At 42.4% G+C, this 115,343-nt stretch carries 102 protein-coding genes, 2 tRNA genes and 1 other RNA gene (2 of these 105 running past the window's edge); 45 read left to right on the top strand and 60 right to left on the bottom strand.

The genetic code is table 11. The features are described 5' to 3' along the window. The 4 genes from BDD43_RS13340 to BDD43_RS13325 form a co-directional block, all read left to right on the top strand. A protein-coding gene (locus tag BDD43_RS13340) for a TonB-dependent receptor (protein WP_121198135.1) crosses the window boundary here: on the top strand, nucleotides 1-999 show its 3' portion. Its footprint begins 1,788 nt before the window's first position; the window shows 999 of its 2,787 coding nt (coding positions 1,789-2,787); the start codon falls outside the window, past its left edge; its stop codon occupies nucleotides 997-999. A gap of 71 nt (nucleotides 1,000-1,070) precedes the next feature. Beyond that, nucleotides 1,071-1,715 (top strand): ribosome biogenesis GTP-binding protein YihA/YsxC, encoded by a 645-nt coding sequence (yihA, locus tag BDD43_RS13335; RefSeq protein WP_121198134.1) that lies wholly within the window; start codon nucleotides 1,071-1,073, stop codon nucleotides 1,713-1,715. Between the two features lie 40 nt (nucleotides 1,716-1,755). Continuing rightward, nucleotides 1,756-2,610, top strand: a complete 855-nt coding sequence (locus BDD43_RS13330) for a UbiA-like polyprenyltransferase (protein ID WP_121198133.1) — start codon at nucleotides 1,756-1,758, stop codon at nucleotides 2,608-2,610. A 224-nt stretch (nucleotides 2,611-2,834) separates the two neighbouring features. Then, nucleotides 2,835-4,424: a peptide chain release factor 3 gene (locus BDD43_RS13325; RefSeq protein ID WP_121198132.1), complete on the top strand. Its 1,590-nt coding sequence runs from the start codon at nucleotides 2,835-2,837 to the stop codon at nucleotides 4,422-4,424. A 708-nt stretch (nucleotides 4,425-5,132) separates the two neighbouring features. Here the strand turns inward: BDD43_RS13325 and rplT are convergent. The 8 genes from rplT to BDD43_RS13280 form a co-directional block, all read right to left on the bottom strand. Beyond that, nucleotides 5,133-5,477 (bottom strand): 50S ribosomal protein L20, encoded by a 345-nt coding sequence (rplT, locus tag BDD43_RS13315; RefSeq protein WP_121198130.1) that lies wholly within the window; start codon nucleotides 5,475-5,477, stop codon nucleotides 5,133-5,135. A 77-nt stretch (nucleotides 5,478-5,554) separates the two neighbouring features. Beyond that, entirely contained in the window at nucleotides 5,555-5,755 is a 201-nt protein-coding gene (gene rpmI, locus BDD43_RS13310) for a 50S ribosomal protein L35 (protein ID WP_040628407.1), read from the bottom strand. Nucleotides 5,756-5,873: 118 nt separating this feature from the next. Beyond that, on the bottom strand, nucleotides 5,874-6,443 hold the full coding sequence (gene infC / locus BDD43_RS13305) for a translation initiation factor IF-3 (protein ID WP_121198129.1): 570 nt from the start codon (nucleotides 6,441-6,443) through the stop codon (nucleotides 5,874-5,876). Nucleotide 6,444: 1 nt separating this feature from the next. Next, entirely contained in the window at nucleotides 6,445-8,370 is a 1,926-nt protein-coding gene (gene thrS, locus BDD43_RS13300) for a threonine--tRNA ligase (protein ID WP_121198128.1), read from the bottom strand. Nucleotides 8,371-8,669: 299 nt separating this feature from the next. After that, nucleotides 8,670-9,038, bottom strand: a complete 369-nt coding sequence (locus BDD43_RS13295; protein ID WP_121198127.1) for a hypothetical protein — start codon at nucleotides 9,036-9,038, stop codon at nucleotides 8,670-8,672. Between the two features lie 73 nt (nucleotides 9,039-9,111). Beyond that, a complete protein-coding gene (locus BDD43_RS13290; protein WP_121198126.1) occupies nucleotides 9,112-9,618 on the bottom strand; it encodes a VIT1/CCC1 transporter family protein in 507 nt (168 codons plus the stop codon). Between the two features lie 73 nt (nucleotides 9,619-9,691). Next, entirely contained in the window at nucleotides 9,692-10,471 is a 780-nt protein-coding gene (locus tag BDD43_RS13285) for a GLPGLI family protein (RefSeq protein ID WP_317128782.1), read from the bottom strand. Nucleotide 10,472: 1 nt separating this feature from the next. After that, nucleotides 10,473-13,295 (bottom strand): TonB-dependent receptor domain-containing protein, encoded by a 2,823-nt coding sequence (locus BDD43_RS13280; RefSeq protein WP_121198125.1) that lies wholly within the window; start codon nucleotides 13,293-13,295, stop codon nucleotides 10,473-10,475. Between the two features lie 229 nt (nucleotides 13,296-13,524). Here BDD43_RS13280 and BDD43_RS30045 point away from each other — a divergent pair, with 229 nt between their 5' ends. Together BDD43_RS30045 and BDD43_RS13275 are read left to right on the top strand one after the other, a co-directional pair. Further along, complete coding sequence (locus BDD43_RS30045) at nucleotides 13,525-13,698, top strand: hypothetical protein (RefSeq protein ID WP_162847067.1); 174 nt, start codon at nucleotides 13,525-13,527, stop codon at nucleotides 13,696-13,698. Between the two features lie 83 nt (nucleotides 13,699-13,781). Further along, nucleotides 13,782-14,084, top strand: a complete 303-nt coding sequence (locus tag BDD43_RS13275; RefSeq protein ID WP_162847066.1) for a DUF3175 domain-containing protein — start codon at nucleotides 13,782-13,784, stop codon at nucleotides 14,082-14,084. A gap of 130 nt (nucleotides 14,085-14,214) precedes the next feature. Here the strand turns inward: BDD43_RS13275 and BDD43_RS13270 are convergent, their stop codons facing one another. Next, nucleotides 14,215-14,943 (bottom strand): (Fe-S)-binding protein, encoded by a 729-nt coding sequence (locus tag BDD43_RS13270; RefSeq protein WP_121198123.1) that lies wholly within the window; start codon nucleotides 14,941-14,943, stop codon nucleotides 14,215-14,217. 9 nt (nucleotides 14,944-14,952) lie between these two features. Beyond that, nucleotides 14,953-16,293, bottom strand: a complete 1,341-nt coding sequence (locus tag BDD43_RS13265; RefSeq protein WP_121198122.1) for an MFS transporter — start codon at nucleotides 16,291-16,293, stop codon at nucleotides 14,953-14,955. Between the two features lie 198 nt (nucleotides 16,294-16,491). Here BDD43_RS13265 and BDD43_RS13260 point away from each other — a divergent pair, with 198 nt between their 5' ends. Continuing rightward, nucleotides 16,492-17,520: a N(4)-(beta-N-acetylglucosaminyl)-L-asparaginase gene (locus tag BDD43_RS13260; RefSeq protein ID WP_121198121.1), complete on the top strand. Its 1,029-nt coding sequence runs from the start codon at nucleotides 16,492-16,494 to the stop codon at nucleotides 17,518-17,520. An 88-nt stretch (nucleotides 17,521-17,608) separates the two neighbouring features. After that, nucleotides 17,609-18,358: a copper homeostasis protein CutC gene (locus BDD43_RS13255; RefSeq protein WP_121198120.1), complete on the top strand. Its 750-nt coding sequence runs from the start codon at nucleotides 17,609-17,611 to the stop codon at nucleotides 18,356-18,358. A gap of 151 nt (nucleotides 18,359-18,509) precedes the next feature. On the opposite strand, the gene BDD43_RS13250 is transcribed toward BDD43_RS13255, so the two are convergent. Further along, on the bottom strand, nucleotides 18,510-21,353 hold the full coding sequence (locus tag BDD43_RS13250; RefSeq protein WP_121198119.1) for a TolB family protein: 2,844 nt from the start codon (nucleotides 21,351-21,353) through the stop codon (nucleotides 18,510-18,512). A gap of 115 nt (nucleotides 21,354-21,468) precedes the next feature. Here BDD43_RS13250 and BDD43_RS13245 point away from each other — a divergent pair, with 115 nt between their 5' ends. Together BDD43_RS13245 and hscA are read left to right on the top strand one after the other, a co-directional pair. After that, on the top strand, nucleotides 21,469-22,041 hold the full coding sequence (locus tag BDD43_RS13245) for a GNAT family N-acetyltransferase (protein ID WP_121198118.1): 573 nt from the start codon (nucleotides 21,469-21,471) through the stop codon (nucleotides 22,039-22,041). A 57-nt stretch (nucleotides 22,042-22,098) separates the two neighbouring features. Then, entirely contained in the window at nucleotides 22,099-23,955 is a 1,857-nt protein-coding gene (gene hscA / locus BDD43_RS13240; protein WP_121198117.1) for a Fe-S protein assembly chaperone HscA, read from the top strand. 177 nt (nucleotides 23,956-24,132) lie between these two features. On the opposite strand, the gene BDD43_RS13235 is transcribed toward hscA, so the two are convergent. The 8 genes from BDD43_RS13235 to BDD43_RS13205 form a co-directional block, all read right to left on the bottom strand. Next, nucleotides 24,133-25,833 carry a HAMP domain-containing sensor histidine kinase gene (locus BDD43_RS13235; protein WP_121198116.1) on the bottom strand — a complete coding sequence of 567 codons (1,701 nt, stop codon included), beginning with the start codon at nucleotides 25,831-25,833 and terminating at the stop codon, nucleotides 24,133-24,135. 1 nt (nucleotide 25,834) lies between these two features. Beyond that, nucleotides 25,835-26,956 carry a sensor protein KdpD gene (locus tag BDD43_RS13230; RefSeq protein WP_121198115.1) on the bottom strand — a complete coding sequence of 374 codons (1,122 nt, stop codon included), beginning with the start codon at nucleotides 26,954-26,956 and terminating at the stop codon, nucleotides 25,835-25,837. Nucleotides 26,957-27,073: 117 nt separating this feature from the next. Beyond that, a complete protein-coding gene (locus BDD43_RS13225) occupies nucleotides 27,074-27,643 on the bottom strand; it encodes a K(+)-transporting ATPase subunit C (protein ID WP_121198114.1) in 570 nt (189 codons plus the stop codon). Between the two features lie 20 nt (nucleotides 27,644-27,663). Beyond that, complete coding sequence (gene kdpB, locus BDD43_RS13220; protein ID WP_121198113.1) at nucleotides 27,664-29,694, bottom strand: potassium-transporting ATPase subunit KdpB; 2,031 nt, start codon at nucleotides 29,692-29,694, stop codon at nucleotides 27,664-27,666. Nucleotides 29,695-29,708: 14 nt separating this feature from the next. Continuing rightward, a complete protein-coding gene (gene kdpA, locus BDD43_RS13215; protein WP_121198112.1) occupies nucleotides 29,709-31,424 on the bottom strand; it encodes a potassium-transporting ATPase subunit KdpA in 1,716 nt (571 codons plus the stop codon). A gap of 3 nt (nucleotides 31,425-31,427) precedes the next feature. Continuing rightward, a complete protein-coding gene (gene kdpF, locus BDD43_RS31070) occupies nucleotides 31,428-31,505 on the bottom strand; it encodes a K(+)-transporting ATPase subunit F (RefSeq protein WP_211339763.1) in 78 nt (25 codons plus the stop codon). Nucleotides 31,506-31,510: 5 nt separating this feature from the next. Beyond that, nucleotides 31,511-31,675, bottom strand: a complete 165-nt coding sequence (locus tag BDD43_RS30040) for a hypothetical protein (RefSeq protein ID WP_162847065.1) — start codon at nucleotides 31,673-31,675, stop codon at nucleotides 31,511-31,513. A gap of 118 nt (nucleotides 31,676-31,793) precedes the next feature. Continuing rightward, nucleotides 31,794-33,134, bottom strand: coding sequence for a sigma-54-dependent transcriptional regulator (locus tag BDD43_RS13205; protein WP_121198111.1), 1,341 nt, complete (start codon nucleotides 33,132-33,134; stop codon nucleotides 31,794-31,796). A 550-nt stretch (nucleotides 33,135-33,684) separates the two neighbouring features. Here BDD43_RS13205 and efp point away from each other — a divergent pair. Next, nucleotides 33,685-34,245: an elongation factor P gene (gene efp / locus BDD43_RS13200; RefSeq protein WP_121198110.1), complete on the top strand. Its 561-nt coding sequence runs from the start codon at nucleotides 33,685-33,687 to the stop codon at nucleotides 34,243-34,245. 220 nt (nucleotides 34,246-34,465) lie between these two features. Here the strand turns inward: efp and BDD43_RS13195 are convergent, their stop codons facing one another. From BDD43_RS13195 to BDD43_RS13180, 4 genes are all read right to left on the bottom strand, one after another. Continuing rightward, nucleotides 34,466-34,672 carry a hypothetical protein gene (locus BDD43_RS13195; RefSeq protein ID WP_121198109.1) on the bottom strand — a complete coding sequence of 69 codons (207 nt, stop codon included), beginning with the start codon at nucleotides 34,670-34,672 and terminating at the stop codon, nucleotides 34,466-34,468. 121 nt (nucleotides 34,673-34,793) lie between these two features. Then, nucleotides 34,794-35,702 (bottom strand): PorP/SprF family type IX secretion system membrane protein, encoded by a 909-nt coding sequence (locus tag BDD43_RS13190; protein ID WP_162847064.1) that lies wholly within the window; start codon nucleotides 35,700-35,702, stop codon nucleotides 34,794-34,796. 161 nt (nucleotides 35,703-35,863) lie between these two features. Continuing rightward, nucleotides 35,864-40,978 carry an MBG domain-containing protein gene (locus BDD43_RS13185; protein WP_121198107.1) on the bottom strand — a complete coding sequence of 1,705 codons (5,115 nt, stop codon included), beginning with the start codon at nucleotides 40,976-40,978 and terminating at the stop codon, nucleotides 35,864-35,866. Between the two features lie 216 nt (nucleotides 40,979-41,194). After that, nucleotides 41,195-42,247: a helix-turn-helix domain-containing protein gene (locus tag BDD43_RS13180; protein ID WP_121198106.1), complete on the bottom strand. Its 1,053-nt coding sequence runs from the start codon at nucleotides 42,245-42,247 to the stop codon at nucleotides 41,195-41,197. Between the two features lie 364 nt (nucleotides 42,248-42,611). On the opposite strand from BDD43_RS13180, the gene BDD43_RS13175 reads away from it, so the two are divergent. Further along, nucleotides 42,612-43,244, top strand: coding sequence for a tetratricopeptide repeat protein (locus tag BDD43_RS13175; RefSeq protein ID WP_121198105.1), 633 nt, complete (start codon nucleotides 42,612-42,614; stop codon nucleotides 43,242-43,244). 120 nt (nucleotides 43,245-43,364) lie between these two features. On the opposite strand, the gene BDD43_RS13170 is transcribed toward BDD43_RS13175, so the two are convergent. From BDD43_RS13170 to kdsA, 6 genes are all read right to left on the bottom strand, one after another. After that, a tRNA-Leu gene (locus BDD43_RS13170) sits at nucleotides 43,365-43,446 on the bottom strand. A 58-nt stretch (nucleotides 43,447-43,504) separates the two neighbouring features. Further along, nucleotides 43,505-44,332, bottom strand: coding sequence for an ABC transporter substrate-binding protein (locus tag BDD43_RS13165; protein WP_121198104.1), 828 nt, complete (start codon nucleotides 44,330-44,332; stop codon nucleotides 43,505-43,507). Between the two features lie 17 nt (nucleotides 44,333-44,349). Next, nucleotides 44,350-45,753, bottom strand: a complete 1,404-nt coding sequence (locus BDD43_RS13160) for an undecaprenyl-phosphate glucose phosphotransferase (protein WP_121198103.1) — start codon at nucleotides 45,751-45,753, stop codon at nucleotides 44,350-44,352. A gap of 514 nt (nucleotides 45,754-46,267) precedes the next feature. Next, nucleotides 46,268-47,566, bottom strand: a complete 1,299-nt coding sequence (locus BDD43_RS13155; RefSeq protein WP_121198102.1) for a nucleotide sugar dehydrogenase — start codon at nucleotides 47,564-47,566, stop codon at nucleotides 46,268-46,270. A gap of 131 nt (nucleotides 47,567-47,697) precedes the next feature. Then, a complete protein-coding gene (locus BDD43_RS13150; protein ID WP_121198101.1) occupies nucleotides 47,698-48,633 on the bottom strand; it encodes a KpsF/GutQ family sugar-phosphate isomerase in 936 nt (311 codons plus the stop codon). A gap of 5 nt (nucleotides 48,634-48,638) precedes the next feature. After that, nucleotides 48,639-49,415 carry a 3-deoxy-8-phosphooctulonate synthase gene (kdsA, locus tag BDD43_RS13145; protein WP_121198100.1) on the bottom strand — a complete coding sequence of 259 codons (777 nt, stop codon included), beginning with the start codon at nucleotides 49,413-49,415 and terminating at the stop codon, nucleotides 48,639-48,641. Nucleotides 49,416-50,025: 610 nt separating this feature from the next. On the opposite strand from kdsA, the gene BDD43_RS13140 reads away from it, so the two are divergent. Then, nucleotides 50,026-50,733 carry a hypothetical protein gene (locus BDD43_RS13140; protein WP_147425633.1) on the top strand — a complete coding sequence of 236 codons (708 nt, stop codon included), beginning with the start codon at nucleotides 50,026-50,028 and terminating at the stop codon, nucleotides 50,731-50,733. Nucleotides 50,734-50,911: 178 nt separating this feature from the next. Here BDD43_RS13140 and BDD43_RS13135 read toward each other — a convergent pair whose 3' ends face one another. Together BDD43_RS13135 and BDD43_RS13130 are read right to left on the bottom strand one after the other, a co-directional pair. Further along, nucleotides 50,912-52,192: a M16 family metallopeptidase gene (locus tag BDD43_RS13135; protein ID WP_121198098.1), complete on the bottom strand. Its 1,281-nt coding sequence runs from the start codon at nucleotides 52,190-52,192 to the stop codon at nucleotides 50,912-50,914. Nucleotide 52,193: 1 nt separating this feature from the next. Next, a complete protein-coding gene (locus tag BDD43_RS13130) occupies nucleotides 52,194-53,429 on the bottom strand; it encodes a M16 family metallopeptidase (RefSeq protein ID WP_121198097.1) in 1,236 nt (411 codons plus the stop codon). A gap of 244 nt (nucleotides 53,430-53,673) precedes the next feature. Here BDD43_RS13130 and BDD43_RS13125 point away from each other — a divergent pair, with 244 nt between their 5' ends. The 4 genes from BDD43_RS13125 to BDD43_RS13110 all read left to right on the top strand — a co-directional run bounded on the left by BDD43_RS13125 (nucleotide 53,674) and on the right by BDD43_RS13110 (nucleotide 57,128). Then, the gene (locus BDD43_RS13125) at nucleotides 53,674-54,516 is read left to right on the top strand and encodes a universal stress protein (RefSeq protein WP_121198096.1); all 843 of its coding nucleotides are present in this window, start codon (nucleotides 53,674-53,676) and stop codon (nucleotides 54,514-54,516) included. Between the two features lie 201 nt (nucleotides 54,517-54,717). After that, nucleotides 54,718-56,079, top strand: a complete 1,362-nt coding sequence (locus BDD43_RS13120; protein ID WP_121198095.1) for a pyridoxal-phosphate dependent enzyme — start codon at nucleotides 54,718-54,720, stop codon at nucleotides 56,077-56,079. An 80-nt stretch (nucleotides 56,080-56,159) separates the two neighbouring features. Beyond that, nucleotides 56,160-56,894, top strand: coding sequence for a hypothetical protein (locus BDD43_RS13115; protein ID WP_147425632.1), 735 nt, complete (start codon nucleotides 56,160-56,162; stop codon nucleotides 56,892-56,894). A 12-nt stretch (nucleotides 56,895-56,906) separates the two neighbouring features. Then, nucleotides 56,907-57,128 (top strand): YdeI/OmpD-associated family protein, encoded by a 222-nt coding sequence (locus BDD43_RS13110; protein ID WP_121198093.1) that lies wholly within the window; start codon nucleotides 56,907-56,909, stop codon nucleotides 57,126-57,128. Between the two features lie 114 nt (nucleotides 57,129-57,242). Here the strand turns inward: BDD43_RS13110 and BDD43_RS13105 are convergent, their stop codons facing one another. Next, nucleotides 57,243-57,713, bottom strand: coding sequence for an Lrp/AsnC family transcriptional regulator (locus BDD43_RS13105; protein WP_008510214.1), 471 nt, complete (start codon nucleotides 57,711-57,713; stop codon nucleotides 57,243-57,245). 127 nt (nucleotides 57,714-57,840) lie between these two features. Between BDD43_RS13105 and BDD43_RS13100 the strand changes: the two genes are divergently transcribed. Beyond that, the gene (locus tag BDD43_RS13100) at nucleotides 57,841-58,497 is read left to right on the top strand and encodes a metal-dependent transcriptional regulator (protein WP_121198092.1); all 657 of its coding nucleotides are present in this window, start codon (nucleotides 57,841-57,843) and stop codon (nucleotides 58,495-58,497) included. Continuing rightward, nucleotides 58,494-60,398: an Nramp family divalent metal transporter gene (locus tag BDD43_RS13095; RefSeq protein ID WP_121198091.1), complete on the top strand. Its 1,905-nt coding sequence runs from the start codon at nucleotides 58,494-58,496 to the stop codon at nucleotides 60,396-60,398. Before BDD43_RS13100 ends, BDD43_RS13095 begins: the two co-directional genes overlap by 4 nt. Nucleotides 60,399-60,420: 22 nt before the next feature. Here the strand turns inward: BDD43_RS13095 and BDD43_RS13090 are convergent, their stop codons facing one another. Continuing rightward, nucleotides 60,421-60,972: a hypothetical protein gene (locus BDD43_RS13090; RefSeq protein WP_121198090.1), complete on the bottom strand. Its 552-nt coding sequence runs from the start codon at nucleotides 60,970-60,972 to the stop codon at nucleotides 60,421-60,423. Between the two features lie 163 nt (nucleotides 60,973-61,135). Then, nucleotides 61,136-62,017: an IS982 family transposase gene (locus BDD43_RS13085; protein WP_121196630.1), complete on the bottom strand. Its 882-nt coding sequence runs from the start codon at nucleotides 62,015-62,017 to the stop codon at nucleotides 61,136-61,138. Between the two features lie 154 nt (nucleotides 62,018-62,171). On the opposite strand from BDD43_RS13085, the gene BDD43_RS13080 reads away from it, so the two are divergent. Together BDD43_RS13080 and BDD43_RS13075 are read left to right on the top strand one after the other, a co-directional pair. Then, nucleotides 62,172-63,764: a L,D-transpeptidase scaffold domain-containing protein gene (locus BDD43_RS13080; protein ID WP_121198089.1), complete on the top strand. Its 1,593-nt coding sequence runs from the start codon at nucleotides 62,172-62,174 to the stop codon at nucleotides 63,762-63,764. Nucleotides 63,765-63,775: 11 nt separating this feature from the next. Then, the gene (locus BDD43_RS13075) at nucleotides 63,776-64,252 is read left to right on the top strand and encodes a hypothetical protein (protein ID WP_121198088.1); all 477 of its coding nucleotides are present in this window, start codon (nucleotides 63,776-63,778) and stop codon (nucleotides 64,250-64,252) included. On the opposite strand, the gene BDD43_RS13070 is transcribed toward BDD43_RS13075, so the two are convergent. After that, the gene (locus BDD43_RS13070; protein WP_121198087.1) at nucleotides 64,224-64,715 is read right to left on the bottom strand and encodes a D-glycero-alpha-D-manno-heptose-1,7-bisphosphate 7-phosphatase; all 492 of its coding nucleotides are present in this window, start codon (nucleotides 64,713-64,715) and stop codon (nucleotides 64,224-64,226) included. The genes BDD43_RS13075 and BDD43_RS13070 overlap by 29 nt on opposite strands. A 339-nt stretch (nucleotides 64,716-65,054) precedes the next feature. On the opposite strand from BDD43_RS13070, the gene BDD43_RS13065 reads away from it, so the two are divergent. Continuing rightward, nucleotides 65,055-71,159 (top strand): alpha-2-macroglobulin family protein, encoded by a 6,105-nt coding sequence (locus tag BDD43_RS13065; protein WP_147425631.1) that lies wholly within the window; start codon nucleotides 65,055-65,057, stop codon nucleotides 71,157-71,159. Nucleotides 71,160-71,806: 647 nt separating this feature from the next. On the opposite strand, the gene BDD43_RS30805 is transcribed toward BDD43_RS13065, so the two are convergent. After that, complete coding sequence (locus tag BDD43_RS30805) at nucleotides 71,807-71,932, bottom strand: hypothetical protein (RefSeq protein WP_262707414.1); 126 nt, start codon at nucleotides 71,930-71,932, stop codon at nucleotides 71,807-71,809. A gap of 459 nt (nucleotides 71,933-72,391) precedes the next feature. Here BDD43_RS30805 and BDD43_RS13060 point away from each other — a divergent pair, with 459 nt between their 5' ends. Next, entirely contained in the window at nucleotides 72,392-74,098 is a 1,707-nt protein-coding gene (locus tag BDD43_RS13060; protein WP_121198085.1) for a M3 family oligoendopeptidase, read from the top strand. Nucleotides 74,099-74,306: 208 nt separating this feature from the next. On the opposite strand, the gene BDD43_RS13055 is transcribed toward BDD43_RS13060, so the two are convergent. Then, the gene (locus tag BDD43_RS13055; protein WP_147425630.1) at nucleotides 74,307-74,711 is read right to left on the bottom strand and encodes a hypothetical protein; all 405 of its coding nucleotides are present in this window, start codon (nucleotides 74,709-74,711) and stop codon (nucleotides 74,307-74,309) included. A 124-nt stretch (nucleotides 74,712-74,835) separates the two neighbouring features. Here BDD43_RS13055 and BDD43_RS13050 point away from each other — a divergent pair, with 124 nt between their 5' ends. Beyond that, complete coding sequence (locus BDD43_RS13050) at nucleotides 74,836-76,164, top strand: alpha/beta fold hydrolase (RefSeq protein ID WP_211339674.1); 1,329 nt, start codon at nucleotides 74,836-74,838, stop codon at nucleotides 76,162-76,164. 122 nt (nucleotides 76,165-76,286) lie between these two features. Here BDD43_RS13050 and BDD43_RS13045 read toward each other — a convergent pair whose 3' ends face one another. Then, a complete protein-coding gene (locus tag BDD43_RS13045) occupies nucleotides 76,287-76,763 on the bottom strand; it encodes a DinB family protein (protein ID WP_121198083.1) in 477 nt (158 codons plus the stop codon). Nucleotides 76,764-76,957: 194 nt separating this feature from the next. On the opposite strand from BDD43_RS13045, the gene BDD43_RS13040 reads away from it, so the two are divergent. After that, a complete protein-coding gene (locus tag BDD43_RS13040) occupies nucleotides 76,958-78,694 on the top strand; it encodes a DUF885 domain-containing protein (RefSeq protein WP_121198082.1) in 1,737 nt (578 codons plus the stop codon). A gap of 15 nt (nucleotides 78,695-78,709) precedes the next feature. After that, entirely contained in the window at nucleotides 78,710-78,994 is a 285-nt protein-coding gene (locus tag BDD43_RS13035; protein WP_121198081.1) for a hypothetical protein, read from the top strand. A gap of 265 nt (nucleotides 78,995-79,259) precedes the next feature. Here the strand turns inward: BDD43_RS13035 and BDD43_RS13030 are convergent, their stop codons facing one another. From BDD43_RS13030 to BDD43_RS13010, 5 genes are all read right to left on the bottom strand, one after another. Further along, nucleotides 79,260-81,989 (bottom strand): carboxypeptidase regulatory-like domain-containing protein, encoded by a 2,730-nt coding sequence (locus BDD43_RS13030; protein ID WP_121198080.1) that lies wholly within the window; start codon nucleotides 81,987-81,989, stop codon nucleotides 79,260-79,262. A gap of 120 nt (nucleotides 81,990-82,109) precedes the next feature. Beyond that, nucleotides 82,110-82,838, bottom strand: coding sequence for a hypothetical protein (locus BDD43_RS13025; protein WP_121198079.1), 729 nt, complete (start codon nucleotides 82,836-82,838; stop codon nucleotides 82,110-82,112). A 106-nt stretch (nucleotides 82,839-82,944) separates the two neighbouring features. Further along, nucleotides 82,945-83,169 (bottom strand): DUF2442 domain-containing protein, encoded by a 225-nt coding sequence (locus BDD43_RS13020; RefSeq protein WP_121198078.1) that lies wholly within the window; start codon nucleotides 83,167-83,169, stop codon nucleotides 82,945-82,947. A gap of 266 nt (nucleotides 83,170-83,435) precedes the next feature. Further along, on the bottom strand, nucleotides 83,436-84,161 hold the full coding sequence (locus BDD43_RS13015; RefSeq protein WP_121198077.1) for a YebC/PmpR family DNA-binding transcriptional regulator: 726 nt from the start codon (nucleotides 84,159-84,161) through the stop codon (nucleotides 83,436-83,438). A 215-nt stretch (nucleotides 84,162-84,376) separates the two neighbouring features. Continuing rightward, complete coding sequence (locus tag BDD43_RS13010) at nucleotides 84,377-85,330, bottom strand: NAD-dependent epimerase/dehydratase family protein (protein WP_121198076.1); 954 nt, start codon at nucleotides 85,328-85,330, stop codon at nucleotides 84,377-84,379. Between the two features lie 364 nt (nucleotides 85,331-85,694). On the opposite strand from BDD43_RS13010, the gene BDD43_RS13005 reads away from it, so the two are divergent. The 8 genes from BDD43_RS13005 to BDD43_RS12970 all read left to right on the top strand — a co-directional run bounded on the left by BDD43_RS13005 (nucleotide 85,695) and on the right by BDD43_RS12970 (nucleotide 92,540). After that, nucleotides 85,695-86,702 carry an aspartate-semialdehyde dehydrogenase gene (locus BDD43_RS13005; protein WP_121198075.1) on the top strand — a complete coding sequence of 336 codons (1,008 nt, stop codon included), beginning with the start codon at nucleotides 85,695-85,697 and terminating at the stop codon, nucleotides 86,700-86,702. A gap of 128 nt (nucleotides 86,703-86,830) precedes the next feature. Beyond that, nucleotides 86,831-87,040 (top strand): type II toxin-antitoxin system HicB family antitoxin, encoded by a 210-nt coding sequence (locus BDD43_RS13000; protein ID WP_121198074.1) that lies wholly within the window; start codon nucleotides 86,831-86,833, stop codon nucleotides 87,038-87,040. Beyond that, nucleotides 87,040-87,276 carry a type II toxin-antitoxin system HicA family toxin gene (locus BDD43_RS12995; protein WP_121198073.1) on the top strand — a complete coding sequence of 79 codons (237 nt, stop codon included), beginning with the start codon at nucleotides 87,040-87,042 and terminating at the stop codon, nucleotides 87,274-87,276. The genes BDD43_RS13000 and BDD43_RS12995 overlap by 1 nt, the downstream gene beginning before the upstream one ends. 350 nt (nucleotides 87,277-87,626) lie before the next feature. Continuing rightward, on the top strand, nucleotides 87,627-88,187 hold the full coding sequence (pth, locus tag BDD43_RS12990; protein WP_121198072.1) for an aminoacyl-tRNA hydrolase: 561 nt from the start codon (nucleotides 87,627-87,629) through the stop codon (nucleotides 88,185-88,187). A gap of 234 nt (nucleotides 88,188-88,421) precedes the next feature. Continuing rightward, on the top strand, nucleotides 88,422-88,772 hold the full coding sequence (locus tag BDD43_RS12985; RefSeq protein ID WP_121198071.1) for a Spx/MgsR family RNA polymerase-binding regulatory protein: 351 nt from the start codon (nucleotides 88,422-88,424) through the stop codon (nucleotides 88,770-88,772). A gap of 112 nt (nucleotides 88,773-88,884) precedes the next feature. Continuing rightward, nucleotides 88,885-90,897 (top strand): M1 family metallopeptidase, encoded by a 2,013-nt coding sequence (locus BDD43_RS12980; RefSeq protein ID WP_121198070.1) that lies wholly within the window; start codon nucleotides 88,885-88,887, stop codon nucleotides 90,895-90,897. 102 nt (nucleotides 90,898-90,999) lie between these two features. Then, complete coding sequence (locus BDD43_RS12975) at nucleotides 91,000-91,893, top strand: LysR family transcriptional regulator (protein WP_121198069.1); 894 nt, start codon at nucleotides 91,000-91,002, stop codon at nucleotides 91,891-91,893. Nucleotides 91,894-91,985: 92 nt separating this feature from the next. Then, on the top strand, nucleotides 91,986-92,540 hold the full coding sequence (locus tag BDD43_RS12970) for a type 1 glutamine amidotransferase domain-containing protein (protein ID WP_121198068.1): 555 nt from the start codon (nucleotides 91,986-91,988) through the stop codon (nucleotides 92,538-92,540). 113 nt (nucleotides 92,541-92,653) lie between these two features. On the opposite strand, the gene BDD43_RS12965 is transcribed toward BDD43_RS12970, so the two are convergent. The 5 genes from BDD43_RS12965 to BDD43_RS12945 all read right to left on the bottom strand — a co-directional run bounded on the left by BDD43_RS12965 (nucleotide 92,654) and on the right by BDD43_RS12945 (nucleotide 95,420). Beyond that, nucleotides 92,654-92,950, bottom strand: coding sequence for a YXWGXW repeat-containing protein (locus BDD43_RS12965; RefSeq protein WP_147425629.1), 297 nt, complete (start codon nucleotides 92,948-92,950; stop codon nucleotides 92,654-92,656). A 125-nt stretch (nucleotides 92,951-93,075) separates the two neighbouring features. Beyond that, nucleotides 93,076-94,041 (bottom strand): YpdA family putative bacillithiol disulfide reductase, encoded by a 966-nt coding sequence (locus BDD43_RS12960; RefSeq protein WP_121198066.1) that lies wholly within the window; start codon nucleotides 94,039-94,041, stop codon nucleotides 93,076-93,078. A gap of 3 nt (nucleotides 94,042-94,044) precedes the next feature. Next, on the bottom strand, nucleotides 94,045-94,341 hold the full coding sequence (locus tag BDD43_RS12955) for a GNAT family N-acetyltransferase (protein WP_121198065.1): 297 nt from the start codon (nucleotides 94,339-94,341) through the stop codon (nucleotides 94,045-94,047). Nucleotides 94,342-94,563: 222 nt separating this feature from the next. Continuing rightward, an RNA gene (gene ffs, locus BDD43_RS12950) (signal recognition particle sRNA small type) lies at nucleotides 94,564-94,661 on the bottom strand. A 192-nt stretch (nucleotides 94,662-94,853) separates the two neighbouring features. Continuing rightward, a complete protein-coding gene (locus BDD43_RS12945; protein ID WP_121198064.1) occupies nucleotides 94,854-95,420 on the bottom strand; it encodes a 2'-5' RNA ligase family protein in 567 nt (188 codons plus the stop codon). Between the two features lie 64 nt (nucleotides 95,421-95,484). Here BDD43_RS12945 and dinB point away from each other — a divergent pair, with 64 nt between their 5' ends. Continuing rightward, nucleotides 95,485-96,669: a DNA polymerase IV gene (gene dinB / locus BDD43_RS12940; RefSeq protein WP_121198063.1), complete on the top strand. Its 1,185-nt coding sequence runs from the start codon at nucleotides 95,485-95,487 to the stop codon at nucleotides 96,667-96,669. Between the two features lie 364 nt (nucleotides 96,670-97,033). Here dinB and BDD43_RS12935 read toward each other — a convergent pair whose 3' ends face one another. The 4 genes from BDD43_RS12935 to BDD43_RS12920 all read right to left on the bottom strand — a co-directional run bounded on the left by BDD43_RS12935 (nucleotide 97,034) and on the right by BDD43_RS12920 (nucleotide 99,215). Further along, nucleotides 97,034-97,285 (bottom strand): hypothetical protein, encoded by a 252-nt coding sequence (locus BDD43_RS12935; protein ID WP_121198062.1) that lies wholly within the window; start codon nucleotides 97,283-97,285, stop codon nucleotides 97,034-97,036. Between the two features lie 79 nt (nucleotides 97,286-97,364). Then, nucleotides 97,365-97,901, bottom strand: coding sequence for a hypothetical protein (locus tag BDD43_RS12930; protein ID WP_121198061.1), 537 nt, complete (start codon nucleotides 97,899-97,901; stop codon nucleotides 97,365-97,367). Between the two features lie 324 nt (nucleotides 97,902-98,225). Continuing rightward, nucleotides 98,226-98,299, bottom strand: a tRNA-Arg gene (locus BDD43_RS12925). A 127-nt stretch (nucleotides 98,300-98,426) separates the two neighbouring features. After that, on the bottom strand, nucleotides 98,427-99,215 hold the full coding sequence (locus tag BDD43_RS12920) for a DUF4350 domain-containing protein (RefSeq protein ID WP_121198060.1): 789 nt from the start codon (nucleotides 99,213-99,215) through the stop codon (nucleotides 98,427-98,429). A gap of 300 nt (nucleotides 99,216-99,515) precedes the next feature. Between BDD43_RS12920 and BDD43_RS12915 the strand changes: the two genes are divergently transcribed. The 5 genes from BDD43_RS12915 to BDD43_RS12895 all read left to right on the top strand — a co-directional run bounded on the left by BDD43_RS12915 (nucleotide 99,516) and on the right by BDD43_RS12895 (nucleotide 104,436). Then, on the top strand, nucleotides 99,516-100,247 hold the full coding sequence (locus tag BDD43_RS12915) for a polyprenol monophosphomannose synthase (RefSeq protein WP_121198059.1): 732 nt from the start codon (nucleotides 99,516-99,518) through the stop codon (nucleotides 100,245-100,247). Nucleotides 100,248-100,396: 149 nt separating this feature from the next. Continuing rightward, nucleotides 100,397-101,419, top strand: a complete 1,023-nt coding sequence (gene ruvB / locus BDD43_RS12910; protein WP_121198058.1) for a Holliday junction branch migration DNA helicase RuvB — start codon at nucleotides 100,397-100,399, stop codon at nucleotides 101,417-101,419. Between the two features lie 61 nt (nucleotides 101,420-101,480). Further along, nucleotides 101,481-101,693, top strand: a complete 213-nt coding sequence (locus BDD43_RS12905; protein ID WP_121198057.1) for a hypothetical protein — start codon at nucleotides 101,481-101,483, stop codon at nucleotides 101,691-101,693. A gap of 7 nt (nucleotides 101,694-101,700) precedes the next feature. Beyond that, the gene (locus BDD43_RS12900) at nucleotides 101,701-102,108 is read left to right on the top strand and encodes a putative toxin-antitoxin system toxin component, PIN family (RefSeq protein WP_121198056.1); all 408 of its coding nucleotides are present in this window, start codon (nucleotides 101,701-101,703) and stop codon (nucleotides 102,106-102,108) included. Between the two features lie 39 nt (nucleotides 102,109-102,147). After that, entirely contained in the window at nucleotides 102,148-104,436 is a 2,289-nt protein-coding gene (locus BDD43_RS12895; RefSeq protein ID WP_121198055.1) for a GH92 family glycosyl hydrolase, read from the top strand. A gap of 38 nt (nucleotides 104,437-104,474) precedes the next feature. On the opposite strand, the gene BDD43_RS12890 is transcribed toward BDD43_RS12895, so the two are convergent. Both BDD43_RS12890 and gpmA read right to left on the bottom strand, forming a co-directional pair. Further along, entirely contained in the window at nucleotides 104,475-105,011 is a 537-nt protein-coding gene (locus BDD43_RS12890; RefSeq protein WP_121198054.1) for a hypothetical protein, read from the bottom strand. Beyond that, nucleotides 105,012-105,701, bottom strand: coding sequence for a 2,3-diphosphoglycerate-dependent phosphoglycerate mutase (gene gpmA, locus BDD43_RS12885; protein WP_121198053.1), 690 nt, complete (start codon nucleotides 105,699-105,701; stop codon nucleotides 105,012-105,014). A 136-nt stretch (nucleotides 105,702-105,837) separates the two neighbouring features. Here gpmA and BDD43_RS12880 point away from each other — a divergent pair, with 136 nt between their 5' ends. Beyond that, nucleotides 105,838-106,425, top strand: coding sequence for an acetate uptake transporter (locus BDD43_RS12880; protein ID WP_121198052.1), 588 nt, complete (start codon nucleotides 105,838-105,840; stop codon nucleotides 106,423-106,425). A 60-nt stretch (nucleotides 106,426-106,485) separates the two neighbouring features. Here BDD43_RS12880 and BDD43_RS12875 read toward each other — a convergent pair whose 3' ends face one another. The 4 genes from BDD43_RS12875 to BDD43_RS12860 all read right to left on the bottom strand — a co-directional run bounded on the left by BDD43_RS12875 (nucleotide 106,486) and on the right by BDD43_RS12860 (nucleotide 109,308). Beyond that, nucleotides 106,486-107,667 carry a trans-sulfuration enzyme family protein gene (locus BDD43_RS12875; protein ID WP_121198051.1) on the bottom strand — a complete coding sequence of 394 codons (1,182 nt, stop codon included), beginning with the start codon at nucleotides 107,665-107,667 and terminating at the stop codon, nucleotides 106,486-106,488. Between the two features lie 120 nt (nucleotides 107,668-107,787). Then, nucleotides 107,788-108,219, bottom strand: a complete 432-nt coding sequence (locus tag BDD43_RS12870) for an OsmC family protein (RefSeq protein WP_121198050.1) — start codon at nucleotides 108,217-108,219, stop codon at nucleotides 107,788-107,790. Between the two features lie 125 nt (nucleotides 108,220-108,344). Then, complete coding sequence (locus BDD43_RS12865; RefSeq protein ID WP_121198049.1) at nucleotides 108,345-108,734, bottom strand: VOC family protein; 390 nt, start codon at nucleotides 108,732-108,734, stop codon at nucleotides 108,345-108,347. 133 nt (nucleotides 108,735-108,867) lie between these two features. Beyond that, the gene (locus tag BDD43_RS12860) at nucleotides 108,868-109,308 is read right to left on the bottom strand and encodes a DinB family protein (protein WP_121198048.1); all 441 of its coding nucleotides are present in this window, start codon (nucleotides 109,306-109,308) and stop codon (nucleotides 108,868-108,870) included. A 139-nt stretch (nucleotides 109,309-109,447) separates the two neighbouring features. Here BDD43_RS12860 and BDD43_RS12855 point away from each other — a divergent pair, with 139 nt between their 5' ends. From BDD43_RS12855 to BDD43_RS12845, 3 genes are all read left to right on the top strand, one after another. Beyond that, nucleotides 109,448-110,686 (top strand): nucleoside recognition domain-containing protein, encoded by a 1,239-nt coding sequence (locus BDD43_RS12855; RefSeq protein ID WP_121198047.1) that lies wholly within the window; start codon nucleotides 109,448-109,450, stop codon nucleotides 110,684-110,686. Nucleotides 110,687-110,694: 8 nt separating this feature from the next. Continuing rightward, nucleotides 110,695-112,752, top strand: coding sequence for a S9 family peptidase (locus BDD43_RS12850; RefSeq protein ID WP_121198046.1), 2,058 nt, complete (start codon nucleotides 110,695-110,697; stop codon nucleotides 112,750-112,752). Between the two features lie 284 nt (nucleotides 112,753-113,036). Beyond that, nucleotides 113,037-113,438, top strand: coding sequence for an OsmC family protein (locus tag BDD43_RS12845; protein ID WP_121198045.1), 402 nt, complete (start codon nucleotides 113,037-113,039; stop codon nucleotides 113,436-113,438). Between the two features lie 83 nt (nucleotides 113,439-113,521). Here BDD43_RS12845 and BDD43_RS12840 read toward each other — a convergent pair whose 3' ends face one another. Further along, complete coding sequence (locus BDD43_RS12840) at nucleotides 113,522-113,761, bottom strand: hypothetical protein (protein WP_121198044.1); 240 nt, start codon at nucleotides 113,759-113,761, stop codon at nucleotides 113,522-113,524. A gap of 153 nt (nucleotides 113,762-113,914) precedes the next feature. Further along, nucleotides 113,915-114,532: a TetR/AcrR family transcriptional regulator gene (locus BDD43_RS12835; protein ID WP_121198043.1), complete on the bottom strand. Its 618-nt coding sequence runs from the start codon at nucleotides 114,530-114,532 to the stop codon at nucleotides 113,915-113,917. A 305-nt stretch (nucleotides 114,533-114,837) separates the two neighbouring features. Here BDD43_RS12835 and BDD43_RS12830 point away from each other — a divergent pair, with 305 nt between their 5' ends. Then, on the top strand, nucleotides 114,838-115,343 hold the 5' portion of the coding sequence (locus tag BDD43_RS12830) for a GbsR/MarR family transcriptional regulator (RefSeq protein ID WP_121198042.1). The gene runs 1 nt beyond the window's last position; 506 of the gene's 507 nt are visible here — the first part of the coding sequence; its start codon is at nucleotides 114,838-114,840; only part of the stop codon is in view: it crosses the right edge, with 2 bases visible at nucleotides 115,342-115,343.

The raw sequence follows: 115,343 nt of genomic DNA, 5'->3' as shown, positions 1-115,343 counted from the left end.
CGCAATATTGCCGACCTGGATCAAAACTATTTCGATTTGCTGCCTAATGCGCGCTTCTCATTTGGCACCTATACCAAGGGCAATTATTCGGTTAGCTACACACGGACAGTTGGCCAGGTTAACATTGGCGATTTAATACCGTACAGCGTAATTTTTAGCCCACTTTTTACTGTTACCGGTAACCCTAATCTTAACCGCAGCCATAACAATAACTTTGGCATTAGCTTTAACACCTATAGGCAACAAAGCCAAACCAGCTACAGCATAAACGGCAATTTATCAATTGAAGAAGATGGTGTTTACCGGCGCAGAACCCTTGATGCAGCCGGTGCCGAAACCAGTACTCCCATTAATCAAAACGGAAGGTATAGCAGTAATATTTATGCCTTTATATCAAAGCGATTTAAAAAGAGTAACGATTGGCAATTGAGCCTTTCTACAAACGTGGGCTTAAATCAAAGTCATAATTTTTTCGAGATCAATCATCAGGATGGTTATCAAAACAATTACGGTGTTAATTTTAGCCAGCACCTATCACTAAACGGGAAAGATATTATTACCCTCGACCCATCCTACGGCCTCAACCAATCTATTTCGAGCTACACCGGGGTGCAATACAATAATATCCATACAACTACCTTTAATTTTGATACGCCCTATACCATTTACTGGCCCAAGCGCACTAATATTTCGGGAACGTATACCTACACCTATAACCCTTTGGTACCCGCAGGTTACCAAAAAAGCAGCAATTTGCTTAACGTGAGCATTGCACGCGAGTTTTTGAAAAAAGACAGGGCCGAAATTAAATTAGCCTGTTATGATATTTTAAACCAAGCCATTAACTCAACAAGGTTTGTTAACGAGAATATTATTAACGATACACAGTCGCAAATTATAAACCGCTATTTTTTACTCACCTTACGCTGGAAATTTAATACTGCTAAGGCTGATGAAAAAAAACAGACAAAAACGCCGGGCATGTTGTTTATAAATTAAACCATTTACCCGCAAATACGCCGCAAAGTTTAATGATACCATAACAAGTAAATAAGCATTAACTTTGCGGCATGATAATTAAAACTGCCGAATTTATTTGCAGCAATACCCAGGTATCAAAATTACCACCGGCAGTTTTGCCCGAGTATGCATTTATTGGCCGATCGAACGTTGGCAAATCATCATTGATTAATATGCTAACCAATAAAAAAGGTTTAGCCAAAACATCGCAAACGCCGGGCAAAACGCAATTGATAAACCATTTTTTGATAAACGACAACTGGTATATTGTTGATTTACCTGGTTATGGCTACGCCCGTATATCAAAAAGTAAAAAAGAAGACTGGAACAAGTTTATACGCACTTACCTTGACAAGCGCGAAAGCCTGCAATGCGTTTTTGTATTGATAGACAGCCGCGTTGAGCCCCAAAAGATAGATCTTGAATTTTGCAACTGGCTGGGCGAAAAAGGCTTGTCGTTCAGTTTGATTTTCACCAAAGCCGACAAACAATCGCGCGTAAAGACCGACCAAACTGTGAGTGCGTTTAAAAAAGCTTTACTGGCAACGTTTGATGATGTGCCTACCATCTTCATCACCTCCGCCGAGTTACAAAGCGGCCGCGAAGAAGTTTTAAACTTTGTAGGTTCGGTAAACGACCAGTTTGATTATAAAGCAGTTTCGGCAGCTTACGAAGCTTACAAAAAAACGTTGTAATTTTGCAACCAGTAGCAATACGTATATCGCAATACTTCACATGAAAAAATACCTGTCGTTAGTTACCTTTTCGCACACCATATTTGCCATGCCTTTTGCCTTCATTGGCTTTTTTTTGGCGGTTACCACTACCACACACGCTTTTGAGTGGCAAAAATTACTGTTTATGGTAATGTGCATGGTATTTGCCCGTAATTCGGCCATGGCATTTAACCGTTACCTGGATAGGGATATTGATGCCAAAAACCCGCGCACCAAAGTGAGAGATATTCCTGCAGGCAGATTAACCGCAAAAGCAGCTTTAACATTTACACTGGTTAATTGCGCTTTGTTTATTGCTACAACGTGGTTTATTAATAGCTTATGCTTTTACCTTTCGCCGGTTGCATTACTGGTAGTTTTAGGCTACAGTGCAACTAAACGTTTTACGGCTCTTTGCCATTTGGTGTTGGGTTTGGGCTTGTCGCTCGCTCCTATTGGTGCTTATTTAGTTGTTACGGGTGAGTTTGCCTTACTGCCCATATTTTTTTCGCTATCGGTTTTATGTTGGGTGAGTGGTTTTGATATTATATACGCCTTACAGGATGAAGACTTTGACCGTGCCGAAAACCTGCACTCTATTCCCGCATATCTGGGCAAAGTGAATGCTTTACGATTGTCAACCTTTTTGCATGTATTATCGGCTATATTTATTATGCTACCTGTGCATTTCACCAATGTAGGGTGGCCCTATTATATTGGCATTGTTTTCTTTTGCTGCATGTTAACGTATCAGCATTTACTTGTTAAACCTAACGACCTGAGCCGGGTTAACTTTGCTTTTATGACCACCAATGGTATTGCGAGTGTGGTATTTGCGGTTTTCTTTTTGATTGACAGGTTATGGGTGAGATAATTTTAGGATGAAAGATCTCGGATGGCAGAAGGCTGATGACAGAAGGCTGATGACAGATCGCGGATGGCTGATTTCTGTCCTCCGTCTTCCGATCTCTGTCCACACATTATCCCGATAGCAAAATCATTTCAATATTATTATCTTTGCACCCTCGTAATGGATAGGCACATAAACGCTTCCATCGTTATCCTTTAATACAATCGCTGTAAGCGTACAATACAACTATGGTTTATCCCGAAATAGAAAAAAGAAAAACATTTGCCATTATTAGTCACCCCGATGCCGGTAAAACTACGTTAACCGAAAAATTTTTACTTTTTGGCGGTGCCATTAACACCGCAGGCGCCGTTAAACGTAACAAAGCCAACCAAAGCAATACTTCCGATTTTATGGAAATCGAAAAGCAGCGTGGCATATCGGTAGCTACATCGGTAATGGGTTTTGAGTATAAGGATAAGCGTATTAATATATTAGATACCCCCGGCCACAAAGATTTTGCCGAGGATACCTACCGCACCCTGAGTGCCGTTGACAGCGTTATTTTGGTGGTTGACAGCGTGAAAGGTGTTGAAGAGCAAACCCAAAAGCTGATGGCCGTTTGCCGGATGCGTAACACACCTGTTATCATTTTCATTAACAAAATGGACCGCGAGGGTAAAGACACCTTCGATTTGCTTGACGAGATAGAAAAGCAATTGAGCATTAGCCTTTGCCCGCTATCGTGGCCAATTGGGCAGGGTTACTTGTTTAAGGGTGTTTATAACATTTACGAAAAACAACTCAACCTGTTTAACCCCGATAAAAACAAGGTTACCGAGGCTTTGGTTAAGGTGAAAGACCTTGACGATGAAGAATTAACCAAGCATCTCAACCCAAAAGAAGTAAGCGGACTTAAAGACGACCTGGAATTGATAGGCGGTGTTTACGGCGAACTGGACAAGGACATGTATTTGGAAGGTTTACTGGCACCCGTATTTTTTGGCAGTGCGATAAACAACTTTGGCATACGCGAGTTGCTGGATACCTTTGTAAACATAGCACCGAGCCCAAAAAGCCGCGACGCCGAAACCCGCGAGGTATTGGCTACCGAAAAACCTTTTACCGGTTTTGTTTTTAAGATACATGCCAATTTAGACCCTAACCACCGCGACCGTATTGCATTTTTGAGGATATGCTCCGGCAAGTTTGAACGTAATAAGTTTTACTACCATACCCGCCTGGGCAAAAAGCTAAAGTTTAGCAACCCAATGGACTTTATGGCTAACGAAAAGAGCCTGGTTGAAGAAGCCTGGCCCGGCGACGTGGTTGGCCTTTACGATAGCGGCAACTTTAAAATTGGCGATACCTTAACCGAAGGCGAGCAACTACAATTTAAAGGCATCCCAAGTTTTTCGCCCGAAATATTTAAGGAGGTTGAAAACCGCGATCCACTTAAAAGCAAGCAACTTGAAAAAGGCATACAGCAGCTTACCGAAGAAGGTGTTGCCCAATTATTTGTACAACAACCCGGTAACCGTAAAATTATAGGCACCGTTGGCGAACTGCAATTTGAGGTAATCAGCTTCCGCTTAGAGCACGAGTATGGTGCTAAAGCTGCTTTCAGAATGTTAACCTTTAAACGCTCAAGCTGGATAACCAGCACAGATAAAAAGAAACTGGGCGAAATAATGCAACGCCGCGCCCACAACATAGCCACCGACAAAGAAGGCAACCCCGTATTTTTGGCCGATAATGATTTTATGATAAACCTGGCCAAACGCGATTTCCCGGAAGTTGAGTTTCACACCACTTCGGAACATAAGAAGGAGAAGTAAAGGGATTTTAATTAATTCAAATAATTAAAGCCTGAGTTAGTTTCAGTCGAACTAGGTTGCGAGCTATTATAGGTAAGGAGGTAGTACAAGGAAGAGGAAATTAAGGTAAATAACTTCCTTTGTACATTAACAATGGCTAATTAGTTTTCAGGTTAGATATTCGGTAATCAACGCTAAAGTTTTTCAGTTTATAGATCCAAATGCTGATAATTATTGCAAAGTAGTAAGGCGCCACAACAAGTAGATAATCTAATGTAAAAATGTTCGAATGAAAACTAAAGTCATTCAACATATATACATATACAGAAGTTAGCAGCAGCCCAAGTAACGTTAAAATCATTTTCGTACATACAAACCCTATATAATATCTTGTTAAATATCGAACAGAGAAATACAAAATTATAGCACTCGGAAAAGTGAACATCCCGGTAAGTACAATCATAACCGGCATACCAAGAAGTAGTTCGAGCCCCAAAATAAAATCATGGATACTGTTTACCTGAACAAAAACAATTAGCCATGAAAGAATTGAAGCAAGGATTGCTGAGGTAACCCAAACCTTAAAACTGTATTTTAATGTATGATCCATTTAATAAAAATACAAGTTTAGATATAAATGCTAAGATATGTTTGAAATAACAATACTTCATTAAACAAAAAAGCCTCTCCAACTTGGAAAGGCTTTTCAAAATCACATATAAGCTTAGCTTACTTTACCGAATCAACTACTGCTTTAAAAGCATCCGGGTGGTTCATGGCTAAATCGGCTAATACCTTGCGGTTTAAGCCATTGTTAGCTTTGGTTAATTTACCCATTAATTGTGAGTAAGATAAACCGTGCTGACGGGCACCGGCGTTGATACGTTGTATCCATAAGCCTCTAAATTCGCGTTTTTTGGCTTTACGGTCGCGGTAAGCGTACTGTAAACCTTTTTCAACTGTGTTTTTAGCAACGGTGTAAACCTTGCTACGTGAACCCCAATAGCCTTTGGCTAGGTTCATGATTTTTTTCCGGCGTCTTCTCGACGCGACTGCGTTAACTGAACGTGGCATTTTTTTGCGTTTTTGGTAGTGAGTGCCTCAACTTAATGACGGACTTGTAATACTCTAATACCTGGTTAAAAAATTAATTACTTACCGATACAAAGCATACGTTTAACGTTTCCTAAATCAGCATCAGACACTAAGCTGGTGTGACCTAAGGCGCGCTTACGTTTTGTTGACATCTTGGTTAAGATGTGGCTCTTGTATGCGTTCTTTCTGGTAATTTTACCGGTTCCAGTAAGCTTAAAACGCTTTTTTGCACTGGAATTGGTTTTCATTTTTGGCATAACTCTGTTTTTGTTGTTTTAATGTGCAAATGTGCAATGTGCAGATGTGCAAATTGATTGATTGTTCTATTTATAAATTAAAAAAATTCTTTTCATCCGCACATCTGCACATCTAATCCTATTTCTTCCCGCCCTTTGGTGTAACCGTTAAAAACATACGTTTACCTTCCAGTTTTGGTAATTGCTCAACCTTGCCTACTTCTTCTAAAGCTTGTGCAAAACGCAAAAGCAATATTTCGCCTTGCTCTTTGTAAACAATTGCACGGCCTTTAAAGTGTACATAAGCCCTTACCTTTTCGCCGGCTTCCAAAAACTTAATGGCATGCTTTAATTTAAAATCAAAGTCGTGGTCATCGGTATTTGGCCCAAAGCGTATCTCTTTGATAACGGTTTGTTTTGCATTACTTTTTATCTCCTTCAGCTTTTTCTTTTGCTCGTAAATGAATTTGTTATAATCAATTACCTTGCAAACAGGTGGTACTGCGTTTGGAGATATTTCAACCAGGTCAAGTTCCTGTTGTTCGGCTATCGCCAAAGCATCTCTTAATGAATAAACACCAACCTCAACGTTATCACCCACAAGACGAACCTCTTGCGCGCGGATATACTGGTTAATGTTATGTTCGGCTTCTTTCTTTTTGAAAGGCAGCCTTGGACCTCTGTTAAAATTGGGTTTACTTAATGCCAAGTTATACTGTTATTTCTTTTTTTATTCTTTGTGTAAATTCTTCAATACTCATACTGCCTAAATCACCTTCGCCATGCCTGCGTACAGAAACCATCCCTTCGGCGGCCTCTTTTTCACCAACAATAAGCATGTATGGTATTTTTTTGACTTCGGCATCCCTGATCTTACGACCAATCTTCTCATCCCTGAAATCAATAAGCCCGCAAATATCCGAATCTTTTAGCGATTCTGAAAGTTTTTTTGCATAATCTTCATATTTCTCTGAGATCGGCAAGACGATGAATTGCTCGGGCGATAACCACAGCGGGAAATTACCTGCGCAATGCTCAATTAAAACCGCAATAAAGCGCTCCATTGAGCCAAAAGGCGCACGGTGTATCATTACCGGGCGGTGCTTTAAATTATCGCTCCCAGTGTATTCCAACTCAAAACGTTCTGGCAAATTATAATCAACCTGTATAGTACCTAACTGCCATTTGCGGCCCAGGGCGTCCTTTACCATAAAATCAAGCTTGGGGCCGTAAAAAGCCGCCTCCCCTGTTACCTGTACGGTTGGCAAACCTTTTTCGGCTGCCGATTCGATGATGGCCGATTCGGCAATGGCCCAATTTTCGTCGGTACCAATGTATTTGGCTTTGTTTTCCGGGTCGCGAAGGGAAACCTGGGCGGTAAAATTATCAAAACCCAAGGCATTAAAAACATATAACACCAGGTCGATAACTTTTTTAAACTCCTCTTTCACCTGGTCTGGGCGGCAAAATAAGTGAGCATCATCTTGCGTAAAGCCACGCACGCGGGTTAAGCCGTGCAGCTCGCCGCTTTGCTCGTAACGGTAAACGGTACCAAACTCGGCAAAACGCACCGGCAAATCTTTATAACTGCGTGGTTTGGTTTTATAAATTTCGCAGTGGTGCGGGCAGTTCATGGGTTTTAAAAAAAACTCCTCCCCTTCCTGCGGTGTTTTTATCGGTTGGAACGAATCGGCACCATATTTTTCGTAGTGTCCGCTTGTTACATATAAATTTTTATGGCCAATATGCGGTGTAATAACCTGCTCATAGCCGGCCTTAACCTGTGCCTTTGTTAAAAACTGAACCAGGCGTTCGCGCAAAGCGGCACCCTTTGGCAACCACAATGGCAAGCCCATGCCCACCTTTTCGCTAAAGGCAAACAACTCCAACTCTTTACCTAACTTACGGTGATCGCGTTTTTTTGCTTCCTCCAGCAAATGCAGGTATTCGGTTAACTCGCTGGCTTTAGGGAAAGTTACAGCATAAATACGGGTTAACTGCTTGCGGCTCTCGTCGCCTCGCCAGTATGCACCGGCAACGCTCATTAGCTTAACAGCTTTAATGAAACCCGTGTTGGGGATATGCGGTCCGCGGCATAAATCGGTAAAGTTGCCCTGGGTATAAAAAGTGATGGCACCATCGGGCAGGTCCTTTATCAGGTCCAGCTTGTATTCATCATCCTTTTTGGTAAAGTATTCAATTGCATCGGCCTTGCTAACAGGCTTGCGGATAAACTCCGACTTCGCCTTTGCCAGTTCGATAATCTTATCCTCAATCTTCTTAAACTCGTCCGACGAGAATTCCCTGTCGCCAAAATCAACATCATAATAAAAACCGGTTTCAATAGCCGGGCCAATACCAAACTTGGTACCTGGGTAAAGTGCCTCTAAGGCCTCGGCCATAATGTGGGCGCTTGAGTGCCAGTAAGTAGCCTTACCCTGGGTATCATTCCAGGTTAGTAATTTTACTGTCGAATCTGTTTCAATGGGGCGGCTGGAATCCCAAACCTGGCCATTCACTTCGGCCGCTAAAACGTTACGGGCCAGGCCCTCGGAAATTGAAAGCGCAATTTGCGCCGAACTGATGCCCTTGTCGTACTCACGAACGGAGCCATCAGGAAGTGTAATGTTAATCATCTACAAACATGATTTTTGCCGCCTTTCTATTTGATCGGTCAGCGGGTTAATAATATTACTTTTTAACAATCGCTTACAAGGCGATCTTAATTTTGTGGTGCAAAGGTACGTGGATTTCACCGATTATTGGGGATGATTGCACTGATTTTTTTGGATGATTTAACCAATTTTTATTAAAGATCACGTACTTTTAATAAATGGATATTGAAAGGTATTTTTTTTGAGGACGTTGCCTTCGGCCCGGGCTTTTCGCTGCAATCCCTAACGGGGGCTTCAGTTCATAAATAATGTAAATAGCTTTAACGCTTTGCCCCTTGTTTACGCCACATTTTTAACGGCATGCTCTTGCCGCTAACAACATCCAGATACCTTATGGCGAATGTTTTTGCATTTACGTAAAAAAAGAAATGCACATGGCACAGCATCCCGTTAAACTCGCAAACCCTTATCAAATAATTATTATCCTGAGGTGTGGGATAGCCATCGATATAAGTTTCTAAATGGCGTTTATCTGGCCCGTGGGTACTCATATATTGATCTGCCGCCACAACTTCGGGCAGGTGACTAATTATATATACCGCTTTCTTTTCTGCCGGGTTTTTGGGTGGTTCCTGGGCAAAAGCAACTGAGTAAAATGCAGAAAATAATAATATGAATAAGGTTTTCATTGATAGCTTATAATGTTCTAAATTATTGCGACCGAACGGTTGGTGAATTGCCATTCAACCATTGGCGATATTCTTAACTCACTCCCAAAGTTCCCAACCATATCCCCAACAAAAACACAATACCGCCACCCACAATAACCTGGAAAATGGTTGACCACAGGGCCGATTTCATGAATTTAAAACGGATGTAGGCAATAGCAAAAAGCTCAACCACTACCACAGCATAGGCCATATGCAGGGCTGCCTGCAAATTATCTATCAAAAACGGCAGGGTATGCAGCATACCGCCCAGGGCTGTGGCAAAACCGGTTATCAATCCGCGCGATAAGGGTGTGCCGCGCCCGGTAACCAGGCCATCGTCTGATAAGGCTTCGGCCAGGCCCATGCTAATGCCGGCGCCTAACGATGCCGCCAGGCCAACAAAAAATGCTTTATGTGTTTGGTGGGTTAAACCTGCGGCGGCAAACAGCGGCGCCAGGGTTGATACCGAGCCATCCATAAGCCCTAATAATGCAGGCTGAACTTTTTGCAATACATATTGTGCAGCAGCCTCGCTTTGTGTTTGCTTAGGTTGTTCCATATTGTAACACCAAATATATTACAACTGTTTAAGCAATAATATATCCGGCGTCAAAATATGCATATTAATTTCTCTACAGAGAGAACGCTTTGAGGTACGATTTTGCATAATCGCCCCAATCTTTGGTGGCGCCTTTTAGTATATCCATCAAGCCCTTGTTATTGGTGGCTTTACCCTTTGTTGGCGGCGCCAATGCTTTAGCCGTAACTACGCTTTCGGTTACTTTGCTGGCAAACCAGGTTACGTTTTCGTGCGGCAGGGCAACGCCCAATATCATACCGGGCAGCCCACTGAAAGATTCCGGCCCACCGGTAACAGCAATCTCGTCGGTATAAAAGGCTACCACATAAATGCTATCCATTACTATGGCATTGGCACGGCGGCATTTGTAGCCTGCAACATCGCGGGTTTCGGTAGTAATTTTCCACTTAATTTTGCGGGTGGTATCCCTCACCAAAAACAATTCGTCAAAAACCTTTTTCTGCATAATAACGCTTTGGCTGGCCAGGTCGGTAAAAATGGTGTTGTTTTGCACAGCCATCGGGTCGTTACTATAAAACGAGTTTGGCGCCGGGTCGGGCTCAATGGGTGTAAACAGCGTTTTGTCTTTCGAAAAAGTTAAGGTGCTTTTATAGGTTTTAAACTGCGGCTGCGTTTTTTTGTACTGCTCAAATAGCGGGGCATACCAGCTTTCGTTATCCTTATCAATATTTTTTTTAATAAGTGCATACATGTTAATGGTTTTATCATACTCAACAACACCATCGGTTGCAAAGTGTGTGTTTTGGCCTAATGTTAGCTTGCCTGCTAACATTAAAAAACATAAAAATATGGTAGTAGTAGCTTTCATCATTTTATTTTGCTGCTGGCGCGCCACCTCCCATGTGGCTAAAATCGTAACTAATTGAAAACATAAAATAGCGTTTTATACTGGTATAAGTATTTTGGCTAATGTAACCGCCATTGGCGGTGCGGCTAAAGCCCACGTTTTGGTTAAATAAATCGTTAACTGTTAACGATAATTTTAAGCCCTCGTCTTTCAAAAACTTTTTACTTAGGGTGGAGTTAAATATCAGTTTCGAGAAATCGTCGTCAAACGATGCCGTTTTGGCGCGGTACTCGTAATCGGCATCGTAACTTATTTGAAATTTGCCTGGTAAATAAACGTTTACGTACGAGTAACCCGTCATTTTAAAACCGTTGTTGTTAATGGTACTATTTTCGGAAGTTGTTTGACTGATAGAATAACCCGGGTTCACCGAGAAATAAACATCAAACTTTTTTTCGATATAGCGCGATACACCAAATCTTGAAGCGTAATTGTATGATTTTGTTGTGTTTAAAAACCCGTTAGAGTAATTGTAGGTTTGGTTGGCATCGCCGTTAAGACCAACGCTGTAGTTAATATTTTTTATTTTTTGGTTGTAACCCGAGTAAAAGTAAAACGAGAACGGGCTTTTGGTGGTTAAGTTGGAAGCCTCGCTAACGGTGCGGCCTGTTTTGGTATCAATAAAAGAATTATTTACTATAGGGTTATTGGTAACCGAGTAGCTTGCGTTAAAATATACCGACTGCCCGCTTAAAACCTTGTACGAGTTGTAACGTAATTCAAAGTTATTACGGAACGATGGTTTTAAATCGGGGTTACCTAACACGTTGTTGTTAGCAACAGGTTGTATCTGATCGATAGTGGGTTGTGTTGTGCTACCCGTGTAGCCCGCGTAAAACGACCGGTATTGCGAAAATTTATACTGGTAATTGGCCTGTGGGTTCCAGTTTAAAAAGGTACGTTTAAAATTGGTGTTAGTGAGCTGATTAATTTGATCGAACTGTACATTGGTAGCCTTTGAGCCAAAGTTTAAAACGGTTTTGTTGGTGCGGTAGTTAAACACTGCCCCTACCTGGTTGCTAAATTGGTTAAATTCGTAATCGTTGCTCAGGCTGTCAACAATTTTGTTGTAAACACCGGTAACGCCCTTGTTAAACGATTTCCTGTCGGATGTGCTGCGGTTATAACCCGTACCATAGTTCATGATAAGCGAAAGCGTTTTACTGAATGGTTCGGAATAGGTGATATTACTGGTTAAGTTTGAGCCTATGGTTTTGCCGGTTTTGTACTGGTCGGTAACCTGGGTGCTATCTAAAGCCCCGGTTTTATAGTTATGGAACTCGGTGCTTTGGTTTAAATAACCTGCTGTTGTGTTATCGTTATAAGCTTCGGCCACGTTCCACGAAAACGAGCGACCCTTTTTCATAAACTTTTTGTTATAAAAAACGCTCGCGTTTAAAACCCTGCCGTCCAGGTTATTATTAATGGTACGGTTACTTTTGTTGAGCAAAGTATCAAAGTTGCGATAGCCTGCCGATAGGTAATTGCTGTGCGCTTCGCTATGCTTTAAAGTACCATCGGCAGATACCTTGAGGTTTGACAGCGAATCGATCTTCCATTGATAGGTGGTATTGAATTTTTGCCTGAAGATGGAGTTATTATAAGTTTGATCGGAAGTGTTGTTTAATATACTTGCCGGTATCGCAGCTGTGGTACTGGTTGCAGGTGTAAAAGGGATATTATTTTGAATAATGCTATTATTAATGCCGTTTACACTTAAATATCCGATTTTATAGTTAGCGTTAATGCTTTCTTTATCGCCGCCGCCAAACTTGGTATCGTAATGCGCGCCGCCTGTACGGGCTACGGGTATGCCCTTTCCATCGTAATTACCATCGTACGATTCCAGATCGTCTCTGCTCGACTGGAAGTATATACCGCCATCGTCCGTCATCTGCATATCGTTACCGCCGCCGTATTTAGCTGCATCGTCCCAGCCAAGGCCCGTTTTGCCCGTATTGGCAATTGTACCGTAAACAGATAGCTTTTGCTTGGCCTTAAAAATATTGAAAGCGCCCTGGCCCTGGTAAAATTTATCGGTACCGGCACCAACGTCAACCTTGCCAAAGTAACCGTTCTTTTTATCCTCTTTCAGTTTAATGTTAATGGTTTTATTTTTAACACCATCATCTATGCCGGTAAAGCTGGCCTGGTCGCTTTTTTTATCGTAAAGCTGTACCTTATCAACCATATCGGCACGTATATTTTTGGTAACCAGTGTAGGGTCGTCGCCAAAAAATTCTTCTCCATCAACCAAAACTTTGTTTACGGTTTGGCCCTGGGCGGTAATTTTACCGTCTTTATCAACCTGTATGCCGGGCAGTTGCTTCAGCAAGTCTTCAACTTTAGCGTTGGGCTGCACCACAAAGCTCGATGCATTAAACTCGGTGGTATCGCCCTTAATTTTAATGGCGGCTTTGGTGCCCTTCACCATAATCTCGTGCAACAGGCGCGATTTTAGCTGCATGTTAAGCTTGCCAAAATCTTTTTCGCGCTTAACCGAGTCGAGCGTAAAAAACTCAACATAATCGGCATAATCCGGGTAGGTAACCATCAGGAGAAACTTGCCTTTGCTCAGGTTATTAATGGCGAAATGCCCGTTTGCCTCGGCCCGGGTAAATTTAACCAGGGTAGAATCTTTAGCATTGAGTACACAAATGGTAGTATTGGCTAATTTTGAAGCAGAAGCACTATCGCTAACGGCTCCCTTTACACCATACATACTTTGAGAAAACGACGAAAAAGAACATAAAAAAAGCGCCAAAAGAAGCGTAATTGTAAATTTCATTCGGTAAATGTTTGTGCACGCAATATATTAACTAATTTTTTAGGTAACAAATGCGAATATTAATATTTATGTTAAATACTGTTAATAATAACCATGATGCCTATAAGGCACCGTTTTCCATAAAACGTTACAAATTATTTTCAATTAACCTTTGAGAAATTTTTTTAACTAAATAAAACTACTTTAAGCAAGGCCTGTTATCATAATAACAACTAAAACATAAACAGCCATGACAGCAGATAAAGATAGTTTAGCCAAAGGCAAACAAGCGCAGGAACAAAATAAACCTGATAATAAAAGGGTTACTACCGTTACACCTGATAATGATAATGGAAAGCCGGGAGGCCCCGCAAAAAAAGATTCGTCTAACAAAGGGAAAGGCCCCGCGGGCGAAAATTTATAGTCCCCTTAACACACAAGGTATTATTTTTAGATATGGGCTTTGGCAACTATGCAAATACCCATATCTATAAGAATTTTAAAGCTATGGCAGTAGCAGCAGTTAAAAAAAGCTCACGGAGATGGTCGGCCAGGGTAACTAACACCAGCGACGCACTCGACCTAAAGAAAGACGTTTTTAAATCAAAGGACCCTGAAAAAATAGCGCGATCGCTCAAACACTCAGCCGAAGCCAGCCATCGCCGAAAGGCCTCGCCATTTCAAAGCGCCATGTCTATGCTTAACTTTTACGAAAACCGCGCCGGCAAAAATTTATCAAAACGGCAAAAGGCCCCGCTGGAAAAAGCTAAAAAAGTGTTGAGGAAGTTATTTGGCAGGGATGAGAAGTGAGGGGGGAGGAGTAACAATGTGTGATTGCAAATATGCACCATGGCCAACTCTGGTGCGTACTAGTAATTTTATGCCTTTCGAAATCTGTACTCCCTCCTCCGAAATCGGACTTCCGAAATCCGAAATCACCTCACACATTCCCCCAACCACTTGCTAAAACATCGGCAAGGTGCATGGTTTTAATGGGCAGGTTGTTTTTGTCGATGTATCCCTGCAATTGCAATAGGCACGATGCATCGGTGGATATAATGTATTCGGCACCAACGGCCATAGCGTTTTCAACCTTTTGCTGGGCCATTGCGCTTGATATGGCATCAAACTTTATGGCAAAGGTGCCGCCAAAGCCGCAGCAGGTAGTGCTATCTTTAAGTTCAACCAGTTCCAGGCCAAGTACGCGGCTTAGTAGCTGGCGGGGTTCGTGTTTAATTTTGCATTCGCGCAGGCCGCTGCAACTATCGTGATAAACGGCGCGGCCTTCCAGTTCGGCACCGAAGTAATCGCGTTTAATTACGTTTACTAAAAAGTCCGATAGTTCGTGAATGTTAGCTTGTACGCTTCGGCATTTGTTGTGTACGGCGGTATTGGTAAACAAATCGTTATAATAGTTTTTAACCATGCCAGTGCATGATGCAGATGGCGATACAATAAATTTATCTTCCGAGAAATCGCTTAAAAATTTGCTGCCTACTTCTTTGGCCTCGTCCCAATAACCGGCGTTAAAGGCGGGCTGGCCGCAGCAGGTTTGGGCGGGATTGTATTGAACCGTACAACCGGCTTTTTCTAAAACCTTAACCGTGTTAAAGGCGGTTTGCGGAAATAGCTGGTCAATAAAACAAGGGATAAACAGTTCAATCTTCATCTAAAAATATTATTCGGTGCTAATTTGGGCATTTTTGGGACTATTTACCTCAGCTATTCGCAAAGAAAACAATAAAATTAAGCCAATTACAAAAAACAGTGCCAAAACCAGCGTGGAGTTGCGCATGCTATTGGTTAACTCCTCAATAAAACCAAAACTAAACAAGCCGCCAACTATGGCCAGTTTTTCGGTAACGTCGTAAAAGCTAAAAAACGACGCCGTATCCGGAATGTCCTGCGGTAAATATTTAGAATACGTTGAGCGCGACATGGATTGTATGCCTCCCATTACCAAACCAACCACCACGGCTACAATATAAAATTGCGTTGCGGTAGTAGTATAATAGGCGGCAATGCAAACGGCTATCCAAATAATAACGGTTATAATTAGAACCTTAACGTTCCCAATCCTTTCGGACAGTTTAGACATGAGCGTGGCACCCGCTATGGCAACAATTTGTATAATTAATATAATGGTTATTAAGGCACTGGTTTCCATATGCAATTCCTTAGCGGCAAAACCCGTTGCCACCAGCATAATGGTTTGCACGCCCATGCTGTAAAAAAAGAAGGCGGGTAAAAAACGTTTCAGCAGAGGCATCTTTTTTACCTTTCGCCAAACGTTAGCTAATTCAATAAAACCTCCTTTTATAATATTGTGCGAGTGGCTAACGGCATTAGGGCTGCCTTTGGGCAATACGGTAAAAGGTATCATGGCAAAGCCTATCCACCATAAACCCACAAGCAAAAACGACAGCCGGGGCGCAAAGGTTGGGTCAACAATGCCAAACCACTGGGGTTTTAATACAAATGCAAAGCATATCAGTTGCAACAAAACGCTGCCTATGTACCCGAAGGTAAAACCCTTTGCCGATACACTGTCCTGCATATCCAGCGTGGCAATTTCGGGCAGGTACGAGTTGTAAAAAACAAAGCCGCCGCTATAGCCAACTGCGGCCAGGGCAAACAGTATTACGCTTATTTGCAGTGTATCAATATGTTTTGCGGCATTAATTTCAAAAAAATACAAGCCGCAACAAGCCGCCGACCCCAGCAGGGTAAAAAACATCATAAATATCTTTTTATTGCCCTTATAATCGGCTATGGAGGATAGTATGGGTAGCAAAATAACCATGAGCATATAGGCCGCCGCCAATGCATAATCTGTTAAAGCGGTGTTAATAAAACTTTTACCAAAAAAGTTAACCCGGTTGCCGTTGGCTGCATTGGTGGTAATGGCAACGTAATAGGCGGGGAATATGGTTGAGGTAATAACCAGGTTATAGGCCGAATTTGCCCAATCAAACATAGCCCAGGCCCTTATGGTTTTTTTGTTGTTTTTGCTTTGCATTGTTCCACTAAAAGTAAATAAAAAATGATATTCGCAAGCCATATATATTGCTTTGCGGTACCAATTTTATTGTGGATATTCCGTTAAACCTTTTGCCGCAAAAACCGTAAATAAAAACGCGGCTCAATTGTAACAAAAGTATAACATAATTTAGTTTCAGTTAATTTTTATGGTTCTTTGCAATCCATTTAAGCATTTATGTATAACAGGCGAAAATTTATAAAGGCTTCCGCAATTGGCGCATCAGTAATTGCGGTATCAAAACCAACCTTTGCTGATAATGTTTTGCCTACAACGCATGCCGAAATTGGCCTACGGCCTATTGTAATTTCTACCTGGGATTTTGGCATTGCCGCCAACCAGGAAGCATGGAAAACTTTGGTTAAAGGTGGCCGCGCGCTTGACGCCGTTGAAGCTGGAGTTAAAATACCCGAAGCCGACCTGCATAACCATAGCGTTGGCCGTGCCGGTTACCCCGACCGCGACGGGCACGTTACCCTTGATGCCTGTATTATGGACGAGTTTGGTAATTGCGGAGCGGTAGCCGGTATGGAGGATATTGCCCACCCTATTATGGTGGCGCGTATGGTGATGGAACGCACGCCCCATGTGCTGTTAGTTGGCGAAGGTGCAACGCAGTTTGCCGTAGAAAATGGCCTAAAGCGCGAAAAGTTGTTAACGCCTGAATCTGAACAGGCCTGGCACGAATGGCTGAAGAAAAACGGCAAATACAAACCCGTAATCAATACCGAAAACAAATTATACCAACAAAATTTACCCGGAGGCAAAAACAACCACGATACCATTGGCATGCTTGCCATTGATAGCAAGGGTAACATAAGCGGCGCCTGCACCACAAGCGGCATGGCCTGGAAATTACATGGCCGCGTTGGCGATAGCCCCATTATTGGCGCAGGTTTATATGTTGATAACGAAATTGGTGGAGCAACATCAACCGGGGTGGGCGAAGAGGTGATACGCAACGTTGGCAGCTTTTTAGTAGTTGAGCTGATGCGCCAGGGCTATACCCCGCAAGATGCCTGTAAAGAAGCCGTTAACCGCATTATTAAACGCAAACCACAAACTGCTAAAGATATACAGGTCGGTTTTTTAGCCATAAATAAAAAGGGCGAATATGGCGCCTACGCCATTCAAAAAGGGTTTACGTTTGCTGTTTGCAATGCTACGCAACAAAACCTTTTGGTAAACGGGCCGAGTTTTTATTAATGTTTATTTGGAGCTTATTGTTTTTAATGCCGATACAAGTTCTGTTTATTATTAGCCGCTATTCCATTTTTTTTTATTTATCCATCTAATGATTAAACTTGAAGTTTGCGCAAACTCGGTTCACTCTGCATTGGCTGCCCAGGAAGGCGGTGCTATCCGCGTAGAATTATGCGATAACCTGCGCGAAGGCGGCACAACTCCGTCCTGCGGACAGATAAAAATAGTTCGGGATTTGCTAAACATTCAACTCTACGTTTTGATACGCCCCCGGACCGGCGATTTTGTGTACAGCAACCTAGAGTTTGAAGTGATGAAACTGGATATTGAAACCTGTGTTAAAAATGGTTGCGATGGCGTGGTAATTGGTATTTTAAACCGCGACGGCAGTATTGATAAGGAGCGTTGCGCCCAATTAATAAGCATAGCCAAAGCAGGTGGCCTTGGCGTAACCTTTCACAGGGCGTTTGATGTTTGCCGCGATTATTTTGAGGCCCTTGAAGATATTATTGAACTGGGCTGCGAGCGGATACTCACATCGGGCGGTAAAAGTACAGCTATGGAGGGTGCAAATATTATTTCCCGCCTCGTAAGTATTGCCGCGAACCGTATTACAATAATGCCCGGAAGTGGCATAAACGAATATAACATTGCCGATTTGGTACGCTACAGTGGTGCTATTGAGTTTCACTCATCGGCACGCTCGGTGGTTGAAAGTAAAATGACCTATCGTAACGATAACATACTGCTACACGGCGTGGGCGAAGAATACACCATGCAACAAACCGACCCCAAACGCGTTAAGCGATTAATAAAATTGGCAAATGGCGTTATTGGTTAGTTGTGTGTAGTTAGTGAGTTATTTGTTATTGGGTAATTAAGTTAATGGCAACAGTATCTATCAGTTTTAACCCAATACCCTGATAACCACATATCCTACCCACAATCCCCCCAATAACTTAATAACCCCAATAACCAACAACTAATCCCCCCTAAAACAAACTTATCGGTATCACAATTTCTATCCGGTTGTGTTGGTTGCTGCTGCTGAAGATATTATCGTCTAACAAATGGCTGTACCTTATTGCTATGCTGTAGGGTAAAAAATTCCAGAGTTGGCCGTCGAAGGTAATTTGTGCGCCCGCGGTGCGGAAGGTATCATCTATTTTCCGGCTAAATACATAGGGGTCATAACCATAGCTGTAATCGTAAAAAATATTGGCTCGTATGCGCGATAAGTAAGCTGCGTTTGCAACGCCGGCGTCGGGGTATGCAATGGGGAAATGGTAATCTGCCGATACCTTGCTGATCTGGTAAAGGTTTTCGGCACTATAACCCCGCGCAAAGGGGAAATCGTTTGAGAAACCTCCGTTATCATATTTATCGCGCTGGTGGTATGCTCCCGTTATTACCAGGCTATGGTTGGTAAACAATCCCGGAAGGTAAACATTGCCTGTGCCTAAAAACTGGTTGGCATCAATACCGTTGATGGCGGTTTTGTAATCGGCAGATAAATTCAGTCCCAGGCTCGGATAAATATTCTTCCGGGCCGAGCGGCCATGTGTGCCAAAGCTTACATAATTATCCAAATACCATAGTTCCCTGTTGTTGCGGCTATTATTGTACAATCCGCTAAAAAAATTGCGGCTGTAAACCAAATTACTACCGAAAGCCAATCCGGTTGATGTGCGGCCCTTTGATAGTGTTAACGGTATTTCAATACCGGCGTAATACTGTAATTGATCGTAATAAATATTGCCTGTAGTGGTATTTATCTTCCTGTCCACAATGTAATCAACCCCGGCAGACAGGTACGGGAACAAGGCTCCATAAACAGTGCCCAAACCATACTCTTTATAACCCTCGTTGCTATTGTAATTAAATGACAATTGCGTTTGCAGGGTATTAAGCACATTTTCGCCTTGCAGGGCGATAGTATAATTGGGGTCAACAAAGTTGGGTTGCAGGGTATGGAAGTTAACAAGGTGGAAAGCCTTATTATACTTGCTAACGGGTGCAGTGGTGTTTTGTACCGACGCCAGCAAATCGCTGGCGTTGCCTTTACTTAGGGCAGTAATACCCATATCGGGCAGCGTACCGGGAATGGCGTTACCCTCAATAGCCTGCCATTGCATAGCACTGCTATTGGCCTGGTGCAGTTGATAACCGTATGCGGTAAAGCTAACCCAGGCTATTTTACCTGCCGAAACCGTTGGCTGGTAATTACCTATATTGGTTTTAGTGGTATCGTTTTGCAGGCGGTAAAGTTTTTTATCGGTTAGTGATAAGGCAAACAGACCATCGTTTTTACCCTCGGTGGCCGAGAAGTAAACCTTATCCTGGTGTACCGAAGGGAAAGCTATAGGTTTGATGGAAAAGGCCAGTAAATACTCGGTATTGCCGTTTGCAGGGTCTATCATGGCTATACTCATGGTGCCATCTGCTTTGCGTACTGCGGCAATTATTTTATCGCCATAAAATTTGGGGTAGGTATAAAACAGGTTTTGGCTATTGGCAATAACGGTTAATACCTTGCCGCTCATATCCAAAATATGCAGCTCATTTTTACCGTCGGGAGTTACCCTAACGGCCACTATGCGCTTACCATCTGCGCTGATGGACGGCGAAAAATATTTGGTACCTTTGGTGATGCGTGTTTCCTGCCCGGTTTGTACATCAACAAGGGTAATTTCTTCGTAATCGCGGTAACTCCACCGCAAGTCGGGCCGGTACGATGCATAAACTATTTTACCATCGTGATAATCAAAATAACTATCCAATGAGAAATTACGACCTGTAATAGTACGCTCAACACCATCCTTATTAATTACAAATACCGGGGGATGATTGTAAGTACTTTTGTTATAGATGATGGTGTTATCGTCTACATAGGCCGGGTATTCCTGGTCGGCGATGAAGTGCCGGTTGTCCTTTTTATTTAAAAAGGCAAATTTTTGTATGTGAGGGCCATTGTGTCCGTCACTGTTAAATTCTGTTTTGTAATGATAAAATGCACTGTCCCTAAATTCCCCAAAACTCTTCCAGGAATACTTTTTAATAGCACTCTGCATCGGATAAAATTTGGTTAACGATGCCGCATCGTGCGTTACGTTTTTCCAGAAATCATCGCCATATTTTTCGCGGCCGTAGCTCACCAGCATGTAGCCCAACGGGTAATGGTCGGGCACGTAATCGCGGTAACTGCCGTTGCGCAGTTTCATGTAGCTGTAATTTTTCCCGGCGGCCCAAAGTGCGCGGTAACCGTTAAAAAAGTAAGGTAGCCTGCCCCTACCCTGAGTGGTAACGTAGGTTTCGTTAAAAACGGCATCGCCCTCAAAAAACCAGTTAGGTATGCTTAATTCGTTACCAACGGCCTGGCCGCCTTCGCCAAATATTACGCGCAACGCGTGCGAAAGGCCGACATCAAAATTATTAAATTGCTGCACGTGCCTAAACTCGTGCACGGCTAATTGGTCTGTCCAGCGCAAGCTGCCCAGTTCAAAATTGTTCTGATCGGGCGTTAAATAAAATTCGCTCCTAAAGGGCGCCAAACCCACATACCCGTTTGATTGCGTGGTTTGGTTTTGCAATACTATACTAATTTGCTTTTGCTTGCCGCCAATGGTAGCCTGTATGCGGCTGTTCATTTGGCTGATGATATTGGCTATCCGGATACCTGCCGAATCCATCCCCGCCGGAAATATCACCCTTGCTGCGGGTGTATTAACTTGTCGCCATTTTATTTGCGGTGGGTTACCGCCAAACTGCTGGGCCCTTAAAGTGGTGGCAGTTGTTACAAGCAATAATAGTAAGGTTGGCTTAATTAGGTATCGCATTAGTGTTTATTGATTGGTGAAAATAACATATTTTAAGTGAAAATTAGATGAAGATGTTATTCGGCAAAAAAAGGCCGCTAAGTATTGTACCAATAGTACAAATTGAATAGATGCCATGCTAAATTTAAAGTTTTCAACCTTTCCGCAGCTAACTACCCAAAGGCTTATACTAAGGCAGCTTAGACCTACCGATGCCCCGCAAATACACGAGTTGAGGGCCAACCCCGAAGTGAACCGGTATATCGACCGGCCAGCATCAACCGGCGTGGCGGATGCTTTGGCCTTTATACAAAAAATAATTACACTCACACAAAACGGCCATAGCTTTTACTGGGCCATTACCTTAAAAAGTGAGGATTTGTTAATTGGCACCCTATGCTTTTGGAATATTGACGAAGCCAACCAAAGCATTGAGCTTGGGTACGAACTACTGCCCGACTACCAGGGCAAGGGCATTATTACCGAAGCCATAACCGAAGTTTTACAATTTGGCTTTACGCAAGTTGGGGCAAAAGCTATAATGGCATTCCCTTCGGCAAACAATGCAAGATCGGTAGCGGTATTGCAAAAACTTGGTTTCGAGCTCAGTGATGGGTCTTACGACAACAGTCACGATGGTGTGGATAATATGCTTACCTATATCTTAACTCTGGAAAAAGCCGGACTTAAAAACCCCACAAAAACGTAAATTACCATGACACGCCATAGCCAAAAACTGTATACATTTGCGGCTTGTTAATTAGTTATGGCTAAAATTTCTATCAACCTGGCAACAGGCTCACTGCAAAAAGAAGAGATCATTGTTGGTATCGACTTGGGCACCACCAATTCGCTGGTGGCTTTTATTGATCCTGATAAGCAACCCAAGGTTATAAACGATATGGGCAAGGGCGTTTTGGTGCCATCTATTGTCCACTTTGGCCCTGCCGGGGAAATTAGCGTTGGCAACGAAGCCAAAAACTTTTTACTAACCGATCCGCAAAATACCATATTCTCGGTTAAGCGCCTGCTGGGCCGCTCGTACCATGATATTGAAAAACATAAAGATTTTTTTAGCTACAAAGTAATTGACGATAACAGCGAGAGCCTTGTAAAAATTAAAGTCGGCGATAAATTTTATACGCCCATCGAGCTTTCTGGCCTGATATTAAAGGAACTGAAAGAGCGTGCCGAACACGCGCTTAAAACGCCCGTTAACCGCGCTGTAGTTACCGTGCCGGCTTATTTTAACGATTCGCAACGGCAGGCCACACGCGATGCCGGTAAGCTTGCCGGCCTTGATGTGCTGCGGATTGTTAACGAACCTACGGCGGCAAGTTTAGCCTACGGCATCGGGCTCGACCCATCCGAAACTAAAACTATTGCAGTTTACGATTTGGGCGGCGGCACCTTTGATGTTTCGATACTGCAAATACAGAACGGTATTTTTGAGGTGCTGGCCACCAACGGCGATACCTTTTTAGGCGGCGACGATTTTGACCGCGCCATTTTAGATTACTGGATTGAACAAAACAAGCTTGACCGTGCCGCTTTGTTAGCCAACCGCGAACTTTTACAGGAATTAAGGCTCAAGGCCGAAGAGGCTAAAATATCTTTCAGCCATCAAAGTATTTTTAACCAAAAGGTGGGCGATATTTGGTGCACCATTGATAAGCAAACCTTTGAGGCACTTATTTTGCCCAAGGTTGTACTAACCATTAACAGTTGCAAAAGCGCCCTGGCCGATGCTAACCTTAGCATTAACCAAATTGACGAGGTGGTGATGGTTGGCGGCAGCACGCGCACGGCGCTGGTTAAAAAAATGGTTTCGGAATTTTTTGGCCGCAAACTGCACGACGAGGTTAACCCCGACGAGGTGGTTGCCCTTGGTGCCGCCATACAGGCCGATGTTTTGGCCGGCAACCGGAGCGATATTTTGTTGCTGGATGTTACCCCGCTATCGTTAGGTATTGAAACAATGGGTGGTTTAATGGATGTAATTATTCCGCGCAACACCAAAATACCAACCAAGGCTGGCAGGCAGTACACCACATCAATAGATGGGCAGGTGAACATGAAAATTGCCGTTTACCAGGGCGAGCGCGATTTAATTAAAGAGAACCGTAAACTGGCCGAGTTTGACCTGAAGGGTATCCCATCTATGCCTGCCGGTTTCCCCAAAGTGGATATTAACTTTTTGCTTAACGCCGATGGCATTTTAAAGATACAGGCTATTGAGCTGCGCAGCGGTGTAAAACAAGAGGTTGAAGTTAAACCCGCCTACGGCATTACCGACGATTTGGTTGAACAAATGCTAATGGACAGCATAACTCACGCCAAAGACGACGTGGCCCAGCGCATGTTAATTGAGGCCCGCACCGAAGGCGAACAAATGGTTTACACCGTAAAAAACTTTATAGAAAAAAACACAAGCTGGCTAACCGTTAGCGAAATTACCGACACCACCAAACTGCTCAACACCCTAAAGGAAAGCCTAACCACCGGCGATAAAGACATTATACACAAAGCTATAGACGAGCTGAACGAGTTTACCCGCCCCTTTGCCGAACGCCTGATGGACCAGGCTATTGGCACCGCCATGCGCGGTAAAAGTTTGGAGTAAAAACAGTAGACCAAACTTCACAACCGCGTCAATTATAAGGAACTAAGCAATCTCCACATAGGGCTATTCTGCAAGCCGGTTTGCGCTACGCGGAGATCGCTTAGTTATTAATGACGTAGTTTTCCCTCATTTTTAACCTACATCAACCCGGCCATACAAAAAGCAGATTGTTGTGGTTTAGCCAATGGGTAGCCAAAAGCAAAATTTGCTTCCTTCGCCCATTTCGCTTTCAACGCTTATTTTGCCGGCCTGGGCCTCAATAAAATCTTTTGCTATAGCAAGGCCAAGGCCGGTACCGGTTTGCTCGGTTGTGGCACCTGGTATTTTAAAGTACCTGTCGAAAATGCGCGAAAGGTATTTGTGTTCAATACCCTGCCCATGGTCTGTTACCGAAAAGTAAATGCTGTCTTTTTTATGTTTTTCAACAGTTAGGTCAACCTCGGCATTTTCGCGGCTGTATTTTATGGCGTTGGAGAGCAGGTTTATTAGCACCCAGGTTGATTTATCCAAGTCGGCCCGCACGTTTGGCAACGTTGCATCGCATTTAACTTTAATGGTAACGTGGCGCTGGTCGGCAATAAACTTAACGGCCTTAACGGCATAGTCAACAATGTTTTGCGGGTGTGTGCTGCCAAAGTTAAGTTGTATTTTACCGGTTTCAAGCTGGCCCATGTCCAATAATTCTCCGGTAATATGCAGCAGGCGGCGGGTATCGTCCTCAATGTTTTCTAACAACGATCGCTGCTCGGTATTCACCTGCCCTACCCTATCATCTTCCAGCAGTTTTAAGCTCATTTTTATTGATGATATAGGCGTTTTAAGTTCGTGCGATATGGTGGCTATAAAGTTGGTTTTTGCCTCATCCAATTGCTGAAACTCGGTAATGTTTTTCAAAATAATAACCTTGCCAATAAAGCGGGCATCATTGGTAACATCAAGCACTTCTTTGGTAAAATAGCTCTCCTGGCCGTCGGCAAATATTTTCATTTTGCGGTTATCGGTTACCAGTATATTGCGCAGCAAATCGTTTTCTTCGGCTATGTGCGGGGCAAACTCGTTAATCAGTTTATCTTTAGGGAGGCCAATTAAGTTGCAGGCTACATCGTTGGCAAAAATAATGGTTTGCTTATCGTCAACCCCTATCAGGGCATCGTGCATGGAGTTGATAATGGTTTCTATGCGCCTTTTTTCAAAAAGCACGTTAGCTAGGTTGCTGGTTTCATATTCGCTTAGTTTTTTGGCCATTTGGTTAAAGGCATCGGCAAGCTCGCCATACTCGTCTTTCGAGTTAAAAACCAGGCGTTTGCTATAGTTTTTGTTTGCTATTTGCAATATGCTTTGCGTTAACTCGCGGATTGGCGTAGCTATATACCCCGGAAAATTAACCATAAAGCTAAAGCTGATTAAAAAGCAAAACGAACCGATAAGGGCAATTATAATTAAGGCGTGCTTGGCTGTATCACTAGCTTTGGCATCTTTGAGCCTAATGGCGTCCATATTAATGGTCATGATGGTGTTGATAGTGTTACGCATCTTAACGGCGAGTTGTGCGGCTTGCACCGGGTTGTTGGCCGAAAGCTGATAGCTGTTATATAAACTTCGCAACGAGCTGGTTAGCTGTTTTTCGCCGGGCTCGGTTATGTTGTGCTCCTGGGCCGTTAGGTTGGTGCTTATTACTTTTAAACTTGCCGGGGTTAAAGGTGCATCTAACTCACTGCTTATATTTTTAAGGTAATTGAGGGTGTTGTAATTATCTTTTAAAATAGCTTTAGAATCGTTTGATAACTGTTGCAGATAGTAAGCTGCAAGGCCCGAACATAGCAGGGCCAGTAAAAACAGAAAGCTTATACCGGCGCGAAGTTTATTTTTAATGCTCATGTTATGATAGTATTACAATATCGATATGGGTTTTCGACATTTTGTTTAATAATTGGGTAAATACAGCCGTTTTTAAAATAAGCTGGTAAAATTTAAACTGTGGTTTGCCAAGGCAAATGGTGGTAACACCATGTTCTTCGGCGGCTTGCCAAATTGTTTTAGCAATATTATTGCTTTTAACCTTCAGCAACTCGCCGCCTAACTGGGTTGCCAGTTTAAAATTATTGATAAGGTGCCTTTGCGATGCCAGGTTAATTTTATCGCTGCTTTCGCCATCAGTTTGCACGTACAGCACATACCATTTTGAGCGGTAGTATGATGCCAGCCGCGCCGTTTTACGGATGATAACTTTAGCCGTTTCTTCATTGGTGCTAATGCAGGCCATCAATAACTCGGGCCGCAGCTTTATATTTTTAGGTACCTCAATATCAATTTTACGCTCAACCTGGTGGGCCACTTCTTTAAGGGCCAGTTCGCGCAGTTGTAAAATGCGCTCGGCCTGGAAAAAGTTATTTAGCGCGGTTGGTATTTTTCGCTCGTCGTATATTTTTCCGGCTTTAAGGCGGTCTATCAGTTCGTCGGCGGTAAGGTCAATATTAACCACCTCGTCTGCCAGTTGCAAAATACTGTCGGGTATGCGTTCGTTTATTGTAACGCCGGTTATCTTCTCCACCTCCTCGTTCAAACTTTCAATATGCTGAATGTTTACTGCGCTTATTACATTAATACCGGCGTTTAAAATTTCAACAACATCCTGCCAGCGTTTTTCGTTAGGGCTGCCTTCAATGTTGGTGTGTGCCAGCTCGTCAACCACAACAACATCCGGATGGGTACTAATAATGGACTTTAAATCCATTTCTTCCAGCTCTTTGCCTTTGTAAAACAATTTGCGGCGCGGTATAATTGGCAAGCCTGTTAGTTGGGCCTCGGTTTCAAGCCGTTTATGGGTTTCAACGTAACCTATTTTCACGTCGATACCGCTACGCAGCAGGGCCTGGGCCTCAAGCAGCATGCGGTAGGTTTTGCCTACCCCGGCGCTCATACCAATGTATATTTTAAACTTTCCCCGGCGTGATCTTTTAATCAATTCGAGAAAGTGTTGCACCGATTCTTCTTTTTCCATTTTTATATCAGATCACTCATTTCAACCTAAAGGAGAAATCTTTTGCGTGAGATGGGGTCTGTACTGTAGACTTGTCGCTCGCAAAAGATTTCTCACTACCACTCAAAAGGACATTTTTTACTTTTTAGCCATTGCATCCAGCGCAACGTTCAATTTCAGCACGTTTACTTTTGATGGGCCAAATATGCCTAACCAGGGTTGCTCAACATGCTGGTTAACCAGTGCCAAAACACCCGCAACAGGCAGGTTGCGCACTTTAGCTATACGGGCAGCCTGTACCTTGGCACCATCTGGCGATATATCCGGATCAAGACCGCTGCCCGATGCTGTAACCATTTCTGATGGGATTTGGCTGCGGGTTACGCCTGGGTTATGTTTTAAAAAGTTTTGGATACGACCCTCAACATCCTTTAAATAATCGGGATTGTTTGGGCCCTTGTTTGAGCCGGCAGAACCATCGGCATGGTAATCAACCGCTGACGGGCGCGACCAAAAGTACTCGTCTTTAGTAAACTTTTGGCCAACATTAGCGTAGCCTACTACTTTACCGTTTACTGTAATGGTTTGGCCATCGCCACCGCCGGGGGTTAGTTTACCAACCAGCGAAATTAATAAAGGGTACACGCCTCCCATCAATACTATAAGTATGATAGTGATTTTAAGGGATGGCAAAAAATATGCTTTCATGATTAATTAAAATTAAATTCTTAAATAAATAGGGTTACGGCAAGGTCAATCAATTTGATACCTATAAATGGTATAATTACCCCGCCAAAACCATAAATAAACAGGTTGCGACGCAACAATGCGCTTGCACCAATAGGCTTATACTCAACACCCTTTAAGGCTAATGGTATAAGTAAAGGTATTATAATGGCGTTAAATATTACTGCCGACAGTATGGCCGATTGCGGGCTGTGCAAACCCATAATATTTAAAGCCTTTAAGGCAGGTATTGATACCATAAACAAGGCCGGCACTATGGCAAAATACTTAGCCACATCGTTAGCTATCGAAAACGTGGTAAGCGTTCCGCGGGTCATGAGCAATTGTTTTCCTATTTCAACAATCTCAATCAGTTTAGTAGGGTCGTTGTCCAAGTCAACCATGTTACCGGCTTCTTTGGCGGCTTGTGTACCGCTGTTCATGGCCACACCAACATCGGCCTGTGCCAGTGCAGGGGCATCGTTTGTACCGTCGCCCATCATGGCTACCAGCTTGCCGCCTTGTTGCTCGCGTTTAATGTAATTCATTTTATCTTCGGGCTTGGCTTCGGCAATAAAATCGTCAACACCGGCCTTTTCGGCAATAAACTTGGCAGTAAGCGGGTTATCACCAGTTACCATTACGGTTTTAACACCCATTTTGCGCAGGCGCTCAAAACGTTCGGCAATGCCGGGTTTAATAATATCCTGCAATTCAATCACACCCAAAATCTGTTCGTTTTCTGATACTACCAGTGGTGTACCACCTTTAGACGATATGGCGCGAACCTGATCGGCAGTTTCGGAAGGGAACACGTTACCGGCCTTTTCGGCGATGTTACGGATAGAATCAAAGGCGCCTTTACGGATGCGCAAACCATCGGGCGTATCTAAACCGCTTGAGCGGGTTTCGGCAGTAAACTTAATAAATACCGAATCTTTTGGAGCCTTAACCGAAAGCATGTTTTTTGATTGCTCGGCCAGTTCAACAATTGATTTACCTTCGGGAGTTTCGTCGGCCAGGGAGCTTAATATGCAGGCCCTTGTAAAAGCAACCTCATCAACCCCATGGGCAGGGTAAAAGTTTGTGGCTTTACGGTTACCTATGGTTATGGTGCCGGTTTTATCAAGCAACAGGGTATCTAAATCGCCGGCAGTTTCAACCGCCTTGCCCGATTTTGTGATTACGTTGGCACGCAACGCCCTATCCATACCTGCAATACCGATGGCCGATAAAAGGCCACCGATAGTGGTAGGTATCAAACAAACAAACAGGGAAATAAAAGCCGCTATGGTAATCGGGGTGTTAGCATATTCGGCAAAGGGTTGCAGCGTAACGCATACAATAACAAATATCAGCGTAAAGCCAGCCAGTAAAATGGTAAGGGCAATTTCGTTAGGTGTTTTTTGGCGCGATGCACCTTCAACCAGGGCTATCATTTTATCTAAAAAGCTTTCGCCAGGTTGGGTGGTTACCATTACTTTTATCCTGTCGGATAATACTTTGGTACCACCGGTAACTGATGATTTATCACCGCCAGACTCGCGGATTACCGGGGCAGATTCGCCGGTAATGGCCGATTCATCAATTGTGGCTATACCTTCAATAATTTCGCCGTCGGTTGGTATATTATCGCCTGTTTCGCAAATAAACACATCACCTTTTTTTAACTGGCTCGACATTACCTTTTCTTCCTTACCGTTTACCAGTAAGCGGGCAGGTGTTTCTTCGCGGGTTTTGCGTAAGCTTTCGGCTTGTGCTTTACCACGGGCCTCGGCAATGGCTTCGGCAAAGTTGGCAAACAATACGGTGAGTAATAAAACTATAAACACAGCCAGGTTATAGCCAAAACCGCCCTGACCCTTGTTTGCAACCGAATATGCGGTTACTACAAGCATTACCACGGTGCCAATTTCAACCGTAAACATTACGGGGTTGCGCACCAATATGCGGGGATCAAGTTTGATAACGGATTGCTTTAAAGCCTCCCTTACCTGATCGCCCTGAAACAAAGTATTTTGAGTTGATTTCATTTTCTTAGTTGTAATTATTTGATAGAAACGTGTTCGGCAATTGGACCAAGTGCAAGCGCAGGGAAGAATGATAGCGCAGCAACAATAAATATTACCGCAAATATCATGATGCCAAACGTTACACTATCGCTTTTTAAAGTACCGGCAGATTGTGGTATGAATTTTTTATTAGCCAGCAAACCTGCAATGGCAACCGGGCCTATAATTGGTAAAAACCTGCCGATAAACATCACTATGCCTGCACCTACGTTCCAAAAAATGGAGTTATCGCCTAAACCTTCGTAGCCAGAACCGTTGTTGGCCGAGCTTGAAGTAAATTGGTAAAGCATTTCGGAAAAGCCGTGAAAGCTTGGGTTAGCCAACCATGCCGACGGTTTTTCGGCCCAATCAATATTAGGGAAATGTACCAGCGCATATGATGCTGCGGCTGTGCCAACCAATATTAAAAAGGGGTGCAATAAAGCTATCAGCGAAGCTATCTTCATTTCGCGGGCCTCAATTTTGCGCCCCATAAACTCGGGCGTGCGGCCTACCATTAAGCCCGAAATAAACACAGCGATGATGATAAAGATGTAGAAGTTTAAATAACCTACGCCCACGCCACCATAAAAGGCATTAATCATCATATCAAACATTTGGCTCATGCCGGATATTGGCATCATGCTATCGTGCATGGCGTTTACCGAACCATTTGATGTTACCGTTGTACATATACCCCAATAAGCAGATGCTGCCGGGCCAAAGCGGGTTTCTTTACCCTCCATTGCGCCGCCGGGTTGGCTTATGCCCATATGTGCAAGGGCAGGGCTGCCGCTAACTTCGGCGTTAATTGATGGGATGAGCATAATTAGGAAGCCGGCCGTCATCACACCATAAATTACCCACGATAGTTTTTTGCGGTTTAAATAAAAACCTAATGCAAAAACCAATGCTATAGGTATAAGTATGATGCTAATGTTTTCAACCATGTTGGTTAAATAATTAGGATTTTCGAGCGGGTGGGCAGAGTTTGCGCCAAACCAGCCGCCACCGTTGGTGCCTACCTGTTTAATGGCTATCATACCGGCTGCAGGGCCGCGCGATACATGGGCGGTATCGCCTTGTAAAGTTATTAGTGTTTGTTTACCTGCGTAACTTGTAGGTGTACCGTTAAAGGCTAATATTACTGCTACAACAATACTTATAGGCAACAATAAGCGGGTTATTGATTTGATAAAAAAGTCCCAAAAGTTACCAAGTTTATCGGTAACCTTATCTTTCATGGCTTTAAAAACAACCATCATGGCGGCTATACCTGTTGCCGCGCTTACAAAGTGTAAAAACGTAAACACAAATAATTGTGTGTAATATGTAGCACCACTCTCGCCCGAATAATCTTGCAGGTTGGTGTTGGTTATAAAGCTGATGGCGGTGTTAAAGGCCAAATCGGGCGTTTGATTTGGATTTGCATCGGGGTTAAGCGGCAAATGAGCCTGAAACATTAAGCAAAAAAAAGCATAAAACAACCAAAGTACATTAATGGTAAGCAACGCTTTGAGGTGTTGTTTCCAATTCATTTCCTTTTCGGTATTAATACCGCTTATTTTAAAAATAAGCCGCTCTAAAGGGGCCATAAAATTGAGCCAGGTTTTATCGCCATTAAATACTTTGGCTATGTATTTACCCAATGGGATGGCTAATAGAATAGTAACCAAATACATGATTATTACTCCGGTTAATTCGGTGTTCATAGTTTAAAATTTTTCGGGGTTAAGCAGTACGTATATCATGTAAATAAAAACGGCTACTGCAACAATGAATAGTGCAAGCATGATGATTAAATGTTTTCGAAATAGTTAACGGATTTAAAAAAGAGCCAAAAAAAGGCTACGAAGATGACTACGTAGGCAATGGTGAGTATCGTGTCCATAAAGTTTAATTTTTGTTTTGATGTGCTGTTTGCCAAAGATGTGCCAACAATAACCACAACTAACTTAAACATCTGAAAATCATATACATATAACCAATATCACATTAAATAATGTTATTGCACACAAAAAAACCCTTCCAAATTGGTAGGGTTTTACCATATAGCTATGGCATGGGGTAAATATTGTTGTTTATTCTTTGTTTAAATGATATTCGTCTATTTTGCGGTAAAGAGTTGTTAAACCAATATCAAGCAAACGGGCGGCTTCGGTTTTATTGCCCTTTGCAAAATGCAATATTTTGTTGATGTGATTTTTTTCGATAGCTGCCAAAGTGTATGATGATGCCGCCGCGTCCATATCGCCATAAAAATCAATAGGCAGCACATCGGCGGTGAGGGTTGGGGTGCTGCATATAATAACAGAGCGTTCGATAATGTTTTTTAGTTCGCGGATGTTGCCCTTCCACTTATGTTTTTCTAAACGGCTTAAAAACTCGGGGTCCATCCCGGTAATTTTTTGTCCAATTTTGCGGGTGTATTCTTTTAAATAGTGTTTGGCAAGTAAAGGTATATCATCTTTACGCTCGTTAAGCGATGGCAAAACTATTTGGAAAACCGATAAGCGGTAAAACAAATCTTCCCTAAAATTGCCTTTAGCAATTTCGTCGTCAAGCCTGCGGTTGGTTGCTGCAATAATGCGTACATTAATTTTAAGCGTTTTAGTATCGCCCACTTTAATAAACTCGCCACGCTCAATTACCCGCAATATTTTGGCTTGCAGGTCAATATTCATTTCGCCAATTTCATCTAAAAACAATGTGCCCCCGTCGGCTTCTTCAAACAAACCTTTTTTATCTTTTACGGCACCTGTAAATGCGCCTGCTTTATGGCCAAATAATTCGCTCTCCAGCAAATCTTTACCAAAGGCACTACAGTTAACGGCAACAAAATTTTGCGTTTTGCGCGCACTATTGTAATGTATGGCCTGCGCAAAAACTTCTTTCCCGGTGCCGGTTTCCCCAAGCAATAAAACGGTGGTATCGGTAACGGATACTTTTTTTGAAAGTTCGATAGCGGCGTTGATGGCCTTTGAATGGCCTATGATAGAATCGAAAGTGTGGTTATTGCCTATTTTGTTTTTAAGCTGAAAAACCTGTATTTGTAACAAGGCTTTTTCCATTGCCTTGCTTAGCATAGGCAATATTTTATCGTTATCGTCGCCTTTGGTTATGTAATCAAAGGCGCCGTTTTTGATAGATAGTACCCCATCCTGAATGGTGCCGAAGGCCGTTAGGTTAATTACTTCTACGTAAGGCTTTTTTTCTTTAATTTGTTTAACTAGTTCTACGCCGTTAATATCGGGCAGCTTAACATCGCTTATCACTACATTAATCTCTTCGTGCATCAATACCTTTAAACCTTCTTTACCGGTGTTGGCCTGAAAAACCTTGTATCCTTCCAGCTCAATAATGCGGGCCAAAAGGGCACTTAATTTTTTTTCGTCATCTATAATCAATACGGTTGATTGCATTTTTGGGATTTTTTTTTTAATTTACTGCTAAAGTTATGCCACCTTATGTTTTATACGCAACAGCATATATACAGTTGTATTTTAAAATTGGCAAGTTTAAAAACAATACCAATTTAAAAGGTTCTTTTTCAAAATGGCGTATGCTAGTTTAACCATATGCATTAAAAATAGTATTGCTTTTTCACAAAATAAAAAGTGCGAAGCAATTTTATTTTGTGTTCTTGTGTGTGTTATATCTTTAAACAGCCAAGCTACATAGCACTCCTAAATAACTGGCTGCTTTTATGGTATAGCGAAGGTAAGATATTAAACTGCATCAATTTTTTAAATAGTTGCGCTTGCTTAATTTGCGGCAAAATAAATTGGTTAGCGAAACCGAAAAATGCCTGCCCGAAGGTTAGCGGTCTTTATTGATAAGTGCAAGCTCTAATAAGGCATAACATATCATTTTGATTATCAGAAAGATAAAAAAAAGCCACCAACCACATTATTACCATGGTTTGTGATAAGTTAATCTATCTTTGGGGCTAAATTTTACAATTATATTTTCATGGCAAAAGCATCCGAAATTAAAGTAGGTAATATTCTACGCTTCAACGGCGAACTGGTAACTGTAACTGAAGTATTGCATCGCACACCAGGAAAAGGCGGAGCTTTTTATTTAGATAAGTTTCGTAACATTAAAACCGGAAAAATTGTGGAGGCGCGTTTAGCTACCGACGAACAGGTTGAAATTTGCCGTGTTGAAACTAACGATTTTCAATACCTGTATGAAGATGGCGATTTTATGGTTATTATGGATAATACCACCTTCGACCAACATAACATCCCGAAAACATTATTTGGCCCGGCGGTAAAATTTTTGAAAGAGGGCATGAACGTTATTGTTTCTTTTGAAAGCGAAGAGCCCATTATGGCGCAAACACCCAACTTTGTTGAACTGGAAATTACCTATGCCGAACCAGCCGTTAAAGGCGATACATCTTCGGGAGCACTTAAAACTGCAACTACCGAAAATGGCGTGGAAATTAAAGTGCCGCTTTTTGTAAACCAGGGCGATAAAATAAAAGTAGACACCCGCACCGGCGATTATATTGAGCGTGTTAAATAAGCACCGTTAGAGAACGTATATCCGTTCACAAAGGGATATGTACGGGCGGGATATAGATAAGCTGCAATTATTTACCAAAATACCTCGTAAAATATACTACTGAAAAAGCAATTCGCCATCACAAAATATAAATATTTTGGGTGGCGAATTGCTTAATATTTTGCGTAGAAGACACGTACAGATAACAGCTTTAAAGCTCTGCTATCTGTACGTGTTTCATTTAAAAAGAAACACCTAACTGTAAACCGGTACCTACAGCCGTTTGCTGATCGTTACCAAACCTAAACGGGAACCGAACAGATACAAAAAGATTGGCATCTTTCCCTTTTTTAAGCACCTTATTAAATACAGGCGTTACGCCAAACCTACCATTGGTTTCGAAAGCCATGCGGCCAATAAAGGTAAAACCATGTTTAAAGCGTAACATTGCGCCGGAATGAAACAATACTTTGTGTTCGCTTTTTAAATATTGTTTTCGGTGCGGATAGAAGAGCTATGGTCTATGATTTTAGAACTTCTATATTTTCCTATACCTCGTCTGCTTTTTACTATTTAAACAATTTAAATTTAATACCCAGTTCAAAGGTGTTGGGTGCATAGGCACTCACCGCACCTGTGTTGTTGGTGTAGGCAAATAGCAGGCCCATCGTAGGCAGGTCAAGCCCGGCACCGAAGGTGATGGTTTTGTTGGTGTGGTATACTGTGGAGATGTCGAAGTGGTTGGTTGGCATCAAAAGGTCTACTCCGCCATCAAAAATATTGTCGAAACCTTTAACGCCCCTATAGGCTACCTTGGGTTCTACAATCAGTTTGTTGTACGGGTTGTCGAACGTGATTTTGTAACTTGCTGCCGTGAAAAACGTTGCCCGGTCTATTTCTAAATCTTCGCCGTCGGCCTGTGAGAAGATGCTCTTCAGGTTTGGTAATGAGCCTTGCAGGGTGAGTGCCTTGTTGGTGTATGATAGGCCGAAGTCGCCGTCTACATATGCGCCTCTGTTGTTATAGTTGGCTGCCTGGATGTCGCTGGCATCGCCTACTATTTTGCTATAGTCCAGATGGTTGCTCGTGATGCCTAAGGATAAGCCGAAGTTCAGCTTATCACCATCGCCGCTAATGGGCAAATGGTAGGCAAATGTACCCATCACACGTGTTCTGGATAGTAAGCCTGCCTGGTCGGCATTCAGGTTAATACCAAGCCCTACGTTGTTGCCCGCGCCAAAGTCTACCGTGGCATTCTGCAGCTTGGGGCCGCCGGGTACCGTGTTCCACTGTTGCTGGTAGCCCAGGTTCAGGTTCAAGCCTTTTTCCATCCCTGCCATTGCAGGGTTTGTGAGGTACTCATTCTGGAAATACCCCGAATGGAAGCCTGTTAACTGTGCCTTGGCTCCCTGTGTTGCTCCAAGCATGCACAGTACGCCTATTACCAGGTGCAGTGCTTTTATATTTTGTGATCTCATTATCTTGTATGCTTTCATTATTAATAGTTAATAATTTGATATGTCTTTCTTTATCCCATCCTTTGGGACCGTTATCCGGCACTTGCCTTTTTTTTTCTCTCTTGATTCCTGATTCTGGCTTCCTGATTCTATCTTATGGCTTCCTGATTCTATCTTCCGAATTATCTCTTCCTCAGGATGCTGATGTATCCTTTGATCGGTTGTGCTCCAAAGATGCCCAGGTCTATCGCATAGTAGTACGTACCTTCGGTTAACGGTGAGCCGCTCAGGGTACCATCCCAGGTATTGGCATAGCTATGCTGAGCAAACACGATACGGCCTGCTCTGTCAAATACTTTTACGGTATTGTTAGGGTACAGCAATATGTCTTTAATGATCCAGTTATCGTTCTTGCCGTCTCCGTTAGGGGTCAGGATGTTGGTTGCAAATACCGCATCTGGTGGTACTGCTCTGTACAGTGTTATGGTATAGGTCAGTTTCGTTGTTCCGTCCTGTGCGGTTACCAGTACTGTGATGGTGTTATTGCCTACGCTCAGGTCAACTGCAAAGGGTCCGCCGTTGGTTGCAGGCAGGCCGTTCACCAGAACCGTGGCCGTTGGGTCGGCCGTCGGGATCACTGTTACATTGCTTACGCTGTTGGCTACCGATGTGGTATAGCTAAACGTGCCTGTTGCAAATGTTGGCGACAGGATGCCGTTGCTGATCGTGAGGTTACTCAGGTTGGCATTCGTTAACGGGATTACCCTGAACGTACCTGCTACATAGCTGATGCTATAGTTGGGGCCTACTGCGCCGCTTGCCGTAATAGGGTAAGTACCGGGCAACGAGGTGATGGTGGCTGTAGTGGTGATTGTTGGCTGGGTGCTTAGGCTGTTATTGGTATCGCCATTCACCAGGCCGGTATACGTTACCGTTAGTGTTGGGTTTGGCTGACCGTAGTTCCTGCTGATGTTATTGGCCGTAATCACCAAGGGTGCCTGCGTTACCGTTAGCGTGGCTGCTGTATAGCTGATGCTATAGTTTGCACTGGCTGCGCCTGTAGCTGTGATGGGATATGTGCCTACTGCCGAACTTGCTGTTGCTGTGGTGGCAATGGTTGGCTGGGTGGTGAGTTTCGTTGCGTCGTCGCTATTCACAAAACCGCTATAGGTTACTGCCAGCGTTGGGTTGGCTGCGCCGTATACTTTGGTTTGGTTAACCGCCGTGATGTTAAGCCCTGCTTTGGTTACCGTTAGCGTGCCTGTGGTATAGCTGATGGTATAGTTGGAGCTTGCTGCGCCTGTAGCGGTAATGGGGTACGTATTAACCTGGCTGCCTGTTACTGCCGTAGTCGTGATGGTTGGTTGGGTGGTCAGGCTGCTGTTGGTATCGCCGTTCACAAAGCCGCTATACGTGGCTGTTAAGGTTGGGTTGGCTGCGCCGTAGGTCTTGGTTTGGTTTACCGCCGTGATATTAAGGCCTGCCGGGGTTACTGTTAGCGTGCCTGCTGTATACGTAATGGTATAGTTAGAAGCTACCGCGCCTGTAGCTGTAATAGGATAAGTGCCTACCGATGAAGCTGCCGTTCCTGTGGTCGTGATCGCTGGCTGCGTGGTTAATACACCGCTCGTTTCGCCGTTTACAAAGCCGCTGTAGGTTACTGCCAAGGTTGGAAGAACTGCGCCGTAGGTTTTGGTAGCGTTGCTTGCTGTGATGGTTAGGCCTGCCGGGGTAATGGTTAGGCTACCAGCTATATAAGTTATGGTGTAGTTTGATGAAACTGCTCCGCTTGCTGTGATCGGGTAAGTTGCTACCGGGCTGCCTGTTACTGCTGCTGTAGTAAGCGTAGGTGCAGTCGTTAAGCTTGCTGCGTTATCCGTCCCAACAAAGCCGCTGTACGATGCCGTGAATGTTGGGTTAACCAAGCCGTAGGTTTTGCTTTGATTATCAGCAGTGATGAACAAGGCTGCTTTGCCTATGGTTAATGTTCCGGCAGTATAAGTGATCGTGTAGTTTGATGATGCCGCTCCCGAAGCTGTGATCGGGTAAGTTGCTACCGGGCTGCTTGTTACTGCTGCTGTAGTAAGCGTAGGTGCAGTCGTTAAGCTTGCTGCATTATCCGTTCCAACAAAGCCGCTGTACGATGCTGTGAATGTTGGGTTAACCGAGCCGTAGGTTTTGCTTTGATTATCAGCAGCGATAAACAAGGCTGCTTTGCCTATGGTTAAGGTTCCGGCAGTATAAGTTATCGTATAGTTTGGTGAAACTGCTCCACTTGCCGTGATCGGGTAAGTTGCTACCGGGCTGCTTGTTACTGCTGCTGTAGTAAGCGTAGGTGCGGTAGTTAAACTTGCTGCGTTATCCGTTCCAACAAAGCCGCTGTATGATGCTGTGAATGTTGGGTTAACCGAGCCGTAGGTTTTGCTTTGATTATCAGCAGTGATGAACAAGGCTGCTTTGCCTATGGTTAAGGTTCCGGCAGTATAGCTAATGCTGTAGTTGGAACTTGCTGCGCCTGTGGCCGTGATTGGATAGCTGCCCACAGCCGAGTTTAAAGATGCGGTGGTGCTAATAGTGGGCTGAGTGGTTAAATTCGCACTCGTTTCTCCATTCACAAAGCCATTGTACGTTACCGATAACGTTGGATTGGCGGCGCCGTAAATTTTTGTTTGATTATCGCCCTTAATGGTCAACGGTGCTTTATTCATGTTGCTTAAAACCGTTGCTACATTAATCGGAGCGGCGCCCGTGCTTGTTAAAACAACATCGCCCGAATAGCTTCCAACTGCATCGGTAGCTTTTAGCCTGATGTAAACCGGCGTTGAAGCTAAGGTACCGGCTGCACCTATGGTAACGGTATTGGTAAATGTTGTATTATCGGAGCTTACCTCAAACCCGGCGGGCGGTGTTACTAAAACACCTGCTTTCAGGTCGGAACCTGATACATTGAAAAAGCTTGATGCAGATGCTGTACTATATGTTGTAGTTAGGGCTGATAAAGCACCTGTGGTTTGTATAACTGATAAGTTAGCTGGGTTACCTGTGCCTGTTGTAATTAAATAAGCCACATTGCTGGCTACCCCATTATACTCAACCGCCATTACGCGGTAAGTAGTTCCGGTGGTAAGGCCTGTAATATTTACTGTTGTACCTGTGCCATTATATACGCAGTACCAACCGCTCGTACCAATTTGAGTACCCGATGCATAATTGGCATTTGCTGTATAAGCTGTTAAATCAACCGGAGCGGGGCTGCCTGTTGTGGCTGCTGCTATAAATACGGCTCGGCTTGTACCGTTACCATTTGTCCAACTGGCGGTGGTTGATGTTGACGTAGTATTTGTAAAGGTTACATTAGTTGCCTGGGTAGTTGGCGTAGGATAAAGTGTTGTTACAGTTATAGTATTAGACAATGCACCGGTACCCGTTACCGAAACCTTATCGGCCCGGGCCCTGAAATAATAGGTTGTATTCGGGCTTAAACCGCTAACAGATTTTGAGTTGGCGCTTAATGCAAAAGGGGAGCCCGAAACCGGGGCAGTAAATGTTGCATTGGTAGAAACATCTAAAAAATAACCATTATCAACTACTCCGGTAACGGGCGTTGTCCAGTTGGTGGTAAAGCCGCTTGAGCTAAGGCTGGTGGCCGCGGTAGCCGTTGGCACCACCATAGCATAACTTTCCACAAAATTGCTGGTGTTTCCGGTTAACGTTACACCACTAAAGGCACCATCATAATGGTTGGCAGTTAAATCGGTTAATGTGGTAATACCTGTATTGTTGCCCCCGGGTACGCCCTGATCGTAATTAAAATAGGCCTGCAAACCGGTTGTAGCCGGGTCAATCGGAACCAGCATGTCGGCCTGTATATTTGCCGGGCTTCTCACCGTGTTAAAAACTCTAACTTCATCTAAGCTTCCTATTAATTTACCCTGGCTTAAATAGGAAGCGCCAATACGGTACGGGTCGTTACTTGGCCCAAAACTCCCGGTTAATGCGCTTGTACCTTGTAAAACACCGTTGTAATACATGTTCATTGTTGCACCGTCCCAGGTACAAGCTAAATGTACCCATGTATTTAGTGGCAGGGCATCTGTAGTGATAGCACCTTGGCCACCTGCGCCTGTAAATACCCAAAAGTGAGGTACATTATTCTCAATCCTGATCATATACTGGCTGTTAGCGATGCCGCTGGAACCATAATTTCCTATAATATTACTATAAGACATATCGCCGGCACGCTTCACCCACATTTCGAGGGTAAGCTTGTTAGTGCCGTTAAACAAATTGTTTATTGCCGTACCATGCTCAGTGTAGCCATTACCATCCAAAGCAAGGGCATTTCCCGGCGCAAGGTTAAAGCTGTATATGGTATTTTGGTAGGTTCCATCAGTACCGCCAATTGAAAATATGGAAGAACCAACTGTTACGGCACGCGTTTCACCGCGGCTTACAGGCAGGTTTACTCCGGTGGTCCAGGTATTTGTAGTTGGATGATAAACGTAAACACTATTGTAAAATGCTCCATTGTTATTATAATGGCTTAGCTTTCCTCCAACAACGTAAATATTACCATCAGACCCTAAAGTTACGCCAGCCTGATTTATGCCGATTGGAAGCACAGCAGCCGTTGTCCAGGTATTGGTAACCGGGTTATAAACCAAATGCGTATTTACAGCAGAGTTCCCGTCCGAGCCCCCAATAATATGAAATAGGCCATTTGCATCCAATACGGCTCCATGACCTTGACAAGTTACTGGAAGATCGGCCCCTAAGCTCCAAGTATTGGTTGCCGGATCGTATATTTGAGTACTGGTTAATGCACCTTCACCCCCAAAAACATAAATCTTTCCGTTGGGCGCAGCGGCAGCCCCGGCTTCCCAAACTGGCGATGGTATCGAGGCTAAAACCGACCACGTATTTGTAGAAGGAGTGTATTTGTAACTCCCGCTTACAACCCCGCTACTATATCCACTTATACTATAAATTGTATTGTTGTCACCAAGAGCAGACGCCTGTCCCCGAGTGTTAGTGGGGTAGTCGGCTCCAGCACTCCAACTGTTGGCGGTAACATCATAAATTTCAAGGCTGTTAAATTCGCCGCCATTACCTGTAAAACCTCCCCAAACATAAATTTTATTATTTGCAGCCACCGCGGCATGTTGGCCACGTGCTGTAGCCATACTGGCTTTTGTTAACCAAGTTTGCGCACTGGCTTTAATTACGGGAAATGAAAACAGAATTAAGCAAAACAAAAACAGCCTTTTGCCGATAGCATAAGTAAAATTTCGGGTCATATTACTAGTTTAAATTAATAAAGGTTTTTTTTTATGCCTGAGGGTTACTTTATGTATACCCGGCATTATTATTATTTTTTTAGCGTAATAGATGATAAATACCAAAAAAACAATGCGGTAAAGCTAAGTCCAAAAAAAATAATAAAAAGTCCCGAAAAAACTTAATATAAGCCCAAAAAAACCAAATTGTGCTTTTAAATAAAAGCTACAGATGAATTACACCTGCGAGGGTAAGAAATGATGGTATTTTTTAAATGCTACCGAAAATTTGCTTGGATTTTTATAGCCAAAGATCGAGGCAATATCCTTGGTGCTTTTTGGCTCGGCCTTTAACATTTGCAAGGCCAGCACCATTTGCTTTTCCTGATAGTATTGGTACATTGAATTACCATATATAGCCTTAAACAGCAATTGGAGTTTTGTTGGAGAAGTATGCAAAACGGCAGCCAGTTCGACAACGCCCGGAAAACCCGATAATAAACTGTCAACTAATGCCTTCTCGGCGCGCGCAACTAAACCGCTATCCTGCTCATGAAGCTTAACGAGTGGTTGAATGTGGGCTGTAGCGATGCTTGTGAAAAACTGTGAGATGAGTTGCAGGCAAAGCAGTTTTACCTGGATGATACCGCTATGCCCGTGGTTTTGATTTTTGAGAATCTCCAATATTTGGTCGATAAGGGTATCAGCTCCGGGTACTATATTATCCCAGGTTTTATAAGTTTCTTTGGATTCTAAAAAACTCATAAAATTGTGCAGGTCACCCTGTTTGTGCATAGGTATGTTACGCTCAAACCAATTAGTACTAAAAGCAAAGTTGGTAAAAACCCCCTGGTCGCCTTTATTAAAATAGGCTTTAATTTCGGTGCCGGGTTTGCTAAAACCCCAGCCGTGCGTAGGTATGGCTATTCCGTTTATGCCTATTCCGCGTACCGGGGAATTGTAAATAAAATGCGAAAGGAAATGGTAATCGGTAGGCTCTTTATCAAACAAGGCGTGTGTTGATACATTCTTTTTAAATTCCATTTCCGTGATAATTATCCACAAGCCTACTTCGAGTTCGCAATAGCGCATCACGCCCTGGGTAAAAATATTAGCAGTATGGATCTCTTTCCTTTCGGGAAGATATTTGGTAAAGGGCGTGTGTTTAAACGACTCAACCATAATGGCAGGGCTATTTGAAATATAAGGCAGATCAAAATAGCCGTTGCGATAAGTAAAAATATTTTTTTTGAACCGGATAAGCCAGCGGTTGATTCGAAGTTTATACAAGGATGGTATTTAAGGTTTATTTAAAATGAGGAAAGCCGAAGCTATAAATCTCTGTTAAGATACGGTTATTATTTTATGAGTATAAAATAATAACGATACTGTGTAGGGCCAACGCACCTTAGTTAATAAGCTGTTAGGAATGGTGGTTGGGTTTGATTGAAGTTTTTGTGCATTCACCCATACGCTTAGTGTCCCTTAACGTACCCCCCCCTGTATTGTTACGTACAGGGGGTATGTGCGGAAGAAGGGACTCTAATAGAACACCTTGAAGATATTTTACTGATAATCAAAGAAATAATTTCACATGTAAACGATTAACTAAGTTTCCATTTTCTATTCTCCAATGTTTACATAAATTTATAAAATGGCAGATTGGTTCAGACAAAAAAGTTGGTCGAAGGTTGACGAAGAATATTTCTTTACAAAGCTTGGACGTGCACGTAAAGATGGACGTGCCCAATATTTAAAAATACAAGCAATAGAATTGATTGAAACCAAAAATGAAAAACTACTCGATGTTGCCGAATCTTTGATTCATAAATTATTTTCTGAGTACCCTGATGATAAATTTAATCGACCAGGAGCGTTAGTCGGATTAGGTAATATCTACCAACTTAGAAATGATAACGATAGGGCAATTGAGTGTTACAAAGAAGCTATTGATTTCGAGATAATATATCCGCAAGTACGAACACAAGCTTATATCTATTTTTCTGAATTAGTAATAAAACAAGAGAAGGTTAATCTTTATGATACCGTCGAAAATATCCTTATGGATAAAATCCCAGGTACCTTGTTTCCTATTGAAAAGTATAAAGGATATTCAATTCTGTCAATTATCAATAATTATAATCATAACATAGAAAAGGCGGCAAAATTTGAAACATTGGCAGAGCAAAATGCAAGTAAAGAAACATCTGGGCTCAGATATCACAAATACCTTGGAATTGTAAAAGATCGCGATAGTTGGTTAGACAAACTGGTACGAAAAAGTTGAGATATACACACGGGACTCGAACACCAAAAAGTGGCTTTATTACACGTTAGACGCACTTTACAAAATGATCTAAAAAGCAAAACCCTCTTTAAATGATTTAAAGAGGGTTTTCTCATTCAGTGCGGAAGAAGGGACTCGAACCCCCACGCCTCGCGGCGCCAGATCCTAAGTCTGGTGCGGCTACCAATTACGCCACTTCCGCGTTTTGTTGGTTTTTTAAAGGATTGCAAAGGTAACTTAAAATACCAATAATTAAAACCTTAATTTAAATTATTATGCAATGGCTTTAAAATCAAGCTATTATTTAACTGTTCAATTAATTGCTCAAAGTAAGCTATAGCTTTTAACAGGCGGCTGCCATACCACGAAAACATTTCGCCGTTAACCAATATCACTTTACTTTGCGGGCATATTTGCTTTATGGCCTGCAAATGCTTTTGTTTAAACGGATAGGGCTCGGATGAAAGCATCACAACATCGGGCCGGCTTTGTTGCAATTGCTGTGCGGATACCTGCGGGTACCTCTCATTATCGAAAGCATTTGTTAAGCCGCAGCGATGCAGCATATCATCAATAAAAGTATTTTTTGCAGCAACCATGTAGGGGTTTTGCCATATAAGATAGGCAACTTTTAGTGGCGCTATGGCCTGCGGGAGCTTTTTAAAGCCAGCATCTATTTGTTGTATCATTTGCAGGCTCATGCTTTTTTTATCAACCATAGCACCTATTACGGTTATCATTTGCAGGGCGTGGGGCAGGCTGTAAATATCGCTTATCCAAACCGGGAAATCGCGGGCAAGGGTTTCTATCTGGTTTTGCTCATTCTCCTCTTTGTTGGCAATTATCAGGGCGGGGTTTAAACTGCGAACCAAATCAACATCCACGTTTTTTGTGCCACCAACTTTGGTTACCGTTTTAACTTGCAGCTTTGGGTGTATGCAAAATTTGGTGACGCCCGTAATTTGATGACCAACGCCCAAATCAAACAACAGTTCGGTTTGGGATGGCACCAGGGATATTATACCGTTTACCTCGCGGCCTACTGTAATTGAGCGGCCAAGCTGATCGGTAAACGTGCGCCCTGACATATTTTGTATATGCGTTGTTAAAAAGCTTGCTTATCGCCTTTTACTGATAGCCAGAAGGTTAGGAGGATGATTTTCATATCCAATATAAACGACCAGTTTTCCAGGTACCATACATCGGCTTCAACGCGCTCAAGCATGGCATCGGTTGTTTTGGTTTCGCCACGCAGGCCGTTTACCTGCGCCCAACCGGTTATGCCGGGTTTTAAAAAATGGCGCACCATAAACCTGTCAATCAATTGCGAATATTGCTCGGTATGGCTTATCATGTGGGGGCGCGGCCCTACGGTTGACATGTTACCTATCAGCACGTTAAAAAACTGAGGCAACTCATCTAAACTGGTTTTACGCAAAAATGCACCTACTTTGGTAATCCGCGAATCTGACCGGGTGGCTTGCACCTTGTCCGAATCGGAGTTAACACGCATACTCCTAAACTTATAACAGTTAAACGGCTTATTATCGCGGCCTGAGCGTAGCTGAACAAAAAATATAGGCCCGGGCGTTTCTAATTTAATAATGATGGCCAGTATTGGGAACAACCAGCTAAAAACAAATATAATGATGAACAACGCAAATAAAACATCAAAAAAGCGCTTGGTGCCGCGGTTAAGCATATTTTCGAGCGGTTCGGGCCGGATGGAAATAATAGGGATATTACCGAAGCTTTGTAAATAGGTTGGCTTTTTAATATACTCGTGATACTCGGGCACAATTTTAAAACGGATGAGGTTTTTATCGGCATCAATCATTAAGCGTTCAATAATATCGTGCTCGGAGTAAGGCAGGGCGCAATAAATTTCGTCAACCTGGTTATTAAGCACGTAATCCATACAGGTGGTGGTGTTACCGAGATACAGATTTTTTTCGGTAATTCGCGATACTTCGTCGTCAAAAAAACCAAGCAGCTCGTATCCACGGAAGGGGTTATTTCTAAAATAGTTACGCAGCTCATTACCGGCACGCCCCGCCCCTACTATAACTACCTTGCGCGAATCATTGAGCATAGCCCTATCGCTGCGCCGTATGGTTAAAAATATAAGCTTCCAAAAGGCAAGCATGGTGCCAAATAAAACGATGGAGTAAAACAGGTATTCGCGCGTTATAAAATAGGCCTTGGTACCTATAATAATGAGGATGGTAACACAAATAAGGCACACAAACAGCAGGTAGGTTTGAAACACACTGCGGTAGGTTTTAACAGAATCTTTATTTAAAACCTGCTCATAGAGCCCCGTAATATTGGCCGATAGCAGCCATATTAAATTAAAAACCAAAACCACGGGTAAGTAGTTTTTGTTATTAATCCAAACAATGAGTGAATCGTCAAGTATTAGGTAGGCAGCTACCATTGATACATTGAGCACTAAATAATCAACTGTGAGGTTTATTGCCTTAAAAAATGTTGCGTATCTGTGAACCATATATTTAAAAACCCAATATTATTAATCCCACTAAATTAGAACTTATTTACTATTCGTCAAACATAATAATTCATTTAATGTACATGTTATTTTTGCATTTTTCAAAATAAAAATAAGTTGATTATGATAATTGAATTTATAATATGCCCTTTTTTAAAAAATGGCAATTAATTTCCAGCTTTGGTATTAACGCAAACAAGGCTATCAGCGTGCCTTTTAGCCAATTATTTTTCATTTATACTGCCCAAAAAAAGTATTGAATTTGGCATTTAATGCAGTTTTTAACTACAAATTTATTTCATGCTTTTAAATAAAACTAAAGCTAATTTTAATGCCTAGCCATAATTAAAAACAGCATTAAAATTGCCCTGGCTCCAGCTATTGCAGGTATTGGGGCACCTTTAGGATACCAGGACGGACGATTAAATTTCACTAAATAGCGAACTTTGTTATTTTAAATTAATTTATTTATTTTTTTATCGCCAAAATTAAAAAAAATAAACTGATTTAATATTTATAACCGGCCGTCAACAATACTAATGTCAAGCATGCCTTTAATGTCGTAGAGTACAGAATGCTTTTGCCTCTTTAACTTGTCAAACTCTAAGTTTGCAAATTGGTAATGCGGCACTGCCAAAATTATGGCGTCGTACAGGTTGTTAAACTCAATGTTATCAATCGTATCAATACCGTATTCCTGCTTTACCTCATCTGGGTTTGCCCAGGGGTCGTAAACTTCGTAATGCGCGTCAAAATCGCGCAGCACGTTAACAATATCAATAACGCGGGTGTTGCGTACATCGGTACAGTTTTCTTTAAAGGTAAAGCCTAAAACCAATATCCGCGCATTTTTTACGGCTATATCGTTTTTTATCATCAGCTTTATTACCTCAAGGGCCACGTATTTGCCCATACCATCGTTTAAGCGGCGGCCAGCTAGAATAATCTCGGGGTGGTAGCCCAGTTCCTGTGCTTTTTGGGCCAGGTAATAGGGGTCTACCCCGGTGCAATGGCCACCAACAAGGCCTGGTTTAAAGTTCAAAAAATTCCATTTGGTACCGGCAGCTGCAAGCACATCGTGGCTATCAATCCCCATCAGGTTAAATATTTTTGATAGCTCATTAACAAAGGCTATATTAATGTCGCGCTGCGAGTTCTCAATTACTTTGCAAGCTTCGGCAACCTTAATACTCGGCGCCTTATGTGTACCGGCTGTAATGATGGATTGGTAAAGGCCGTCAATAAAATTGGCAGCCTGAGGGGTTGAACCCGAAGTTACCTTTAAAATATTGGTTAAGTGGTGTACCTTATCGCCGGGATTGATTCGCTCGGGCGAATACCCTGCAAAAAAGTCGACGTTAAAAGTTAGCCCCGATATTTTTTGTAAAATGGGAACGCAAATTTCTTCGGTGCAACCCGGAAAAACTGTTGATTCGTAAATTACAACGTCGCCGTTTTTTAGCATACCGCCAACGGTTTCGGTGGCTTTAATAATGATGCTTAAATCGGGCCTGTTGTGATTATCGGTTGGGGTGGGTACAACAATAATGTAAATATTGCAATGGGCAATAGTACCGGCATCTGTTGTGCAATGCAAACCCTTTTCGGGATGGTTAAGGTTTAATACCGATTTCAATTTACTGCTTTCAATTTCCAGCGTACCATCAAAACCGCTATTTACATCGTTAACCCGGCTTTGTTTTAAATCGAAACCTATTACGCTATATTTTGTAGCAAACTCAACGGCCAATGGCAGCCCTACATAACCTAAGCCAACTATAGCTATTTCTATTCTTTCGGGGGTATTAAACATTGTATAGACGGGGTAACCCTGAATATGGGTGTATGCAAATATATTTAAATTGTTAAAAGTACTATAGCATTAACGGGCACAGCATAAACACTACATGGCATTTTTGGTTTTAATTATCGGTAATATAAACGCTACGCATTATATATTTGATAAACGCCTGTTATGCAATGTTGGGCCGCCGAGCCAATTAAAACTGTTGTTATGCGTTTTTCGCGCATTAGCAGTTCAACCTGGCTCAAATATTCTTCGCCGTCAACAATAACGGGCTTCCGGGTCATCATGTTGGCTATTTGCAATTGCGAGGTATCGGCGTTATTAACCAGTGCACGCCGAAGGTCGCCGTCGGTTACAACACCTTCTATATGATCCAGATGGCCAATGATGACCATCCCCAACCTACCTTCCGACATTTTTAATACCAATTCGGTAAAACTCGCCCCGGCGTTGATGACGGGCAGATTATCTGTCCGCATAAAATCTTTAACGCGCGTTAGTAGTTTGCGGCCCAAACTTCCGCCCGGATGAAAACGGGCAAAGTCGGCAGGTTTAAAGCCGCGTACTTCCATTAGGGCAACAGCCACAGCATCGCCCATTACCAGTGCTGCCGTTGTTGACGATGTTGGTGCGAGCTTTAGAGGACAGGCTTCGGTTTTTATGGCGATGTTTAAATGGTGGCTGCAATTTTTTGCGATGGTTGAATTTGAGTCGCCCGTTATGGCAATTAACACATTACCGTTCCATTTAAGGTAGGGTATTATTTTTAAAAGCTCATCCGTTTCGCCCGAGTATGAGATGAGTAAAACAATATCATCAACACCTATCATACCCAAATCGCCATGAAAAGCCTCGCCAGGATGCAGAAAAAAACTTGACGTACCTGTACTTGATAACGTGGCCGATATTTTTTTACCTACTAAGCCCGATTTGCCTATGCCCGTTACAATAAGCTTGCCCTTGGCCGCCAGTATAGCCTCAATAACATCGGTAAAACTATCATCAATGTTTTGGGCAACATGTTGTAACGATTCTATCTCAACATTAAAAACTCTTTTGGCAATATCTTTCATTCGGTTTACCTTATTAAAGGTTCAATAACGGCTTCAAGCTGGTGCAGTTTAACCATGTTTGGTCCGTCGCTCAGGGCATTATCCGGGTCGGGATGGGTTTCAATAAAATAGCCATCGGCGCCAAAAGCTTTTGCAGCGAGGGCCATCATAGGTACAAAGTTACGATCGCCGCCTGTTTTACCACCCGCACCGCCGGGGCGCTGTACCGAGTGGGTACAATCCATACAAACAGGGTGGCCAAATTGCTTCATATCGTAAACGTTCCTAAAATCAACCGCAAGGTTATTGTAGCCGTACATATTGCCACGCTCGGTTAGTATTACCTGGTTGTTACCGGCTTCTATCACTTTTTGGGCCGGATAAAACATATCCTGACCAGATAAAAACTGCGCTTTTTTAACGTTAACAATTTTACCGGTTTGGGCCGCGGCCACCAACAAATCTGTTTGGCGGCATAAAAAAGCGGGTATCTGTAAAATATCAACAACCTGACCGGCTATTGCGGCCTGGTAAGGCTCATGTATATCGGTAGTTAGGGGCAGGCCAAAGTGCTCCTTAACTTTAAGCAGCATCTCCAGGCCCTTCTCTATCCCGGGGCCACGGTATGAATGGATAGATGTGCGGTTAGCCTTATCAAACGATGATTTAAAAACCACGGGCACATTAAATTTTTGCCCAAGAGTAGCAACCACTTCGGCAACGGTATATAACAGGTCCTGGTTTTCGATAACGCAAGGGCCCAAAACGAAAAATGTATTTGTTTTTATATTGTTGAACAGCATTTTTTATTGCAATTAGTACCGCAAAGATGAAAATTATTGTGATAATGTTGAGTTAAATACTTCGGCACAATTTTTTAACGTAAAAAAACAATTTTACATACAAATTGCATTTGCTATTAAAGGCAATATTTAATTCCACAATCAACTAATGCTGCAATATTAAATTTAAACACAGGGTACATTAAGCAGTATAAACGTGCATTTATGGTTATTAACATATTGATTATCTTGCCGATGTGGAAAAAAATAAATGTTAAAAATGTGTTAAAAATTAGTCTGCAAACTCTATAGAATATATATTTGTACTAATTGTTAATTTATCAAATTTAAACCACTTGTTCTTTATGATAAATAATGAGGTCAGTTATAAAAAAGAGAGAGAGCACCTGCTTCCTCTCTTTTTTGTTTAATATAGTTTTGGCTGCGCCTCAATCCTTGCAAGGGGTACTCTATTTTTCTAAAAAATCAAGCAAAATTTTATTCCGTAATAACAGTACAGCAGCATGGTACGCTTAGGGTAAAAATTTGTTAAAGGATGTTAATTGTTGTTATTAGCTGCCAACAATTTGTACCTTTCGTAAGTTTACAATTTAACAAACCTACAGGCACCATGTACCGTTACCTTTTTATAATTACTATTTTGCTTTGGGTAACCTGTTACAAAGCAAATGGGCAGGCTAATTTACAGGGACGTGTTTACGAGTTACAAACCCGCATACACCTGCAATCCATCCGGGTAACCAACTTAAACACCAAGCAGTTTGCCATTACGGATACCGCAGGTATATTTTTTATTTATGCCAAACCCGGCGATTTACTGGCTTTTAGAGGCTACTCGTACAAGCCCGATACCATAAGCATTGTTAATAAAAACCATCTCGAAATATTTTTGGAGCCGGTAAGCAATTTACTTAACGAGGTTAAAGTTACAACACCCGACGTTAAAACCGGAACTATGAAAGACCCCAGCCTAACCGGTGCCCCTCTTGTTTACCAGCGCGATGCCAACGGTAATTACAAAGGCGGCGTAGCACTGCGGTTTGGCTACGGCAAGGATAAAAAAGCCATTCACAACAAACAACTAAGCGACGAGGAAGCCGCCGATTACGAAATTGACAACGCCTTTAATGAAAAAGCTCTTAGCAAAACCATCCCCTTGAAAGGACAGGAACTAAAGGATTTTATATTAATGTACCGCCCCCAAATTAAGGTTTTTAAGGCCCCCGGCTTTAACCTTACCATTTACATAAACGATTGTTATAAAAAATACATGGCTCTGCCCGTTGATAAACGAAAGCCGGATCAATTGAAGTTGTGAAGAGGGATGGCACTTTTGAGGATGTGTCAAAAGTAAACTATGCTTAAACCGAACGGAATGTTAAGCTAGGTTAAAACACCTGTGTTGAGCGGTACAAAACACCTGCGCACTCTTTGTTAATTTTACCAAAGAGTGCGCAGTGAGGTGCGCAGAGATCACAGACTCAATAATATTTTAGTCAATCCATTTTACCAACTACAACCTTGCAAAATTTATCAAAATCAAAATATTGATTGGCCAGGGCTAAAATTTGTTCGGCTGTTATGGTTCGTATCACTTCGGTATATCGGTCGTAATAGGCAAAATCGAGACCGGAGAAGTAAACGTTTTTAAACTTATCCGCATGCGAAAAAACATTTTCAAGGCTGCCCAGTAACGAGCCCAGCATGTAGTTTTTAACCAGCATCAGCTCTTCGGGTTTAATCAATTCTGTTTTCAGGATGTTTACTTCCTTTTCAATTTCGGTAAGGGTAGCATTGGTAAACTCTGCGCCAACTTCGGTTGCTATAAATATAGAGCCAGTGTATTTCATTGATGAGGTTGCCGAACCAATACCGTAGGTATAACCTTTATCTTCGCGGATGTTGTTCATCAGCCTTGAGCCAAAATAACCACCCAAAATGGTGTTTACTATTTGCAGGGCGGGGAAATCGGCGTGGCTGCGGTTTATAGTTGGCGTACCTATACGAATGGCCGATTGCAAGGCATCGGGTTTTTCAATATAGTTAAACAACTTACCCGTTGGTTGTACAGCGGGCTGCTCTATATCGGCAATGGTGCCGTTATTTTTCCAATCCTTATCAAACGAATGGGTTATGGCTTTTAGCGTACTATCATCCACCTTACCGGCCACAATCATGGTGCAGTTATTGGGCTGGTACATTTGCCGGTAATGCTCAACCATATCATCGCGTTGCAGGTTGGCATAATCGTCGGCATTGGGGCTTAGGCCGTACATGGTACCGCCAAACACGGCATCATTAAAAATGCGGCGGGCCACAAAATCGTTTTTTTGGAGGCTTACCTGCAATTTTTGTTGTTGATTGCGAATAAAAGTTTGCAGCTCTTTTAGAGGAAAAACCGAGTTTGTTATAATATCCTTGATAACGGGCAGTGTGCTATGTAGGTGCTTGTTAAGGCAATAAAGCCCAACCTGCGAATGATCGAAACCGTAATCAACCTGCAAAAAGGCTCCATAATAATCAACCGCATCGGCAATTTGCGAGGCCGAGAGGCTATTAGTACCTTCGGTAAGCATGGTGTTAACGGCTACATTTAGTAACGGCTTTTGCTGGTTAAAACGCACGTTATTAAAAATCCATTCTATGCGCACCAACTCCTGCTCGCCCGAGTTGAACCAGTATAAATTGCAGCCATTATCTAACCGGATATGGCCGGGGTTAATTAAGGTAATATGGTCTATCTCCCTAAATTGGGGAGTTAAAGTTCTGTCTAACATACTATTCGGCTAAATATACCAGCGTTGATGAATTTTGTTTTTGAAACAATACCTGTGCCTGGTGCTGTATTTGTTGCGATGAAATGGCTATATAACGCGCTGTTTCCAGGTTAAGCAGTTCGGCATCGCCAAGCAGCTCAAAATAAGCCAGGTTCATGGCCTTATCCAATAACGACATTTCGGAAAACACCATTGTTGATTCGGTTTTGTTTTTAACCTTGGTCAATTCTTCAACCGCTACTAGTTCATTTTTAAGCTTTTCCAATTCTTCCCAAATGGCGGCTTCGGCTTCTTCAATGCTTATCCCCGGCAAGGGTTTACCATCAATTACAAACATACCGGTATCAAAGCTGCCCGTCATGTAGGCATGTATTTCGCTAAATAGTTGCCTTTCTTTTAATAAATTTCGGTGCAACCTGGATGATGCTCCGCGCGAAAGTATGTCGGACATGAGATCGGTAACGTAATACGATTCGTCTAACCGGCCCTTCATCTGGAAAGCAATGTAAACGCTGTTCAACGGTACTTTGGCGGTTACCGTTTCGCGGCGGGCATCAAGCTGCTCGGGTTCATGCGGTAAACTGCGGTTGTATTTTTCGCCGGGCGGAATGCTACCAAACCATTTTTCGGCCATTTGCAGCACCTCATCGGTATCAATATCGCCACCAATTACTACAACGGCATTTTGCGGATTGTAATGCTTTTTAAAAAATGCCTTTACATCTTCAATTCGGGCATCTTCAATATGTGCAAGTTCTTTGCCTATGGTTGCCCACCTGTAAGGGTGCATTTTGTAAACCAGTGGGCGCAGCTTTAACCAAACATCGCCGTAGGGTTGGTTTAGGTACCGTTGCTTAAACTCTTCCATCACCACATTGCGCTGTACCTCAAGGCTTTTTTCGCTAAAGGCAAGGTTAAGCATGCGGTCGCTCTCCAGCCAAAAGGCAGTTTCAATATTTACCGAAGGCAGGGTGATGTAATAATTAGTAATATCGTTACTGGTGAAGGCATTGTTTTCGCCGCCTACCCGCTGCAACGGTTCGTCGTAATTTGGAATATTGACAGATCCACCAAACATCAGGTGCTCAAACAAGTGGGCAAAGCCGGTTTGTGCGGGATTTTCGTCGCGTGCGCCAACATCATACAAAACGTTGAGCACTGCCATTGGCGTTGTTTTATCTTCGTGAACAACCACCCGCAGGCCGTTGCTCAGTGTAAAACGGTTGAATTTAACCATGTATATAAATAGTATCAGTGATAAAAACGGATTGCAAAGGTAAAATTTTACTGATGAATAATACAATTTGTATTAATAGTATGTTAAACACAAGTATCAACTACATGTTAAACTATCGTTACTATTTAATTAATTGCAATTGAAAATTGATTTATTAACTACAACAATAAAATATCGACTAAAGTAAAAAAATGCAAAAACAAAACAATCGCACCGCCTGTTATTAACTGCATAATCTATTCTAATGAATAACATTCTCGTGCTCATCAACCTATCTGCCGGAGCAGAGCGGATTGCGAAATTATCGCTCAAAGTTGCACAACAACTAAGCGCCAACGTGTTGCTTTGCAATGTATTTGAGTTACCTGTGCGAACGCCATTGGTGCTTGCAGGGGGTGGTGATGCAACAGATCATTTTGAAGATAAGCTTTATTTAAGCATAGAAGAACTGGCTGATAAAGTAAAAACTCATTATTATTACGAACACCGCAACGAGGCGCACCAGCCCAAAATAAACTGCCTGCATACTACCGTTTTTAATAGCGATAAAATAAAAAGCCTGGTTGCCGAAAACCATGTTAATATGATAGTTACCGGCATACCCGATTTGTTGGAACTCAACACATCGGGCTTATTATCAATTATTAACAATGCCGATTGCCCCGTTTTGGTTATACCCGAAAATGTTAATTTCAGCACGTTTGATAGTACTGCCTACCTTACCGACCTTAGGTATTGCGATGTGGCAGTGGTTAATTTTTTAAAGAAATTTAACAGCAAAATATTTGTTACCCACGTATCATCAAGCGGCATACCCGATATTGAGGATTGCTATGCCCAAAACCTTTTAACAGATGCCGTTGCTAACAAAGTTGGCTATAACAAACTTTTTTTGCGCAACATTAAAGGCACCAACCGCAAACGCGACCTGGAAACGGTAACAAACACTGCCGCTATTAAATTTTTTACTATAGTAAATCATAAACACTATGTGTTGGAGCGTTTCCTATCTGATACATCAACCACGCGGCGCAATTACCACAACGTACCTTTAATGATTATACCTTACCCCAACTGGCGACAGTAAAATTTTGTAGCACTTAGTTAAAGGATTATTAGTACAAAGGCGTTATAAGTTGGTTACAAGCTTGCCGTAACGCCTTTGACGTTAAAACTGAATACTATTAATTTAATTTTATTATATATGCCAGCATAAACTTACTTTTGTTTTATTAGTTAGCAAAGTAAATACTACAAAAGCTATCTGCTTTATATAATTTAACATAAAATGTGGCATAACAACATATTAGAAACCATTGGCAATACCCCGCTGGTGAAGCTCAACAAGATAACTAAAGACATACCGGCAACCATTTTGGCCAAAATTGAAACTACCAACCCAGGTAACTCTATTAAAGACCGTATGGCCCTTAAAATGATTGACGACGCCGAAAAAAGCGGTGCCTTAAAACCCGGTGGAACCATTATTGAAGGTACATCGGGCAATACGGGTATGGGTTTGGCTATGGCCGCCATTATTAAAGGTTACAAATGTATTTTTACTACAACGGACAAGCAATCGAAAGAAAAGGTTGATGCCTTACGCGCTTTTGGCGCCGAGGTTATTGTTTGCCCTACCAATGTTGACCCGGAGGATGCGCGGTCATACTACTCGGTATCATCGCGTTTGGTGCGCGAAACGCCAAATTCGTGGAAACCTAACCAGTACGATAATCTTTCTAACTCGCAGGCACATTATGAGCAAACCGGCCCCGAAATATGGCAACAAACCGAGGGTAAAATAACCCACCTGGTTGCGGGCGTGGGTACGGGCGGAACCATATCGGGCATAGCCAAGTACTTAAAAGAGCAAAACCCGGCCATTAAGGTTTTGGGTATTGATACCTATGGCTCAGTATTTAAAAAGTATAAAGAGACAGGCATTTTTGACAAGAACGAAATATACCCTTACATAACTGAGGGCATTGGCGAAGACTTTTTACCGGCCAATGTGGACTTTACTTTGATTGACCACTTTGAAAAAGTAACCGATAAGGACGCCGCTTTAATGACACGCGAGATTACTTTAAAGGAAGGCATTTTTGCCGGCAACTCGTCGGGCTCGGCAATTGCTGGTGTTTTGCAAATGAAGCACCTGTTTAAAGAAGGCGATGTGGTGGTGGTTATTTTCCCCGACCATGGCTCGCGCTATGTGGGCAAAATGTTTAACGAAGACTGGCTGCGCGAACGCGGATTTTTAGCCGACGAAAAATTAACCGCCCGCACCATTATTTCGAAAAAGGAAAAGCAGGAAATTATAACTATTGATTGCGAAAAAACCATTCTGGAAGCTATCAATACCATCAAATCGTTAAACATCAGCCAGATACCCGTTACTCAAAAAGGCATGGTGATAGGTAAAATTACCGAAAGCGATATATTGGATGCGCTGTTAGAAAACCCTTCGCTACGCTCGCAGCCGTTAAAAAGCATTGCTACAGTGCCTTTCCCCTTTGTTGACCTTAATACGGGTATCAATAAAATATCGTCGCTCATTAATAAAGAAAACAGTGCCGTTTTGGTTGAAGATGATAACGGCAACATCGAGATTATTACGCAGTACGATATTATTAATGCGATAAGCGGGTAGGGAGAGATTCAAGAGGCGAGAATTAGGATGCAAGACAATTATTAATATAAACTATGGGATTGTTTATTACGGTAATGCATGTGCATAGAAAGAGTCAAATAGACGTTGTGTCGGCTCTATCCAAAGAATTAAAAAACCGCTCCTTAGATAGTTTTACAAGGGTGGATTTAAATGATTATGACGACGAAGGCGTCATTAGAAAGCACATTTCCTCCAAACCTGGCAATTACTATCTCATCACTCAACCACATGGCAATTGGACTACCATAATTGAACTTGGAGTAAATACAGATGAGCCCTTCTATTTGAACGAACTCACAACAAGTCTGAGCCAACGCTTAAATACTTATGCACTATCGTTTCACTTACACGATGATGATGTTCTATATTATAACCTTGAATATTCAGGTGAGTCGATAGACGGCTATAATAGTAATTACCAATATTTTTTAAACGAAGTACCTGATGATAGCGAAATACTTTCGCAACGACACGACGTTAAAACCTTTATCCCCATTCTACCAGTGGGTAAAGACATACTGGATTTTGATGCCATTTTAAATGAAGGTTATTGGAACGCATTTGATAATAATGATTTGGATGAAGATGGGATTCCCAATAATAACAGTGATAATAATTATGATGTCGACGAAGAAAATAGGTTTTTTAGGATAGGCAAATATTTAGAAATTTTTAGCAAAACGAATTATCCCTTTGCAAACTGGTATATCAATTTATCGCAATTAAATTTAAATAGTTGTTATTTGCTAAAAGCAGAAAAGAGTGGCGGTTTATTTTCAAAACTTTTCAAATAAAAATAAAATCTCATGCTTATAAAAGGGGAACATATAGAAGGCACGCCTGCCGAATTACAGGTCTTGCTGGACCAGGAGGCCAACACTACCGCCTTTTTTGAGAGCCTGTCGAAATCGTACAAACAGGGTTATTGCGATTGGGTGGGCTCGGCCAAGCAGGAAGATACCCGCAAGGTTATGGCCGATATGGCTATGATAATGTTGAGGAATAAGCAAAAGACACTAAAGACTTAGCCCCCCAACCCCCTAAAGGGGGAACAGAAAGTTAAAGCCCGTTGACGAAGGAGCAAAATCAATTAGAATTATTTCAGTGCTAATCAAAAACTCCCCCTTTAGGGGGCCGGGGGGTTAATACTCCAACGGCACTGTAGGTTCTTTTTTACTGGTGCTCATTATCATCATGGTTTGGAAGGTTTTCACCACGGTAATTTTGCTTATCTTATCCATTATCAGTTGTTCGTAGGCTTTAATATCGCGCACGTAAACTTTCAATAAAAAATCGCACTGGCCGGTTACGTGGTGGCATTCTGTAACTTCTTTAATGGCCTTTATCTCGTCCACAAAAACCTGTATGGTGTTGTTTTTATGAAAATCTAACGATACCTGAATAAAAGTTTTGATACCCAAACCAAGCTTTTCTTCGTCAACCAGGGCATGGTAACTCTTAATATATTCGGCGTTTTCAAGCTTGCGCACACGCTCTAACGTAGGTGCCGGCGAAAGGCCTATCTCACTGGAAAGTTGCAAATTGGTTATCCTTCCGTTCTCTTGCAGAATCTTTAATATCTGTAAATCTATTTTATCAATTTCGGTAGCCATAATGGTTACAAATATAAATTTTACTATCAAACAAAATAATATTTTTTCAAATACATGTTATGGCAATATAAATTCTTTTTTGAAAAGATTTTTAGACAAGCCTAAATTTTTTATTAGATTTGTTTAAATGAACTCGTATACCGAAGAAAACTACTTAAAAGCCATTTACCATTTATCGGTAAACGGGGTTGAAAGTGTAAGCACAAACAGTATTGCTGCCGCCATGAATACCAAGGCTGCATCGGTTACCGATATGCTGAAAAAGCTGTTTGAAAAAAAACTAATTAACTATGCCCGCTACCAGGGCGTGAGCCTTACCAGCGAAGGGAAAACCATTGCCATTAACATTGTACGCAAGCACAGGCTTTGGGAATTTTTTTTGGTAGAAAAGCTAAATTTTAAATGGGACGAGGTACACAACGTTGCCGAAGAACTGGAACACATTACATCTACCGAATTGGTTGACCGGCTGGACAAGTTTTTAGGATACCCGAAGTACGACCCGCACGGCGACCCGATACCCGATGTTAACGGCTGCTTCAATAAAAGCGAATTAAAACCAATATCGGCTTTGTTAGTAAACGAGGGCGGTATTATTATGGGTGTGCGCGAGCATTTACCTCAATTTTTACAATATCTGGAAAAAATGAAACTTACTATAGGTAACCACATTCGGGTAATGGAAGTGGTTGATTACGATCAGTCGGTTTTAATCCAATTAAATAACCAAAACACATTGAGCATAAGCAGGGATGTGGCCCAAAATATACTTGTAACCATATGAGCAAAGAAACACACGGCGAATCGTTAGGCAACGTTCACAATTCGGTAGAAACTCAGGGCAAAATAGGCTGGAAAAGAGTAATGGCTTTTTTGGGCCCCGCTTACCTGGTTAGTGTTGGTTATATGGACCCCGGCAACTGGGCAACCGACCTTGCCGGCGGCAGCGAATTTGGTTATAAACTGATATGGATACTTTTTGTATCAAACTTAATTGCTTTGCTGCTGCAATCCTTAAGTACGCGGCTGGGTATTGTGCGCGGGCTTGATCTGGCTCAAGCCTCAAAAAACACTTACCCACGTTTTGTAAATTTTTGCCTTTACATTTTAGCGCAAATAGCCATTATAGCCTGCGATTTGGCCGAGATAATTGGTATGGCTATAGGTTTAAACTTGCTGTTTCACCTGCCGCTGCTTTGGGGAGTATCGCTCACCATAAGCGATACCATTTTGCTGCTTTTTTTAATGAACAAAGGCATGCGCAAACTCGAAGGCTTTATTATATCAATGATATTTATCATCGGGCTATCGTTTTTGGTTGAAATGTTTATTGTTGAGCCCAACTTTGGCGATGTAGCCAAGGGCTTTATACCCAGCAACATTTTTAAAAGCGATTTAGTAAGCAAAAAAATGCTGTATGTGGCCATTGGCATTATTGGTGCCACGGTTATGCCGCATAATTTATACCTGCACTCGTCGCTGGTGCAAACCCGGAAAATTGACCGTACCGACGAGGGAATTAAAAATGCAATCCGTTTTAATTTTATTGATACCAGTATTGCGCTAAACCTGGCATTTTTTGTAAATGCAGCCATATTAATATTAGCGGCAAGTGCGTTTTTCAGGAATGGCTTTTTTCAGGTGGCCGAAATTCAGGATGCGTACAAACTGCTCGAACATATCTTTGGCTCGCTAGCCCCTGCCCTATTTGCCATAGCGCTAATAGCATCGGGCCAAAGCTCAACCATAACGGGCACCCTTGCCGGGCAAATTATTATGGAAGGACACATTAACCTGCGCATACAACCCTGGTTGCGCCGCCTTTTAACGCGCCTGCTGGCAATTTTACCAGCCGTGTTAACCATAGTTTACTTTGGCGACCAGGCACTGGGTAGCCTCATTATATTGAGCCAGGTGGTATTGAGCCTGCAACTGGGCTTCGCGGTAATTCCGCTTATCCATTTTACGTCCGACAAGCAACGCATGGGCAAATTTGCCATTGGCCCTAAAGTAAAAATACTGGCCTGGGCAAGTGCTGCACTTATTGTGGTACTTAACATTAAACTGGTTATCGATCAGATATTTGATTGGATAAAGCAATACCCCGATGCTCAGGTTTGGATATATATTTTTGTTATACCACTAACCCTGGGCATTATAGCCTTGCTGCTGTATGTGTTTTTTAAACCGATATTAAAACTTCATGAAGAAAAACCGGCCCGTGTGCCACATGGTTTAGCCGAAGCCATTAACAATTTGGATGCAAAGGCTTACAAACACATTGGTGTTACTATTGATTTTTCGAAAAACGACCGCGATTCGCTAAGACATGCTATTATGCAGGGTGGCAAAGGGGCCGACTATACCCTGATTCATATTGTGGAAACCGCTGCGGCCAACTACCACGGCACCGAAGTAATGGACCACGAAACCCAAAGCGACAAAGAAAACCTTGATAAATACGTAACCTCCCTTCATGCTTTAAATTTTAACGCGCATGCGGTAATTGGCTACGGCAACGCGGCAAACGCTATAGCCCAAATTGTGGAAGACGAAAAAATAGATTTTATAGTAATGGGCGCCCACGGCCACAAAGCACTGAAGGACATTATTTTTGGCACCACAGTTGATAAAGTTAGGCACCGGGTTAATGTGCCAATTTTGATTGTGAAGCCGGGAGTTTAGCAAGGAAAATAACAATTTGAATTTAATGTGTACTTACTTTTACAGGATTTGACCAGATAACATCCTGTTTATCTTTTCTTTCTCTACGGTTATTAAAAAAGGGATTACCGCCTTTTTTAATAATCATACCGATGCGAAAGCTATTGTTTTTCAAGCCATTTTTTGCGGTATAAACAGAAAACCAAACCGTTGCCGATTGATGTGGCGCAAGTGCCATATTTACCGGCACATTTTTATCACAAGGTATCCCAGTATGATGAAAGCTATCGTTATCAATTAAATAAAACTCGTCCCATCCGCAACTCATACTCAGGTAGCTCAATACTTGGGGTGAGTTATTGGTTAACGTTATCGGAACCGAAAAATAACGGGCATTTATTTGGTGCTTGTATGGGTAAGCCGTGTAAACAGAATCGTAACAACGCATCTTTCTTTCATTGATGCTTAACACATAATACTTCCTGTTTAACGCCGTTAGTTTAGCATTGGGCCTTTGTTTGGCTTGTACGTTTTGCGCATTACCATTAAGCCCGGCTACAAACATTAAGGTAACCCAAAGCAAGCAATATTTCATAGTCAATTAAATAAATATACTAATAGGCACAATATTTAGGCATCAAAAAATAGCGTTAAGCTGCTAATTAAAAGCTAACAATATCTCAATATAACGTCCTTAAAAAAATTACATTCTCACATCAATCAACGTTATTTTATTATTATAAACCCGTAGTGCATTATCAGACTAAATTTATTTTAATGTGATTCATGTTCCTTTTAAAGATAAATTTGTTGAGGTATTGAATGGTGGTCAGGGCAGTTATTTTACTTAACGTCCTTGTCTTAAACCCCTCAAAAGTTTTGGCATAATTTCTTCTGATCATAAACTGATCGCACAGTTGCGAAAATAGCGTTTCAATCCTTTTCCTTGATTTTTTGAATAGGTATGGATACGGTTTGAATTTCTTTTGATTGTTTCTCATCGGGGTTTCCAATCTAATGTTTACAGATTCAAAAAGATTGACCTGTACCTCTGCGGACAAATAGCCTTTGTCTCCAAGTAGCACGCAATCAGTCATTTGTTGTTGTATATCTTTCAGGTAATGTATGTCATGTACGGAAGCAGGGCTTAGGTCAAAGTTCTCAAAAACACCATCTACTGAACAAACTGCATGCAGTTTGTATCCATAATACCTCGAACTTTGCGCAGCACAAAAACCATGGTTTGGAAAAGCGTATTCCTGTTCTTTGCAGATTTTACTTCTTGCTGCACGGGCATTTTTACATACCTCTAAAGGCATTGAATCGACAATGAAACAGTCCTGGACAGCGTTCAGTTTCTGAACAAGCTTTTTTCTCACCTCATTTATGTGCGGGAACAATTTTCTTTTTCTCTTATTGTAAACACTTCGTTCGATCAAGATATCAAGCGGGGTACCTTTCAGGTTTCTAAATAACTGATATTCAGAATCTATTCCACAATATTCAGCGGTCAAATTTAACGTAATTAACTCTAAATCAGACAGTCTTGGCCTTACTGGTTTGTAATAAAAGTCCTCTTTTATTGACAGTTTCCTAAACTCTTCTAAAATAAAAGTGTAATTTTGAATCAAGTTGTTCATATTTGTAATTGATTGTCAGTCAATACAATATACCATTTATTGGCGAAATGAACAACTTTCTTTATAATGCACTACGGGTTATTATAATTACATATAAATTATTGAACCATATTATTTTGTATAAATTTGCATATTGATTAAGCTTACAGGAACAATGCCCAAATTTTTTTGCCGATTCCTTTTTTTATCGTTTTTAATACTGCTGTTGTTTACCGTTGGGTGTAAACACAAACCACCAATTGCCACCAAATTTTACGAGCATTATCAAAACAAAGTTTATAATGATTTTGATACCACCGCTTATTATACCGAATTTAAACATCAGTTAAAACAATTTAAACACTCCGGGCAATATGCTGTGCCAATAGCGACTTACTATAAAGGCCACCATTTTGAGCCTCACTTTGTAAATCAGTTTTTATTTAACGGGCAGTTGCGCACCCTTATAACAAATTTAAACAACGCCGCCCAACATGGCCTTAACCCTGCCCTGTTTAAAGCCAATAAAATTGAACAGTATTTAGATACCATTGAAGCCAACCGTTTTAAAAAGATAACGGATTTTTACCCGGTTTTGGCACGCTTAGAGTTACAAACCGCAACATCGCTGCTTGCCTATAACGCCGCCCTGCAATATGGCATGGTTAACCCGCACAATTTATACAGGCGATATGATATACCTGTTAAACGCCCCGATAGCACGCTGTTTAACACCGTTTACCAAACTAATAACCTGCAAAGTTACCTTGAACAAATACAGCCTAAAAGCCCGGCCTACCTTGCCTTAAAAAACGAACTTGCCAACCTGAGTGCCGACACTACCGACAGCCTTGCACTACGCCGCCAGACCATCATAAAAATTAACATGGAGCGCCTGCGCTGGAACACTCCCGCCAAGGATAGCCGCTATTTATGGGTTAATATCCCCGCATTTAAACTGCAATGGGTTGAAAACAACAAAGCTGTTTTTGATATGAAAGTTTGTGTGGGCCAGCCCAAACCTGCCGGTTATGATACCATGCTGCTTAAATATTTTAAAACTAAAAAGATTGACGATAAGCCACTAAACCACGAAACCACAATTTTGTGCAGCCGGATTAATACCATACAGCTAAACCCCAACTGGAACATACCAGCCAGCATTGCCCAAAACGAAATTTATTACTCGATACTGAAAGACCCGGACTATCTGGTTAATAACAACATGAGAGTTTATTTTCATGAAAAGCGCATTAACCGGCCCGACACCATTAGGTGGCGACGCATTAACAGGCAAAAAATGCCGTACACCTTTAAGCAGGATGCCAGCGACCTGAATGCACTTGGCAAGTTTAAATTTATATTTGATAACGAAAGCAGTATTTACCTGCACGATACCCCTAATAAGAAAGCCTTTTTGAGCAATTACCGTGCGGTAAGCCACGGCTGTGTACGCGTTGACGACCCCTTGAAACTAACCGAGGCTTTGGTTAACGACACCAACAAGGTTGATAACATACGCATGGAAGTTGGCCTTAAACCACTAAGCCTTAAAGATACCACAAGGTACAAAGCCATACAGGCCAAACGGGCAGTACGCGGTTTCGAGCTTAAATCTAAATATTTGGGATTGAAACCCGATATGCAGCTTTTTATTGATTATTATACCTGCATGCCCGACGAAAATGGAAAACTGGTTTACTATAACGATGTTTACCGCATGGACGATAAACTTGAAAAGGCAATGAGTAAGTATTTGAGTAAGTAGTATAATAGTACATGCTTTACAAACTACCTAAATTATTTCCTGCGTTGTTAATTATCGTTTGTTTAAGCAAATTTGGTTTTGCCCAAGCCTTAAAATATAAGGAAGTTACTAACCAAAACCTGGTTTATATACTCAATAACATGGAACTGGCTAGTAAGTATCAAAGTACTGATAGCGATTTTTTTGTAAACATATTCTACGTTAATTACTCTGACGGAAGTCGTGATACCGAAAGCTGTGATGCATCAACAACCGTTTACATCGCCATATCTGAAGACGGCGAAGCACCGGAACAGCATCTGTATATGCTAACTAAACTTTTTGATGTTAAGTTTATTAAATGGATACCCAAACCAAACGGCGTAGGGTTCATGTTATCATACTGGGATAAAAAACTCAAGCGAAAAACGTCCACATTTAATTTAACGCTAAAAAGTTTTTCAATCGTAAATCAGCCCGTTAGGCAATCATCTCCAAAACGTCACTAATAGGTTGATCGCTGTTAATTAAGATGCCTTTTACGCCGGCGGCGATGCCAGCTATAACGTCGCGCTCACGGTCGCCAATAAAGTAGGATTGCGATGGGTCGATGTTGTATTTCTCAATGCCTTGCAGCAATAAACCCGGTTTAGGTTTACGGCAATCACAATCGCCGGTAAATTCGGGATGATGCGGACAGTAAAAAATATCGGTAAACTCAACACCGTGTTCTTTGTACACCTGGCGCAGGTGAGCGTGCATTTTAGCCAGATCATCCTCATTATACCAGCCTTTGGCCAGGCCGCCCTGGTTAGTAGCAACAATAAGCAAATAGCCTTTATTTTGAAGCGTTTTTAAGGCGGTAAAATTATCAAGTACCACAAAGTCTTCAACGCGGGTAACATAGTCGCCCAGTTCTTTGTTAAGTACCCCATCACGATCTAAAAAAACGGCTTTATTTTTTACTGGCATCTCATTTGTATTTGCGGCAAAAGTAGCGAATTTGTTTTATTTAGAGGGTATAGGATTTGGAAAACAGGGAAATCATGCTTTCCTGAATTGTGCTGACCTGGCGGTAAACCAAGCCCGTTGCCCATCGCACGCTGTACAGTCTGCTTTACCCTTTATTGCTCATCAACATCTGTTGTAACAAAACCGCTAAAACACAAACGTTACATTGCGGTTGTATTAAAAAATTATACCTTCCAAGCATAAACTAACCAGCCAAGCAAGTAAATACCTAAAAATACTTTTTGTTAATTATGGAATAAGCATGTGCTTTGCATCAGTAAACAAAAAACATTTACCAAAATGAATTACCCATTAACCTTAACCAGATATAAATACCCTGATATGGCAAAATATTTTAACAGTAAAACGCTTTCCCTATTCACAGGGATGCTACTTTTTTGCGGTGTTGCCTTTGGGCAAACCTATGCAGGCTTAGGCAAAAAGATAGATTCGTTGGGTAAGCTTAACCTGCCCAAATCGGCATTGGTACAGGTTGATAAGCTTGAACAACTGGCCCGTAAACAAAACAAACCGGCCCAGCAGGTAAAGGCGGTTATTTACCGGATGCAGTTCCAGTCGGCAATTGAGGAGAATACTTTGGTTGCTATTATTGGCAGGTTAAAACAGGATATTGCTAAAGCAAAATATCCGGTAAAGCCGGTTTTACAATCGTTACTGGGTGGTATATACTGGAGCTATTACCATCAAAACCGCTGGCAGTTTAACCAGCGCACCCGTGTAGAAACAACCGACGACGATTTTACCAAGTGGGACCTGCAAACCATTAACAACCAAATGGCAATTACCTTTAAGCAATCGCTTGCCGATTATAAACAGGAGCAGCAAACGCCCATTACTATTTTAGATGGCGTGCTTACCGGCGATAAGGCAAACCGCTACCTGCGCCCCACCCTGTATGATTTACTGGTGCAGCGCGCCCTCGATTTTTTTACCGAAGAAGAACCTGCCCTTACGCGCCCTAAATTACCCTTTACGTTAACGGATGCACGCCTTTTTGGCGATAGCCGCACCTTTGCCACCCTCAACATTATTACCATCGATACCACATCAACCTTTTACCAGGCTACGCAGTATTTAAAGCAGGCAACGCTTTTCCATTTAGACAGGCACGACGAGGAAGCCCTGGCCGACCTTGACCTGCAACGGCTGGATTTTATGTACCGCGCCAGCCCAATGCCTGGTAAAGATAAATTGTACCTGGATGCCCTAACCCAAATAGCCAACACCACTACCTTTAAAGCCATTAGTGCCGATGCCCTGGTGTTGAGCGGCAAATACTATTACGATAAGGATAGTTTAAAGCTGGCTTATACTTATTTTGATAAGGTTATGGCCAATTATCCGCAAAGTTTTGGGGCCGTAAACGCTAAGGGTTATTTAAAAGATATTGAGCAACAGCAACTATCGGCGCAGGTTGAAGATGTTAATGTGCCCAATAAACCGTTGTTGGGTTTGTTAAATTACCGTAACATTAAGGCGGCCAGGCTTATTATTTATAAAGTATCAACCAGGCAGTTTAACCAGTTGGCGGCTATCCCGTCGGATATTAACCGGTATAATAACGGCGTCAATATTTACCCGTCCGATTCCGTTTTCCGGTACCTTAAAAAGCTACAGCCGGTGCAAAATATCACCATCCCGATAACGGGAGAGCAGGATTTTCGCGCCCACAGCGCCGAATTTAAAATTAACGCCCTGCCATCGGGTCATTACATCATCATATCGCGTAACGATGCCGGTACCGATGCTTCGCAAGTGGGGCTTACCACCTTTAAAATTTGCAATTTGGCCTACGCCACGCGCCGCAATGCCGATGGGCAGGTTGAGCTGCGCGTGCTTAACCGCGAAACAGGCGTGCCCGTTGCAGGCGTACAGGTTACCATTTCTGAAGCACTTCCAAAAACAACGGATGCAAATGGTGTTTGTTTGTTTTATGCTACTGAAAACTTTTCGGTTAAACTAACCAAAGGGGCCGATACCCTGTACACACCCGGCAGGTATGTTTATAATGTTTTAACCAGCGAGCCATCCCAATATAACACCGTACTTTTTACCGACAGGCAAATATACCGCCCCGGCCAAACGGTATATTATAAAGGTTTGCAGTTGTCCATACAAAACGGCAAAAGCAGCATACAAGCCAAAACAACTGTTAGTATTGCTATTATAGATAACAACGGCAAAAACGTAACCACGCTGCAACACACCACTAACAGTTACGGCACGTTTGCAGGTTCGTTTACTATACCGCAAAACATTTTGAATGGCTATGTACGAATGGTGGCAGCGGATGGCAGTAAATACATCCGCGTTGAAGATTATAAGCGGCCAAGTTTCCAGGTTGAGTTTTCTCCCGTAAAGGGCAGCTATAAACCTAACGATATGGTTACCGTTAGCGGGCAGGTGAAGGCCTATTCGGGCTACGGCCTGTCGCAAGCAAGGGTAGTTTACCACATAACGCGCAGTGCCGAGCAGCGGCAATACATGTATTACCGAAGTTTTTATTTTGGCGAATTACCGCCCGAAAACGAGATTGTTGTTGATACTCTTAAAACCGACGACAACGGCAAATTCAATATTAAATTTAAGGCTATCCCCGCCGAGGGTATTAGTTTGGAAGGGATAAACTACTTGTATGCCATTAGTGCCGATGTTACCGATGGCAGCGGCGAAACCCGGTCGGCAAATACATCGGTAAAAGTGGGTGTCAATAACCTTGATATTGATGCCAGTATTCCTGGCGAACTTCGCGCTACCGATTCTATCACCGCTAAAATAACCAACCTTAACGGCGTAACGCAGGGCGGCACTTTAAAGCTTAAAATTTATGCCCTTACCGAGCCCGATGGCTTACCCAAAGAACGCTTATGGGGCTGGCAAAAAGCCGATACCTGGCTGATGAGCAAGGCCGAATACAAAAAAGAGTTCCCCGAATATGGCTACGAGAACGAATGGAACGAGATGCTGTACCCAACAAAAGCCCAGGTGGCCGATGTAAGCCTCACCACTACCGATACAACGGCTGGCGTGTTTAAACTCAATATGCTGGCTAACCAGCCAACGGGTACTTACCGGGTAATTATACATGCCCAAAATAAGGTTGGCGATACCACCACAAGCGTGCGCTACCTGTACCTTATGAACCAGTCATCTAAGCCGCACACTATGGACGATTGGGTTACGCAGGTTAATACCAGCGTAAAACCGGGTACACAGGCCGTATTTTTGGTAGGCACCGGCAAGGCCAACACCGTGTTGATGGAAAAATACAGTGGCAAGCAAATACTATCGGCCCAATGGTTAAACATCCCCGAAGGTAAACAGCAGCAGGTAAGCGTACCCATTGGCACCGACGAGCAAAACGTAACCGTTCAGTTTTTAATGGCTTACCAAAACCGCTTGTATAGCAGCTACAAAAAAATTAATATACAAGTACCCGACGAGCACCTGGATATGAAATTTTTAACCTTTAGGGATAAATTGCAACCCGGCGATAAAGAACAATGGAAAATACAGATTACCGCTAAAGACAAAGCTGCCGAAGCTGAAATGCTGGCCAATTTATACGATGCATCGCTGGATGATATTGCCACGGCTGATATGTGGTCAATCCACCTAAACCGTTTTAACAATTACGCCCCCCATTATTTTAATTGGGATGGTACTGCCATTGCCAATCAGGCCGAAACCACACCGTTAAAAAACCCGGTATACTACAACTTTAGCCTCAATTACCGCCAGTACGAGATGCTTAATATGTTAGGGTTTGTTAATAATGGAGTGTATAAAGCACTGCGAGGAAGGGCGTTTGGTGTTTCGTCTGGCTATCTTGCAGAAGCCAGTATATCGGCGCCAAATCAATTACCCCTTAACGGCAAAGCGTCTTTTGCAACTGACACGTCTACGTTTGTTAGAAAATCCGAAGGTGGCGCCGTAAAAAAGTTGCTCGGTGATATAGTACCCGGCATGCAAGTAACTGACGACTACGGCGACCAGGCCAATTTAACAGGTATTAAAGATGGCTCGGCGCAGCAAGTATTAAAACCAATTGCCCTGCGCACTAACTTTAACGAAACCGCATTTTTTTACCCGCAACTGCTAACCAATGCCAAAGGCGAGGTTTTAATTGAGTTTACCATTCCGCAAAGCCTAACCAAATGGAAATTCAGGGCATTTGCACACACTCAGCAATTTAACACAGGCTATATTGAGCGCGAGGTAGTTACCCAAAAGCAACTAAGCATTACTGCCAATATGCCCCGTTTTTTACGCGAGGGCGATACCATTACTGTTTCGGCCAGGTTGGCTAACCTAACGCCAACAGCTTTAACTGGCAAGGTTAACCTTACCCTGCTAAATGCCATAACCATGCAGCCGGTTAACATATTGCTTAACCCGGCCAATGCGCAGCAAAGTTTTAATATTGGGGCAAGCAGCACTAAAGCGGTATCGTTTAAAATGGTAATACCTTTTGGTGTGGATGCGCTAACCTATCGCCTTACGGCTGATGCTGGCACCTTTACCGATGGCGAAGAAAACACCCTGCCCGTAATACCCAACCGGATGCTGGTTACCGAATCGATGCCGATGATGGTGCTCGGCGGCCAAACCAAGGCCTTTACTTTTGATAAGCTGATAAACCAAAGCAGCACTACCTTAAAAAACAAAAACCTTACCTTAGAGTACACACAAAACCCCGCCTGGTATGCCGTGCAGGCCCTGCCTTATATGATGGAGTTTCCTTATGAGTGTTCGGAGCAGATATTCAGCCGGTATTATGCCAATAGTTTAGGTACCAACCTGGTGAACAAAATGCCGGTTATTAAACAGGTTTTCGACCAGTGGAAGGCTACCAACAGCAACGAACTGCTATCAAACCTCGAAAAAAATCAGGAATTGAAAGCTACGCTGATTGAAGAAACACCCTGGCTGCGCGATGCCGTTAACGAATCGGAACAAAAGAAACGGGTTGCGTTACTGTTCGACATGAATAAAATGAGCTACGAACTGCAAACCAACCTGCAAAAACTGGCCGACAGGCAATTGGCCGACGGTGGTTTCCCCTGGTTTGGCGGCAACAGTACCGATGCATACATTACCCGCCATATACTGGCCGGTGTTGGTCAGCTTTATAAATTGGGTATAGCCGATGCCAACAACCAAACCCTAAAAGCCATCGCCGATAAGGCCATAGATTATGTTGAAAACCGGTTAATGAGCGATGCAGCCTGGCAAAAAAAGCAAAAAACATACGATACCCGTTTAATCGGCCAGGACGAGATACATGCTTATTACGCCATTAGCTATTTTGACAAAGCTAACCTAAGCGATTTGATGAAACAGCTATTGGCAAACTACCTTAGCCATGCCGAAAAAGAGTGGACAAGCCATTCGGTTTACGATCAGGGACTGATTGCCTTAACCATGCTGCGCAACAACAGGCCGCAATCGGCAAAGCCTATCATCGCGTCGCTCATAGAAAACGCACAACAAACCGATGATATGGGTATGTACTGGGCCAAAAACCAGCGCGGTTACTTTTGGTACCAGGCCCCGGTAGAAACGCAATGTTTAATGGTTGAGCTGTTTACCGAAGCCGGAAACCACGATAAAGAGGTTGAAGAAATGAAGATATGGCTGCTGCGCAACAAGCAAACCAATAACTGGCAAACCACCAAAGCTACCGCCGCCGCCTGCTATGCCTTGCTGCTTAAAGGCAACAACTGGCTGGCCGATAACGGTACATCGGTAATTAAACTGGGCAATAAAAACCTAACCGAGCTAAAGCCCGATGTTAAACCAGATGCAGGCACAGGCTACATAAAAACCGCCTGGACCGACGAGCAAATTAAACCCAACCTGGGCAAAGTGAGCATTACCAACAACGGCCAAACCGTTAGCTGGGGCGCGCTGCACTGGCAGTACCTTGAAAATTTGGATAAAATTACGTCATCGGCAACGGATATACATTTGGAGCGTAAATACTTTATTCAAAAAACAAGCGATACCGGCCCTGTATTGGTTGCGGTTGACGCCGCCCACCAACCCAAAGTTGGCGATTTGTTAAAAGTAGTGGTATACCTCAAAGCCGGTCGCGATTTTGAGTACGTGCAGCTTAAAGATATGCGCCCCGCAGGCACCGAGCCGGTTGATGCCTTATCAAACTATAAATATCAGGACGGTTTGTACTATTACCAGGTAACCAAAGATGTGGCCACCAATTTTTTTATCAGTTACCTAAACAAAGGCAATTATGTTTTTGAGTACCGCCTGCGTGTTGCACAGCCGGGCAATTTTTCTACCGGGATAAGCACCTTACAATGCATGTACGCCCCCGAATTTAACGCCCATTCACAAGGGTCGAGGATGAGTATCGGTCAGTAAAATATCAATTGTTCCATAAAAAAAGCAGCCTAGGGTAAAAGCCAGGGCTGCTTTTTTTATGCTGTATGATACAAAACTGATGGTTTTAATAGCAAACGTAAAGATGGAGAGAGTGATTTACTTTTTTAGCGGTTTATGCGGATTATGTGCGGATAAAGTGCAATTATCAATTGATGTGGTTTAGTTAAGCGATTTAAAAATGCACCATCGGTGCAACAGGTCGGTAGTTAATTAATAATTGCATATTTTGCATGCCGTAGGTATGCCACTTATCGAGGTATTGTACCTCCGGCACAATTTTTTATTTAATTCGTTTTGCTACCGACCTGTGACCCCGATGGGGTCGCCTACTAACTAAACCACATTAAATTATCAATTAATTTTTAGTGCCCCGCAACAAAAGTGTATGGAGATGTGTACAGCTATTTTAGATGTGGTAAGCTATGCATAAACTAAAAACGCGGTTTAAATTGCAGGTGCATCCGCATTGTAGAGCTATTACAAACCCATACGTAGAATAAACAGGTTTAAAATTGGAATACGGGCAAAGTGGAATTTACCCTGCTTACTTAATTAATTATTTGATAAACAGTTGTTTATCACAAGCTAACCAACAAATAATAAAACAACAAGTGCTTAACCAATGGCTAAACAATATTGGTAACAACCGACCAAACCAAAGCTGTTAGTAAAAACAGAAATGCAAACAGCGCACCTAAATTCTTCATCGCAGTATATTTAAAATCCAACTTTTCTATCGTATTACTTTCCATACAATTGGTTAAACAATAACTGTTCCTAAAAGTCAAATCCGGGTTTTGTAAAAAGTAAGTTACGTTTTAGGAATTCGGATGTCTGACGTCGGATTTCTGACTTCCGATCCGTCGCTATTCGAAGTCTCTGACTTCGAATAGCATTATGCCTGTAGTCTCCGACTACAGTAGAAGTATATTTTATCCCGTTTCCGTTTCCCGTAGTTTAATCAGTACTCGGTTACCTGTAGTTAATCACCACTTCTACTGTAGTCGGAGACTACAGGCATAATAGTTCGAAGTCAGAGACTTCGAACAGCGTTTAATAAGAAGTGAAAAAAGGCCCTGACTTCTGATTTCTGATGTCGGATACCACGTTTGAGTTGCCTTAAAAAGCAGATCGGTAAAATCGTAAAAAATCAATTTAATCAGAGTTCAAAAATCCGCACATTTGCACATCAACACATTTGCATAGCTATTATGATTATTCACAAAAAAGAACGTAAATATATACCTGCCAACCTGGAAATTAAGTGGGAAACTTTAGAGCCAATTTATAGTGAGCTGCTAAACCGCGATATTAATTCGGTAGGCGAACTGGAAAAATGGCTGCAAGACCGTAGCGAAATTGAGGCTGCTTTGGAAGAAGACTTTGCATGGCGCTACATCCGGATGACGTGCGATACCAACAGCGAACAACTGTTGGAAAACTTCCAGTTTTTTGCTACCGAAATTGAGCCGCAAATTGCCCCCTATAACAACAAACTGAACGAAAAATTTGTAGCCAGCCCATACGCCGAAAAGCTGGATGGCGAGAAATTTTTTATTTACCTGCGGGGTGTTAAAAACGCTTTGGAGCTGTTTAGGGAAGCGAACATCCCTATCCAAACGCAAATACAGGTTGAGCAGCAAAAATACCAGTCTATTACAGGTGCCATGTCGGTAATGATTGGCGATAAGGAATACACACTGGAGCAAGCTTCGGTATTTTTGAAAGACCTGGACCGCAACAAGCGCCAGGAGGTTTGGCAAAAAATTACCGAACGCCGCCTTCAAGATCGCGAAAAACTGAACGAGTTGTTTAACCACTTGCGTGGCTTACGCCATAATTTGGCACTCAATGCGGGTTTTGAAAACTTCCGCGATTATATGTTTAAGGCCCTTGGCCGTTTTGATTATACTCCGCAGGATTGCTACAACTTTCACGAAGCGATTGAGAAAGAGATAGTACCCATTTTAGCCGAGCAGGCCGAAAAACGCAAACTGGCTTTAGACCTCCGTTTGCTAAGACCATGGGATACCGAGGTTGATACATCGGGCAAACCAGCCTTAAAACCATTTGCCAATGGTACCGAACTGATAGAAAAATCGATTGAATGCTTTAGCAACATTAGCCGGTATTTGGGCGAACGCCTTGAAATTATGAAAGATAACGGCCTTTTTGATGTAGAGAGCCGCAAAGGCAAAGCACCGGGTGGTTATAATTATCCGCTATCAGAAACCGGCGCGCCGTTCATTTTCATGAATTCGGCTGGTATATTTCGCGATTTAACTACAATGGTACACGAGGGTGGCCATGCCGTGCATACCTTTTTAACTGCCGATTTGGAGTTAAACGACTTTAAACATTGCCCATCCGAGGTGGCCGAGCTGGCATCGATGTCGATGGAGTTAATATCAATGGATAACTGGGATGTTTATTTTAAGGATGAAGAAGAATTGAAACGCGCTAAACGCGACCAGCTATTTGATGTATTGAAAACCCTGCCCTGGGTAGCCGTGGTAGACCAGTTTCAGCATTGGATATACACCAATCCAGATCATACCGATGAGCAGCGCACCAGTGCCTGGACACAGATATTTGACCGCTTTGGCGCCAACTTTGTTGACTGGACGGGCAACGATGACGCCAAGCAAAACCTTTGGCAAAAACAGTTGCACATTTTTGAGGTGCCTTTTTACTACATTGAATATGGCATGGCCCAGTTAGGTGCAATAGCCGTTTGGAAAAACTATAAAGAAAATCCCGAAAAGGGCCTGCAGCAATATATGGATGCCTTAAAACTGGGTTACACCAAAACCATTACCGAAATATACCAAACCGCAGGCATAAAATTTGATTTCAGCGCATCGTATGTAAAAGAGCTTGCGGCATTTGTTAAGGGCGAGATGGATAAGATAGGTTAGGTAAACAAAAGTTGTCATTGAGATAATGATTGAAGGATTGAGTGATTGAATGAATTATATTTTTTCAATAAATCATTGAAATTCAATCCTTCAATCACTCAATCCTTCAATCATTAAAGAATGAAGCAACCGCACACAGGTATGTTTGCCCTGTATAGCGGCTCGGCTTATGTGCGGTTGCCACGCTATCGCTCACAATGACACCGTTTTACTGCGCCGGCGTTGTTTGCATAGTGTGAGCGGCTTTATTTTTTTTACGCTCTATGGCCTTTTCCTTTACTTTCTCTTCAATCAGGGCATATTGCCTTTGCTGATCGGGGTTTAAAACGGCATTTATTTTTTTATCGGCATCGGCGGCAATTTCCATTTTACGCAAGTGGCCGCCTTTAACACCTTTCATTTTCGGTTCGCTCGCTTTAGTAATTTTTTCAAGCAAAATAGCGTTTATCTGCTCGGCCTGGCTGGCATTTAGGTTTAACTTTCTCTGCATCATTTTGGTTTGCTGGGCAGCACGCTCTTCGGGCGTTTTTTTAACGCGGGTGCTGTATTGAGCATTGGCAAACGTAACAGCTCCGGCAAGCATCAATACTATCAACATTATCTTCTTCATCATATTTATTTTTAAGTAAGAGCCTAAAAAAAGCATTTGGTTTAATGATATGCTAATTAATGATAATGAAAAATGAAGCACAAATAAATTTAGTATTTTCGTAGCTATAAAGCCTCTATTATTTACGATGATAAAATTAATAACACTTTGTTTGGCCCTGCTGCTTACTGCAACCTTTACACATGCCCAAACTACCGAACAAGCCGCCGACAGAACAGCAATAGCCCAGATACAACGCTATTACAACAATAACAAGCCCGATAGCCTGTACAACTTATTTGACCCTATTATGAAAAGCGCACTGCCGGTTGATAAGGTTAGCGCACTGTTTGACCAAATGAAGGCGCAATTGGGCCCGTTAAAACAAACCACCTTTATGCAATATGCAAACGGTGCTGCGGTGTACAAAGGCGAGTACCAAAACGATGCCTTACTCATCATTTTATCACTAAGTAGTTTAAAGCAGGTTAATGGCTTATATTTTAAACCTAATAAACCCATACCACCCAGTGCTGCACCTAATAAAAGTGCCGATGTTAAACCGGCAAGCGTTGAAACCGTTGATCCATCGGTAACCGAATCGCCTATTGTTTTAAAAACCCTGGCCGGCACCTTGTCGGGCACACTTACCATGCCAAAGGATGCACCAGAGAAATTGCCGCTTGTATTAATCATAGCCGGATCGGGGCCAACGGACAGGAATGGTAACAGTACACAAGGTTTAAACACTAACACCTACAAATACATTGCCGAAGGCCTTGGTAAAGCAGGCATAGCCAGCGTGCGTTATGATAAACGCGGCATTGGTAAAAGTACCTCATCGTCAAAAGAAGCGGATACCAAGTTTACAGATTTTGTAGATGATGCTTCGGCAATGTTATTATCACTTAAAGAGGATAAACGATTTTCGAAGTTTGTTATACTGGGCCATAGCGAGGGTTCGCTCATTGGAATGATAACTGCTTACAGCGAACCTGTGAACGGCATGATATCTGTCGCTGGAGCAGGCAGACCTGCTTATGATGTTTTGATAGAACAAATGAAGGTTAAGCCGCCTGCCGTGCAGGAGGAATTTAAGGGAATTTTAGATAGTTTGAGAAAAGGCAAAACCGTACCCCGTGTTGACCCTGCTTTATACTTTATTGCCCGCCCAAGCATACAAAACTATTTAATGACCTGGATTTCGTACGACCCGGTAAGGGTTATTAAAAAGATAAAAACATCGGTACTTATTTTACAAGGCACAACAGATACTCAGGTTACTGTTGCCGATGCCGAAAAATTAAAGAAGGGAAAATCGGAAGCTACCTTAAAAATAATTGATGGCATGAACCATGTGTTGAAAGCCGCACCTGCCGACCCCGAGAAAAACCAGGCCACTTATAACGACCCCTCATTACCAATAAAACCCGAATTTATGACGGCAGTTATTGATTTTATTAAGGTACTGAAGTAAAAAGGAAAGAAAATATCGAACACCGACTGTTGAATACCGAACACCTAAATATACTTCATAATTCAATGTTGGCCATTCGGTGTTCATTATTAATTTCTTAACCCGGTAATATTGCAATACCGCTATTTCCAGGCGCCAAGTAAGCGGCGTATTACAATAATTTCGGCGGTATGGTATGCAGCGTGGTCGGCAATAAGCAGGGCTTCGCGCAGCAATGTTTGTCCGGTACCTTGGGGCAAAGGTTTGTATAGGTCGTTGCCGGTATCATTTAGCAGGGCAACAAATTCGTCCTGGTTGTTTTTAATTTGCGCAATGGTTTTATCCCAGGCGGCATCTGTAGGTTCGGCTTCTTTGGGCCAGTATTCATCTGGCCATTTTGGCGATTGGTGTGTTTGGTTTTTAGTAAACTCCAAAATATCCCATTGCGCTATCCTGATGTGTTCTGCCAGTTGCCAAATACTATAGGGCAAACCATCGGGCACAACACCACGCAGTTTGGCGGGTAAATTATCAAGCGCATCGTTTAGGGTGGCGTGTGCATTGCCCTGGGTTATTAGCGCCGTTAAATGCTGGCGGGTTATTTTATCGTTGTTTTCCATTTTTTGCTTGTTTAGCAGGTAGTTTTACCGTGTTATTTTACAACAGTTTTAACAGGTATTTAGTTGGCTGTTTTAATATTTTATTTTTGATTTAGCCGGTACAACCTGTAATGGAAATCGGCCAAAAAAGTATGCCATTTTTATAAATCACATTTAATAACTAAGTTAGCCTTAACCAAAAATTACCGTTATAAATGAAGAATTACCTTTTCGCCTTATTGCTCATTTTATCAATAACAGGTTGTAAAAAAGATGGTGCCGGTGCCGACGACGGCAACTCGCCTTTTGATACCTTTAAACAACAATTTATTGATGGCCTTTGGAAACAAAACCCCGATTGGGCAAGCAGTGTAGGTTACCATAAATACGACAGCGTGCTGGTTGTACCCACCGATGGCAGCCGCGCCGCACAAAAGGCTTTTTACCAAAGCATGCAGGCCCAATTAGCATCGTTTGATTTGAGTAAGCTACCACCACTAAACCAGATAGATTACCGATTGATACAAAACCAATTACAATCATCAATATGGCAAATTGATACGCTTAAACAATACCAGTGGGACCCATCATCATACAATGTAATAGGCAGTTTCGCCTTTATTTTAAACGAGCAGTATGCGCCGCTAACCACGCGCCTAAAAAGCTTTTATCAAAAGATGGAAAATATACCGACTTATTATGAGGAAGCAAAAAAGCAGATAAAAAACCCGGTGCCAGAGCTAACCAGTTTAGCTGCAGAACAGCACCTTGGTGGTGTATCGGTAATAGAAAAAGATTTTGGCGATTCGCTTAAAAAAACCAAGATACCCCTGGCCGAACAAAAATTAATGCTGGCGCGGGTAAAAACTTCGGTAGCGGCTATTAACAGCTTTGCGCAGTGGTTAAAAGATTTTAAGAACCCTACCCCACGCAGTTTCCGTTTGGGGAAAGATTTTTATGCACAAAAGTTTAAATACGATGTACAATCGGCCTACAGTGCCAAACAGATATACGATTCGGCAGTGGTACGCAAACGTTACCTGCACGGGCAAATGTATAAAATAAGCAAGCAGCTTTGGCCGCAATATTTTGGCAAAAAAGCCATGCCTGCCGATACCTTGTTATTGATAGGTAAAATAATTGACACCCTATCGGTTAAGCATGTTAAACCGGAGGATTTCCAATCGGCAATAGAAAAAACGCTGCCACAACTGGTTGATTTTGTAAAGCAAAAAAACCTGCTGTATATCGACCCAAGTAAGCCCCTTATTGTACGCAAGGAACCGGGTTACATGGCGGGTGTGGCGGGCGCATCGTGCAGTTCGCCGGGGCCGTATGATAAAGGGGGCAACACCTATTTTAACGTAGGCAGCCTTGCCGGCTGGCCAAAAGAAAAGGCCGAAAGTTACTTGCGCGAATACAACCAGTACATGCTACAGATACTGTGTATACACGAAGCTATACCGGGGCACTATACCCAGTTGGTGTATGCTAACCAATCGCCAAGTTTAATAAAATCGATATTAGGGAACGGTGCCATGATTGAGGGCTGGGCGGTTTACACCGAACAGATGATGCTTGATAATGGCTTTGGCAATAACGACCCCGGCATGTGGATGATGTGGTATAAATGGAACCTACGGTCGGTTTGTAATACCATTGTGGATTATGGCGTACATACCGGCACCTTAACGCGCGATGATGTGATTAAAATGCTTACCAAACAGGCATTTCAGCAACAGGCCGAGGCCGAAGGCAAATGGAAACGCGTAAGCGTAAGCAGCGTGCAGCTAACCAGCTATTACACCGGATACAAAGAAATTACCGACCTGCGCGATGCCTACAAAAAGAAAATGGGCACCACTTATAAGCTTAAAGAATTTAACGAAAAGTTTTTAAGTTACGGAAGCGCGCCGGTTAAGTATATCAGGGAGTTGATGCTGGCGAAGTAGTGGGTTAGTTTTTTTATGACCAAATTTGAGCGAAACATATTAGCAAAAGAACCTATTATTTGGACAGGCGATTTAGACGATGATTGCACTGCAAGGTGGGCTGGCTTAATGTTACGTTCTGAGTGGATGGACGATAATTGGTGGTGGTGGGCTGTTTATGATATGCAAAAAGGCGAAACAACTATTGACGATTCCAATGAGTATGATAACAGTTTTATTGGCGGCGAAGCAGCAAGAACGAAAGCAGAGGAGGTAGCAAAGAAATATATTGAGATTATATTGCATACAGATGAAGTGTAGCAACTGTTGCTGTTGTTTGCAAATCTCAGCAGCGTAGACGCTGCTAACCACTAACAGTTAGGCGTGGACGCCTAACCGGGCGGGATGACGTCAGTGTGTGAAATATGTCGTTGCGAGCGATAGCGTGGCAATCGCACATAGGCCGAGCCGTTATACAGGGCGAATATGCATCCGTGCGATTGCTTCCTACTCCAAATACGCGGTCTTGAGAAATATTTTACCTCTTACCCCTACCCTTCCCATTAGTCCACATAGTTAGTTTTTACTACTGCACCTTAAAACGGTAAACCGTTCGGCCTATGTTACCATCGGCATCAATGCCTTCTATTATGGCCTTATAGGTTCCGCGGTTGTCGGCGGTAAAAAAGTCGAACGATGTGGCACCTGTTTTATCGGTGTTTAAGTGGGCGTTCCAGTAAATGGTACTCCTTAAATCGGCATGTTGTAAAACGTTTGCCGGGCCCGAATATTTGGGCGAATAAAATTCGCGGCTCACATTATAACCCTTGGGCATAATTTTGGCAATATACTTGGGCGGAAACAGCTCTGCCAGTTGGTCTTTAGTTATTTTTTGCCCTTTTGGCATTACCTTGGTAGTTATTTCAATAACACCTTTTGTGTTATTAAGCTTGTTAATACCACTAACACCGTCGTTCAAAAACACCTCTACCGATTCGATATTTGGCGATGTTAAACCGGCTATGTAGTTGTAATCAACCTGCATACCGTTAAAGTATATGGCCACCGGGGTTGATTTTTGCCCCTGCGAATAATCGCGCGTGATGTAAAAGTTAAAGTTATCGTAAGTTAACCCCATTAGCATGGTTTGCAGGCACATGGCAAAATTAGGGCAATCTTTTAAGCGGCTACCATCAATAGTATGGTCGGGAAAACCCAGGCCGGTTAAGTTAGAAAAATCCTGGTAGCCCGGCTTTTTAACAAAAACCTGCTCTTTAATTTCAACCTCTTTTAAAGTGTGCGAACTGTTATACTGGCGCTTGGTATTTTGGATGTATGGGTACAAAGCGGTATCAATATTCATCACTTCGTCGGGATAATTAAAATTAGGGGTTACAACCTGGAAGGATGTACCGTTTAACATAATCATGAGGTTGTTGGCATTAACGTTATTGCGTGCATTTATAATTACCTGAGTAGAATCGGGCAGTATCAGATTGGAAAACCTAAACTCGCCCGACATGTTTGTTGTGGTTTGTGTAGAATAATACTTATCGGGTATCTGCAAGCGCACGTTGCCTTTGGCTATAGGCATACCGGTTGAATTGCGCAGCGTTCCGGTTATTTCAATGCCCTGCTCGGGCAGTACGTATATGCGGGGTTGTAAATTTTTTAAAATATCCGGGTACGAAAAACGCCTGTAACCCTGGGTAAGCATCAGCACATCTAAATCGGCAGCGGTTTTTGGTGTTGGATTCCTGAAATAATAATTTGGCTTTTCGATATAACCTTTCAAGTCCGACGATAGCAGGAAACTTGTTAATATGGTGGTTTCGGCATCTTCGTCAAAAGGCACCTTAGTTTCGTCAACCACAGCTACCGATAAGCTGGCCTCTACCGGTGTAGTGGCATTTTTTGCCATTACCTGCATTTTTACCTGTTTGCGCGGCCCATAGGTTTTTGCCGAAGGCGTTAGGCTTAGGTTTAGCTTGTCGTTTTGCTGCACAAAGGTAACACGCTCGCTCAAGGGTGTACCATTGTCGGAAAACAAAGTAAATTGAGTAACACCCGATGGAAACCTATTTTTAGATATTAAGGCCGAAAACATGGCTGTTTGCAGGGTAGTTTTGGCTGCATAGCATATCACTCCCGATGTTTGGCCAACTAAGTAAAGTACCTTATTTTTGTTTTGCTCAAAAAACGCATTGCTCGCTGTCACCTTTACATTTAAGGTATCGGAGGTGTTGCTGTTGTAAACCGCTAACGAAACACCTGCCGATTGCACTTTGGGCAAATCTAACGTGTTTTGCGTGCCATCGGCATAGGTTACATTGGCTTTGTAGGTTTTGCCATCTTCGGGAACAAAAAGAGCGAAGCCCATACCCAGGTGCTGCGATTTAAAATCGGTTACGGTGGCGCCTGTGTTATCAACTATTGTACCTTTTACATCAATACCCAGTCCGGCCGAGTTTATTGCCTTAAAGGCAACTTTAGTACGCGTGCCGCTTACCAATGCCCCGCCCTCCGGAAAAAACTGAATATCGGGCTCGGCCACCGCAGTACGTAGCGAAAACAATTTATTTACCTGTTTTTTGCTACCGGTTTCGATAGTGGCTGATAAATAATTTGAAGCCAGCACCGGCGATTTACCAACAGTTATGGCCAAGTTAAGAAAACCGTTTGCATCAGTTGTTTCTTTACCTTTTAGCGGTTTATCATCATCGTTATTAATTAACCAGCTTACCTTTTTATTGGCATACGGGTTACCAAAAACATCTTTAAACTGTATGCGGGCGTTTACCTTTTGCTGTTTATTTTTTTCTGATCCCGAAAAGGATGCCGTAGTAAACACCTCGTTATCAATTGGGTTGGCAATGGTTATTGTTTTGTTAAAAAAGTAAGCAGGGTCAAAATTACGCATCCAGTTGGTGTAGGCACTTAAATGGTAATTGCCTTGCTTAAATAACGCCTGTGTAATGGGCATACTGCCGGTTGCTGTACCATTAAAAAGCTGTAGTTTTAAGGCCTGCACTAAGGTATCGCGCCCGTTAAGCACATCAACATAAACAATTTTACTGAGTACCGATGGCTGGTGCAAACCAATAGTTACATAGGCTTTAAACCAAATGGTATCGCCAACAGAATAGTAGGGTTTATCGGTATGCAAATAAACCTTTTCTAAAGGGTAACTGTGCGTAAATTTATTGGTTTTATCTATTATAGTTTTAATGCTCATGGTATCTTGCTGCGAATGGGCAGACAGATGAAAAAAAGCAATGAGAACCGAAAGGGCAAGTATGTGTTTTTTGAAAATCATTAAAGGCTTTTTAGCATTACAAATAGGGTGTCGCAATATACTTATTATAGCCGTTGCTTAGGGGTGCAACGGTGCATATTTAACATTTTTTTACACTTGATAGTATATGCTATAGTTTTTTTATTCGGAAGGTGTATCCGCATCGGGCGGATTTGGATTTGTAGCACCGTTAGCTGATGGCTGTTGTGATGCCGGAGGCGATGACGGCTTGAATTTTGGTTTAAAACCCAATTTAGGTGGCAAAGCTACGGTGCTTGCGGGTGGCTCTGTATTGCTTTCGGGGGTTGTTAAAGGTTCAACCGGTGTTGTTTGCGCAGGCGTTGCCGATTTAAACTTTGGCTTAAAGCCGAGTTTGGGCGCAGCAGGTTCGGTGCCGCTCGCCGGCCCTGTAATTTCTTGGGCAACAGGAGGCTCATTTTGGAGTGCGGAGGCCGCCGATTTGAATTTTGGTTTAAAGCCCAGTTTAGGCGCAGCAGCTTCGGCGCCGCTTTCCTGCCCTGTAATTTCTTCGGCAACAGGGGGCACATTTTCGGGTGCCGAGGCCCCGGTTTTAAATTTCGGCTTAAAGCCTAATTTGGGCGCAGCAACAGTTTGTGGCTCATCGGTTATGGCTTCTACAACGGTTTGTTCGGCCAGACGGTTTTCTATCGGCACTTTGTCAACCTTCGGCTCGTCGGGTGAGTGATATTTGCGACGCAGGGTATTAAACCAGTATTTTTTTGTATGGTCGAAACTTTTTTCGCCCATTTGCCCGTAATGCAATTCAAATTCGGCAAAAAGAGCCGGCTCTGCCGCTTTTAGCAGGTCCAGATTGATCTTTTTCTTTTTGAAGAATTCTTGAAACGTCATTTAGTATTTTCTGATTATCAATAGAAAACGAAATAATAGCGAACTGTGCAAGGCTGCTTGTCCTCTGTGCGGTTGCTTCGTACCTCGCAATGACAATATTTTATATTTATAAACCTGTTATGGCAATCTCCTCGTTCAATTTATTCCATCGGATTCCGGTTGCCGTTAAATCCCAATCGGCAAGGTCCTGCTCGCTTGCGTTTTGCAATTTGGGTAGCCAGGCCAGCGCAAAAACATGCTGCTTGCCGCCATCAACGTCAACATACAACATCCCGTTTTGGAATGTTACTTTGATATCTTTTTTTTGCTTGCGCGATGTGAATATTGGCATTATAAGCAACGTCTAAGTCCTACATTTATGGCAGGTAGCATCCCGAGGCAGGGGAAACTTTTTGTTTAATTGTTAGTTTTAAAGCCCTGTTTAAATTTCATTCACAAATAATTTAACGAATAAAACATCAATCCCGAGTGTCATTGCGAGGTACGAAGCAATGACACTCGTTTGGGTAAGCCGTCAAAAAGAGAGTTTCTAAATCTCCCCCGATAGGGCACACTTTTTCCAAAAAGCCCTCCCTACCGGGGAGGGTTGGGTGGGGCTCATTCTTCCATATTATGGTAAACTGCCAATACGTCGTCGTCCTCTTCCAGCCTGTCTATTAATTTCATTACGTCAACGGCCTGTTCTTCGGTAACCGATGTGTGCGATTGTGCAATACGCTCCAGCTTGGCCGATTTTACTTCTATACCTTTTTCTTCCAAAGCTTTTTGCATCCTGCCAAAATCTTCAAAGGCGGTTTGGGCTACGGCTATGTCGTGGCCGTTTTCGTCGGTTTCAAGGTATAGTTCTTCTAAACCCGAATCTATCAGTTCAAATTCAAGTTCTTCCAAATCATGCTCGGCAGGCTCAAACCTAAATATTGATTTACGGGTGAATATAAAATCGAGCGAGCCGGTTTTGCCCAAACTACCGCCGGTTTTGGTAAAATAACTGCGCACGTTGGCTACGGTGCGGTTGGTATTATCGGTAGCGGTTTCAACCAGTACGGGTACGCCGTGTGGCGCATAACCTTCGTAAACCAGCTCTTCGTAGTTTGATTCGTCTTTATTAGATGCGCGTTTAATGGCCGCGTCAACCCTATCCTTAGGCATGTTAACCGCCTTGGAGTTTTGTATAACGGTGCGTAAACGCGAGTTTGTGGCAGGGTCGGCACCGCCTTCTTTAACGGCCATTACAATTTCTTTCCCCAAACGGGTAAACTGGATGGCCATTTTGGCCCATCTTTTAAATTTTCTCTCTTTACGGAATTCGAATGCTCTTCCCATTGTTATTATTTGTATTGTTTATTATTGGTTCATGGCCGATAGTTCATGGTTGATAGATGATTGTTCATGGTTTTAACGAAATGAGATCAATTTACAACTAAGAATCATGACTAACTATGAACATAATCTATTAACAAGGCTGTTTATTAAACCAAAGTACAATAGTAAAACTTTTTTTGCTTACCATAAACTATGAACCATCATCTATGAACTTCTCAACTATATACTTTTTTTAAATTGGTTAACATGTCTTCGGTCATTTTGGCTAGGTCGAACTCAATTTTCCAATCCCAGTCGGCTTGGGCAACACTGTCGTCTATTGATTTTGGCCAGCTATCGGCAATGGCCTGCCGGGGATCATTACCGGCATAACTTATGGTGAAACCGGGTATGTGCTTTTTAATTTCTTGGGCTAACATTGTTGGTGTAAAGCTTATCCCGCCAAGGTTATAACCTGCACGGGTGCTTAGTTTGTGGGCAGGTGCTTCCATGAGTTGCAGGGTGGCGCGGATGGCATCGTCCATATACATCATGGGTAATGCGGTATCTTCGGAAAGGAAACTTTGATAGCTCCCGTTTTTAATGGCTTCGTGAAAAATATGAACGGCATAATCTGTTGTGCCTCCACCGGGTGATGCCTTCCACCCTATTAAACCCGGGTAGCGTATGCTGCGCACATCAACGCCGTATTTAGTGTGGTAATACTCGCACCAGCGCTCGCCAGCCAGCTTGCTAAAGCCGTAAACGGTATTAGGGTCCATTACGCAATATTGGGGCGTATTATATTGCGGGGAGTGCGGCCCGAACACCGCTATGGAACTTGGCCAAAAAACCTTGGCTACTTTAAACTCAACGGCATAATCTAATATGTTTAATAAGCCGGTCATGTTTAAATCCCAGGCTAATTTGGGCTTTTGCTCGCCAGTGGCCGATAGCATGGCGGCCAGCAGGTACACCTGTGTAGGCTGGTGTTTGTTGAATATCTGATGCAGATTTTCTTTATCCATTACGTTGGCGTACTCAAAGGGGCCGTTATTACGGATAGCGTATATGGGGTTGTTAATATCGCAGGCTATAACCTGTTCTGCACCGTAAATTCCGCGTAAGGCGGTAACCAATTCGGTACCTATTTGGCCGTTTGCGCCAATCACCAAAATCTTTTCGTTCATAGCTTAAATATCACCTTCGGATTTGATGGCAAAGGTAAAAATTTGGTGGAAATGAATTGAATTTTAGCGCAAGCAAAGCGGCGTTGCGTACTATTTTGCACAAATAAATAGCATAGTTTGTTTATAGGGTTTATATAATTACCTAAAATTTATCATTAATGCAAAAAATTCTCATCTTTGAAGCTGGAGAATAGAGGCAAGAAGTAAGAGGCAGGAAGTAAGAATCAAGAAGTAAGAGACAGGAATCAAGATAGATAAACTATGATGGTTCTTAAATCTTGATTCTTGGATCTTGATTCTCACATCTTACTTCTTGATTCTCGCATCCTGATTCTTTATTCATATTATTCAAAATTAATTTAAAATGAAAGTCGCAGTAGTAGGCGCCACCGGTTTGGTAGGCACTAAAATGTTGCAGGTTCTGGCAGAACGCAACTTCCCGGTTACAGAATTGATACCAGTAGCTTCGGCAAAAAGCGTTGGTAAAGAAATTACCTATAAGGGTAAGCAGTTCAAAATTGTATCTATGGATGAGGCGATTAGCAAGAAGCCAGACATTGCCCTATTTTCGGCAGGTGGAAGTACCTCGTTAAACGATGCGCCGCGTTTTGCCGAAGTTGGTACCACTGTGGTGGATAACTCATCGGCCTGGCGCATGGATCCTACCAAAAAACTGGTAGTGCCCGAGGTTAACGCCGATGTATTAACTGCCGAAGATAAAATTATTGCTAACCCCAATTGCTCAACCATACAAATGGTAGTGGCCTTAAAACCACTGCACGATGCTTATCATATTAAACGTATTGTGGTATCAACCTACCAATCGGTAACGGGCACGGGCGTTAAAGCGGTTGACCAGTTGATGAACGAGCGTGCAGGTATTGATGGCCCTAAAGCTTATCCTTATAAAATTGATTTGAACGTTATACCGCAAATTGATGTTTTTGGCGACAACGGTTATACTAAAGAGGAGATGAAGATGATTAAAGAAACCCAAAAGATTATGGGCGACGATAGCATCCGTGTAACGGCTACAACCGTGCGTATCCCGGTAATGGGCGGGCATTCCGAATCGGTTAATATTGAGTTTGAGCGCGATTTTGATGTGGAAGAGGTAAAGACGCTATTGGCAAAAAGCCCGGGCGTTATTGTTACCGACGATATTGCCAACCTAAAATACCCAATGCCGCTTGACGCGCACGAAAAAGACGAAGTTTTTGTAGGCCGCATCCGCCGCGACGAAACCCAGCCTAACACCTTAAATTGCTGGATAGTAAGCGATAACCTGCGTAAAGGTGCCGCTACCAACGCCGTGCAAATTGCCGAGTACCTGGTTGCGAAGCATTTAATTGGCGTACCTGCTGAAGCGTAGAGCCTCACCCAACCCTCTCCTAATGGAGAGGGCTTAGATATTTATTGAATAGGGATGATCGGGAGATTATCCCTATTTTTGTTTCTGCAATACTTTAAATATTAAGTTAAAGAGTTATATTTGATTTTATGAATGAACTTTTCTTTTTAGTTGAAGAAGCTATAGAGGGCGGTTACACAGCAAGAGCTTTGGGCGAAGCCATTTTTACCGAGGGTGAGACTATGGACGAACTGAAAGCTAATATAAGGGAAGCTGTACACTGCCATTATGATGAAGATGCCATAATACCTAAGGTAATTCGTTTGCATTTAGTAAAAGAAGAAATCATCACCATGTAATGGTTGCCAAATTATCCAGGAATATTTCGGGGAAAGATTTAGTTAAACTTTTATCCCGGCACGGTTACGAAGTAGTGCGGCAAAATGGTAGTCATATTCGTATTACGTTAAAAAATAAAAAAGGTAGTCACCATATTACAATCCCAAATCACGACCCGATGAAAATAGGTACACTATCTGCAATATTAAACGAAGTTTCATCCTATTTGGGGATAGCTAAAGATGATTTATTGTAGTTTTGCTTAGAGGCCTATGCTCCCTTTTGTTTCCGAACCAGAATTTTTGAAATTTAGGGACTTATAGAATTTCTTTTAAAACCACCAAGGTTTTGATTTAATCGGGATGGCTATCACCTCAATAAATTTCTTACAATATCCCCCCCGGAATGGAAAATGTATCAGGTAAGACGGAAGATGTATTTTGGTGTTGACTGCGATAAATTTCTTACAATATCCCCCTCCCAACTTACAATTCACACCTTCCATCTTACCTGATACATCTTCCATAAAACTAACATCCTACCTGATACATTTTCTATTCTATCTAATACATTTTCCATAAAACTCAGCTATCTTTGCACCCGATTATGAAATACCTGGTAGTTGGTTTAGGGAACATTGGCCCCGAATATGCTGATACGCGGCATAATATCGGTTTTATGATATTAGATCAGTTGGCTAAGGAGGAGAACGAAAAGTTTCATACCATGCGCCTGGCTGCCTATACCGAGGTTAAACATAAGGGCCGCGTATTACATTTAATTAAGCCCACTACTTATATGAACCTGAGCGGAAACGCTTTAAGGTATTGGATGAACGAGCTTAAAATACCCTTGGAAAATGTGTTGGTACTGGTTGACGACCTTGCCCTGCCGCTTGGCACCCTGCGCCTTAAACCCAAAGGCAGTGCCGCCGGCCATAATGGGCTTAAACATATTGAGGCTACTTTAGGGCATAACAATTATGCGCGCCTGCGCTTTGGCATAGGCGATAACTTCCCCAAAGGCAAGCAAATTAATTTTGTGCTTGATGCCTTTGATAAAGATGAACTGCCGGAGTTACCGGCCCTGATAGACAGATCGATAGAGATGATAAAGAGCTTTGCCACCGCAGGTACCGAACTCACCATGACACGCTACAACAAGTAACATTTACAGTTACCGAACGTTTTTGTTAAAAATTATACTTCAAACTCTTATACCAGTACATCAACCTTTTACCAGTCGCAATACTCTAAAAGCAATTATGCCAGTTTTGCGGTGCGCTTTAATTACAGGTTTGGTAAGTTAAACAGCAGGATAAAGCAAAACCAGCGCGGTATTAATAACGATGATACCAAGGGCACCGGTACAAAATCGGGCGGAAATTAATAGCTTTGCTTTATGAAAGTATACGGTATAACCAATTGCAATACGGTAAAAAAAGCTTTGGATTGGCTTAAACAGCATAATGTAACTTACGAGTTTCAGGATTTTAAAAAACTGGGCGTTAGCATTGATAAATTAGAGGAGTGGGACAATAAAGCCGGTTACGAAAAGTTTTTGAACAAACAGGGCCTAACCTGGAAACAGCTTGACCCAGCTATAAAAGCAAGTATTACCACCAAAGCGGCAGCTCTTAACCTGTTGCAGCAAAAAACAAGTATGATTAAACGCCCCGTTATTGAAGATGGCGACTTTTTGTTTTTTGGGTTTGACGAAGCATTATACGCGGAGCAGTTTGGCAAAAGCTAATAAACACAAATAAAATAAGCTAATAATTAAAATTGAGGTAACAATTATTTTACCTATCGGTATTTCTGCAATTTTATTTTCATATTAGCCGCATATCAAAAAAATTTATTAAATGAAGTTAAAATTAATAGCAGGTTTTGCACTGGCCATTAGTGCAGGTTTGGTTACAAACGGCCAGGCACAACGCCGCCAGTTAGCACGCACATCAGATACGGTTGTTACAAACTATAGTTATCATGATGCTTTTGCGCCCTTTTTTTACACCAAAAACGGAACCGATTACCGTTCGGCAGGTGGCCAGCCCGGTGCAAAATATTGGCAAAACCGTGCCGATTATCTTTTGAATGCCAAACTTGATGAGCAAAAGAACGAAATAACCGGCAACGAAATTTTAACCTACACCAATAACAGCCCGGATAAGTTATCATTCATCTGGATGATGCTTGATCAAAATTTATTTAAAACAGATTCAAGAGGCTCGGCAATTGTACCTATCGGCGGTAGCCGCAATGGTGGCCGCGGCCAGGTTTTTGATGCCGGTTATAAAATAAAGGCGGTTAAGGTGCTATCAACCGTAGGCCAAAAAACCACCGTTACCGAAGTTAAATATTTAATTAACGATACCCGCATGCAAGTTTATCTGCCAAGCGATGTTGCAGCCGGTGGCGGACAGGTAAAACTGCAAATTGATTATTCGTTCATTTCGCCCGAATATGGGTCAGACCGTATGGGTATCCTGCAAACCAAAAACGGTAAAATATTTACCGTAGCGCAATGGTACCCACGTATGTGTGTTTATGACGATATACAGGGATGGAACACCCTGCCTTACACCGGTCCGGGTGAGTTTTACCTTGACTATGGCGATTTCAATATCAACATTACTGCACCGGCAAGCGATATTGTTGTATGCTCGGGCGAGTTGCTAAACCCACAAGAGGTTTATACTGCCGAACAGCAAAAACGCTGGGCACAGGCTGCACAAAGCGAGAAAACTGTAATTATACGTTCGGCAAGCGAGGTAACCGACCCAAAATCTCGCCCGGCAGGAAAAGTAGAGCTAACCTGGAAATTCAAAATCCGCAGCGCACGTGATGCCTCATGGGGAGCATCATCATCGTTCATCATCGATGCTGCTAAAATGGTTTTGCCAAGCGGTAAAAAATCAATGGCTATATCGGCCTATCCTATTGAAAGCGACAGCGCAAATGCCTGGAGACGCTCAACCGAATTTGTAAAAAAATCAATAGAGTATAATTCAAAAAAATGGTATGAGTACCCTTACCCATGTGCCACAGCAGTTGCCGGCGCACCCGGCGGTATGGAATACCCTGGCATAGTATTTTGCGGTTATACAGCAAAAGGCAGAGGCCTTTGGGGTGTAAACGACCACGAATTTGGCCATACCTGGTTCCCGATGATAGTAGGCTCTAACGAGCGTATGTACGGCTGGATGGACGAAGGGTTTAACACTTTCATCAACACGCTATCAACCGCCGATTTTAATAACGGCGAGTATAAGGCAGCCCGCGCGGCAGATATGCACCAAATAGGCGCATTTTTTACCGCACCTACGCTTGAGCCAATTTTAAGCTATGTTGATAACTTAAAAGAACGCAACAACGGCACTTTACTTTACTCAAAACCAAGTGCAGGTTTGGTTTTGCTACGCGAACAAATATTAGGCCCTGAGCGTTTTGATTTGGCTTTCCAAACTTACATTAACCGCTGGGCATTTAAACATCCTACTCCCGACGACTTTTTCCGTACCATAGAAAACGTTGCCGGCGAAAACCTGAACTGGTTTTGGAGAGGCTGGTTTTTAAACAACTGGAGGCTTGACCAGGGAATACGTACCGTTACCTATGTAAAAAACGACCCTAAACAAGGTGCCTTAATTACCATTATTAATAACGAAAAACTGGCTATGCCTGTTATTATGGATATTAAAACCGTAAGCGGTAAAGTTGAGCGCATAAAATTACCTGTTGAGGTTTGGGAACGCAACACCAGTTGGACGTTCACTTACCCATCAACCGAAGAAATTGAATCGGTAACTTTAGACCCCGACCACGTTTTGCCAGATTTTAATTCGGCTAACGATGTTTGGACCAAGGCTAAATAAATAGCATTTTAGTCTCTTTTCTATCGCCTCAAAATTGTGTATTTAATATACAGTTTTGAGGCGATTTTTTTATGCCTATCTTGCATAAAAATAAATCTATCAATGCTCTCAGTTGCTCACCAGGTTTTTTTAGCGGTTGCTGCTAATTTAAGTTTCTCTAAAGCAGCGCAGGTTTTATTTATTACACAGCCTGCTGTAAGCAAGCATGTTAAGGTACTCGAAGATCAATATAAAGTACCTTTGTTTGAGCGTAAAGGCGCAAGTATATCGTTAACCCAGGCGGGCCAAATGCTTTACAACCATTTGGTGAAAGCCAGCGAGATACAACGCAAAATAGAATACGACCTGTCAACCCTCAGCAATGTATCGCATGCTTCGGGCCATTTGCGGTTGGGCGCCAGTACTACTATTGCCCTCTATATTTTGCCATCTATATTATCAAACTTTCAGCGCGAGTTTACCAGTGTTGCCGTGCAACTGGTTAACCGCAATTCCGAATACATTTTAAATGCGCTACTTAGCCACGAGGTTGATTTAGGGATTATTGAGGTTGAAAATAAGCTCACAACCGTATCCTATCAGCATTTTATGAGCGACGAGGTTATACCCGTTTGCTCGTCAAAAAGTCCGCTGGCGGGTAAGGAGTTAAGCATTAAACAACTAACGCAAACTCCACTGGCTTTGCGCGAAAGAGGTTCGGGCACGCTGGATGCCTTGCTAAAGGCCCTCTCAGAACACGGCGTAAAATCGTCAGATCTTAATATCAAAATCAGGCTTGGTGGCACCGAGGCACTCAAAAACTTTCTACGGGCCGATCAATGCCTGGGTTTTATGCCAAAACCATCCATCATACGCGAACTTGCCGAGGGTGAATTAGTAGAAGTACCGGTTAAGGGCCTGCACATTAAACGCGACTTCTTCTTCATTCGCCGTAAAGGCACCGACGACGATGGGCTTACCAGCAACTTTATTCAGTTTGCCATGCGGGATTTGTAATTTTTTTAAAAACTACAAACTATAGTTTAATTGATATGTAATTATATTAACCATTATACATACTGGTTAATTACAAATAAACATCTATAACTATGGCAACTTTAAATAACCGTGTGGTAGCTATCCTCACGGAAGAAGGATTTGAGCAAATTGAACTAACCAGCCCAAAACAGGCACTTGAGGCAGCGGGGGCAACGGTACACGTCATATCGCCTAACGGCAAAAGCACCGTTAAAGCCTGGGATAAAACCGACTGGGGAATTGAGATACCCGTAGACAAAAAGTTAAGCGATGCCAACCCCGACGATTATGATGCCCTGGTATTACCAGGCGGCGTTTTAAACCCGGATAAATTAAGGCAGAACAAAGATGCTATAGCCTTTGCATCGGCATTTTTAGATGAGGGCAAACCTGTAGCCGCTATATGCCACGGCCCGCAATTGCTGATAGAAACCGGTTTAATAAAGGGGCGCAAACTAACATCGTACCCATCATTACGTACTGATTTAATTAACGCCGGTGCCGAATGGTTTGATGAAGAAGTAGTGGTTGATAATGGCCTGGTAACTAGCCGTACCCCTGCCGACTTGGAAGCCTTCAATAAAAAAACTATTGAAGAAATTGCCGAAGGCATCCACCAGGATTAATGTACATATGCTGTTGCAACCTTCCATAAAAATGTACTGCGGCAATACCGCAATACATTTTTATTATAGCCACCTGGGGCAATTTTAAAAGTTACATTTAACTTACTAAACTATTACCGCCAGTAGCCACCTACCCAAACAGAACCACCGCGTATATTGTTCCAATGGCCTGATACCCATACATGGCCCCTGCGTAAATGTTGGTAATGTGGGTTTACATACACATAACGGCGACCTTCCCAACGCCACTCTCCCGGAATCCATACGGCATCGCGGTAAGGCGCCGGCGGCCTTACAAATACCGGTTCAACCGGGCGGGTACGTACAAAAACTCTTACCTGTGCGTTACTTGCAATTGCTGTGGTTATCAATATGGTAAATACCATCAAAAATTTGCTTATCGTTTTCATAATAATTGTTTTTATTATTTTAACTAAAGCAAAATTAAAAGGTTTAATTTTTTGCTGTGTTAACAAACGTTAAAACAGCACAACACTTAGATTATCGATACAATGACGACTTGTTTTCAGTGTTGTTAGTTTTGTTTTTTAGCTATATCGCCAATAATCATATCGGCATGTACGCGCGAGTTTTCTATAAACCACAGGTGCGTATCCATACCGCCGCAAACCACACCGGCAAGGTAAACACCGGGCAGATTAGTAGTTTCCATGGTATCTGGATTGTATTGTGGCAACAGCTTTTCGTCGGCAGAGAGTTGGATGCCTAATTTATTCAAAAATTCAAAATTAGGTTTATAGCCCGTCATGGCCATCACAAAATCGTTGGCAATGGTTATCATCCCATCGGGTGTTTCAATATCAACTTCAAACTGGCGTATCTCTTTTATTGCCGAATTAAAGTAGGCCTTAATACTACCTTCGCTTATCCGGTTAACAATATCGGGCCTAACCCAATATTTAACGCGGCTGCTTATTTCGCTGCCACGTACCACCATAGTTACATCGGCACCTTTGCGGTAAGTTTCTAAAGCTACATCTACCGACGAATTGCTTGCTCCCACCACCAATACCTTTTGCATGGCAAAATAATGCGGGTCTTTATAGTAATGCTGCACCTTGGGCAAATTTTCGCCGGGTACATTGAGTTTAACGGCTACATCGTAAAACCCGGTTGCTATAACAATGTACTTTGCTGTGTAAGTGGCTTTTGCTGTGGTAATGTGATAAATGCTATCAATACACTCCATATGCTGTACCTCTTCAAACAAATTAATTGGCAGTTTATTTGATACCGCAACGCGGCGGTAATATTCCAGCGCTTCGGCACGAGTTGGCTTAACGTTGTTTGACACGAAGGGCACCCCGCCAATCTCCAACTTTTCCGAAGTCGAAAAAAAAGTCATGGTTGAAGGGTAGTTGTATAACGAATTAACCAGTGCCCCCTTATCAACTATCACAAATGATAGTCCGGCTTTCTGGGCTGCCAGTCCGCACGCTAAGCCTATTGGGCCTGCGCCTATAATAAAAATATCGAGCATGTTTTATTTGTTTAGATATCCGGGAGCTAAAACATCCTGAAAATCTGTTGTCTTATCTATCAGGGCCTTGGCAAACGGGCACAAGGGTACAATTTTAAAATGATGTTGGCGGGCGTAGTCCACTCCTGCTGCTACCAGTTGCGCGCCAATATGCTGCCCCTTCAACACATCCGACACCTCGGTATGGTAAATAATCATTTGATCGCCACTCATGCCATAAGCCATCTCGGCATCCCAATGGCCATTTTGTTCTACATAAAAAGAACCGCGGTTGTGTTTTTCTTCCCGTTCAACTTTCATAAGATGTAATTTTTTAGCAACGGCAATTTAGCGATTTGGTTTGAGTATAATATGCCCCGCTGCATATATTAACCAAAGTATTAAAAATTGCACATGGGTAAATATTGGGTACTAAATAAACTTTACAAATAAAAATTTGCAAACTATTTAACCTGGAAAGCTAAAGCTGATAACATTTTCGGCAATGAATATTGCCCCGCCCTAAGATAAAGAAAATAAAAAAGGGTAAGCACCTTTTATCGCACCGCTACAACCCTCTACCCTTGCTGCGTTCCCACCCTGGGGGAGTTCAAGAGGAGCTGGTCGTAAAAGACTTACCCCGCCACAAAAGTAGCAATTTTGCCCATAGTATGAAATACCGCAGCTTAAAAAGTTAAAATAAGTGTAACCTTATGTTAAATAATTTGGAACGGGCTGAAACAGAGCGTCTCTAATTTTTACAATTATTTTCGCTATAACCTGGCATCAAACTACTCAAAAAATACATTATTTACCTTTTTAAATACCGCCACTTAACCGAAATTATTGAAATACAACTCCTTAAACGGCGTCCAAATCTGGTTATGGCCGCCTATCATCGGCCTGGATAAAACGGTTATACTTTGCGGCAAAAAATCAAATTGGTATTGCTTATCGCTAATTTTGGGCCACACCTTCTGGAATGGCGCAGCAGGTACATTTTTGGCAATAGTAATATGCGGTACCGCGTCCCACTTTTTATCCCCAAAAACCTTCCTGATGTGGGTAAACCAGTTGGTAACTTCGGGGTTCAGCTCAATTTTGGCATAAATAGTTGCGCCGGTATCACCCTGTTTAAAAAAGCTAAAGCCGTTAACCTGTAAAGTAATCGGGTTTAAGCGGCTGATGGGCCGTTTATACCAATCCAGTTTCTGTATCATTGTGCCGGGCATTTGCCGGTACTGCCTGCTTACGCTGATGTGTGCCTGGCTATACATACCTTCGTAGTTGCCAATTAGCCTTGCGGTAGCCTTTTTATACTTACCTATCACCTCCAATACTTCTGCCGGTGGCGCAATCATCATCATATAATCCCAATAGGTGCTTACATTAATATCCATACACCAAATATACAAATTACTAAAAAAGTTAGTAATTTATGTTTAAAATGAATAGCTTTGGTAAATGGTTAACAAGCGCCATATTGTACACATTGATCTCGATTCGTTTTTCGTTTCGGTAGAGCGGAAGTTTGATCCTTCGCTCATCGGCAAGCCGGTAATTATTGGCGGCTCTGCCGAACGCGGCGTAGTGGCCTCGTGCAGTTACGAGGCCCGTAAATTTGGCATACACTCGGCCATGCCCACGCGCCAGGCACTTAAACTTTGCCCGCAAGCTATTGTCATACACGGCACACACAGCCGCTACTCGGAAGCATCGCAACAGGTAACACAAATTATTGAGGAGGCCGTACCGCTGTTCCAAAAAACATCGGTAGACGAATTTTATATCGACCTTACGGGAATGGATCGCTTTTACAATGCCTACCAAATAGCGAGCGAATTGCGGCAAAAAATTATTAAAGATACCGGCCTGCCTATTTCGTTTGGCCTGGCATCCAACAAAACGGTTGCAAAAATGGCTACCAACCAGGCCAAACCCAATGGGCAGTTGTTTATTGAGCATGGCAACGAAAAACAATTTATGGCTCCGCTGCCTATTGGTAAAATACCCATGCTTGGCGAAAAAACCTGCCAAAAATTATACAGCTATGGCATAGAAAAAATTGCCGACCTGCAACGCGTTGAGCTTCGTTTTTTAGAAACCGTATTTGGCAAAGCCGGACGCTTTATTTGGGAAAAAGCCAACGGCTTGGATGATAGCGAGATTATCCCCTACTCAGATCGTAAATCCATCTCGACCGAGCATACCTTTCATCAAAACACTGCCGACCGCAAGGCACTCGAAGATATTTTGGTATCGATGACGGAGGAACTGGCCTTTAAGCTGCGCAAGGAAAACGAACTTGCATCGTGCCTGGCTATTAAAATACGTTATGCAAATTTTGAAACCCATACCCAGCAAGAAAAAATAGCCCTTACCGCCGCCGAACATATTTTAATACCGGGCGTTAAAAACCTGCTTAAAAATGCCTGGAACCAAAGCAGGCCCATTAGGCTTATTGGCGTTAAACTGAGTAACCTGTGTACAGGCAACTATCAAATTAATTTATTTGAAGATAACGAAGAACGCATTAGCCTTTACCGCGCGCTTGATAAAATTAATTTTAGATATGGTAATAAAACCGTATGCCGGGCAGCAGGTATGGAAATTGGCGCACGCAATTTTAACCCGTTTGAAAAGCAATGAACGCCTTTTTAAAAATAAAACATACCAATACGTCAGTATTTAAAAAACCGACTAAACCTTGCATCATTTTAGCCGTTTAACTTACGTATTACTCAGCCGCCCAAGTTGAGTTAAGAACGTTCTTTATTTTGGGTTTAATCAATAGTTTAAATTAATTAGGGGAAAGAGGGCACTATTCGTAGTGTCCTCTTTTGTTTTTTGTAGCGTAGTTGTGTAACGGAGGGCTGATAAGAGCTGCCTTGCGCTAAAGACAAATTAGCAGCAGATACTCAAACAGAAAAATTACGGAACCGTTATATTAGCCCGGAAAGGATTAAAAAACAACACCCGGCCTGCTTTACAGTACCGGATGCTGTTCAATCACTTAATTTTTAATGTTGGTGTCCTCTTTTTCGGGAGTTTTGGGTGCTATGCCTTTGTCTAAATCCAACGTGTACGCCGCTTCGGATGCATCATCGGCTTGTTGTAAAAGGTCGGCATCGTGAGCGTCATCATGTGGTACACTGGTTTGATCGTCGTCAAAGCCATTAGAATGAATATCTTGCTGACTTTGTTGATCTTCGGACTCTGAATTTTCAGAATCGTCTAATGGTATCTGGTTTTCGGGAGTAATCATGGTGTTGTTATTTTATTTTACTAATAACGCCCCAGCGTATAGGTTGTTTGTAATTAGCCCAATAAATAATATAATAATCTTATTCCGCTTCTTCGTCTTCGTCGTCAAAAGCAGGTGTGTTGTGCCGCCTGTTTATTTCGAGCAGGTTTGCAATGGGCCTTTGGAAACCCATTAAGATTAACCCTACAAATATTTTAGCCACAGATAACAACAAATATCCAACGTTAGGATTAGTTGCCGACAATTCATTTTTTTCCTGATAAATAACAAACACGAGCCTGACAAGCACAGGCACTTCGCTGGCAACCATATAGCCGCCCACAATAATTACGCATAAGCCAAACATAGTTGAGCGGTGCATATTTAAAGCAATGGTATCTTCGTCAAAGCCACCATCAAGCTTTAACACATTAATAATTAACTCCGATTTAAAAATGAACAGATAAGGCAATAAACCATTAATAACCGTAACAACCGCATATAAAACACAAGTTTCCAACGATGGCGACATTGTAAATACAACTATTAAAATCTGAAACACAGCAAGTAAAAAATCCTTAATTAATAAAAGGCCTAAAATTTTCAGTACAATGCTAAATAAGGTTCGTAAGCTCATGAGTGTTTAGGCTGTTTAATTGCCACTCTAAATTAAGTTTTAAAAATGAAATTATTTAATTTCACTAAAAAATTAGACTGGGAGGATGTCTTTGAGCACGTCCTTTGGATTACATGCCATGCATATTATTAACTGATGCATTTGATTACAAGCGCGTAAATGTTATTCTCTTTGAACCTCGCATAGTGTAATAATACTCTCATAGTAACCATAAAATTGAATTTTCGGCTGCTACCCTTCAAAATGGCACGAACAAAAAATAGAATACAGACGGTAAGGCGACAAAAAAAGCCCTTCAGATCATCTCTAAAGGGCTATATCCAGTGGTCGCATCAGGGCTCGAACCTGAAACCTACTACTTAGAAGGCAGTTGCTCTATCCAGTTGAGCTATGCAACCATCGCAAATTGCTTTGCGGGTGCAAATATACACAAAACCTCTAACTTAAAAAAAATTGAGTTTTAAATAATGTAAATCAATGGCTTTGCTTTTAAAAAACAGGTTAAAAACACTGGTTACGTACCTGCTACCGCTTAGTTTGCTCAATAAGCCATTTGGCTAAATCGTAGGCGGCTTTGTCGTTATCATAGTCTGCGGGTAGTTGTCCGTTGGTATATTCATTGTACAACCAGGGGTCGCCAACGGCAAAAACAACTCCCTTGCCATATTGTACAGTAGCCATTAAAACCGCCCCGTTTTTTGTGTAGGCAGCGTGTGCTTTTCCGCTCAGGGTGATGGATGCCATATCTTTTAAATAAACCTTTTTAGCAGTTTTAAATATGGGGTCGTTATCGGGTATTATTAAAGTACCGGCGGCAATATTGTTGCCAATAACATGGTTTTGTAAATCGTCGTTAAAATGCAGTCCGAAGGCTTTAGCTAGTTTATTGGTACCGGGCAAGTTAACATTGGCACTATCATTAGCCAGTATAACCAAAACGCCACCGGCTTTTACCCAATTAGCAATAGCTTTTACATGTGGCTCTTCAATATCATTAGGCTTTGCGGTTTCCTTTTTATTGTCCGGGTCAACCACAATATAAATATTGCTACCCTTTAGGCTTTGGGCCGAGGGTGCAACCTCAAGGGTTTTTAAGATACCGCCGTTTTTTACAAAAGCATCGCCCCAGTTTGAGTAGCCGCTTAAATCCTTTTCATCCCACATATAGTGGAAACGCTCCATTTCGCCAGCGGGCGTTTTGCGGAACTCGTGGTTAAAAAAATAGTCTAAAGTAACTACCGTTTGTGCCCTTGCCGATGATATACCCAGGCCTGCGGCAAGCGCAACAAACAGGGCCGATTTAATTTTTTTCATAAATAATTACACTTTACAATGCTTAGCGACAATAATATTACATAATTATTTTACAAACCGCAAACCATTTTATTTTAATGCCATTTAGGCCCTATTACTAACCTAGCCGGTGTTTAAACAACGGCTAGGTTAAACCAGTTTGTAATTTTCAATAAAAATACCTGCTAAAATTACCCTTACCCTACATAAACCCATGCAATATTTAAAGGCATATTGGGTTTATAGCAAACAGGGTTAAAAAAACTTTTATATTTGCCCCTTTAGCTAACAAAGCATTTAATTGAATCTAAATTTGTACTTGTGCCTGATAGTATAGTTATTGTACCCACTTATAACGAGAAAGAGAACATTGAGCGCTTGTTGAACAAGGTGCTGGGGCTTGAGCACGATTTCCATATACTTATTGTTGACGATGGTTCGCCCGATGGTACAGCCAATATTGTAAAAAGTATTCAGAGAGATTATCCCGACCGCCTTTTTATTGAAGAACGCTCGGGCAAACAAGGCCTCGGTACTGCTTATATTCATGGTTTTAAATGGGCGGTTAAAAACCATTACGATTATATTTTTGAGATGGATGCCGATTTTTCGCATAATCCGGACGACCTGATCCGCCTGAGGCAAGCTTGCGTTGAAGGTGCCGATGTGGCCGTAGGTTCGCGCTATGTGAGCGGTGTAAACGTAGTTAACTGGCCCATGAGCCGCGTAATGATGAGTTATTTTGCATCTGTTTATGTACGCTTTATAACCCAGGTGGAAATACAGGATTTTACGGCAGGCTTTAAATGCTTTAAACGCCGGGTGCTTGAAGCGATTGAACTGGACAAGATTAAATTTGTTGGCTACGCTTTCCAGATAGAAATGAAATATACAGCCGTTAAGCATGGCTTTAAAGTGGTAGAAGTGCCGATAATTTTTACCGACCGCACGGTGGGCACCTCCAAAATGTCGGGCGGGATATTTAAGGAAGCTTTTTTTGGCGTCATCAGCATGCGCATCAATGCCATGTTCAGGAAATATCCTGAGGGGTGAAAAAAGTCAAAAGTCTTGAGTCAATAGTCTTGAGTTAACAACCCTAAGCTTGTATAAGACCTCCGACTCAAAACTATTGACTCAAGACTATTGACTCAAGACTTCTTTCTACTTTCACCTTTGAGCTTTAATTACTAATTTCGTTGGCAATGAACGAGAATCTCGATCCCAATCTTGAAAACCTTACGCCAACAGACCGCGATATTGAAAAAGTTTTGCGTCCGCAGGCTTTTGAAGATTTTACCGGTCAGTATAAAATATTAGCCAACCTTAAAGTATTTGTTCAGGCGGCCAAGCAGCGCGGCGAAGCTTTAGATCATGTTTTGCTGCACGGGCCTCCGGGTTTAGGCAAAACCACGCTATCGCACATTATTGCTAACGAAATGGGTGCCGGTATCAAAATAACATCGGGCCCGGTATTGGATAAACCCGGCGACCTGGCCGGCTTACTTACCAACTTAGAAACCGGCGATATTTTATTTATTGATGAGATACACCGCCTTAGCCCCTTGGTTGAAGAATACCTGTATAGCGCAATGGAAGATTTTAAGATAGATATTATGCTGGAGAGCGGCCCTAATGCGCGCTCGGTGCAAATATCGCTTAACCCTTTTACCTTGGTTGGCGCAACAACGCGTTCGGGCTTGCTTACTGCACCTTTGCGTGCCCGTTTTGGTATTAATTTGCGCCTGGAATATTACGATGCCAAACTGCTCACTACAATTGTGCTACGCTCGGCATCAATATTGCGCACCGGCATACGCGAAGATGCTGCTTATGAAATTGCCCGCCGCAGCCGCGGTACCCCGCGTATTGCAAATTCGCTTTTGCGCCGCACGCGCGATTTTGCCCAGGTAAAAGGTAACGGACAAATTGATACCGACATAGCCCGTTATGCCCTAAACGCCTTAAACGTAGATGAGCACGGCCTCGACGAAATGGACAACAAAATACTGCTTACCATTATTGATAAGTTTAAAGGCGGCCCTGTTGGCTTAAAAACCATTGCCACCGCCGTTGGCGAAGATGAAGGCACCATAGAAGAAGTTTACGAACCCTTTTTAATACAGGAAGGCTTTTTAATGCGCACATCGCGCGGAAGGGAAGCTACCGAGAATGCTTACAAACATTTAGGTCGATTGAAATTGGGTGGCAACCCATCGTTGTTTTAGCGGGGGTTTTGGCCAACCTTTGCTATATTTGTTATAATGGTTATCAATTAATAAAGTTGTTATGCAAACTGCTAATAAGTTATCTAACATGCAAATTGAATTGTTAAAGCTTTTTCAATACAATTTACCCGATAAGCAATTAATAGAGATCAAAAATATGCTTGCCAAATATTTTGCCAAATCTGCTACGGAAGAAATGGATAAATTATGGGACGAAAACGGTTGGAATGACAGCACTATGGAAGATTGGGCGAATGACCATTTAAGGAAATAGCGTTTCCATGATTGTCATTTTAGATACTAATGCACTTTTAGTGGCTATTCCCAAAAGATCGGTATATAGGCCAATTCTGGATGCTTTGGTTGATGGCAAATTTGATTTGATATTAAGCAATGACATTTTATCAGAATACGTTGAGATATTGCAAAGAAAAGCAAATTCAATCGTCGCCAATAACATAGCAGAAATGCTTTTAAATCTCGAAAATTTGAAAAAAGTTGAGGTTTATTTTGAGTGGAAGCTAATTGACCAAGATTCTGATGATAATAAATATGTAGATGCTGCAATAGTAGGCGGTGCAGATTACATCGTCACTAACGATCAACATTTTAAAGCACTTAAATATGTTGATTTTCCAAAGGTAAACGTTATTTCAATAGCCGAATTTCTAAAACTAATTACAGTTTAATTATAGATTCAATATTTCTATAAATCCCATCTGCAATACATGAAAAAATATTTTTCTGCTTTCGTACTCCTGCTTTCGTTCGCTTTTGTTAAAGCCCAAACCATCACCAACATAACCGATCCGGTTGAATATATTAACCCGCTGATGGGTACGCAATCAAAGGTCGATTTATCTAACGGTAACACCTACCCTGCCATTGCCTTGCCCTGGGGTATGAACTTTTGGACACCCCAAACCGGTAAAATGGGCGATGGCTGGCAGTATACCTACGATGCCGATAAAATACGTGGCTTTAAACAAACCCACCAACCTTCACCCTGGATGAATGACTATGGCTGTTTTGCTATTATGCCGGTTACCAAACATTTAAAGGTTAGCCAAAACGGGCGTGCAAGCTGGTTTTCGCACAAGGCCGAAACCGTTAAACCTTATTACTATAGCGTTTACCTGGCCGATGCCGATGTTACCACCGAAATTACACCAACCGAGCGTGCCGCACAATTCAGGTTTACCTATCCGCAAACCGATAGCTCCTTTGTGGTGATAGACGCGTTGGACAGAGGTTCGTACATTAAAGTTATTCCTAACGAAAAAAAAATCATCGGTTACAGCACCAAATACGCACGCGGGCCACTCAAAAACTTTAAAAACTACTTTGTTATTTACATTGATAAGCCTTTTACTATGGCTTACACCACACGCGATACTACTTTAATTAAAGATTCGCTGGAGACAAGCAACAAACATGCAGGTGCCGTTATTGGCTTTAAAACGGTTAAGGGCGAGCAGGTGCATTTAAGGGTGGCTTCATCTTTTATTAGTTTTGAGCAGGCCGAACTAAATTTAAAACGCGAGATAGCCAACGATAGCTTTGAGGTTACCAAACAAAAAGCCAAAGCCGTTTGGAACAAAACACTCAGCCGCTTAACTGTTGATGGCGGCACGGTAGACCAAACCCGTACCTTTTACTCGTGCCTTTACCGCATGTTGTTTTTCCCTAATAAACTTTACGAGATAGATGCTAACGGCAAACCCACGCATTGGAGCCCCTACAATGGTAAAATTTTGCCGGGTTATATGTTTGCAGGTACCGGCTTTTGGGACACCTTTAGGGCGCTCTATCCTTTCTTAAACCTGGTTTATCCGTCGATAAACAAAGAGATGCAGGAAGGGTTGGTTAACGATTATAAAGAAAGCGGCTGGTTGCCCGAATGGAGCAGCCCCGGCCTGGCCAATGTAATGGTGGGCAATAACTCGGCCTCGGTAGTAGCCGAAGCTTATTTAAAGGGCTTGCGCGGCTATGATATTAATACACTGTACGAAGCACTAAAACATGGCGCCAATAACGAGGGGCCCATATCCGCCGTAGGGCGCAAGGGTGTTCAATATTATAACGACTTGGGCTACGTACCTTATGATGTTAAAATAGACGAAAACGCGGCCCGCACGTTGGAATATGCTTACGACGATTTTGCCATATCGCAACTGGGCAAGGCCCTAAATAAACCTAAAGATGAGGTTGACCTGTATGCCAAACGCAGCCAAAATTACCGCAACCTTTTTGATAAACAAACCGGCCTGATGCGCGGCAAAAATAAGGATGGTAATTTTGAAATGCCGTTTAACCCCTTTAAATGGGGCGATGCCTTTACCGAAGGTAATAGCTGGCACTATACCTGGGGCGTTTTTCATGACATTAACGGACTGATGGGTTTAATGGGCGGCAAAAAACAATTTGTAGCCAAGCTCGATTCGGTATTTACGCTCCCGCCGATTTTTGACGAGAGTTATTACGGCGAAGTGATACACGAGATACGCGAAATGCAAATAGCCAACATGGGCCAATATGCACATGGCAACCAACCCATACAGCACATGATATACCTGTACGGCTATGCCGGTGAGCCCTGGAAGACCCAGTACTGGGCCCGTGAGGTAATGAACCGAATGTACAAAGCTACGCCAGATGGCTATTGCGGCGATGAAGATAACGGCCAAACATCGGCCTGGTACGTGTTTTCGGCAATGGGTTTTTACCCGGTTTGCCCCGCCAGCGACCAATATGTTTTAGGCGCACCGCTATTTAAAAAACTAACCTTAAAACTGGAGAACGGCAAAACCATAGTTATCAATTCGCCAGCTAACAGTGCTGCCAATAAATATGTGAGCAGCATTACCTACAACGGCAAACCTTACGATTTTAACTGGTTAAGCCATAAGGCACTGCAACAGGGAGCAATTATTAACTTCCAAATGTCGGCAACACCAAACAAGCTGCGGGGTACAAAGGATGTTGATTTTCCGTATTCGTTTTCGAGGGGGTATTAAATTTGATGGAAGATGTGAGAGGTAATATGGAAGATGTGTTATCGTATTTTAGCACCCTTATCCGACAATAAATAGATTTTGCCTTTGCGATCTAAAATTTTCGATTGTTGTGTTACTATTGCCACATCTGCATTTTCTATTATTGCTATGTCTCGTGAATCGTGAAAATCTATATCAGATAATTCACGATATGTATACATCCATAATTTGGTATTGTAATAAGAATAGCCAGCCGTAATGTAATTTCGCTTCAAATAATGCGCAAGTGATATAAATTCGCTTTTTTCATTTCTATTAAACTTTGAGTAAGCTATTGATGAATCTGCTTTAATCTCGTCCTGTGTTCGCCCCGGACAACCATTTATTTTTATTGTGTCTTCGTTAAATTCGTAACTGATATTGCAACCGTTAGAACCTGGCAATTTCCGCATAAGTTCATTCATTCTTATCAAAGAATCCTGTACATGGTTAGTGTTATTCCTAAAAACGATTGTGTTTCTTTCTACAGGATTATTATTACATCCGCCCCATATAAAACCTAAAATTGCAAGAATAAAAAAGTGCTGTTTTTCCATCTACTCCAAATAATAATGCTTTATCCGGTTAAACTGGTCGTCTAACTCGTAAACAAGCGGGGTGCCGGTTGGTATTTCTAAATTGGTAACTTCTTCGTCGGTTAATTTATCAATGTATTTTACCAGGGCGCGCAAACTATTACCGTGTGCCGAAATGATAACCTTTTGATTTAACCGCATGGCCGGCATAATATGCTCCTGCCAAAAGGGTAAAACCCTGTCCATAGTCTCGCTTAGGTTTTCGGTTAGGGGTAGTTCCCGCTCGGTAAGATGCTGGTAACGCAAATCCTTACCGGGATAGCGGTCGTCGTCTTTAGTAATAGCTGGCGGGTGTTCGTTAGGGTCGCGGCGCCATTTTTGCACCTGCTCGGCGCCGTATTTGGCAATGGTTTCGTCTTTATTTAGTCCCTGTAAGGCACCATAAAACCGTTCATTTAACCTCCACGATTTTTCTACCGGTATCCATAAATGGTCAAGCTCTTCCAATACATAGTGCAGGGTTTTAATGGCGCGCTTTAAAACCGACGTAAAGCCAATATCAAAATTATAACCGTGCTGTTTTAATATTTGCCCGGCTTTGTGCGCCTGTGTGTAGCCGTTGGCCGACAGGTCAACATCCGTCCATCCGGTAAAGCGGTTTTCGTGGTTCCAAACACTTTCGCCGTGGCGTATCAAAACTAATTTTTGCATGGTATATAAAGTTAACCTTGTTTACCCAATAATTTTTGTTTGATATTGTTTTAAAAACATTTACATTTAAAGGTATAATTACAGCTAACCAATTGCAATTATAAACCAGTTAAAAACCAAACAACCTTAAAAATTTATGAGCGACACTACATTTGTCTCCCTGAAAGAGAACACTGCTAACCCTGCACCCTTAGGGCTGCTGGCCTTTGGCATGACCACCGTTTTGCTAAACTTTAAAAACGCCGGCTTTATTGAAATGAGCCCCATGATATTGGCTATGGGCATTTTTTACGGGGGCATTGCCCAAGTAATTGCAGGTATTATAGAAGCTAAAAAGAACAATACTTTTGGTTTAACCGCCTTTACGTCATACGGTTTTTTTTGGCTATCGTTGGTTGGTTTAATTATTATGCCTAAACTGGGCTGGTTTGCGGCACCGAGCAATAACTCCATGATAGCTTTTTTAACCATGTGGGGTATTTTTACCTTGTTGCTGTTTTTTGGCACATTTAAGCTTAACCGCGCCTTGCAATTTGTATTTGGCTCGTTAACAATATTGTTTTTTTTATTAGTTGCCGCCCACGCAACCGGCAACGAAAGCATTGAACACCTTGCCGGATATGAAGGCATCATCTGTGGAGCATCGGCCATATACACCGGCGTAGCGCAGGTATTGAACGAGCTTTACGGCAAAACAGTTTGGCCGATAGGCCCGGTGGCTTAGTTAAGAGCTAAATTATTGTATAACAGCAAAGCCACCCAAAAAAGGTGGCTTTGCTGTTACTTACTCCGCACTTTTATCTAAAGCTTGTAAAATATCCGCAATAATGTCTTCGGCTTTTTCTAAACCGGTTGAAACGCGTATTAACCCCGGCGTTATGCCAACGGCCTGGCGTTCTTCTTCGGTTAGTTTGGAGTGTGTGGTACTGGCCGGGTGCGATGCAATGCTACGTGTATCGCCCAGGTTTGCCGTTACCGATAGCATGGTAAGGGCATTTAAAAACTTACGGCCTGCTTCTACGCCGCCCTTTATCTCAAAACAAAAAACACCGCCTCCGGCTTTCATTTGTTTTATGGCAATAGCATATTGCGGGTGGCTGGCTAAAAACGGATATTTAACCAAACTTACCCGAGGGTGATTTTGCAATGCGCCCGCCACCTCCAATGCATTTTTGCAATGGCGCTCCATACGTACATCCAAGGTTTCTAAGCTTTTGCTTAGTACCCAGGCGTTAAACGGAGAAAGCGACGGACCGGTAACACGGCAAAACAAATAAATTTCGCGTATCAAATCGGCACGGCCAACTACTACGCCGCCAAGCACGCGGCCCTGCCCGTCAATCCATTTGGTGGCCGAGTGTACAACTAAATCGGCACCAAAATCAATTGGTTTTTGCAATAAGGGCGTAGCAAAGCAATTGTCAACATTTAATATCAGGTTGTGTTTTTTGGTGAATTTGCCAATCCATTCCAGATCCAAAACTTCAAGTTGCGGGTTGGTTGGTGTTTCCAGGTACACCATTTTAGTGTTTGGCTTAACGGCAGCTTCCCACGCGGCCTCGTCGCCGGCAGGCACCATGGTAACCGTAATGCCAAAGCCGGGCATGTACTTTTTTATAAAGGTGTTGGTATTACCAAATATAGAACTGCTGCAAATTAAATGGTCGCCATTTTTTAAAAGTGCCATTATTGAGCCCACAACCGCGCTCATGCCGCTTGCGGTAGCAAAGCCAGCTTCGGCACCTTCAAGTGCTACCATTTTACGGGTAAACTCGTCAACATTGGGGTTGCTAAAGCGGCTGTATATGTTATCATCGCTTTCTTCGGCGAAGGCGGCACGCATGGCCTCGGCATCGTCAAAACAAAAGCTGCTGGTTAAATATAAGGGTGTAGAATGTTCGCCCTGCTGTGTACGCGGTGTTTGTATGCGTATAGCCTGGCTTATAGGGTCTAAATTGTCAAGCATTGTATTTTTATTGTTAGAAATAAGAATCAAGAGGCAAAAATCAAGACGATCGCGAATAATATTCTTGTCTCTTGATTTTTGCGTCTTGGCTCTTGATTCTTACTTCCTGATTCTTGGTTCTTATTTATTAGCTGGGTGTACAAATACTTCGTACTTAACATCGGCACCGGCAAATTTTAGGGTAGCCGCTACCGAACAGTATTTGTTAACCGATAACTCAACGGCGCGTTCGGCTTTGTCTTTATCAACATCGCCATAAATATGAAATTCCAGTTCAACTTCTTTCCATAGCGATGGCTCTTTACCGGCTTCGCGTTCGCCTTTAACCACCATTTTATAGTCAACTACTTCCTGGCGTTGTTTTTTCAGGATACTGATTACATCAATACCGCTGCAACCGCCTAAACCCATTAACAAAACCTGCATGGGGCGTACGCCAAAGTTTTGCCCTCCACTCTCCGGACTGCTGTCCATCAGTATAGTATGCCCTTGTTCGTCCTTTGCTTCAAAACCAAAATCGCCGTTTAAACGCGATATTTCAATAGTAGCCATATCCTATGTATTAAGGGGGCTAAGTTAGGCAATTATTAGCCCATGTAAAAGTTAAACGGTTAGCCTAATGTAACATTTGGGCTCGGCATGGTGGCTTATTGGGGTTAAAAGAAACTTTTAATGAGTTATAGAATATCGGCCTCCTGAGCTATTTCTACATAATAACCGTCCAGATCCCGTAACGAAAACTCTTGCCTGCCCGAGTTAGGGTTTAAATGTGGTATTTCTTCAATAACGGCATATAAGTTGCGGGCGTTGTTCCAAACGGTATCTAAATTATCAACCCGGAAGTACAAAATAAGGCCATTGCCTTTTTTAACATCAGGACTCATTAATGTTGAATGCTCGTGAACGCCCCATTTATGCAGGCAAAGTATGGTATTACCGCCTTGCTTATCGGTTAGTATCTCAAAGTTTTCGCCACCGTGTGTTGCGCTGCAGCCCAGCAGGGCAATGTACCATTCGCGGCTTTTGGGCACATTTTTAACACCTATTATTACTTCTGTTTTAATCATTACATGGGTTTAAAATTCTCATCATTTGGCAACTAACTTACAACTTCTTGGTCAAACTGCCGTAACAGATCAAACTAAAATAGTGGCATCTCGCAGCTATTTTAAATTATTTCACTTGTAAATTAGTGTATCATCAACCAGTTATTTGTTTTAAATGGTGGTTTAAATGCGCTACATAATCATCCGCTAAAAATGCAATGGTTTGCATTTTGGGCTCATCACGGCCAGTGTCGCAGGTGTTTTGCCAGGCATCTTCGGGGTAGCTTTCAAGTACGCGGCTAATTTGCCGGTTAAGCAATCTAAATAAAGTTAGCAGGTCATCAGTTTTAGCGTGCTCGTAATGCTGCGCGGCCACCCATTGGTTTTGCGCATAAACCAGTTTAAAATTTTGCTCGTAAGTGCAGCGTACAAAACGGTGCAGGTTAATATTTGCGCTATCAAGCAAGTGCCCTAAAATTTGCTTGGCAGACCATTGATTAGCCGAAGGTTTGGCTTCCCAATCAACATCAACGGTAAATAAACTAATCAAAAAATCGTCTACCGCTTGTGAAAGCCTTTGGGCAATTGTATCCATCAGGGCAAATTATAAATTAAGATGCAAATAACCTATTCTAAAAACAACAGTAATACCTAATGCGCCAAGTTGCGCCGGCCTGTCCCTTTCTGCTTTCGCGCAAAAAACGTATTATTGTTTCCGGGAAACATTAAACTGCATGGCGTTAAACTACATTTGGATTTCTTTTTTTGTTATTGCTTTTATAATAGCTTTTTGCAAGCTTGTTTTTTTGGGCGATACCGAGGCTTTTAAACTGCTGGTTGATGGCATTTTCGATTCAAGTAAGTCATCGGTTATGGATATTGCGCTGCCCTTGGTGGGCGCAATGGCTTTTTGGCTCGGCATTATGCGCATTGGCGAAAAGGCGGGTGCCATTAATTTTTTATCGCGCATTGTTGGTCCGTTTTTTCATCGTCTTTTTCCCGAAGTACCCAAAAACCACCCGGCTGCAGGCAGCATGATGATGAATTTTTCGGCCAATTTATTGGGCCTGGATAACGCCGCCACCCCGCTTGGCCTCAAGGCTATGGAAAGCTTGCAAACCTTAAATGAGGATAAAGAAACTGCTTCTAACCCACAAATTATGTTTATGGTGCTGCACGCATCGGGCTTAACTATTTTACCTATAAGTATAATTGCCCAACGGGCCATTATGCACTCTAAAGACCCAAGCGACATTTTTATCCCCTGCATTATAGCTACTTATGTGGCCGCTTTAGTTGGTTTACTGGTGGTAGCAGTTAAACAAAAAATTAACTTATGGGACAAAGTGATTATTGGCTGGTTGCTTGGCCTAACAAGCTTTATAGCACTATTAGTTGCCTATTTAACCCTGTTTTTAAATAAGCAGCAAATAAGCGATTTCTCTAAAGTAGCCAGTAACCTCATGCTTTTTTCCATCCCGGTAATATTTATTGTGGGTGGCTTTTTTAAAAAAGTAAACGTATTTGAGGCCTTTATTGAAGGGGCTAAAGGCAGTTTTGATATTTCGGTTCGCATTATACCTTACCTGGTTGCCATGCTGGTAGCTATCGGTATATTTCGCACTTCGGGCGCGTTAATGTATATCGGCTTGGGTTTTAAATGGATATTTAGTCACTTCAATATGGATACCCGTTTTACCGAAGTTTTACCCATCGCATTAATGCGCCCACTAAGCGGCTCGGGCGCGCGGGCCATGATGCTCGATAATATGAAGGTATTTGGCGTAGATAGCTTTGTGGGCCACTTGTCAAGTGTTTTATACGGCGCCGCCGACTCATCATTTTATATAGCTGCCTTATACTTTGGCTCGGTAGGTGTAAAAAAATTACGTTACGCAATACCCGCCGCATTAATATCCGATTTAGCTGGCGTAATTGCCGCTATATTTGTTGGCTATTTGTTTTTTGGATAATCACCATCATGAAAAAAATATCAATATTATTTTCCCTGCTGTTTTTAAACCTTACGGCGATAACAGCAACAGCTCAAAACAATCAAAAAATGACCCCCGAACTGCTTTGGAAACTGGGCCGATATGGCGCGGGTGTACTAACTCCCGATGGTAATAACATTATTTATACCGTTACCACTTATAACCTGGCCAATAATAAAGGCGAACCTAATTTATTTAGCTTACCCGTTAACGGAGGCCCATCACAACAAATAACCAACGAAGCCGGCGGTAAAGACATCCTGAGATTTGACGAGGCTACCGGGCGCATAACCTATTGGTACGATGGCCGTATTTGGCAAATGAATAGCAACGGCACCAACCTGGCCATGCTTACCGTTGACCAAAAAGACGATTTTGAAAATATCCGTATATCGCCCGACGGCAAAAAAATTATCTACACCCGCGATGTGCAAATACAAAAAGTTTTAGGCAAAGATAAATATGCAGACCTGCCCAAAGCCAACGCCTACGTAATTACCGATTTGAATTACAGGCATTGGGATACCTGGGCTAATGGTAAATTTTCGCACATATTTTTGGCCGATTATGATAACGGCAAAATAAGTAACGAAAAAGACATTATGCACGGCGAAGCTTTTGATGTACCCCAAAAACCATCGGGCGGATTGGAAGATTTGATATTTAGCCCAGATAGCAAAAACATCATTTACGTTTGCAAAAAAAAGAGCGGTAAAGATTACGCCCAGAGCACCAATACCGACCTTTACCAATACAACATTGCTACCGACGAAACCCGCAATACAACCCAGGGCATGAACGGCTATGATACCCAGCCACAATTTAACCACAGCGGCAGCCACATGGCCTGGTTAAGTATGAAGGAAGACGGCTACGAAGCCGATAAAAACGACATTGTTATACGCAACCTTAAAACAGGTTTAAAAGTTAACCTTACCGCCGCCTGGGACGAAAGCATAAACTCCTTCTGTTTTAGTAAAGACGACTCGAAGATCTATTTTATAGCAGTACACAACGGTACCGAGCAGCTTTTTAGTGTTGATGTTAAGGTGCCTTCGGCAACGGGCCAATCGGTTACGCAAATTACTAAGGGGCAATGGGATGTTACGTCCATCATAGGCCAATCGGGCAGTAAACTGATAGTTACCCGCACCGATATGAACCATGCTGCCGAGATATATTCGGTTGATTTGTCAACCGGCAACATGCAAAAGCTAAGTGATATTAATGATAAAATTAACAACCGTTTAATACCCAGCAAGGTTGACGAACGCCACATTAAAACAACCGACGGTAAGGATATGCTGGCCTGGGTAATTTACCCGCCCGATTTTGACCCCACAAAAAAATACCCAACCTTGCTATACTGCCAGGGCGGGCCGCAATCTGCTTTATCTCAGTTTTACTCGTTCCGATGGAATTTTCAATTAATGGCCGCGCAAGGTTATATCGTTATAGCGCCAAACCGCCGCGGCATGCCCGGCCACGGTGTTGAATGGAACCGCCAGATAAGCGGCGACTGGGGCGGCCAGGCTATTCAGGATTATTTAAGTGCAATTGACGATATAGCCAAAGAACCCTTTGTTGATAAAGAACGTTTAGGCTGCATAGGAGCCAGCTACGGTGGCTACTCGGTATATATGTTGGCCGGGGTACACAATGGCCGCTTTAAAACCTTTATAGCCCACGACGGCTTGTTTGATTTAAAAAGCTGGTATGGCACAACCGAAGAAATATGGTTTGCCAATAAAGATATTGGCGGTAACTATTGGGACAAAAGTAATTTAAAGGCCCAAAAATCATATCTAAAGTTTAACCCCAGCAATTATGTCGACAAGTGGAACACGCCAATAATGGTAGTGCAGGGCGGCAAAGATTACCGCGTACCTAACGAGCAGGGCTTTCAGGCTTTCCAGGCAGCGCAGTTAAGGGGTATAAAATCTAAATTTTTGTTTTTGCCCGATGAAAACCATTGGGTACTTAAACCACAAAATGCCATTTTGTGGCAACGCGAATTTTTTGATTGGCTTAAAGAAACACTTTAATGCTATTTTAATTCGGCAAAGTTAAAAACATGCATATGTTTGTATTCTAATTATTTATAAGCAATTGGTTAAATTCTAAGCCGGTGTTATTGGCGGCATACTTATCAACCCCCTTTTATGGTAAGTATGCCTGCACCGTAAAATAATGCAGCATTAATTGCAAGTTAAGTAACTAAATACCCCTGCTAAAACTTCCTTTTTTTATCAAGCCTTATAAGCATTTCAATAGGTAAATGCACCTGTTTTTACTATAGCCCTTTAAGACCTTTATTGTACTTTTATAAATGAATTTACAACTATTACCTTTAGTAAGCGCCGAAGCCGAAAATACAAACACACATTACCAAACTACCATACGCTCGGCAGGGCACACCATAGTTGCCGACGAGCCAGAAAACCAAGGCGGAACCAACACCGGCATGAACCCTTATAGCCTGTTACTGGCCAGCCTGGGCAGTTGCACCGCCATTACTTTGCGCATGTACATTGATCGTAAACAATGGGCAATTGAAGATGTACTGGTAAACATGGATATTTATAAAACCGAAACCGGCACTTTAATAAACCGTAAAATAACCTTTAAAGGCGATGTTAGCGCAGCGCAGCATGAACGCTTGCTGGCCATTGCCAATGCTTGCCCCATCCATAAAATACTAAGCGGAAATATTGAGATAGTTACCAGCTAAATTTACATTGTACTAAAATAGCAGTAAAATGCAAAAACCGCCTTGCAGCGGTTTAATAATAGCACTATAACGAATAGTACTGCTTATCCGTTACAGGTAGAAGCATACTCAACGTGGTAAATAAAATCATCTTCGGATGTCATGGTGCCGGTGCTGAAACGTATCTTTCGTCCCCAGTTTTCCCAATACATTTCATAATGGGTTTTGTCGTCCACGTCCTCGGTTTCAATAAAGTAGTTATTCGCTAATTTGTACAGCGTTTTTTTTAACTTCATTTTGGGGATCAATTGAAATTTTTTTAGCGTTTCTGACGAGATTCTCATTGTTGTAATTTTTAGTAGCAGCCCTTGTTTTATTAACTCTTACTAATTAAACCAAAAACATATCGATATTGTTTTAATTTTAATTCAATAATAGTAATTTAAAAGATAATTTACGTGCTAAGTCTATAAAAACTATCGTATTCGTCAGCAAAGTTAATTCATCAGACCCCGTACAAAAATATTAACAAGCAGCAGCCGCTTATCATGTATCTCATTCAACTGATCTTTACCCGGAAAAAACTCCTTTTTTTGCGATACCGACCGCACTCTAACCCCATGCAGTGCGTCAAGCAGCACATCAGCAACGGCTTCTGGGTTTTCTACGGGGCTTATGGTTTTAAGGGCAACCTGTTTAATTATAGCATTGGTTAACATATCTATCTCGGCCTGGTGTATCTCGCCAATAATTTCCCAAATCGCGTCGGGCAGGTTTTGTTCGTTTAGCCTAAAAAAATCAAAAAAGTTATAATTGGTTACTATAAACTCGTGTTGGGTTTTAATCTGAAACACAAATGCATCTTCGAGGTTTTTAAACTGGTTTGCCTTGGCACTCAATTTTTGCAGATAATCGTTACTCAGTTTGCGCATTACAGCAACGTAAAGCTGGCTCTTATCCGGGAAATAATAATATAGCAAAGCTTTCGACATAGAAACATCGCCTGCAATTTCATTCATGGTTGTTTTAGAATAGCCATAATGTAAAAAGCGGTTATATGCAGAATCCAGGATTCTGTCTTTCTTAACGTCGTGCGGATCAGCTACTATGTTCATCAAATTATTTTGTGTTCATTAATGTTCGCTATTTAACAACGCAAACCCAATAATGTTGGCATTGTTAACTGTTTTTTACTTTTTGAACAAATTTATCAAAAATTTGAATTCTATCGGTTATTTATTAGTCAGTATTTAGTAATAGTGTCAATAAACAAACATCTGTGCTGCCCTTGCCCATTTCTATTTGGCAAGCCATAAAAAATTAACCGGGTGTTGTTGAAAGCTATTGAGGTTTATTAAGCCATTAATAAACAAACTTTCAATATGTTTTGAAAGTTTGATAATGTTTTTTACATTTGTACATGGAATTGGCCGAAGGAAAACAAAAATTTATTGAGTCGTGGGGTAAATTAGGTTCGGAGTGGGGTGTTAACCGCACCATGGCCCAGGTACATGCCCTGCTACTGGTAACACCCGAAGCACTTACCACCGAAGAAATAATGGAACAGCTAAGTATATCGCGAGGGAATGCCAATATGACTCTCCGCGACTTGATTGGCTGGGGATTGGTTGAAAAAGAGCACAGGCCAGGCGAACGCAAAGAGTATTTTTTTGCTGATAAAAATACCTGGAACATTGCACGCCAGGTAGCAAGGGAACGCCGCAAACGCGAGCTCGACCCCATAATTAAAATACTTGATGAGCTAACCAAAGTACAAGGCAACGATAACGACCCTGCTTTTAAAACCTTCAACAAATCGGTAACTGATATTAACAGGTTGGCCAAAAACGTGGATAAAACACTGGAAACCATGCTAAAGGCCGAAGAAAGCTGGTTTTGGGGTTCAATCCTAAAAATATTCAAATA

Source organism: Mucilaginibacter gracilis (assembly GCF_003633615.1).
Taxonomy (GTDB): Bacteria; Bacteroidota; Bacteroidia; order Sphingobacteriales; family Sphingobacteriaceae; genus Mucilaginibacter; species Mucilaginibacter gracilis.
This window is presented reverse-complemented; position numbering and strand designations above follow the sequence as displayed.

Bases quoted from the DNA above. Each gene is read 5' to 3' on its own strand.
- yihA (WP_121198134.1), top strand. From the start codon at position 1,071: ATGATAATTAAAACTGCCGAATTTATTTGCAGCAATACCCAGGTATCA.
- BDD43_RS13330 (WP_121198133.1), top strand. From the start codon at position 1,756: ATGAAAAAATACCTGTCGTTAGTTACCTTTTCGCACACCATATTTGCC.
- BDD43_RS13325 (WP_121198132.1), top strand. From the start codon at position 2,835: ATGGTTTATCCCGAAATAGAAAAAAGAAAAACATTTGCCATTATTAGT.
- rplT (WP_121198130.1), bottom strand. From the start codon at position 5,477: ATGCCACGTTCAGTTAACGCAGTCGCGTCGAGAAGACGCCGGAAAAAA.
- rpmI (WP_040628407.1), bottom strand. From the start codon at position 5,755: ATGCCAAAAATGAAAACCAATTCCAGTGCAAAAAAGCGTTTTAAGCTT.
- thrS (WP_121198128.1), bottom strand. From the start codon at position 8,370: ATGATTAACATTACACTTCCTGATGGCTCCGTTCGTGAGTACGACAAG.
- BDD43_RS13295 (WP_121198127.1), bottom strand. From the start codon at position 9,038: ATGAAAACCTTATTCATATTATTATTTTCTGCATTTTACTCAGTTGCT.
- BDD43_RS13290 (WP_121198126.1), bottom strand. From the start codon at position 9,618: ATGGAACAACCTAAGCAAACACAAAGCGAGGCTGCTGCACAATATGTA.
- BDD43_RS13285 (WP_317128782.1), bottom strand. From the start codon at position 10,471: ATGATGAAAGCTACTACTACCATATTTTTATGTTTTTTAATGTTAGCA.
- BDD43_RS13280 (WP_121198125.1), bottom strand. From the start codon at position 13,295: ATGAAATTTACAATTACGCTTCTTTTGGCGCTTTTTTTATGTTCTTTT.
- BDD43_RS30045 (WP_162847067.1), top strand. From the start codon at position 13,525: ATGACAGCAGATAAAGATAGTTTAGCCAAAGGCAAACAAGCGCAGGAA.
- BDD43_RS13275 (WP_162847066.1), top strand. From the start codon at position 13,782: ATGGCAGTAGCAGCAGTTAAAAAAAGCTCACGGAGATGGTCGGCCAGG.
- BDD43_RS13270 (WP_121198123.1), bottom strand. From the start codon at position 14,943: ATGAAGATTGAACTGTTTATCCCTTGTTTTATTGACCAGCTATTTCCG.
- BDD43_RS13265 (WP_121198122.1), bottom strand. From the start codon at position 16,293: ATGCAAAGCAAAAACAACAAAAAAACCATAAGGGCCTGGGCTATGTTT.
- BDD43_RS13260 (WP_121198121.1), top strand. From the start codon at position 16,492: ATGTATAACAGGCGAAAATTTATAAAGGCTTCCGCAATTGGCGCATCA.
- BDD43_RS13255 (WP_121198120.1), top strand. From the start codon at position 17,609: ATGATTAAACTTGAAGTTTGCGCAAACTCGGTTCACTCTGCATTGGCT.
- BDD43_RS13250 (WP_121198119.1), bottom strand. From the start codon at position 21,353: ATGCGATACCTAATTAAGCCAACCTTACTATTATTGCTTGTAACAACT.
- BDD43_RS13245 (WP_121198118.1), top strand. From the start codon at position 21,469: ATGCTAAATTTAAAGTTTTCAACCTTTCCGCAGCTAACTACCCAAAGG.
- hscA (WP_121198117.1), top strand. From the start codon at position 22,099: ATGGCTAAAATTTCTATCAACCTGGCAACAGGCTCACTGCAAAAAGAA.
- BDD43_RS13235 (WP_121198116.1), bottom strand. From the start codon at position 25,833: ATGAGCATTAAAAATAAACTTCGCGCCGGTATAAGCTTTCTGTTTTTA.
- BDD43_RS13230 (WP_121198115.1), bottom strand. From the start codon at position 26,956: ATGGAAAAAGAAGAATCGGTGCAACACTTTCTCGAATTGATTAAAAGA.
- BDD43_RS13225 (WP_121198114.1), bottom strand. From the start codon at position 27,643: ATGAAAGCATATTTTTTGCCATCCCTTAAAATCACTATCATACTTATA.
- kdpB (WP_121198113.1), bottom strand. From the start codon at position 29,694: ATGAAATCAACTCAAAATACTTTGTTTCAGGGCGATCAGGTAAGGGAG.
- kdpA (WP_121198112.1), bottom strand. From the start codon at position 31,424: ATGAACACCGAATTAACCGGAGTAATAATCATGTATTTGGTTACTATT.
- kdpF (WP_211339763.1), bottom strand. From the start codon at position 31,505: ATGCTTGCACTATTCATTGTTGCAGTAGCCGTTTTTATTTACATGATA.
- BDD43_RS30040 (WP_162847065.1), bottom strand. From the start codon at position 31,675: ATGTTTAAGTTAGTTGTGGTTATTGTTGGCACATCTTTGGCAAACAGC.
- BDD43_RS13205 (WP_121198111.1), bottom strand. From the start codon at position 33,134: ATGCAATCAACCGTATTGATTATAGATGACGAAAAAAAATTAAGTGCC.
- efp (WP_121198110.1), top strand. From the start codon at position 33,685: ATGGCAAAAGCATCCGAAATTAAAGTAGGTAATATTCTACGCTTCAAC.
- BDD43_RS13195 (WP_121198109.1), bottom strand. From the start codon at position 34,672: ATGTTACGCTTTAAACATGGTTTTACCTTTATTGGCCGCATGGCTTTC.
- BDD43_RS13190 (WP_162847064.1), bottom strand. From the start codon at position 35,702: ATGAGATCACAAAATATAAAAGCACTGCACCTGGTAATAGGCGTACTG.
- BDD43_RS13185 (WP_121198107.1), bottom strand. From the start codon at position 40,978: ATGACCCGAAATTTTACTTATGCTATCGGCAAAAGGCTGTTTTTGTTT.
- BDD43_RS13175 (WP_121198105.1), top strand. From the start codon at position 42,612: ATGGCAGATTGGTTCAGACAAAAAAGTTGGTCGAAGGTTGACGAAGAA.
- BDD43_RS13165 (WP_121198104.1), bottom strand. From the start codon at position 44,332: ATGTCAGGGCGCACGTTTACCGATCAGCTTGGCCGCTCAATTACAGTA.
- BDD43_RS13160 (WP_121198103.1), bottom strand. From the start codon at position 45,753: ATGGTTCACAGATACGCAACATTTTTTAAGGCAATAAACCTCACAGTT.
- BDD43_RS13155 (WP_121198102.1), bottom strand. From the start codon at position 47,566: ATGTTTAATACCCCCGAAAGAATAGAAATAGCTATAGTTGGCTTAGGT.
- BDD43_RS13150 (WP_121198101.1), bottom strand. From the start codon at position 48,633: ATGAAAGATATTGCCAAAAGAGTTTTTAATGTTGAGATAGAATCGTTA.
- kdsA (WP_121198100.1), bottom strand. From the start codon at position 49,415: ATGCTGTTCAACAATATAAAAACAAATACATTTTTCGTTTTGGGCCCT.
- BDD43_RS13140 (WP_147425633.1), top strand. From the start codon at position 50,026: ATGTACCGTTACCTTTTTATAATTACTATTTTGCTTTGGGTAACCTGT.
- BDD43_RS13135 (WP_121198098.1), bottom strand. From the start codon at position 52,192: ATGTTAGACAGAACTTTAACTCCCCAATTTAGGGAGATAGACCATATT.
- BDD43_RS13130 (WP_121198097.1), bottom strand. From the start codon at position 53,429: ATGGTTAAATTCAACCGTTTTACACTGAGCAACGGCCTGCGGGTGGTT.
- BDD43_RS13125 (WP_121198096.1), top strand. From the start codon at position 53,674: ATGAATAACATTCTCGTGCTCATCAACCTATCTGCCGGAGCAGAGCGG.
- BDD43_RS13120 (WP_121198095.1), top strand. From the start codon at position 54,718: ATGTGGCATAACAACATATTAGAAACCATTGGCAATACCCCGCTGGTG.
- BDD43_RS13110 (WP_121198093.1), top strand. From the start codon at position 56,907: ATGCTTATAAAAGGGGAACATATAGAAGGCACGCCTGCCGAATTACAG.
- BDD43_RS13105 (WP_008510214.1), bottom strand. From the start codon at position 57,713: ATGGCTACCGAAATTGATAAAATAGATTTACAGATATTAAAGATTCTG.
- BDD43_RS13100 (WP_121198092.1), top strand. From the start codon at position 57,841: ATGAACTCGTATACCGAAGAAAACTACTTAAAAGCCATTTACCATTTA.
- BDD43_RS13095 (WP_121198091.1), top strand. From the start codon at position 58,494: ATGAGCAAAGAAACACACGGCGAATCGTTAGGCAACGTTCACAATTCG.
- BDD43_RS13090 (WP_121198090.1), bottom strand. From the start codon at position 60,972: ATGAAATATTGCTTGCTTTGGGTTACCTTAATGTTTGTAGCCGGGCTT.
- BDD43_RS13085 (WP_121196630.1), bottom strand. From the start codon at position 62,017: ATGAACAACTTGATTCAAAATTACACTTTTATTTTAGAAGAGTTTAGG.
- BDD43_RS13080 (WP_121198089.1), top strand. From the start codon at position 62,172: ATGCCCAAATTTTTTTGCCGATTCCTTTTTTTATCGTTTTTAATACTG.
- BDD43_RS13075 (WP_121198088.1), top strand. From the start codon at position 63,776: ATGCTTTACAAACTACCTAAATTATTTCCTGCGTTGTTAATTATCGTT.
- BDD43_RS13070 (WP_121198087.1), bottom strand. From the start codon at position 64,715: ATGCCAGTAAAAAATAAAGCCGTTTTTTTAGATCGTGATGGGGTACTT.
- BDD43_RS13065 (WP_147425631.1), top strand. From the start codon at position 65,055: ATGAATTACCCATTAACCTTAACCAGATATAAATACCCTGATATGGCA.
- BDD43_RS30805 (WP_262707414.1), bottom strand. From the start codon at position 71,932: ATGGAAAGTAATACGATAGAAAAGTTGGATTTTAAATATACTGCGATG.
- BDD43_RS13060 (WP_121198085.1), top strand. From the start codon at position 72,392: ATGATTATTCACAAAAAAGAACGTAAATATATACCTGCCAACCTGGAA.
- BDD43_RS13055 (WP_147425630.1), bottom strand. From the start codon at position 74,711: ATGATGAAGAAGATAATGTTGATAGTATTGATGCTTGCCGGAGCTGTT.
- BDD43_RS13050 (WP_211339674.1), top strand. From the start codon at position 74,836: ATGATAAAATTAATAACACTTTGTTTGGCCCTGCTGCTTACTGCAACC.
- BDD43_RS13045 (WP_121198083.1), bottom strand. From the start codon at position 76,763: ATGGAAAACAACGATAAAATAACCCGCCAGCATTTAACGGCGCTAATA.
- BDD43_RS13040 (WP_121198082.1), top strand. From the start codon at position 76,958: ATGAAGAATTACCTTTTCGCCTTATTGCTCATTTTATCAATAACAGGT.
- BDD43_RS13035 (WP_121198081.1), top strand. From the start codon at position 78,710: ATGACCAAATTTGAGCGAAACATATTAGCAAAAGAACCTATTATTTGG.
- BDD43_RS13030 (WP_121198080.1), bottom strand. From the start codon at position 81,989: ATGATTTTCAAAAAACACATACTTGCCCTTTCGGTTCTCATTGCTTTT.
- BDD43_RS13025 (WP_121198079.1), bottom strand. From the start codon at position 82,838: ATGACGTTTCAAGAATTCTTCAAAAAGAAAAAGATCAATCTGGACCTG.
- BDD43_RS13020 (WP_121198078.1), bottom strand. From the start codon at position 83,169: ATGCCAATATTCACATCGCGCAAGCAAAAAAAAGATATCAAAGTAACA.
- BDD43_RS13015 (WP_121198077.1), bottom strand. From the start codon at position 84,161: ATGGGAAGAGCATTCGAATTCCGTAAAGAGAGAAAATTTAAAAGATGG.
- BDD43_RS13010 (WP_121198076.1), bottom strand. From the start codon at position 85,330: ATGAACGAAAAGATTTTGGTGATTGGCGCAAACGGCCAAATAGGTACC.
- BDD43_RS13005 (WP_121198075.1), top strand. From the start codon at position 85,695: ATGAAAGTCGCAGTAGTAGGCGCCACCGGTTTGGTAGGCACTAAAATG.
- BDD43_RS13000 (WP_121198074.1), top strand. From the start codon at position 86,831: ATGAATGAACTTTTCTTTTTAGTTGAAGAAGCTATAGAGGGCGGTTAC.
- BDD43_RS12995 (WP_121198073.1), top strand. From the start codon at position 87,040: ATGGTTGCCAAATTATCCAGGAATATTTCGGGGAAAGATTTAGTTAAA.
- pth (WP_121198072.1), top strand. From the start codon at position 87,627: ATGAAATACCTGGTAGTTGGTTTAGGGAACATTGGCCCCGAATATGCT.
- BDD43_RS12985 (WP_121198071.1), top strand. From the start codon at position 88,422: ATGAAAGTATACGGTATAACCAATTGCAATACGGTAAAAAAAGCTTTG.
- BDD43_RS12980 (WP_121198070.1), top strand. From the start codon at position 88,885: ATGAAGTTAAAATTAATAGCAGGTTTTGCACTGGCCATTAGTGCAGGT.
- BDD43_RS12975 (WP_121198069.1), top strand. From the start codon at position 91,000: ATGCTCTCAGTTGCTCACCAGGTTTTTTTAGCGGTTGCTGCTAATTTA.
- BDD43_RS12970 (WP_121198068.1), top strand. From the start codon at position 91,986: ATGGCAACTTTAAATAACCGTGTGGTAGCTATCCTCACGGAAGAAGGA.
- BDD43_RS12965 (WP_147425629.1), bottom strand. From the start codon at position 92,950: ATGAAAACGATAAGCAAATTTTTGATGGTATTTACCATATTGATAACC.
- BDD43_RS12960 (WP_121198066.1), bottom strand. From the start codon at position 94,041: ATGCTCGATATTTTTATTATAGGCGCAGGCCCAATAGGCTTAGCGTGC.
- BDD43_RS12955 (WP_121198065.1), bottom strand. From the start codon at position 94,341: ATGAAAGTTGAACGGGAAGAAAAACACAACCGCGGTTCTTTTTATGTA.
- BDD43_RS12945 (WP_121198064.1), bottom strand. From the start codon at position 95,420: ATGGATATTAATGTAAGCACCTATTGGGATTATATGATGATGATTGCG.
- dinB (WP_121198063.1), top strand. From the start codon at position 95,485: ATGGTTAACAAGCGCCATATTGTACACATTGATCTCGATTCGTTTTTC.
- BDD43_RS12935 (WP_121198062.1), bottom strand. From the start codon at position 97,285: ATGATTACTCCCGAAAACCAGATACCATTAGACGATTCTGAAAATTCA.
- BDD43_RS12930 (WP_121198061.1), bottom strand. From the start codon at position 97,901: ATGAGCTTACGAACCTTATTTAGCATTGTACTGAAAATTTTAGGCCTT.
- BDD43_RS12920 (WP_121198060.1), bottom strand. From the start codon at position 99,215: ATGAAAAAAATTAAATCGGCCCTGTTTGTTGCGCTTGCCGCAGGCCTG.
- ruvB (WP_121198058.1), top strand. From the start codon at position 100,397: ATGAACGAGAATCTCGATCCCAATCTTGAAAACCTTACGCCAACAGAC.
- BDD43_RS12905 (WP_121198057.1), top strand. From the start codon at position 101,481: ATGCAAACTGCTAATAAGTTATCTAACATGCAAATTGAATTGTTAAAG.
- BDD43_RS12900 (WP_121198056.1), top strand. From the start codon at position 101,701: ATGATTGTCATTTTAGATACTAATGCACTTTTAGTGGCTATTCCCAAA.
- BDD43_RS12895 (WP_121198055.1), top strand. From the start codon at position 102,148: ATGAAAAAATATTTTTCTGCTTTCGTACTCCTGCTTTCGTTCGCTTTT.
- BDD43_RS12890 (WP_121198054.1), bottom strand. From the start codon at position 105,011: ATGGAAAAACAGCACTTTTTTATTCTTGCAATTTTAGGTTTTATATGG.
- gpmA (WP_121198053.1), bottom strand. From the start codon at position 105,701: ATGCAAAAATTAGTTTTGATACGCCACGGCGAAAGTGTTTGGAACCAC.
- BDD43_RS12880 (WP_121198052.1), top strand. From the start codon at position 105,838: ATGAGCGACACTACATTTGTCTCCCTGAAAGAGAACACTGCTAACCCT.
- BDD43_RS12875 (WP_121198051.1), bottom strand. From the start codon at position 107,667: ATGCTTGACAATTTAGACCCTATAAGCCAGGCTATACGCATACAAACA.
- BDD43_RS12870 (WP_121198050.1), bottom strand. From the start codon at position 108,219: ATGGCTACTATTGAAATATCGCGTTTAAACGGCGATTTTGGTTTTGAA.
- BDD43_RS12865 (WP_121198049.1), bottom strand. From the start codon at position 108,734: ATGATTAAAACAGAAGTAATAATAGGTGTTAAAAATGTGCCCAAAAGC.
- BDD43_RS12860 (WP_121198048.1), bottom strand. From the start codon at position 109,308: ATGGATACAATTGCCCAAAGGCTTTCACAAGCGGTAGACGATTTTTTG.
- BDD43_RS12855 (WP_121198047.1), top strand. From the start codon at position 109,448: ATGGCGTTAAACTACATTTGGATTTCTTTTTTTGTTATTGCTTTTATA.
- BDD43_RS12850 (WP_121198046.1), top strand. From the start codon at position 110,695: ATGAAAAAAATATCAATATTATTTTCCCTGCTGTTTTTAAACCTTACG.
- BDD43_RS12845 (WP_121198045.1), top strand. From the start codon at position 113,037: ATGAATTTACAACTATTACCTTTAGTAAGCGCCGAAGCCGAAAATACA.
- BDD43_RS12840 (WP_121198044.1), bottom strand. From the start codon at position 113,761: ATGAGAATCTCGTCAGAAACGCTAAAAAAATTTCAATTGATCCCCAAA.
- BDD43_RS12835 (WP_121198043.1), bottom strand. From the start codon at position 114,532: ATGAACATAGTAGCTGATCCGCACGACGTTAAGAAAGACAGAATCCTG.